Here is a 115,343-nt window from a genome sequence, read left to right as displayed (position 1 = left end):
TGCTCGGGACATCCTCAGCTTGCGGAAATGATAAAAGTTATATTCAATAACAAATATAAAAATTGATGATTTCATCAAATAACTATCTGGCGAAGCTTGGTCTTGACGACTTGACGCAAACAGGAAACGGAAGGAGACGCGATGTTCGATTCGACCACACGACTGCCCGCCAACGCCACCCGGGTCTCGCTTGCCGATGCGGTGCGCCTGTCCGGTGCGCTGATGAAGCCCGGTGACAGCGCTCATCTCGATGCGGGCGCCGCGCCGACGCTCGGTGACCTGGCCGAGTGCCTGTTCTTTTCTCCCGGCGATGGCCGGATCTGGCTCAACGACCAGCGAATGCTGCTGCTGCACAGCGCGACGTTCGGTTCGCTGCGGCGCGAGTTGATCGAGTGCGTCGGCACAGACGCCGCGCGCCGGCTGCTGACGCGTGCGGGCTATGCGTCCGGGGCGCGCGATGCGGCGCTGGTGCGGCAGCGCTGGCCCGAGGCCGACGGCGCAGCGCTGCTCGCCGCGGGCACGCGCCTTCATGCGCTGGAAGGCGTGGTGAAGGTCGAGCCACTGCATTTCGCTTTCGATGCCGCGAGTGGACGCTACGACGGAGAATTCCTCTGGCATCACGCGTCGGAAGCGGACGAGCATATTGCGGCCTACGGAGTGGGTCACGAGCCGGCCTGCTGGATGGAACTCGGTTATGCGATGGGCTATGTGACCGGGCTGACGGGAACGCTCGTGATTTTTCGCGAGGTCGAATGCCGGGCGATGGGGAGCGCGCGGTGTCGCGTCATTGGGCGCGACGCGCAGCGCTGGGACGACGTCGCGGACGATCTGCGCTATCTCGACACGCCCCTCGCAGCCGATGCGGAAGGGGCGCGCACCGAAGCATCCGGGCATGCAGCAAAAGACCCGCAGATCCGGCGCTCGATCGTGCGGCTCGCTTCCACGGCGGACGACGGTCTGGTCGGACGAGCGGCTGCGTTCGTGGCGGCGCGCGACGCGATGACGCGTGTCGCGCCAACCGACACGGCGGTGCTGCTGACCGGCGAGTCCGGTGTGGGCAAAGAGTTGTTCGCGGCAACCTTGCACCGCCGCAGCCGTCGCGCGGCAGGTCCGTTCGTGGCGGTCAACTGCGCGGCACTGCCGGACACGCTTGTCGAAGCCGAACTGTTCGGCGTCGAACGCGGCGCGTTCACCGGGGCGATGCAGTCGCGCGCCGGGCGCTTCGAGCGCGCAGCGGGTGGCACGCTGTTTCTCGACGAGATCGGCAGCTTGCCTTATGCCGCGCAGGGCAAGCTGCTGCGCGTGCTGCAGGAGCGCGAGGTCGAGCGGGTTGGAGGGGTGCGCACGCTGCGGGTCGATGTCCGTGTGATCGCCGCGACTAATGTCGAGTTGCGTGAAGAGGTGAAGCGCGGCCGGTTTCGCGAGGACCTGTTTTACCGGCTCAACGTCTTCCCGATCGTGATTCCGCCGCTGCGGGAACGCCGCGACGACATCGCGCTGCTGATCGACGGTTTCCTGCTGCAGTTCTGCCGTGAGCATGGCCGCACGACGCCGGGCCTCACGCCGCGCGCCCAGCGCACGCTGCTCAATTACGCATTTCCCGGGAACATTCGCGAGCTGCGCAACATGGTCGAGCGCGGTGTCATCGCCGTCGACGATGGCGAGCCGATCGACCTGGCTCATCTGTTCCGTCATGAGCCGATGCCCGCAGCCGAACTGTATTCGGTCGACGGCGGCATCCTGCGGGCGCAGCGTAACGACGTGTCCGAGGCATGTGGCGACTTGGCGGCGGGTGCCACGACGAGACCTCGTGCAGAGGCGCCCGTGTCGATCGACGCGCTCGAAGCGCAACTGCTGGCCGATGCGCTTTCGCGCGCGGGCGGCAACGTTTCGGCCGCGGCACGGCTGGTCGGCCTGACGCGCGCGCAGTTCGCTTACCGGATGACGAAGCGAGTGGGGAAGCGCTGAGCTTGCTGGCCTGCGGTCACATTCGTGTTTACCCGCGAACCGTGATGAAAGATTAGACATCCCATCTTTAATGTATACAATTTGTGCCAATGACGGTCTCGGTACAGTGTCTTGTTCTTGCTGATAATGAATTTCATGGCTTATTTTTAGCCGTTTTTCAGAAATTCCAGTACCGTGGCATGAGCGTATCTTTCGACTGATGTATACATAAGGTGGAGACATGTTCCTGAAGAACACCTGGTATGTGGCGTGTACGCCCGATGAAATTGCCGGCCGGCCGCTGGGTCGCCGGATCTGCAACGAGAGCATGGTGTTGTTTCGCGGTCCAGACGGCGCGGTCGCGGCGCTCGAAGATTTCTGTCCGCACCGCGGCGCGCCGCTTTCACTGGGTTTCATGCGCGACGGCCAACTGGTCTGCGGCTATCACGGCCTGACGATGGGCGCCGAGGGTAAATGTGCCGGCATGCCTGGGCAGCGGGTCGGCGGGTTTCCGTCGATTCGCCGTTTCCCCGCAGTCGAACGTTACGGCTTCATCTGGGTGTGGCCCGGCGATGCGGCGCTTGCCGATCCGGCAAAAATCCATCATCTCGAATGGGCGGACAACCCGGAGTGGGCGCACGGCGGCGGCCTATATCACATCGCCTGCGACTACCGCCTGATGATCGACAATCTGATGGACCTCACGCACGAGACCTACGTGCACGCATCGAGCATCGGTCAGGCGGAAATCGAGAAAGCCGCGCCGGAAACAAAGATCGAAGGCGAGACCGTCGTCACGCGCCGTTTCATGGAGAACATCATGCCGCCGCCGTTCTGGACCGCCGCGCTGCGCGGCAACGGACTGGCGGACAACGTGCCCTGCGACCGCTGGCAGATTTGCCGCTTCACGCCGCCGAGTCACGTGATGATCGAGGTGGGCGTGGCGCATGCCGGCAAAGGCGGGTATCACGCCGAGGCGCAGCACAAGGCGTCGAGCATTGTCGTCGACTTCATCACGCCCGAAACCGACACCTCGATCTGGTACTTCTGGGGCATGGCGCGCAATTTCAATCCGCAAGATACCAGGCTAACCGAAACGATCCGCGAAGGGCAGGGGAAGATCTTCGCGGAGGACCTCGAGATGCTGGAGGCGCAGCAGCGCAACCTGTTGGCGCATCCGGAGCGCAATCTGCTCAAGCTGAACATCGATGCGGGCGGTGTCCAGTCGCGCCGGATCATCGAGCGGCTTATCGCCGCTGAGCGCCAGGCCGGCGCGACGGTCTCCTGAGGTGCAGCATGCAAGTCCGAATCATCCATAAATACGATCTCGCTGCCGACATCTGCGGGTTCGAGTTGGCGAGGCCCGACGGTTCTGCGTTACCCGCTTTTGCGGCGGGTGCGCACATCGACGTTCATGTGGGCGATGCACTCGTGCGCCAGTATTCGTTGTGCAACCCTCCCGGCGAGCGTCACCGGTATGTGATCGGTGTACTGCGCGAGGCGCAGTCGCGCGGCGGTTCGATCGCGATGCACGCGCTGGCCGAGGGCAGCCTGCTGGAAATCAGCGAGCCGAAGAATCACTTCCCGCTTGCGGATGCGGCGACGCATTCGCTGTTGCTGGCGGGCGGCATTGGGGTGACGCCTGTTCTCAGCATGGCCGAGCAACTGGTTGCTTCGGGGGCCTCCTTCGAGATGCACTATTGCACGCGCGATCCGCAGCGCGCCGCGTTCCGCGAGCGGCTCGCCGAGGCGCGTTTTGCCGGGCGGGTTCATCTATACTTCGACAGCGCGCCCGCAGACGAACGCTTGAACCTGCGCGCACTATTGGCCGCGCCTGACGCGGGCAAGCATCTGTACGTGTGCGGGCCGGCCGGCTTCATCGGTGCGGTGCTGGACGCGGCTGCCGCAGCGGGCTGGGATGAGCGTAACCTGCATCGCGAGTACTTCGCCGCGGCGGCGCACCCCGAGGCATCGAGCGACGGCTTCCAGGTCGAACTGGCCAGTAGCGGGCGAGTCGTCGACGTCAAAGGCAGCCAGACCGTCATCGCAGCGTTGCTGGCCGCCGGCGTCGAAGTGCCGACCTCGTGCGAGCAAGGCGTTTGCGGCACGTGTTTGACGCGGGTGCTGTCGGGCGAGCCGGATCATCGGGACCTCTATCTCACGGACGAGGAGCGGGCCGCTAACGATTGTTTCCTGCCGTGCTGTTCGCGTTCGAAGTCGCCCGTGCTGGTGCTGGACCTTTGACGGGCGACGGCCGCCTCGACGCGGCGAGCGTCGAGCTTAATCCTGGAGTGCAACACGTGGAGCAAAACGATCCGACTCAATTCGATGCGAGCGCATCGAGTTCGGCGTCGCAAACGGTGAAGGCGCAGTTGGGTCTGCGCGAACTGATTCTTGCGGGCGAGCTGGCCCCAGGGGCGCGTATCACCGAATTGTGGGTGGTCGACCGGCTAGGGGTGTCTCGCACGCCGGTGAGGGCGGCGTTGATGCGCTTGCAGGACGAAGGGCTGCTCGATCCGTTGCCGTCGGGTGGTTACGCCGTGCGCTCGTTTACGGCCTCCGAGATTTACGATGCGATCGAATTGCGCGGCACCCTGGAAGGATTGGCCGCGCGGCTGGCGGCCGAACGCGGGGTCGAAGCTTCGTTGATGGCGCTGCTGCACGACTGTGTCGCGGGGATCGACGAGGTCCTCGAGGACGCCGACCTGTCCGAGCAGAAGTTTTCGCAGTACGTCGAACTCAATGAACGTTTCCACCGCTTGCTGGCTTCGGCCTGCGGCAGCAGTGTGGTGGAAAAACAGTTGTCCAAAGCGATGGCATTGCCGTTTGCGTCGCCGAGCGGGTTTGTCAAGGTGCAGGCGGTCGCGCCCGATGCATACAATGTTCTGATCGTGGCTCAGGCCCAACACCGCGCGGTGCTCGAAGCCATCGAGCGTCGCGAGGGCGCACGTGCTGAAGCATTGATGCGAGAGCATGCCCGGATCGCGCATCGTAATCTGCAGAATGCGCTGAAGAACCAGCAAGCGTTGTCGCAACTGTTCGGCGGCAATCTGATCCGGCAGTGGGCACGCTAGGCTTGGTGCCTCGCACGCGGGATTGCGCCTGTGTAGGTGGACGTCTCACTTAGGCAATCTTGTTGCGGCACAACCGTTACGCAAAGAAGTGGGAATCCATGGTCTCGATGGCGATTCCCGTGCCGCGCACAACCGACGTCTCCGGTTGTTCGGCGAGCACTACCGGAAGCCCCGTTTCCTCACGCAGACGCTGATCGAGGCGGTGCAACATGGCGGCCCCGCCGGTCAGCACGAAGCCGCGATCGGCGATGTCCGCGGCAAGTTCGGGCGGTGTGCTCTCCAGCACGCGCCTGACCAGCGTAACAATGTGATCGAGCGGTTCAGACAACGCTCCGTATACTTCAAGGCTCGATAGTCTCATGGAACGTGGAATGCCTTCCGAAAGGCTACGCCCCGTAATCTCTGTGAACCGTTCATCGGTGTGCGCGATGGCGCATCCAATCTCCAGCTTCACTCTTTGTGCGGTGTGCTCGCCGATCAGCAAGCCGTGCGTGCGCCGAACGTAGTTAAGAATGGCCTGATCAAACGTGTCGCCGCCCATGCGGACGGAGGCGCCGCGCACAACGCTGCCAAGCGCGATCACGCCGATCTCTACAGTCCCCGCGCCGATATCGACGATCATGCAGCCCCTCGCTTCGGAAACGGCCAGTCCTGCTCCGAGGGCCGCGGCCAGCGGTCTTGAGAGAAGATCGACATGGGACGCGCCGGCTCCGTGCACCGCTTCCTTAAAGGCACGACGTTCCACCTGCGTCGCGCCAGCGGGAACAGTAACGGTAATGCGCGGCGCGCCTATCAGCCGGCGGCCTTCGCGGGCGAGCCGCACAAATTGACGGATCATTTGCTCGCTCGCGGCGAAGTTCGAGATCACGCCTCCCTTGATCGGCGTGATGGCCTCGATGTGCCGAGGCAGCCTGCCAAGCATCTTCCTTGCCTCGTCGCCTACTAGCTGCGTCGGACGAGCGCCGGCATTTCGCGGGTCGGGTTGATGAATGCACACGACAGATGCCTGATTCAGAACCACGCCTGCTCCGCAGATATGAATTCTGGTGTTTGCGGTTCCTACATCGAGCGCGAACTTCGCGGATGAAAGGCCTAACAGGCGACCTACGAGCGACATACGCATTGTAGTGTCGCGATCGATTGATTCGCTCCAGGCACCCGTATGTCAGTGTTAAGGGATGGTGCTGCAAGCATCTTCGAAATACCCAGGAAAATTGCGATGACGTATCACATCTCGACCCAATACTCTCAATCCTAGCGTTAGAAGGATTTCAGCGGACCCATTACACATTAACGGTAAGGATGTGATCTGGCTGAAGGGACTGAATTGTAGGGATTTGCTGAAAATTGATTAAGGAAATCGCTTTCGATTTCATAGACTTTGGTGTGTGCACCACTCGGTGCGCACGATCACCGGTTCGATACAGTCCTTCTCGCGCGGAGTAGTGGACCAGAAAGGGGCTGCACCAATGGCGGTTGCGCGGACCCATCTGGCATAACGACGGCACTCGATCCGGGCACGTGAGCCGCGGGACAAAGCAGAAGGAACAATTGGAAATTTGATTCGGAAATTTGATCTGCTAGCCTGAAAACGCTTTGGCGGTGGCCGGCGATGTTTCTCGCGCCATTCTGGGAGCGTCTGTGGGCTTGTGGCAGACGGGCAACCCCAAAGTGGGATCGGTGCCCCGCCGAATCAGATCAGCACATTGAGGCTGATTTTCGTTTTTAACTCATGCAATTACCACCGTATTCACCTGCGGCAGGTCCGACAGGTGACGCGTGTTTCAATGGGTGCGCCAGCAGCAGTGGTCTGGCGTACCGAAGCGGTGGCGATTTCCTGGTTTCCAGATTACGTAGTTATGTCCACTTTCCCGACAGGAGAATCCAGCATGAGTTCGGTGCAGCAAGGCAAACCTATTTCGGCGCAGTCTGCCAACCTGCGCTCTTCGAGTCTCGGCTTCATGGAGACGATTGGCCAGTCGCTCGCAAATATTTCTCCGACCATGACGCCGTCGATCAACGTCGTCTCGTTGGTGGCATTGGCGGGTTTCGGCAGTTGGTTGATCTATGGCGTTTCGACCATCGCTCTATTGTTCGTAGGTCTGAATATTATCGTACTGGCCAGCCGCTTCGCGGCGGCGGGTTCGTTCTTCATTTTTATCTCGCGCTCGCTCGGTCCGGTGGCGGGCGGTTTCGCCGGCTGGGGGTTGATTGCTGCGTATACGGGTACTGCGATGGGTGTGCTCGCCGGAGAAGCCATCTTCGTGCAGAACGCGTTTTCGCCGTGGGGCATCAACGTGCCGACCTGGGTGGTCTATGTCATCAGTGCTGCGCTCGTCTGGTTCCTGGCCGCGCGCGACGTCAAGCTATCGTCGCGCCTGAGCCTCGCCATCGAAGGCGCCTCGATCGTCATTGTCGGCGGCGTGCTGTTCTTCGCTTTTCACCAGCATCCCGAGCGCATCGTCGACCATGCACAACTCTCGCTGCAAGGTACGACGACGAAGGGGATGGCCGAAGCCATGGTGATGGGCATTTTCTCGTTCGTCGGCTTCGAGAGCGCTGCCTCGCTCGGCAAGGAAACCAAGGATCCGCTGCGCGCCATTCCGCGTGCGGTTATCTGGAGCATGATACTGGCGGGCGTCTTCTTTATGTTCGTCGCCTATGCGATGGTCGTTGCATACAACGGCAATGTGAACAAGCTCGGCAACGACACGGCTCCGTTGCAAACGCTGCTGACGGGGTTTGGCGCGCCTATGCTGGCTCCGCTTTTCTACCTGATCGCCTCGCTTAGCGCCTTCGCCTGCGTGCTGGCCTCGATCAACGCGTCGAGCCGCCTGTTGTTTTCGATGGGCCGTTATCAGTTCGTGCACCGCTCGATGGGCATGGTTCACACGAAGCATCAGACGCCGCACTACGCTGTCGCCTTTTCGTCGATCCTGTCGCTGGTCGTGGTGATCGCGCTGCTCGGTACCGGGGCACTGAACACCTTTGGTTATACCAGCACGTTTGCAACCTTCGGCTTTATCGTGGTTTACTTCCTGATCTCGCTGTCTGCGCCGATCTACCTGAAAAAGCAGGGGCAGCTCAAACTGGCGAATGTCATTATCGGCATCCTCGGCGCCGTGTCGATGATCGGTGTGTTCGTGGGCAGTGTTTATCCAGTTCCCGAGTGGCCCTACAACCTCCTGCCGTATCTCTTCGTCGTCTATATGGCCTTCGGTCTCGTCTGGTTGCTGATGCTGAAGAAGCGCTCGCCCCAGCTTCTCGACAAGATCGAACACGACCTGGAAGCGAACGAGTCGGAGATCTTCGGCCGCAAATGACGCAAGCCGATCCCACGCAGGGTGCGCCGGATCGGCCGGGCGGCGTCGTTGCCGGCGCCGCCCGGCCGTGATGGGGCTGCCGGAATCGGCACCCCTGCCAACCCTGGCTTTGACGCTGGGGCTTTTGCATGCATGCGCTTGCAGCCCGAGCGCGGCGAGTGTCCGGAACTCGAGATCGCCTTCATCTCGGAGGGTGGGTGCCCGCCTGCCAACGAGGACTACGTGGGCGTCATGCTCGGCGAGGACGATGCGGTGCAGGTCGCTTTCGGCGCCTATGTCGAGCATTGGGCCTTGCGGCAAGGCGACCGCCTGCTGCTCTGCTCCGACGGGCTTTACCGGCCGGCTTATCGTGAGGCCGCGTGAACACCTGAATAGAAACCCAACACGAGCGTGATGTAGACGAGAGCGGACAAGACTCCAGCTAGCGTGCCTAACACGTCCCTGGCGACTGCGCCGCGTCGGAAATGAACCGGAATCCCCACCAGCAGGTACGCGATCGAGAATACGACGGCGACCATTAAAGGCGGGGGCGCGAATGAGATAAGGAAGTCAGCCCAGGTACGCATGCGCAAACCTCGGAGAAGTCCGGAGCGGCCGCTTTCGCTGCGCGGAGCGCGCCGGTGACTCATACAATGCAGGCATTGCGCGCCAGGAAAACGTGGCTCCAACTGGCGCGATTCTGCGAGCAATTTTAGTGAAACTGGGCGACCAACGCATCCGCGCCCTTGTCCAGGCCGGTCTTCGCAGCACTCAAGGACCCGAAGGCTGCCGGAAGGTTCATTGCGTTCGGATACTGCTTCGAAACGAATGCCTTCAGCAGTTGGCCACTTTTGCTGTCATAGACCTCCACGGCGTAGGAAACCGATCCGCTGAACGCGCCCTGGCCGCCGCGGACCGACTGCACGCCGTTATAGAGATTACCGGCAAGGTCGAAGTGCATGATCTGTCCAACAAGCAGCGTTGTCTTTTCGGCGCCGGTCAATGTCAGCTTGACGCGCAGCGTGTTAGGACCGGGCTGCTTCGCGATCTGGAACCGTGTGGCCAGTTTTTCCGTAAACGTTTTTCCCATGTAATCGGCAAGCTCAGTCCGGTCCGCTCCCTTCATGTCGCCGAACTGGTTATCGCTGCCCTGGTACACGACGACCGGGTCCAGCACAACCTGCGTGTATCGCGACCAGACCACTGGGGCGGCGTATTGGTAGGGTACCTTGCGTGAATCGCCATCATGGTTTTGCTGCAACTGTGAGGATGACGAAATACCAGTGTAAGGAACGGGCTGCACGCCGGCGCACGCGGCCAGGGTCAGCACCGCCGCAGCGGTGAAAAGAAGCGAGCCGATGTTTTTCTTGATCATGTTGCATTCCTTGAGGGGCAATTCGAGCGTAGGAAGGTGTTCTGTTCAGGGCGGAACCGACGAGACCGAACAGTACCACTACCGTTTCTATATGTAAACCGTCTGTACGGATTGTTTTTGAGGAAATCGGTACGATACAATTTCGCCGTTTGGCTCCGCGAGCCTCTTTGTGCAGACGATTGACGGGACCGCTCGCAGGCCTTGAGCCATTGCATCGCATTACCTGGCAAACATCGTCAAGATGCGGCAGTCGCTATGCCCACGCCGCAATCGTCGCGACGTCATCAATATCGATAATGGATAACCAGACCCGTTCGGAGATTTCCCGCAGGAAGGCAATTGACGCCGCCCTTACCATCCTGGCCCGGGACGGTGTTGGCGGACTGACGTTCGATTCGCTGTCGCGCGAAAGCGGCATCAGCAAGGGCGGACTACTGCATCAGTTTCGTACGCGGCACGGTGTGCTGTGCGCATTGCTCGACTATCAGCGGCAGCAGTTTGAGCAGATTGCGCACGACTACATGGAGACGGAAGGTGCAACCAAGGCTGAACCGATCCTGGCAGCCCAGATAGCGATTTATCGGGAAGCCATCAATCAGCCGCGTTCGGTGGCGCGGGCCGGCCTCGCAGCGCTGATCGAGAGTCCGATCTTGGTTGAAGACGTCAGGGAGTCTGACGCGGCGAAAATGAAGGCGTTGCAAGACGACGCGCCCGACCCGGATTTGTCGATGTTGCGATATTTCGCTGCTAGCGGTATTGCATTTCACACCTTGCTGGGAATGTCGCCGTTGAGCGATCTGGCTCGCAACAGGCTGTTCGACCGGCTCCTCGACGAAGAGCGCTGGCAGGCTCAGACGTTGCCTCCGAAACGTCGTTCCAGGCGATCTGCGGGCTGATCGGCGCGCGAGCACGCAAAGCTGCCGCTTTGCGAACCCGATCCAGTGGCTTGATCCAAAAACAAACCGTCTGCACGGTTTACAGATTTAAATTGCGATGTTAGTCTGCCGCCTCGGCGAGTCCGTTGACCGATGGGAGATATCGTTGAGATCACTATTGCAACGTCAAATCAGGGTCTTCGAGAAATTTTCGCGAGCGTATCTTGCCGTTTGCGAGCTCGCAGAAGTCCAGCAGACATTATTGGCGCAGATAGCAACGGCACGAGCGGCAATCGATCGGTCGCAGGACGTGACCTCGGTTCTCCGGGAAGCGCAGAGGTGGGATCCCGATTTCCTGAGTACGGTCCGGGAGATCGATGCAGCCAAGGTGAAACGCATCAGGGATGAGGCATCCGACCCGGAATTGGCGCTATTGCACTGGGAAGCAGCGAGAGGGCTTGCGCTATCCAGTCTTCTTGGAATGTGCCCGTTGTCGGAGGAGGAACGCGATCAATTGTTTGATCGGTTACGCGCGGAGACACAGAGAGGCGCCGCGGTCATCGACCCGTGATCGACCAGGCCCGATCCGCTATGAAAATCGTTCAAACCTTATTTTTCGCCAGCCGGTTGATTTGGCCGTAGAGGACATGTCAGCGCAATGCTTCGCTAGGGAATTCCTTACGATAAATTCCGCTTCGGCCTAACGAAATTTCTGAGCCTCCTGACTGCGAGGCGCCCAGAGCGAGTCTAGTATCGATTCACGGCAACGATTGTTATGCCCGTTCGCTGTGTCATGCCTTCACAGCAGAGACTATCCGGCCGGTATCACGGGAGGTGGTTGAAATGGAGCACGACACGAACCGCTTGATACACGAGATGAACCTCTCCTATCTTCTTCTGATCAAGCGCCTGCTCATAGAAGACAAAGCCACGGGCATGAGCAGTCTCGGTGTGTCGTCGGAGGTGGCCGACCTGCTGGTGTCGCTCTCCCTCAAAGAGATCGCAAGACTGGCCTCGGTTTCGCAGATACTTTGCTCGTTCCGCTTTCATGACCACACCGTGCTGTCCGCTCTGACGCACCATCAGGTTGAGGTTGCTGTAGCGGCGCGGCTGCCGGCGTGCAAGCCTGTCGGGCACACCGCTTAGGCTGAAGCCAATTCCTCCCGCTCTTCAAGACCCATTCCAGTCTCCCTGGATGGACTTGGCTCACTCCGACGCGGCCTAAGCCCACTCGGGCCATCCGATTTCCGTGCGCGCTCAGGTACGGTCCACGTTCCACCATAGGAATTCGCTTCCGGGCGATGCGTACGGCAATGGGGTTTACGCTGATGCCCAGGCTGTCGTTTCATCCCGCTCGCGGAACGTGACGGCTGATCTGATTTGTCGTCGTGACCTCGCGTCACGTTGGCTCTGGCTGCCGCAGATCGAACCAGGGAACTCATCCCTACAATAATTTCAGGAAATCCCTACATGCCTCCCACTACAGGGATCGAAGCGCATCGCCGTATACCGATGTAGCAGCCATGATTTTGGGCTTGCCACCGTTAGCTTCGCAGGGTCCCGCTACGGACACCAACTCATCGATGAACACTACAAAGACAACGCTGTTCAGACAATGTAATGACCCTCATGAAGTTATTGAAAACCGCTAAGGAAATTGCGGCTATTCCCAAACGGAACCCGGATCTACTGATTGCTCAGTACAGAGCTTTCACGTTTCAGATGCCACTCATGTATGTGGTCTTGATGATCAACACGTGGGGCGTGGCGGCGACCCACATGCGTGTGGCGCCGCGATGGATAACGGTCGACATACCGATTGTCATGACCCTGGTCTCGGTCGTGCGAGTTATCGGCTGGCTACGCCGCTCGAGGCAAGACGCCACTCACGAGGTTGCGTTAAAGGCGTTGTCCGATACGCAACGGCTCTCGGGCATTATTGCCATCGCCTTCACCTTGTGGGCGTTCGCACTCTTTCCCTACGGGGGCGCCTACGAAAAGGCTCATGTCACCTTTTATATGGCAATCACCGTCATTGGTGTGATTTTCTGCATGATGCACTTGCGGCCGGCGGCTTTTACGGTTGCGTTCATTGTCAACGGCTCGTTTGTCATTTTCTTCTCGCTCTCCGGGAACCTGGTCTTTGTCGCAATCGCAATCAACACTGCGCTTGTCTCCGCGGCGATGCTTGCCATTTTGCTGATTCACTATCGTGACTTCACCGGCATGGTGAGCGCACGTTCGGAAAATTTCCAGCTTGCAAATATCGATAGCCTGACGGGTTTGGCCAACCGTCGGGCATTTTTTTCCTACCTCGACAACGCGTATGCGAGGGCGAAATCCGATGGAGCCCGTCTTGCCGTGGGCATTATCGATCTGGACGGCTTCAAGGCCGTCAACGACATCTATGGTCATGCGACTGGCGACAAACTGCTTCAGACTATTGGGCTGCGGCTCAGAGAGGTCTGTCCAGCGAACTACTATGTCGCGAGACTCGGTGGGGATGAGTTTTCGATCGTGGCCTCGAACTTCGGCGATACGGGTGAACTTGTGGCGACGGGGGAATTTATCTGTTCCGCGATACGAACCGCCGCGTCGCTTGGAGATACCACGCTGCAAATAGGAGGATCAATAGGATTCGCGGTTTATCCGGATATGGCGGGTGACACAGTGCAATTGTTCGCGAACGCCGACTATGCGCTCTATCACGGCAAGCGCACAAGCCGTGGCAAGGTGACGCTTTTCTCGATCGATCACGATGCCAAGATTCGATCCGACGCGAAAATCGAACAGGCGCTACAACACGCCAATCTTGAAGATGAACTGACGGTTGTGTTCCAGCCGATCGTCAATGTTTCGAGCCGCTCGACCATCGGCTTCGAGGCGCTGGCTCGTTGGTTCAATCCGGCCTTGGGCTCGATCTCGCCTGCGCAATTCATTCCCATTGCCGAGCGAGCCGGGATGATCGAGAGGATCACCCAGATACTATTAAAAAAGGCGCTTGCGCACGCCTCACTTTGGCCTTGCTATATCCGTCTTTCGTTTAACCTGTCCGCTCACGATCTCAGCTCGCCCGATAGTGTCTTCGCTATCGTTACGGCGCTAAACAACAGTTGCTTTGATCCCACCCGCGTTGATTTCGAAGTGACCGAAACGGCTTTTATCCGCGATTTTCCGCAAGTTCGCAGCGCCACGGAGACTTTGCGAGCGCTTGGATGCGGCATCTCTCTGGATGACTTTGGTACCGGTTTTTCGAGCTTGACGCACCTCCATGCGTTGCCTCTCACCAAAATTAAAGTCGATCGTAGCTTTGTCACGGATCTGGACAAAAACCCCGCCAGCTACAAGATCGTCAAATCGCTTCTCGCGCTCAGCCGGGATATGGGCCTTGATTGTATTGTTGAAGGCATCGAGACACGGGACGAACTGGCTATTCTAAAGACACTTGGCGGCCTGATGGTTCAGGGGTATCTATATTCCAAACCGATACCGGCTGATGAGGTCGTGAGTTTCCTTGAGCGGCCATTGATCGCCGCTTAGGCGAGAGGGCCGGCATATTCAGTGACCGTGCCGCTCGCCAACCGGGGCGTGTGTTTGCGGCGCCTGCCGACTCAGCATCAATGTCACCACCGCGGATACCGCCAACGTCGCGGCGACCACATACAGCCCGGCGGCATAACCCCCTGTCACGCTTTTCAGCCAGCCGATCATGAAGGGGCCGACGAAGCCGCCGAGGTTGCCGACCGAATTGATCATGGCGATGCCCGCAGCCGCTCCGGCACCGGAAAGAAATACGCTCGGCATGGCCCACAGTGGTGCTTTCGCGGAACTGATGCCGATGTTCACAACGACCAGCGCAAGAATGACCATCAATACGGTATCGGCGTGGCCGACAAAGACAAAACCGAGGCAGGCGACGACACAAGGGATCACCACATGCCACGTGCGTTCTTCGGTGCGATCCGAGTGTTTGGCCCACAGGATCATCGCGATAACGGCCAGCACGCTCGGAACACCCGTGATGAGGCCGGTTTCAAGCGAGCCGAAGCCATATTGATGGATGATCAAAGGCGCCCAAAGGCCGAGTGTGTACAAACCTGCCGACGTGCCGAAGTAAATCAGGGAGAGCGCCAGGACGCGTGGATCGCGCAATGCACTGAGTGCCCCGGCCGTATGACCGGCGTGCGACTGCCGAGCATCGGCTTCCGTCTTCAGTTTCGCCATCAGCCACTCGCGTTCTTGCGGTTGCATCCAGTGGGCAGCCGACGGCGAGTCCGTCATGTACTTCAAGACCACGAAGCCAAGAATGATCGCGGGTATGGCTTCGAGGATGTACAGCATTTGCCAGTCAGTCAATCCGGCAAGCGGCGGGAGCTTCATGATCGCGCCTGAGATCGGCGAGCCGATCGCCGTCGAGATGGGGGCCGCCGCCATGAACCAAGCCGCTGCCGCCGCGCGCTGGCGGGCCGGGAACCACAAGCTCAGGTAGAGGATGATGCCGGGGAAGAAGCCGGCTTCCGTGATGCCGAGCAAAAAGCGCAGCGCGTAGAAGCTGTTCGGTCCGACCACGAAGGCCGAGGCGGCCGAGACGATGCCCCACGTCACCATGACTCGTGCGATCCACAACCGTGCGCCGACGCGGTGAAGAATCAGATTCGAGGGCACTTCGAACAGGAAGTAGCCGATAAAGAACAACCCACCACCTAGACCGAACGCGGTCGGCGAAAGGCCGATGGCCTTGTTCATGGTGATGGCGGCGAATCCTGCGTTGACGCGGTCCAGAAAACTGATGAAATACAGCAACATGACAAACGGAATTATCCGCAGCATGAGCTTCCTGGAAACCCGCGCTTCGAGATCGTCAATCATTGTCTCCTCCTTGGCGGCCTGGTAGCCGCCAGCCTTTCGTTCTGCGTGTCGGTCTGCTCGCGGGTGGCCGTGCTGGCCGGAGCAGAAAAGAGCGGCGCGAGATCGAATAGGGTGAATGTCTCGTCTTATGCTTGATATTTGCCGCGTACGGATGAGCTCGGCCGGCCGCGCAACGCTGCGGCCTGGCCGCCATGACGGAGTCAGGCGCACAATCCTTTCCGTTCGGCCGTGCTCATCGTCAGGTGTGCCTGCCGTGCCGGGTCTAACCGTGCGCGGATGTCTTCGCGTTTACGCCGCGTTCCCCAACGAGACTTCCTTCGGGGCGTCCGCACTGGGAGCGGCTGCTTTCTCCAACAGCGCACAAACAGCGGCCGTCACTTGCGCTGTCGTTGCTGTGCCGCCGAGATCGCGCGTATGCAGGGACGTATCGGCGGTCACCGCTTCGACGGCCTGCATGACACGCCTCGCGGCGTCGAACTCGCCGAGATGCTCGAGCAACATGACGACGGACCAGAAGGTGCCGACCGGGTTGGCGAGGCCCTTGCCCATGATGTCGAACGCAGAGCCGTGGATCGGCTCGAACATGGACGGAAAGCGCCGCTCCGGATCGATGTTGCCGGTCGGCGCGATGCCAAGGCTGCCGGCGAGCGCGGCGGCCAGATCGCTGAGAATATCTGCGTGCAGGTTGGTGGCGACGATCGTGTCGAGCGTCGCGGGACGATTGACCATGCGAGCGGTCGAGGCGTCCACCAGTTCCTTGTCCCATTTGACGTCCGGGAATTCCTTCGAGATTTCGAGCGCGATCTCGTCCCACATCACCATGGCGTGACGTTGAGCGTTGCTCTTGGTGATGACGGTCAGCAGTTTGCGCGGGCGGGATTGCGCGAGGCGGAACGAGAAGCGCATGATCCGCTCGACGCCGGCGCGGGTCAGGATCGATACGTCCGTTGCCGCTTCGATCGGATGGCCCTGGTGGACCCGGCCGCCCACGCCTGAATATTCGCCTTCCGAGTTTTCGCGGACGATGACCCAGTTCAGATCTTCCGGCTTGCAGCGCTTCAGCGGGCCGTCGATACCCGGCAGGATGCGGGTCGGCCGGACGTTGGCATATTGGTCGAAGCCCTGGCAGATTTTCAGGCGCAGGCCCCACAACGTGATGTGATCGGGAATGTCCGGGTCGCCGGCCGAACCGAACAGGATCGCGTCCTTGTGGCGGATCGCATCGAGCCCATCGGCCGGCATCATGACGCCATGCTTGCGGTAGTAGTCGCCGCCCCAGTCGAAGTTCTCGAACTCGAACGCGAACGACTTCGTGGTCTTTGCCAGTGCTTCGAGGACCTGCGCGCCGGCAGGCACGACTTCCTTGCCGATGCCGTCGCCGGGGATGGTGGCGATGCGATAGGTTTTCATGTCTCCGTCCTTCACGCGTTGTAAGTGTGAATGAACTTTACCCATCTCCGGATTCGAAAACCGGTGCTAAACTCAAAGCATCCTTAACTTTTATTCACAAGTGAAGGACATGCGCGATACCGTCCAACCCTCTGATTTGAGTTTCTTTTCGACGCTTGCTGCGTCCGGTAGCCTGAGCGCCGCCGCGCGCGAGCTGGGCCTGACTGCGGCGGCTATCAGCAAGCATTTGACGCAGATGGAGCGCCGCGCGGGTGTTCCGCTCGTCAACCGGACCACCCGGCGGATGACGCTCACGCCGGAGGGCGAGCTGTATCTGGAGCACGCGCGCCGGATTCTCGATGAAATTGACGAACTGGCTGAATTGCTCGGCAGCGCTAAGCAAACCCCAAGAGGCTTGCTGCGGGTCAACGCAACGCTGGGTTTCGGCCGCAGCCATGTTGCGCCGGCGATTTCGCGTTTCGTCACGAAATATCCGCAGGTATCGGTCCAGCTACAGTTGTCGGTTACGCCCCCGCCGCTGACCGACGACGCGTTCGATGTCTGTATCAGGTTCGGCGAGCCGCCGGACACGAGAGTGATCGCGCGCCGTCTTGCGCCAAATCGCCGGGTGCTATGTGCGGCGCCTGCCTATATCGCGTCGCGGGGGCTGCCGGTCACGGCGCACGACCTGACCCGGCACAACTGTATCGGCATCAGGCAAGGTGACGAGGCGTATGGCGTCTGGCGTTTGACTTCAGGGCGGGGCGCGTCCCGCACGACGGAAGCCGTACGCATCAAAGGCAGCCTGACGACGAACGACGGCGAGATCGCCGTGAAGTGGGCGCTCGAGGGTCACGGGATCCTGATGCGGGCCGAGTGGGATATCAAACAGTACCTGGCCGACGGTTCACTGGTGCGGGTGCTGCCCGATCACGAAACGCCGAGTGCCGATATCTTCGCGGTCTATTCGCAGCGGCACCAGATGTCCAATCGCACCCGTGCGTTCGTTGACTTCATCGCACGCGAGCTTGGCGGCGCGGCAGGCGAGCGCGCATAGGCGGCTGAAAGCGTCCAACAATGGGGCGCTACTAGTCGGCCAGAACGACCTGCTGCCCATGCTGCCTGAAGTGCTCCAGACAGGCCTGCTCGGACAGCGGCGCGCTATGGAAGTAGCCCTGGAAGACGTCGCAGCCCAGCTCGACGAGCGCGCAGCGTTGCGCAGCGGTTTCCACGAACTCGGCCACCACCTTTACGTTCCGCGAACGGCCCAGGGCCGTGATCGTGCGGATGACGTCCGCGGTGGTGCTGTTGGCCAGGACAGCACACGTGAGCGATCCGTCCAGCTTGATCGAAGAGACGGGAAAGCGCTGCATGTATAGCAGGGACGAGTGTCCCATGCCGAAGTCGTCCATCGAAAGACGTACGCCGGCGGCAGTGAGCTGTCTGAGCGTCTCCTCGACAACCTGCCCGTCCGGTATCTCGGCCGATTCGGTAATCTCCAGCTCGATTTCGACCGGCTCCAGTCCGTGCGTGCGCAGTGCCGTGTTCACGCGCGCGGGTAGTTCCGGATCGGTGAGCTGGATGGGTGAGAGATTGATCGCCAACGTCAGTTGTCGATGGCCGGCCGCGTTCCAGCGCGCCTTGCATGCGCAGGCTTCGTTGATTATCCAGGCGCCCAGGCGATGAATCTCCTTGCTGTTTTCGGCCAAGGTCACCGCGACGAGCGGCGACAGGGCGCCGTACCGCGCATGACGCCAGCGCAACAGGGCCTCCGCGCCGACCACGCTGCCTGCACGGTCGTGCATGGGCTGGTAGACGAGGCTCAAGGTCTGACGGCCGTGGTTCAGGCCGTCTCTAAGATCCGCGAGCAGCCCGCGTGCCATGTGACCGACTTCGTCATGGCGCTGGATCAAAGGCGGGCGTGCCTGGGGATTGCAGAGAATAGTCTGCGTGATCATGTGCGCCGCGCCGACCTCGCGCGCCTCGCGTTCTGCTTCCGCCTTGCGAACGAACGGCAGGTACAGCGCCGCGCTCAGGCCGATCTCGAGCAGTTGCAGCAAGACGCCGCGCCACGAGTTCGTGAGCATCCAGCCCGAGAGCAGCGGCGGGGTCGTCCACATCAGCGCCACCGGATGAACGGTCAGCCAGCCGCTCTCCACCGCGGCGAGCGTAAGCAGGCAGAGCACCAGCGGCACGCAGATGAAAGGAATCAGGTAAATCGAATTCAGGACGATGGGCAGGCCGTACAGCAGCGACTCGTTGATGTTGAAGATGGCCGGCACGATCGACATGTGTGCGATGCGCCGCTGCGAACCCTGCTTCACGACCAGCAGGATCGCCACGATCAGGCCGCAGGTCGCGCCGGAACCCCCTAGCAGGACGAAGGTGTTGAACAGGGTCCGCGACGCCAGCGCGCTGGTGTAGGCCGTGTTCATCTGCGCGAACAGGCCGGCCGCGTAGACGTCCAGCATGTTGCCGCCGTTCACGCCCACGAACCATAGGATCTGGTTCATGCCGACTGCCGCGATGCTCAGCACCCATGTGGCGGTCCCGTGCGCCTGGGCCCAGACCACGAATCCGTCGAGTGCCTCGTGCGACAGGTTGGGCAGCCGGTCCAGCAAGCCGACGGCCGCCAGCATGACCAGGCCGGTCGCGATGACAGGCCCGGTGAGCCGGATTCCGAAGTAGAAATTGGACTCGACGTCATAAGGCACGCGTGCCGGTGCGAACCAGCGCACGCGCACCATCTGCCGCAGCAGTTCGGCCGAGGCGATGCCCACTACGATGCCCCGCAGCATGGCGTGGCGCCCCAGGCTGTCGCCGTAGATCGGCTCGGCAAACACGAACAGCATGAAGTTGATGAGCGCTGACATTGCCGCCATGACTGGAGGCACTTCCATGCCGTCGGCTGACGTCGACGGCAGGCGGCTGACGAGCTGAGCGGCAATCAGCGGGGCCAGCGCCAGTCCCATGATGCCGTGCGTGGCCAGCACGACCAGGTTCAGGCGCTCTTGCCAGGGTCTTGCGCCGGGCGCAGCCAGCGCGTGCTGATAGGCATCCCAGGGCAGGTTTTGCAGCAGCACGGCGCCCAGGCCGAAGAAGGTCAGGGGCATCAAGGTTACGAACGAATCCCTGACGACCTCGAGCCAAAGCGCCAGTCGCGTGACGCAAGCGCCAAACGCAAGAACGATCCTGGATCTGATCGCAGGTACAAAGTTGCGCATGTTGTCTCTATGGAAGATCCTTGATCCCGCAGGGCCGAAAACCGAAGGTCAATATACAGATCATCTACATGGGTATACGGCGATACGCTTCGGTCTTTGTAGTGAAAATCGTGTAGGTATTTGCTGAATTTTTTGTGGGGAAATGCTTTGTATCAATATAAGGAGGTCTAAGGTCAGCGTCGTAATCAAGCTAGGATGCGCGCCCGCGTAACCTGAAAATCTGCCCACGTGCCATCAATTGTTAGGAATATCCTTATCTTACATAAGAAAAACCTTACGAATTAATTCATGAGCGAGAATCAATGTCGTATCTGATTTCATAAGGAAGGCTAAAGTAGTTTTTTTGTTTGCCGATATTTCCTCTGAATAGCTTGATACGAATGCGATGCACTCGGACGTCGCCACAAGCGACCTACCTCCCGGGGAACGGAGTTCAATGTCGAAATGGAAGCCCTGTTGGCAGCAGATTCCAAGCTGCCTTCTCGCGCCCCTGGTGGCCCTGGCAGTGGCAGTGGCCATGCCGCCCGCCGATGCAGCCGATGCCTGGGACGGTGGCGCGACACCGGTCTTTCGCCACGTCGAAGTACCTAGCGACGTCGCAGCGACCACGATGCTGCAGAGTCGGGAAGGCTTGATCTGGATTGCCTCGCAGACCGGCCTCTCCAGTTGGGACGGCTATCGCTTTCACAGCTACATCGCCAACCCCGGCGTGCCCGGCAGCTTGCCCTCGTCCTATGTCAACGCACTGCATGAGGATGGTGAAGGCCGCCTCTGGGTCGGCACGGATAGTGGTGGCCTGGCGCGGCTCGACAAGGCAACGGACAGTTTCTGGACGCTCGGCGCGGGCCCCCAGGGCCTGAGCAGCCCGAGCGTGTTCGCGCTCGCCGCCGACGGTACGCACGGACTGTGGGTGGGCACGGCCGCCGGGTTGGACCGGCTGGACCTCGCTACCGGCAAGGTGCGGCGTCAAGCCGAGGGGGCGGTCCCGCCGGGCCTGCCGGCTCATCGTGTCAACGCTCTCCTCGTCGACCGCCGCGGCAACCTGTGGGTCGGCACGATGGAAGGAATCTACCTGCTGCGCACCGGTGCCCAGGCCTTTCAGCCGGTGCCGACGGCCAGCGTCACCAGCGCCGCCGTCGAGGTGTGGCGCTTGATGGAGGACGGAGCAGGGCGTATCTGGGTGGGGACGCGCGCGACCGGCGCCTTGGTGATCGAACCCGGTACCGTGATTGCCCGGCAGGTGCGCGACAGCGAGCGCAGTGACGGAAAGGGGATCGAGACCGACTGGGTCGCCGCGATCGTCGACGCCGGCGACGGCCAGGTGTGGCTCGGCACGTGGTCGCAGGGCATCGTGCAGGTAGACACTCGCACCTGGGCGACGCGGCGCCTGCGCCATGACCCTGCGGCGCCCGGCAGCCTGGGCAAGGATGACGTGCCGGCGCTGCTGCGCGACCGCGGTGGCCTCGTCTGGGCTGGCGGGCCGAATCTGCTCGATTCGATCGATCCCACGCAGCGGGCGATTTCCACCTGGTACGGTAGCAGTGGCCGCCTGGTCGGCGGTACGAACGCGGAGGTCACCTCGGTGTTCGTGCGGCCCGACGGCAGTGTCTGGCTCGGTAGCGACAACGGCGGCATCGACATCATCCCGCCGGACCGTGGACGCGACCGGCGGCTGGCGGCCCAGGACGGCCAGTCGAGCACGGCGCTCCCCAGGAGCTCCGTGCTGTCGATGGCAGATGCGCCGGACGGCGAAGTCTACCTCGGTACCGCCAAGGGTCTCTACCGGACGCGCGACGGCGGCCGCGGCGTCGCGCGCATGGAGTTCGCCGGCCTGGCGCCCAATGCGTTGACGAGGGCGCTGTGCGTGGTTGGCGGCAGGCTCTGGATCGGCGGGACCGGGCTGAGCTACGTCGACCAGGCCACGCAAGGCGCAGCAGCGCAAAGCGTTGCCAGCCTGCAGGGCACCGACATCATGACCCTTGACAGCCTCGCAGACGGATCGCTGTGGGTGGGGACGTCGACCGGGTTGGTGCGGTACTGGCCCGCAACCGGCCGCGTCGAGCGGCCCTGGCCGGAAGCACCGGGCCGCGTCGGCTTGCCCAGCAGCCGCGTGACCTCGGTGGTGAAGGACAGCCGCGGCCGGCTATGGATCGCGTTCTACGGCGGTGGCGTGCGGGTGGTCGAACCCGGCGCGCAGGGCGCGGCTGCGCGAGTGCATCGCATCGGTCACGAGCAGGGCCTGCGCAACAACGCTGCGAACGCCCTGTTGCTCGATGCGCGTGGCAACGCATGGGTGAGCACCGACAGCGGCATCCTGCGCATCGACCGCGACACGCTCGCCACGACGCTGCTGCAACAGGCCGACGGGGTGGGGCTGCTGCCGTACTGGACCTCGGCAGCCGCTATCACGCCGGAAGGCGACCTGCTGTTTGGCGGCAACGGCCTGACGATCGTGCATCCCGACAAATTTCAGGCGTCGCACTTCAAGGCCCCCATCGTACTCACGGAACAGGACGGCCTGCCGGCAGCGCCGGCCGGCATCACGCTCGGCCCCGCGCAGCGCGCGGTACAGATCACCTTCGCGCTGCTCGACTACGCGGCGCCCGAACGCACGCGCTACGCCTACCGCCTGGCCGGCCTCGAGGACGCATGGACCGACTCCCCCGCCGAGTTGCGCATGGCCCACTACACGAACGTGCCGCCCGGCAACTACACGCTGCAGGTGCGGGCGTCGAACCGTCCGGACCAGTGGACGGCGTCGGTGAACCTGCCGATCCACGTCGTGCCGGCATGGTACGAGACGATTTCCTTTCGCGTGAGCGTGGCAGCGTTGCTGCTGGCGCTCGTCGGTGTGCTGATCCAGGTGCGCACCCGGCTACTACGCCGCCGGGCCGCGGCATTGGAGGCGCTGATCGCGCAGCGGACCCAGGAACTCCAGCAACGCTCCGATGAACTCGTGCGCCGCACGGCGGAATTGCAAGCCAGCGAGCAGCGGCTTGAGCAGTTGGCTTACTTCGATGGACTGACGGGCCTCGCGAACCGGCGGCATTTCAATGACGACCTGCAACACCTGGTGGAGCAGGCGCGCCGAGGCGCCGGCTTCGCGCTTGTGCTGGTCGACCTCGACCGCCTCAAGCCGATCAATGACGCCTTTGGTCATGACGCCGGCGACGTGGTGCTGAAAGCCGTGGGTTCGCGCCTGCGCCTGACGACGCGCGAGGACGATCTCGTCTCGCGTCTGGGCGGCGACGAGTTCGCAGTGCTGCTCAGGCAGCCGGGCGACCGCGAGGCCGTGGCCGCCGTGTGCGAGCGAATCATCGCGACGTTCGCCCAGCCGGTTCCGTATCGCAGCTTGTCGCTGGAGGTTAGCGTGAGCATCGGCGTGGCGCGGTTCCCGCAGGATGCACAGGATGCCATGGCGCTGTACAAAGCCGCGGACGTGGCGCTCTATGCGGCGAAAGAGGCTGGCCGCGGCGCCTGGCGCTGGGCCGGGACGCCTTTTGAGGTGGACGGGTCTACGCGGTGAACACGCGGCGTCCGCCGGATGGGATGCGCATCCTTGTGGATCGGCGGGGACTTCCTTAGTAAATATTCAGGTTTTACTTAATATTCCTGACAAACTGATTCGGCAAAACCGGCTTCCGGCTTCCGGATGCAAACGGTTGTCAGAAGACGCTAAATATTCGCGCCACGATGCCGATATCTCTATAGACGACAGTCTTTCAATTTATTTCCGAACCGTTTCGCGACGCATCGCCGTCGGCGCGTTCGTCGTCATACGACAAAGTTCAGATATGAGTGAAGTCACTGACGCGCCGGTTGTCGAGGAGGCGCGGTTCCCCGCTGCCGCCAAGGCAAAGCACGAAAGTGCAAGCGCGCGGCTCGCCGGCGCGTTGCCTGAGCGCGTCGTTGCCGGCATCTGGGCTGGCTCACTGGCTGCGATCGTGGTGCTGGCTACCCTCAAGTTTGATCTTAGCGCGCAGTTCCGTCTCTCCTTCGCTATGCTCGGCGTGATGTTCCTGCTCAGGCACACGGCCAAACTGGAACGCTCCCGCTTGTTCTTTCTCGCTTGCTCGGCGTTCCTGACCTTCCGTTATATCTTCTGGCGCACAACCTCGACGCTGGGCTACAACGGGCTGGCCGACTTCATCTTCGCGCTGCTGCTATACGTCGCCGAGCTGTATGGGATCGTGGTGGCCATGCTCGGCCTGTTCGTCAACAGTCACCCGCTGCAGCGCACGCCCGTGCCGCTGATCCGGACCCCGGGTGCGCTGCCGCGCGTCGACGTATTCATCCCTACCTACAACGAACCGGCCGACATGCTGGAAATCACGTTACGGGCGGCGCTCGACATGCGCTATCCACGTGATCTTCTGCGCGTCTATCTGCTCGACGACGGCGGCACGCAGCAGAAGTTGAGCCAGCCGGACGCGGACAAAGCCGCCGAGGCTCATGCGCGGGTGCAGGAGCTGAAACAGTTGGTTGCGCGCCATGGTGGTTTCTATCTCTCGCGCGAGCGCAACGAGCACGCGAAAGCAGGCAACATCAACGCCGCACTCAGCCGCACGGATGGTGAGCTGATTGTCATCTTCGACGCGGATCACGTGCCCACCGCCGATTTTCTCGAGAAAACGGTCGGTCATTTTCAGCGGGACGAGAAGCTGTATCTCGTGCAGACGCCTCACTTCTTCATCAATCCCGATCCGCTCGAAAAGAATCTCGGCATGTTCGGCAAGATGCCGCCCGAAAACGAAATGTTCTACTCCGTCGTGCAACGCGGTCTCGATTTCTGGAATGCTTCGTTTTTCTGCGGCTCCGCGGCGGTGCTGAGGCGCCGCTGCCTCGAAGAGATCGGTGGCATCTGCGGCACCTCGATTACGGAGGATGCCGAAACGGCCTTGACGCTGCACGCGCGAGGCTACCGCAGCACGTACGTGAACGAAGCGCTGATTTCCGGTTTGCAGCCCGAAACATTTGCAAGCTTCATTGTGCAGCGGGCGCGCTGGGCGCAGGGCATGATCCAGTTGTTCCTGTTGCGCAATCCGTTAGGTCTCAAAGGACTGACGCTGGCACAGCGGCTGTGCTACTTCTCGAATGCGTTTTTCTGGTTCTTCTGTTACGCGCGCCTCGTATTCGTATTCGCACCGGTGATGTACCTGCTGTTCGGCTTGCAGTTCTACAACGCCACGATCCCCGAGTTCTTCGCGTATGGCTTGCCGCAAATGATCGCGGCGATTCTCGCCTCCGATTTCCTGTTCGGCCGCTATCGCTGGACGCTGATTTCCGAGGTCTATGAACTGCTTCAGTCGATGTTCTCGCTGCGCGCGGTGGTGTCGGTCATGATCAATCCACGCGCGCCCGCCTTCAAGGTGACGCCCAAGGGCGAGCGGATCGAGGAAGACGCCATTTCCGAACTGGCCGGGCCGTTCTACCTGGTCTACCTGCTCGTCCTGATCGGCACCGCTGTCGGCGTCTGGAAACTGCTGCACGGTTACCCTCATGGCGATGTGATTGTGGCGTCGCTCGGCTGGAGCGCGCTGAATTTGGTCCTGCTCAACGCCTGCATCGGCGTGCTGTACGAGCGCAAGCAACGGCGTGCCGTGCCGCGTGTGCCGGCCGATCTCGAGGCAGTGTTGCATGTGCCGCCAGCCTCTGCTGAAGCAGGTGCGCAGACGGCATGGGCATGCCGTGTGGTCGACATGTCGGCGGGCGGTCTTAAGCTGGTGATTCCGGAGAGTGTGCAAGCCAGCGTTCCGCGCAACTGCGCGGCGACGCTCGAAGTTTTCAACGTCGCATTGGGCCGCTTGAGCTGTGTTCCGCTTACGGTTCGCAACGCTTTTCCGGCGGCAGACGGTTCGCTGACGGTGGGCGCCCAATTCGCTGACGATAGCGTGACCGGCCGCTCGGAACAGGTTGCGCTCGTGTTCGGCGACAGCGGCCGCTGGCGTGATTTCCGCGAGAGCCGCAACCGGCGCGTGGGGATCGTGCGCAGCCTCGGGATCGTCGCCAGTCTTGGCACGGTGCACGCGTTCGGCCATTACCTCGGCTTTTTCCGCGGCATGCTGCGCTATGCGGAGATTCCATGGCGAATGGCTTCGCGCACGGCCGCTTCATTCGGCTTCTTCTCCAAAGCAGACTCATGAGTATCTCGTCGACTTTCCGCGTTGTCGTCTGTGCGATGTGTTGTGCATTGGCCTTGCTCGCTCCCGGCGCCGCCTTCGCCACTGCCCACGCAACGAGCCAGAGTGTCTCCGGGTCCGCAGACATCCAGGCCGTTACCGCGAAAGCGGCGCCGGTCTCGCTGGCTACGCTCGGCAATCTTTCCGGCGTGCTGCGCCTCACCGGCGCCGCGGCGTCCAGTTCCATGAGCGTACCGGTATCTGCGCGCGAACAGGTGTTGGCGGCCACACTGCATCTGGTTGTATCGAATTCGATTTCGCTGCTTTCCGATCGCTCGCAGCTTGCCGTGCGTGTCAATGGCCGTACCATCGCGCAGTTGCAGCTATCGTCGCGGCAACCCGAGGCAACCGCCGATATCCGCATTCCGGTCGACCTGCTGCGCCCCGGATACGACACATTGACCTTTGCCGTCGCCCAGCATGCGACAGAAAATTGTGAAGATCCGGATTCGCCCGAACTCTGGACCGAGATCGACACCAGCGCATCGACGCTGCAGTTGCAGACGGACCTCAAACCGCTCACGCCGACCCTGGCGGATCTCGACGATCTGATCGACCCGCGGCAGTGGTCCGCGCGTACGCTGGACATTGTGAGCGCAGCGCATCCGGATGGCGACCAGGCGCTTGCCAGCGGCGCCATGCTCGCCGAAGGGATCGCGCTGCGTTTGCGCTACCTCGACCCGGCACTGCGCGTATTCGATGCGCAGCGCGCCACCGGCGACGGCATCTTGCCGGGTCTGGCGCTCGCTTCGCTTGCCGGCGCGGACGTCCTGCTCATCGGGACACGTGACGCGCTGCGTGGCGAACTCGATCCGCAGATTGTGGCGCGCATCCAGAACGGCTTTCTCGGCATCTACCCGAAGCCCGGCGATGCGCGGCATTTCGTGCTCGTCGTGAGCGGCCGTAACGACAGCGAGGTCAACCGTGCGGCGCGCGCGTTCGCCCATCATGAGCTGCGCTTGCCCCACCGCAACGAGATGCTGATCGGCGAACTCGACGAATCGGACACGCCTGTGTGGTCGGCCAACGGCAGGGTGTCGGGAACGGCGCCGCACACCTTCCGGCAACTCGGCCTCGCGAGCCGTACCCTGGCTCCCGGCGATCACGCCGACATGGAAGTACGACTGCCGGCCGACATCTATGCGCCCGAGGACGCACGCGTGACCTTGGACATGAACTTTACCGAAGGCGCAAAGATGCGCGAGGACTCGGTCCTCAACATTTTCCTGAACGGACGGTTCGAGCAGGTGATCGCGCTGGATCAGCAGCAGGGCGCGGTTATGCGGCGCTATCGCGTCACCATGCCGTTGCGCGACTTCCACCCGGGTTCCAACACGCTATCGCTGCGGCCGATTCTTGTGCCGCTTGTCACCGACCGCTGCGCGATGCGTTCAACGGCTAATCTCCAACTCACAGTGTTCGACGATTCGACGCTGACGCTACCGCCCGCGTCGCACTTCACCACCTTGCCGGATCTCAAGCGCCTTGCCGACAGCGGCTTTCCATACACCGTACGGCCCGACGGGGGAGCGCTTGCCGTACGGGTGGCCGCGCACGACAACGACACCATTGCGGCCGCATGGACCCTGCTGGCCCGGCTCGCGCAAACGCAAGCGGCGCCGCTCACGGCCGCTCAGCTTACCTTCGGCGAGCCCGCACCGGGCAGGGACACGATCCTGATCGGCGCCGCGGCTGCATTGCCGCCGGCGCAACTCGCGGATGCGCCGTGGTCGCCGGGACGTGCCTTGCGTATCGCCGACGGCACGTCCGCTGCTGGGCAGCCGGCCGGCAACTGGTTCGCGCAACACTGGGACAACTGGTTCGGAACACCCGCTAATGCTGCAGCGGCAAGCGTGACGCTGCATGGCGATGCGCGTCTGTCGGAGCAGTTGCTGGTCATGCAGTATCGCGGCAAAGACGCCGGCACTGTCACCGTGCTCACCGCCGGCAACACGTCCGAACTGCTGCAGGGTGTCACGCGACTGGTCGAGTCGAATTACTGGTCCAGCCTCGGCGGTAATGTCGCACTGCTGAGCTTCGAGCACGCCGGGCTGTGGACGGCCCAGGTGGGCGGCACCTACGAAACCGGCACGCTCGGTGTGTGGGACCATCTTGGCTTCGTGGTATCCCAGCATCCGTGGCTTGGCTATGCAGTGCTGATCTTGATGCTTGCGTTGTTCGCGGCATCGACCGCGCTGCTGCTGCAACGCCATCACCGGAATCGGCACCGTGACGCGGGCGAATAACGCGGTCCGGTTGTGTTGCGCGCTGTGGTGGTGCATGACGATGTCGGGTTCATTGTGGGCGGCGCAGGACAATCTGCTCGACGTCGAAAGGAACGGCACGGCGAACGCGAGTACAGCCGGTGCAGACGCGATGACCGTGCGACGGGAAACGCCTCGAAGTCTGGCCAGTGCGGATGCACCCGCACTGCAGGCGCGTGTTGTCCGCACGGAGCAGCAGAACCTGCTTGCACCACCAGCGCCGCCTGTTGGAGCGGCTGCGTCCGCAGGCGCGAGTGCGGCTGACAGCGCAGACAGCCTGAGCGCGGCGACGGAGCCGGACGAACGTCCGCTCTGGCGTCTGCTGCACGAGAACCGGCTCGCCGAATATGATCGCAACCTTGCTTCGATCGCGCGTGATTTTCCATCATGGACGCCGCCGCAGGCGCTCGTCGCCGAGCGTGCCCGCCGTCAGCAGGAAGCGGATCTCGCCGCGGCGCTGAACGGCGAACCCGCAGAGTTGCGTTTGCTGATCGCGCGGGTGCCGGAAGCATTCGGTTGCGCGCACATCGATCGTGTCTGGAAGGCGGCAGACGTGTTTGCGCGCACCGGCCACGTGGATGAGATCTACCCGCTTTACCGCAGCGTGATTCCCACCTGTGAGCCTGCCAGGAACCGTATCGCGACGCTTTACCGTGCCGAACGCGAATTGCCGGCTGTCCAGGCCGATGCGCTGATCGAACTGGAAGCGTCGCAAGGCCAACGCGACGAGGAGGGCGAGCGCGCCTTTCAGCGGCTGCGTTACCTCCGCGATATCGCGGCGCTTGGCGCCCTGCCGCCCGACACCGCGGAGGCAGCAAAGCAACTCGCGGTGCTTGCGCCGTCGATTCGCGCGTATCGTGACGCGCCGGCTGCGGCGTTGGCGGGATGGATCGAGCTTGCCCAGCATCATGTCGAGACGGCGGGCGACTGGTTCGGCTTCGCACGCGACATCGCGCCCGCTAATGTGGACGCGGCGCTTGGTCTCGCCCAGGTGCGAATCGAGCAGCGTGATCTCGATGGGGCGCAGGCATTGCTCGACGAGCCGTCATTGCAGGACGAGCCGCGCGTCCGCAAGGCGCGTGCGCAGATCGCGCTTGCGCGTGCGACCACTGCGTACGAACAGCACCACTATCGCGAAAGCTTGCAACTGCTCGATACCGCGGCCAGCGAAGGGCTGCCGGCAACGGCGAGCGACATGCTGCGCGGCTGGAACCTTTATGCGCTTGGCCGGTATGCAGAAGCGGCCAGGCTGTTTCGCGCGCAATACAACCGCGATCACAGCGACGATAGCGCCGAGGGTCTGGCGCTCGCCTTGCGGGCGACGCATCGCGGTGCTGCTTCGGCATCGGCAGATGACGGGTTGATCAAGGCTTACCTGGATGCGCTGAATGCGCAGCAGCTTTACTACCAGAAGGAGTTTCTTGCATCGCGGGTAGCCTTGCGTGAGGCACTCGCCGGGACTGACGATAGCCAGCGGATCATGCGCTATGTACCCGCCGACCTGAGTGGGATCGACGCGGCGTCGGTTTCCGGCGGGCTGACCTGGTCGGATCATGTCGGCGCATCCGGTCAGGGACGGCTCGATACGATTGCGCCTGAGGTGCGGGGGGAGTGGATCGAGAACACGACGCAGTTTGAATTGCGGTACCGGCAGTTGTTTCTGAATGCTGGAACGACTTCTCTCGATCAGACGGTGCCAGGATTGGAGGGTCTCCTCGCCAGTAAAAATTTCTCTGATCTGACCAGCAGTTCAAGCTTCCAGAATTGGAAAGCGGCTGCGCAAAGTCAGTCGCTCGGAGGCTCCGCGCGCGCGGAAGAACTCCAGCTCATGGTCGCCAACACGTTTCGCGTGAACACGTTGTCGCCATTCGACTGGAGCGTGTCGCTCGGAGCGGCCCAGGGCTGGCCAGCCGGTTTCCGGCCCGATGCCCAGGTGAATCTTGGTCAGCGTTTCACGTGGGGCACCTGGTCCGCCCATCTTGGGCTCACACCGGTGCGGGATTCGCTGCTGTCGTGGCAGGGCATGGCTTTCGGCGACGACAAATGGGGTGCCGTGCGCAGGGAAACGCAGGGTGCGCAGATAGACTGGCAGGTGGCGCCCCGCTGGAGCATCAACAGCGCAGTGGAATTACAGCGACTGATCGGCATGAACGTGATCGCTAACACAGGCGTTTCAGCCGATCTGTCGGGTGGCTATGACCTGCACGTGCCAGGTTTTAACTATTTCTCCATCGGGCCGGCGCTGCACTATCTCACCTACCAGCGCAACGAGAACTTCTATAGCTTTGGCCAAGGTGGCTATTACAGTCCGCAATCGTCGTTGAGCACGGGCGTCGTGCTGCAATGGCTATCTGAAGAAGGCCGCACGTGGCAATGGCAGGGAAGTCTCGAAGCGGGCTGGAACACTACCCTTCAAGATACGGAAAGCTGCTTCCCGCTTGGCGTACCGACCGACATCGCAAATGCGGTGGGCAGTGACAAGGTTTCCCTCATAACAGGACTCACCTGCGCCGGCAGCCACGACCACGGCCTCTATGAACATGCGCAGCTTGCAGCAACAATGAAACTCTCGCCGCACTGGCAGGCTGGTGCACTCGTGGATGCTAACGTCACACCGGGCCGCGACAAGCAGTTTGCCGGGCTCGCGTTCCTGCGCTACTTCTTCGAGCCGCGTGCGGCCGTCTTCAGTCGCGACTTGCCGCGCAACACGCGTGATTTCTACCAGCAACTCGACGACAACCGAAACTAGATGCTGCGCAGGAATACTGCCTTCCAGGCATGAACTGAGCAAAGGCCGCAGCAGTTCGGGTCGCCCGTGCCAGGCCTCACCTCAATAGAGGTGCCGTGGCCTGGCGAACTGTCAACGTCGAACACCGCCGTTCGCTCCTCGGATCACACGAAAAAGCCATGCGCAAGAAAATGATCTGATGGGCGCCGCAGCGTTTTTTCAAACGCAAAAACGCCCAAACGAAGAGCCCATGACAGGCGCCCTCGTTCAGGCGTTGTGTCGTTCACACGGTACGTTCCGGGAAGCGTACAGCCCCCCGGAGACGCGGATTCCGCTTAGAACTTGTGACGGATGCCGACGCGAACTGCGAGCTGCGTGTCAGCACCGGCGGTCGGCAGGTAGCTGCTCGTGCTGACGCCGATCTGCGATTGCAGGGCAGCGCCGCTCGAGGTCTTGCCCTTGGCTTCCTGGAACACGCCGAGCAGGTACACGTCGGTGCGCTTGCTCAGTGCGTAGTCGACGCTGGCGTCGATCTGGTTCCAGTGGCCGTTGGTCAGATCCTTGGCCTGCATGTACGTGTAGCCCAGTGCGCCCGTCAGTGCCGGCGTGAATGCGTACTTGCCGCCGACTTCATACGCATTGAACGTCGTCATATGGCCGACGAGCTGCTCGATGTTCGTGTGCGTCCACAGGGCCCACAGCGTAGCCGGTCCGATCGAGTACTTGGCGCCGACGCCGGCCGTGGCCAGGTCCTTCACCACGCTCGTGCCCGTAGTCGACGAGGCATTTGCCAGCGTCGTCGAGAAGGTCGTCGGCGATGCCGAGCCCGGGTAGCGGATGTTCGTGTACGCTGCGCCGATACCGAGCGGGCCGTTCACGTAGTTCAGGCCGAAGCTGTACGCTGCCGACGAACCGCTCGAACCCGGCGCGCCTGCAAACGCGCCAGCCTGGTTCGAGAAGCCGTACATCGCGCCGAACGTCAGGCCGTAGAAGTTCGCGCTGTTGAACTTGATCGAGTTGCTGATACGGCTCGACGTGAGCTGGTCGATATCGTTGATGTGGTAACCGTAGTTGCCTGCGACGGTCTGGCCGCCGTTGGCATACGAGCCACCCAGATAGTCGGTCGAGAACGAGTACTGACGGCCGAGCGTGAGCGAGCCGATACCGTTCTGCGTCAGGCCGACGTAGGCTTGGCGGCCGAACTCCGAGCTGCCTTGACCCAGCGTGCCGTTACCCACGTTGAAACCGTTTTCAAGGTTGAAGATTGCCTTCAGACCGCCACCGAGGTCTTCGGAACCGCGCAGGCCCCAACGGCTGCCTTGGGCAACGCCGTCACCGAATTGGTACAGGCTCTTTGCGCCGGTGCCGGCATGGTTCACGTACGTGATACCTGCATCGACCAGGCCGTACAGCGTGACGCTGCTTTGAGCGTGAGCGGCGCCGGCGAAAGCGGCGAGGATGGCGGTGGCTAAAACTTTCTTGTTCAAGAGATTCTCCGATTAAAAGAGGCGATCGTGTGCCAGGCTCTTTTGGCAGGTCACGCGATGGCCGCAAATTTAAGGGAGGGGAGCGAAAGCAATGTGACAGGTATGTAATTCAAGGAAACTGTCGTACGAATGCGACAGTTGCATGTTCGATCTGGAGAAAGTCGTACACCGTCCTCGCGCTTGTGCGCCGTGGGAGACAACGTTTGCGCATGGCCGCACCGGGATGCAATAGGTCGGCGCCACGAATGGCGGGGATGTAAAGATGTGGTATGGGAGCAGCAAACCGGGGGGCGCTTGCAGCGCCATGCTCCGGAACAATCGGGGATTTAGGGACCGATATGAAGCGCGTACAGCCGCAAGATACTGAGCAGGACTAATAGAAGCGTGACGCCGCAAAGCGGCCGTCAAACCGGTAGCGGCATCTTTGCCGCTACCGTCACGCTCTCTATCAGTTGGACAGCAATGAACCCGAGCGGAACGCCTTCGCGCCGGCGATGCGGGCGAATTCCAGGCCCGCGGTGGCAAAGCGCGTGATGTGCCGCGCGTACATCACGCCGGCCACGCTGCTCTTGAGCGTCACCACGCGGTCGGTGAGCGGGTCGACGATGTCGGCAATCGGGTGGTCCACGTCGACCCAGGTGCCGGGTTCGGTGCGGTACACCAGCACGCCGCTGATCGGCGCGACGATCGGCTCGGCGCCGGCGAGCGGCGTGGCGGCAAATTCGAGCGGAGGCATTGGCGCCGGGGTGCCGGCGATCACGCCCCGATGCGTCAGATACTCGATGATCGCCTGCGCGTCGTGCTCGGCGAACTCATAGGAAACGTCGCGCTGGCTGCGCAATTCGATCGTGACCGACACCGAGCCGTTCGGAATCGGGAAGCGCTCGCCGTAACGGCCGCGCAGATCCGACCAGCAGAAGCTATGGATTTCGTCGAACGGGTTGCCCACCGAATTCAGCGCGAGCAGCGACGCCTTGGACTCCAGATAGCGCGCCAGCGGCTCGACTTCCGGCCACAGGTCCGGGTTGGTGTAGAGGTGCATCGCCGCTTCCCAGTCGCAGTGCAGGTCGAGCACCACGTCGGCGTCGTAGGACAGTTTCTGCAGCGCCACGCGATGCGATTCCAGCTCCGTCTCCGGCTTGAGTGCGTCGAGGCCTTCGCGCATCGCGGCGCGGATCGCGTTGCGGTTATGGTCGATATCGTCGTTCAGGCGCGCTTCGATGACCGGCAGCACGAGGGCGGTCAGATCATGGAAGTTGCGGTTGAAGTTCTGCGCGGTGTTGGTTTCGAAGCGGCCCGAGAGATGGCCGAGAAAATGCTGGTTCAGGCCAATCGGGTTCGCCACCGGCACGACCACCACCTCGCCCCGGATCTTGCCGGCGGCTTCGAGCGCTTCGAGCTTGCGGCGCAGCGCCCACGACACCAGCATGCCGGGCAGCTCATCGGCGTGCAGCGAAGACTGGATATAGATTTTTTGTCCGCCGCCGGGACCATAGTGGAAACTCGTCAGGTTACGGGCGGTGCCGAGTGTCGGGGAGATCAGCGGATGGGTTAGGGTTTGCATAGTCTCTGGAGTGCGCCGAGCTCGCTGGGCGGGGCGCTATGTCGTTGATTTCAGTTTGAAAATTGCAGCTTTGCGCGGCTTGACGCACGCTCAGCCTGATTTGCGCGGCGCAGCGCGACCGTTCGATCTTAGCCGATCTGCCGGCGCAACGCGCAGCGCCCCAAACGAAACGGGCCCCGCATCTGCTGCGGAGCCCGTCTGTGGAAGCCTTCAAGCGCGACGCGGCACGCCGCGCCGGATGCGCTTAGCTGCCGTACACGTCGAAGTCGAAGTACTTCTTCTCGAGCTTCTTGTACGTACCGTCCTTGATCATGTCGGCAATCGCCTTGTCGACCTTGGCCTTCAGGTCGGTGTCTTCCTTGCGCATGCCGATGCCTGCGCCGTTGCCGAGCACCTTCTCGTCGACGATGTCTTTGCCGGCGAATGCATAGCCGGCGCCGCGCGGCGTCTTCAGGAAGCCGATGTCCGCTTCAACCGCGTCTTGCAGCGACGCATCCAGACGGCCCGACAGCAGGTCGGTGTAGACCTGGTCCTGGTTCTGGTACGAGACAACCTTGGCGCCCTTCGGCTCCCAGTAAGTCTTCGCGTAGGTTTCCTGGATCGTGCCCTGTTCGACGCCAACCGTCTTGCCGGTCATCGATTCCGGCGTCGGCAGGATCGTCGAACCCTTCTTCGCGACGAGGCGCGTCGGCGTATTGAACAGCTTGGCCGAGAAGGCGATCTGTTCCGCGCGTTGCGGCGTCATCGACATCGACGACAGCACGCCGTCGAACTTCTTCGCCTTCAGTGCCGGGATCATGCCGTCGAAGTCGTTTTCGACCCAGACGCACTTCGCAGCCAGACGCTTGCAGATTTCATTGCCGAGGTCGATATCGAAACCGACGAGCTTGCCATCCGAAGCCTTCGATTCGAACGGGGGATAGCTGGCGTCAACGCCGAAACGGATGGTCGTCCAGTCTTTCGCGTGTGCGCCGATCGAGACGGTGGCAAGCAGAGCAACCGTCAAAGCCGCTAGCAGTTTTTTCACTGTTTTACTCCTCGGAGTGGTTCGTATTACTCCCGCATGCGGTTGTGCCGCTGCGGAATCGTGCCCGGCGCGACTCACGACCGGGCAGGGATTAATGTCTGCCGGCCGGGGCGGCCTACAGAGCGGCCAAAGCTTATCAGGTCAAAAAGTTTCCGTGCTCAGTAAAACACCGGATAGCGCCTTGACAGCGCATTGAGAGTTTGCATGCGGCGCGCGGTTAAATGCTCATCGCATGCGGTTGCGCTTCTCTGCTGATCATCCCGCCCTTAGGCAAATCCATCGTTATGCGTTGCGCATCGAATAGGGCTGCCGCCCACCTTGGATTCTACGAATTGTTCAATTAAATCAACAACATTAGATCCATGCAAAGGGGGCGGACAGGGGCGGCTGCGGTGCGCGCAGATTGCCGACGACAGCACGCGCGCCACGGCCGCTGAGGTGACGAAACTGCGGCCGGCCGTGGCGCGCGCACCAGGTGTGGAGGGGTAAAAGACGCAAAAACATGACGCAAATCAGCAAGTTTGCCCGCCCGAATCGGGTCTTCGGCCGCGGTGTCTGTCCAGTTTGCCGCTCAGACGATCCGTGCGCCCTCGCGATAAGTGGCGCGCGGCACGGGCAGCGTATCGAGCATCGTCACCCTTACAAAGTCTGCCCGCAAACCCGGCGCAATCGCGCCGCGGTCATGTAGCCCAGCCGTGCGCGCCGGTTCGGCCGACACGGTCGCCATGGCGCGCGGCAGCGTCCAGCCGGCCTTGTCGACCAGTTCGAACACTGCGGTCAGCAGGCTCGACGGCACGTAATCCGACGAGAGGATGTCGAGCAGATTCGCCTTGGCGAGTTCGAGCGCGGACACATTGCCCGAGTGCGAACCGCCGCGCACGATATTCGGTGCGCCCATGATGGTGGAAATGCGATGCTCGCGTGCGGCTTCGGCAGCGACGCGGGTGGTCGGGAATTCCGCCAGCACGATGCCCTCGGCGGCGGCCTGTTCGACGTGCTCGACGAGCGTGTCGTCATGGCTCGCCACCGGCAAACTGAGCGTCTTGCAGCGGGCGACGATCTCGCGGCGGTGCGCATCCGCATAAAGCTGCTGTTCGTCAGCCAGTTGCGCAAGCGCGGTGCTCACGACCTCGTCGCTCAGCTTGCCGTTGCGTTCCTGGAAACGGCGCCATTGTTCGCGGTCGTGCCACTGCCGCTGCCCCGGCGTGTGATCCATCACCGAAGCGAGGCGCAGCAACGGATGCTCGCACAGCGAGTCGAACAGTTCGATCACATCGGCGGTGGCGATTTCGCAGCGCAAATGCAGGAAGTGCTCCGCGCGCAGCAGTTTGCGCTCGGAGAAACGCCTGAGTGCCTGGGCGCACTGCGTTTGCTGATCGCGGCCACGCAGGCCGACATTCGAGCGCGAGCCGATCGCAAGCGCGTCGAACACGGTGGTGATGCCGGCCGCCGCCACCTGGGCGTCGTGGATCACGAAGGCCGCGTCGGTATTCCACTGCACGCCGGGACGCGGTATCAGATGCTTCTCGAGATTGTCCGTATGCAGCTCGATCAGACCCGGCAGCAGGTAATCGCCATCCCAGTCTTCGGCCTCGCGTGCCGAGGTCGTGCCGCGTTCGACGTCATGAATCTTGCCGTCTTCGATGCGCACCACGCCGGTAAATACATCGTCTCGCGTCACGATGCGAGCGTTCCTGATCAACATCGACATGCTCCGTAGTCAGTCTGCTTGGGGTTATAGGTCAGTGTAGCGCCGCTTGATGACGCAACGGCGGCTGCAGTTCGAGGCGGCGAGTCGCCACTTTCGCGCGCGTCTCTTCGTCGTGGAATATCCCGACGATCGCCGCGCCGCGCTCGCGCGCTTCGACGATCAGATCGGCAACCACGTCACGATTCTCGGCATCGAGCGAGGCGGTGGGCTCGTCGAGCAGCAGCAGCGGATGCCCGGCGATCAGCCCGCGCGCAATGTTCACGCGCTGCTGTTCGCCGCCGGAAAACGTGGCGGGCGCAAGCGACCATAACCGCTCGGGCACGTTCAGGCGCGCCAGCAGCACCGCGGCGCGCTCGCGCGCTTCGTCTTCGGCGATGCCGCGCGACACCAGCGGTTCGGCGACCAGCGTGAGCGTGGTGACGCGCGGAATCACGCGCAGGAACTGGCTGACGTAGCCGACCACGTTGCGGCGCAGGCGCAGCACGTCATGCGGCTCGGCGCCCGTAATGGCGACGTGCCGCGCCTCGTGATCGTCCGAACGGATCGCAATGGAACCGTCGCTCGCCAGATAGTTGCCGTACAGGCAGCGCAGCAGCGTGCTCTTGCCGGCGCCCGAAGGTCCGACCAGCACGACGCATTCGCCCTGTTCGACCTCGAGCGAGACGCCCGCAAGCGCGTCGATCTGTACGCCGCCTTGCGCGTGCAGCGTGAAGGTCTTGCCGAGATTGACGGCGCGCAGCATCAGCGCTGCGTTGTCGATGAAAGCGCGCTCGTGCGCCTGTGCTTCGATGGATGGCATCGTGAACCTCAAACCGGCAGGACGGAAGAAACCAGCGTTTGCGTGTACGGGTGCTGCGGATCGTCGAGCACCTGATCGGTCAGTCCCGCTTCGACGACCTCGCCGCCTTGCATGACCATCAGGCGATGCGCGAGCAGGCGCGCCACGCCGATATCGTGCGTGACGATCAGCACCGACAGATGCAGCGTGCTGGTCAGCGTGCGCAACAGATCGAGCAGGCGCGCCTGCACGGAGACGTCGAGCCCGGCCGTGGGCTCGTCCATGAACACGAGACGCGGCCCGGTGACGAGATTGCGCGCAATCTGCAGGCGCTGCTGCATGCCGCCGGAAAACGCGGCGGGGAGTTCGTCGATACGCGTCGCGTCTAGCTCCACGCGCTCCATCCATTGCGTCGCTGTGTGGCGAATCTGCCCGTAATGGCGGGCGCCGACGGCCATCAGCGGCTCGCCGATATTGGCGCCGGCCGACACGCCGCTGCGCAGGCCGTCGCGCGGATTCTGCTGCACGAAGCCCCATTCGGTGCGCATCAACAACCGGCGCCGCGGCTCGGACAGGGCCAGCAGATCGAGCTGCTCGCCGTGCGTGGCGTGATAGTGCAGCGTGCCGCTATCGACCTCGGTGCGCAGCGCGAGCGCGTTGAGCAGCGTGGTCTTGCCCGAACCCGATTCGCCGACGATGCACAGCACCTCGCCCGGATACAGGTCGAAGCTCACGTTGCGGCAACCGTTGCGGCCGCCGTATTGCTTCGTGATGGCGCGGGCGCTCATCAGCGGTGTCATGCGCGCTGTCATGCGGATTCTCCTTCAGCTTGAACGCCTTCCTGCTGTTCGCGGCGGTCGTGGCAGTAGTCGCTGTCCGAGCAGACGAACATGCGCTTGCCCGCATCGTCGACGATCATTTCATCGAGGAAGCTCTCTGTCGAACCGCAAAGCGCACAGGCATGCTCCCAGCGCTGGATTTCGAACGGATGGTCGTCGAAGTCGAGGCTGCGCACCCGCGTGTACGGCGGAATGGCGTGGATGCGCCGCTCGCGCCCGGCGCCGAACAACTGCAGCGCGGGATTCATGTTCATCTTCGGGTTGTCGAACTTCGGGATCGGCGAGGGCGAGCTCAGATAGCGCTCGTTGACGATCACCGGATAGTCGTACGTCGTGGCAATGCTGCCGTGATGCACGATGTCCTCGTACAGCTTCACGCTGATCAGGCCGTAATCGGCCAGCGCATGCAGCTTCACGCATTCGGCGCGGCGTGGTTCGAGCTTGTATAGCGGCTCGGGCTGGGGCACCTGGTACACGAGGATCTGCTTGTCGGTAAGCGGCGTTTCGGGAATCCGGTGACGGGTCTGCACGATCGTCGCTTCTGCGGTGTGGCGCGTGGTGGCCACGCCGGTGGTGCGGGCAAAGAAGCGGCGGATGTTGACCGCGTTGGTGGTTTCGTCCGAACCCTGGTCGATCACTTTCAGCGTGTCGCTACGGCCGATAATCGCGGCCGTCACCTGGATTCCGCCTGTGCCCCAACCGAACGGCAAGGGCATTTCGCGCGAGGCGAACGGCACCTGATAACCCGGCACCGCGACCGCTTTTAGCAACGAGCGGCGGATCATCCGCTTGGTCTGTTCGTCGAGATAGGCGAAGTTGTAGCCTTCGGCCGCGCCGTCGTAGGGCGCACCGGCAAGTTGTGGGTCGGGCGCGTTCATGCGGCTTGCTCCTGCTGATCGTGACCGTTAACTGTTTGGGTTTGGGTTTGGGTTTGCGGCGCGAGCGGCGCTTGTCCCTGTTCTGCCTGCTGTGCAGCCTGCCCGGCCTGTGCAGCATGTTGCGCCCGCAAACGGCGCACCAGTTCGAGTTCGGCCTGGAAGTCGACGTAGTGGGGTAGCTTCAGATGCTGGACGAAGCCGGACGCTTCGACGTTATCGCTATGCGACAGCATGAATTCGATATCCTGGGTTGGCGCCCCGAGCGTTTCCCCGAGTTCTTCGGCGCGCAGCGCGCGGTCCACCAGCGCCATCGCCATCGCCTTGCGCTCCGAATGACCGAAGGCGAGACCGTAGCCTTGCGTGAAGGTAGGCGGCACCTCGCCGCTGCCGGCGAACTGGTTGATCATCTGGCATTCGGTGATGTCGATCTCGCCGATTTCCACCGCTTCGCCGAGTTCGTCGAGTTCCATCTCGACGCTCACCGAGCCGAAGCGGATCTCGCCCGCGAAAGGATGCGAAGTAGCGTAGCCGCGCTGCGTCGCATAGCCCATTGCCAGCAGGAAGCCTTCGTCGCCGCGCGCGAGATTCTGCAAACGCGTGGCGCGGTTTGCCGGAAACGCGAGCGGTTCGCGCGTCAGGTCGCCCGGTTCGGCTGCGCCGGGGGTGGGCATTTCCTGTTCGATCAGGCCTTCCTTGTCGAGTAGCGTGACCACTCGCGGCATAGCTTCCGGCCTGGCGTTCCCGGCTGTTGCGACAGCCTTGCCGGAGTCGCTGTCCGTCTCGCCGCCGTTGGCCTGCGCTTGAGCCATCAACGCGAAATCCAGCAGACGTTGTGTGTAATCGTAAGTGGCGCCGAGCAGTTGCCCACCCGGCAGGTCCTTGAAGGTCGCGGAGATGCGCCGCTCGACCACCATCGCTTCGCTATCGAGCGGCTGCGTGTAGCCGAAACGCGGCAAGGTCGTGCGATACGCGCGCAGCAGGAAGATCGCTTCCACCAGATCGCCGGCGGCCTGCTTGATCGCCAGTGCGGCAAGGTCTTCGTCGTAGACCGAACCTTCGGTCATCACACGGGCCACCGAGAGGCGCAATTGCTCGCGGATTTGCCCGACGCTCAACTCAGGCAGCCGCGGATCGCCGCGGCGTGACTTGTCGAGCAGGCGCCACGATGCTTCGATCGCGCGCTCTCCACCCTTGACGGCAACGTACATCAGTTCACCTTTGCATGAGTTGTGCGCGGCAAGCCGATCAGCGTGTTGCCGCAGACGAGATAGCAATCGATGCCGCACGGAAACAGCGGCGCGAGGCCGGCGCGTTCGCGCCAGAAATGTTCGGGCAGACCTTGCGGCGAGATGGTGGCGGTGTGCTCGATGCCGGGGCCGCTCAGTACGACCTGCGGGCCGCCGCTCAGCGCTTCCACGCGGATCAGCAAGGTCACCGATTGCTCCGGCGTTTCCGCTGCGCCGAGCGAGAAGTGTTCGAGTTCGGGTAACAGCGCGGCGTCATGGATATAGGCAAACGCCGCCTCATGCACCTCGTCGACCAGCGGCGCGCCGGTATGAAAGCGCAGCGCCGAGGCCAAGGCTGCGTCCGGTTGTGCGAGCCAAACCGGCGTAGAGTAGTCGCACAGCGTGAGCAGCGCCGCCAAGGCCGCCAGATCGGCGCGTGAGCGGTGCGTGCCCGAGGCTTGTGCGGCCGGCAGCACGTTTTCCACGACACCGACCGTGCCGGGCCGCGACAGCGCGTCGAGCAGCGTGCGGAACACCGCCTGGGTATCGTGCACCGGATCGGCAAAACCGGGGGCGAGGGTGGACAGGGCAATCTGTGAGGAGTTCATCGCGTGTTTCGTCAGGTTGTCCATCAGTCGCCCCGCACCATCGTGAAGAATTCGACGCGTGTGGACGCGGCTTCGTGGCGGCGTGCTGCACGCCGTTCGGCGAGCTGGGCGGCGAGCGGTTCGATCAGTTGACCGTGCAAACGCGCATGCTGCCCGGGCAATTGCAGCAGCGCGTCCGCAATCGCGGCGAGTTCGGCGCGCCGGCAGTCGCGGCCCAGATGGCAGGCGACGCCCACTGGCGCATGCTCAGCCGGGCTGCGCAAGCGCAGCGTGGCACGGGTGACGGTGGCTTCGCCGAGATTGAAGGCGTCGCCGCTGCCGCCGACGCGGCCGCGCACCATGGCGAGCCCGGTTTCGGGCGGCCGCAGCCAGTCGAATTCAGGCGGACTTGCGCCATCGAGCGCGCGGCTCAGTGCGGCTTCAAGTTCGGCGCGCGGCGTATGCGCAAGCACGGCCATCCATGCGCGCCGCACGGCGGAGGAAGGCGAGGTGGAAGAGGCACTCATCGGGGTTCCTGTTGATCCTGCGAAACGTCATTGAACCATCTATTCATCTAAACGTCTAGACGTTTAGAAGTAAAATGGTTGTGCTTGCAGCGCACTCGTGTTTTCATATTTCCATCACGGCTTGCGCACTACAATGCACGTCACAACGAATATTTGAACTGAAGGGAATGACAGCACCATGACATCGAACGACACCGCCACGCCGGGCACGCAGCTCGAACGGGGCGCGGGCGTTGCCGTGTGGCGGCAAATCGAGCAGATTCTCGCCGCGGAAATCGCGGCCAGCGGCTTCGGTGCAGACGGACGCTTGCCGAGCGAAGGCGAACTGGCCAAGCGCTTCGACGTCAACCGCCATACCGTGCGCCGCGCCATGCTGGGGCTCGCCGCGCTGGGCCTCGTCAGTGTGGAACAGGGGCGCGGCACGTTCGTGCAGCCCGGTGCGATCGACTATACGATCGGCCGGCGCACGCGCTTTACCGAGAATCTGCGCCGGCAGCATCACACGACGGCCGGCACGATTTTGTCGACGACGCGAGTGAAAGCCGAGCCGAACGTCGCCAAGGCGCTGGGCTTGCGCGCCGGGGCCTCGGTCTACCGGATCGAGACGCTGAACCAGTCGGACGGCGTGCCGCTGACCTATGCGCGCAACTGGTATCCGGCGGCGCGGTTTGCGGACCTGCCCGAAGTGCTCGAGCGTACCGGCGGCATCACCAAGGCGCTGGCCGAATTCGGCGTGTCCGATTACCTGCGCAAGTGGAGCCGCATCGGCAGCGTGCTGCCGGAGGCGGAAGTGGCGCGGCGCCTGAATATCAACCGCCAGCAGCCGGTCTTGTGGGTCGAGAACGTCGACGTCGATCTGCAAGGCGTGCCGGTCAAATACGGTGTGACGCATTTCGCTGCGGATCGCGTGCAATTGATGGTGGAAAACGACGTATGAGCAGCGCGGCGTGGGTGGTGAACGGGGCGAGCGAAGCGTTCGAATGGTCAGCCGAAGCGCGTTTTGCGGTGTATTACGCACCGTCGCGCGATTGCTCCTGGTGGCAGGCGGGTTCCGAATGGCTCGGCGGCGATGTGGAGAGCGGCCTGGTTTACACGCCGCCACAGCCGCCGGCGCTGGCTCGTCCGCTGAGCGAGCTGACCCAGGCGCCGCGCCGCTATGGCTGGCATGGCACGCTGGTCGCTCCCTTTCGACTCGCTGACAGCGTGACGCCGCGCACGGTGCTCGACGCCGCGCGCCGCTGGGCCCGGCTGCAAATCCCCTTTACCTTGCCGGTCGAGGCCGCCACGCTCGGCGAGTTCGTCGCGCTGCGGCCGGCTGAACCCGCGGGCGAGGCCGGCATGCGCGAGTTGGCCTCGAGCGCGTTGCGTACGCTCGGCGGCCTGCGCGCCAAACCGTCCGCCACCGATCTGGCGCGCCGGCTGGCCGCCCCGTTGACCGAACGCCAGCGTGCCTTGCTGGTCGAATGGGGCTATCCGTACGTGTTCGACGAGTTTCGTTTTCATATGACGCTGTCCAGTTCGCTCGAAGCCGCGGATGAGCGCGCGGCGCTCGTCGCGTGGTGGCGCGAGAGGATTGCCGTACTCGGGCCGCTGGCCGTCGATGCCGCGGCGCTGTTTGTCGAACCTGCGCCGGGCGAACCCTTCGTGCTATGGCAGCGCTTGCCGTTTCAGACTGGTGGGGAGTGAAGCACTAATGAATGGCCGTTTGATCTATGTGATGGGTCCGTCGGGTGCGGGCAAGGATTCGCTGCTGGGTTTCGCGCGCAACCGGGTCACGAGTGAGCCCATCCTGTTTGCGCATCGCTACATTACGCGGCCTAGCGGCAACGGCGAAGATCACGTCGAACTGACGCTCGAAGAGTTCGAGACGCGCTCCGCACTCGGTCTGTTTGCCCTGGAATGGTCGAGCCACGGCTTGCGTTACGGCATCGGCATCGAGCTCGACGGCTGGCTCCAGCGCGGCTGCACGGTGGTGATCAACGGCTCGCGCCAGCATCTGGAGCAAACGCTCAGTCGTTATCCGGCGGCCGACGTCGTGTATGTCGACGCGGCGCCGCACGTGCTCGAAGCGCGTCTCGGTGCGCGGGCCCGCGAGAGCGCGGAACAGGTCGCGGCGCGTCTCGCGCGGCAGGCGCCGTTCTCGTTGCCGGACGGCGTGAATATGACCACCATCGATAATTCCGGCGCGCTCGAAGATGCCGGCCGTGCGTTCGTTGAAGTGGTGCGTGGCGCGGCGACTCACGGCCTTTAACTATATGGGCTTGACGAAGCACACTTGACGGCGTTCCATAGCGGCGCCACATCATTCGGAGTCCATCATGAGCGAAGCATCCCAACCCACCGGCCCGTTCACCGGAGTCGAAGATCTGGCGCCCGCAGCCGAGCGCTTGCGCGAAATCCGTCATCACATTCACCATCATCCGGAGCTGGCTTACGAAGAGGTCGCGACCGCGGCGCTGGTTGCCGGGAAGCTCGAACAATGGGGCTGGCAGGTAACGCGCGGAGTCGGGCGCACCGGCGTGGTCGGCACGCTCAAGGTGGACGGCGGCGTGCGCAGCATCGGGATTCGCGCCGACATGGACGCGCTGCCGATCATCGAAGAAACCGGCTTGCCGTACGCGAGCGGCACGCACGGCAAGATGCATGCGTGCGGCCACGACGGTCACACCACCATGCTGCTCGGCGCCGCGGAGCACCTGGCGAAGACGCGCCGCTTCTCGGGCACCGTTCACCTGTACTTCCAGCCGGCTGAAGAAAGCGGGATCGACAGCGGCGCGAAGAAAATGATCGAAGACGGCCTGTTCGAGCGTTTTCCGTGCGATGCCGTGTTCGGCGTGCACAACCATCCGGGCGCGGAACCGGGCGTGTTCCTGTTCCGCAAGGGGCCGTTCATGTCGGCGGGCGACAAGGCCATTATCACGATCGAAGGCGTCGGCGGTCATGCGGCGCGTCCGCACCTGACGGTGGACCCGGTGGTGGTGGCGGCAAGCATCGTGATGGCCTTGCAAACCATCGTGGCGCGCAACGTCGATCCGTCGCAACCGGCGGTCGTGACGGTCGGTTCGATGCACGCGGGCACCGCCAACAACGTGATTTCGAGTACCGCCAGGCTCGAATTGAGCGTGCGTTCGTTCAGCCCGGAAGTCCGCGCGCTGCTGAAAAAGCGCATCATTGAACTGGCCGAGAGCCAGGCGCAAAGCTATGGCGGCAAGGCGGTGGTCGAGTACATCGAAGGTTACCCGGTGGTCGTCAACTCGGAGGCGGAGACCGATTTCGCCATTGAAGTTGCCCGTGAGCTGGTGGGCGATGACAAAGTGGTCGCGCAGGCCGACATCCTGATGGGCAGCGAAGACTTCGCGTTCATGCTGCAACATCGGCCGGGCACCTTCCTGCGCCTCGGCAACGGTGTGGGCGAGGACGGCTGCATGGTGCACAACCCGCACTACGATTTCAACGACCGTAACCTGACGGTCGGCGCGGCGTACTGGACGCGGCTCGTCGAGCGCTATCTTGGGCAATGAATGCCGCGGTGGGTGGTGCAACGGGTGAGGCCGGCACAGGGAAGCGGGCGGGCGCCATGCGCCTTCCTTTTACCGTAACGAAGCAACGACGATTACCACGCAGGCCCGCAATGAGCGGCGTCACGCATGCAGTGGAATCCGGGCGGGCCGCCTAACCGCGCCGCGCCACCAGATCCGATACGTTCTGCGCGGCCTGCTGCAGCGGTTCCAGAAACGCCTTCACCATCTGCTTGGCCGAATTGCGCTGGGCATTGCCGCTGATGTTCATTGCCGCGATCACGCGCCCTTGCCGGTTGCGGATCGGCGCGGACAGCGAAATCAGGCCGCCTTCCAGTTCCTGATCGACAATCGCCCACCCCTGGCGGCGCACCTGGGCGATGATCTTTTTCAGTTCTTCCTTGTCGGTGACCGTACGCGGCGTATGAGCGTACAGCGGCGTCGAGCTTAGCGTGGCGTCGAGCGTTGCGTCGTCGAGCGCGGCCAGCAGCACGCGACCCATCGATGTGCAATACGCCGGCAGGCGGCTGCCGATCGACAGGTTGATCGTCATGATCTTGTGGGTCGGCACGCGCAGCACATAGACGATTTCGGTGCGATCGAGCACGGCCGCCGAACAGCTTTCGTGGACCTGCGCCGAGAGTTCTTCCATCACCGGTTCGGCCAGATTCCAGAAAGGCATCGAGGTCAGATAGGCGAAGCCGAGATCGAGAATCTTCGGCGTCAGCCGGAACAGGCGTCCTTCCGCTTCAACATAGCCGAGCGTCTGCAAGGTCAGCAGAATGCGCCGCGCTCCGGCCCGTGTCAGGCCGGTGGCGGCGGCGACGTCGGTGAGCGTCTGCTCGGGGCGTTCCGCGTTGAACGCCCGGATCACCGCCAGACCGCGCGCGAACGACTGCACGTACGAGTCGCCCGGCTTGTCCGGGGCGTCCGTGGCATCGGGCGCGTTGGCGGGATCGGCAGGAGACGCTTGCGGGGCTTTGCTCATAGACCTCAGGGAATGCATGGAGTAACCGGGCGTATCGACCACTTGCTCCGCCGCGGCGGGAAGCCGCGCGGGACGAAGGTGCCCCCGGCCTGCGCGCGGGTGCGCAGAAAGCCGTGAAGATAGCTTATGCCTTGGATTTCGCCAACCTCGCTGATTTTGTATCCGCGTGACGCCTTGGCCAACGCGGCGTGCACAAGGGCGATCCGCCCTTGGTTGATCGCCCGGCGCGTACCGGCGGCGCGGCCAGGGTTTTCGTGGATGCAAATTCTATCCGAAATTTGTATGATGACCCGATCACATGACCAGTTGAGAGTCGCATGTTCGAGAAGATTCCCGCCCGCGCACTGAGCGACACGGTTGCGCAGCAATTGCTCAAGCAGATCGATAAAGGCACCTTTGCGCGCGGCGGCAAGCTGCCGACGGAAGCGGTGCTGGCCGAGCAGTTCGGCGTCAGCCGCACGGTGATTCGCGAAGCGATTTCGCGCCTGAAGAACGAGGGCGTGGTGGAGCCGCGTCAGGGCAGCGGGGTGTTCATCGCGGCGCACGGCGCGATCCGGCCGCTGCGCATCGACTACGCAGAGGCGGTTGGAGCCGGCTCGGTGTTGCAGATCCTCGCGCTGCGCCGGGCGATCGAGGCCGAGGTGGCCTCCGAGGCCGCGATGCGGCGCAGCGACGCCGACATGATGTCGATCGACGCCGCCTTGGCGAAGATCGACGAGGCGGTCGCCGAGGGGCACGACGGCGTCGCCGAGGACGTCGCCTTTCATCGCGCCATCGCCGTGGTCACGGGCAATCCGTATTTCCTCAAGACACTCGCGTTCCTGAATCAGTACCTGGAAGCCGGCACCGTCGTCACGCGCCGCAACGAGGCACTGCGCGAAGATTTTTCGCGCCAGGTGCGCGACGAGCATGCGGCGATTGTCGCGGCGATTCGCGCGGGCGATCCGATGGCGGCGCGCAACGCCGCTCGCACGCACATGTACAACGCCGCCCGCCGTTTAGCTGAAGCCGGCATTTGTTGAGCCTTGACCGTTGTCCGTCGGAGGTGAGCGCGCTGGCTTGCCGGCAGCGTAGCCGCCTCGAACGATACGAATCTCACCCGGAGTAGAGCATGTCCAGAAATGTTGGAGTCATTGGCTTGGGAGCAATGGGGCTGGGTGTTGCCCACTCGTTGCTGCGGGCAGGTTTCAGGGTGCACGCGTGTGATCTGCGCAGCGCCGTGCTGGAGCGTTTCGCGGCGGACGGCGGCATTGCCTGTGCCAGTCCCGCTGAGTTGGGGGCACAGTGTGAGGTGGTTATCACGCTGGTCGTCAATGCGGCGCAGACCGACGCGGTGCTGTTCGGTGCGCAGGGTGCGGTGGCTCGCATGAAGCCGGGTGCGGTGGTGATTGCGAGCGCGACTGTCGCCCCTGACTTCGCCATCGACCTCGGCCGGCGCATCGAGGCCGCCGGTCTGCAGATGCTCGACGCGCCTGTCTCGGGCGGCGCGGCGCGCGCCGCATCCGGCGAGATGACGATGATGACCTCGGGTCCTGCCGCGGCCTACGCCGCCTGCGAGGACGTGCTGGCCGCAATGGCCGGCAAGGTTTACCGGCTGGGCGCGGCGCATGGTGTCGGCTCGAAAGTGAAGATCATCAACCAGTTGCTCGCCGGCGTGCATATTGCCGCCGCCGCGGAAGCGATGGCGCTCGGCTTGCGCGAGGGCGTCGACGCCGAGTCGCTGTACGACGTGATCACGCATAGCGCCGGCAACTCGTGGATGTTCGAGAACCGCGTGCCGCACATCCTCAAGGGCGACTACACGCCGCTGTCGGCGGTCGATATTTTTGTCAAGGATCTTGGTCTCGTGCTCGATACCGCGCGTCGTTCGAAATTCCCGTTGCCGCTTTCGGCAGCGGCGCATCAGATGTTCATGATGGCGTCGTCGGCAGGGCACGGCGGCGAGGACGACTCGGCGGTGATCAAGATTTTCCCCGGCATCGACGTGCCGGCAGCGAAGTCATAGCAGGGGCGCCGCCATGACCTCTTCATCTCCGCGGCCGCTGCTGGGCTGCATCGCCGACGATTTCACGGGCGCCACGGATCTGGCCAACATGCTGGTGCGCGGCGGCATGCGCACGGTTCAGACCATCGGCGTGCCGCGCTCGGACGAACCAGTGGCGGCCGACGCGCTGGTGGTGGCGCTGAAATCGCGCACCATCCCGGCCGCCGACGCGGTGGCGCAGTCGCTTGCCGCGCTCGACTGGTTGCGCGCGCAAGGTTGCCGTCAATTCTTCTTCAAGTACTGCTCGACCTTCGATTCGACGGATGCGGGCAATATCGGCCCGGTTGCGGATGCGTTGCTCGATGCGCTGTCCGGCCCAGGCTCGGGCGGGCAGACGCATGGCAGCGCTGAAGCTTTCACGATCGCTTGCCCGGCGTTTCCGGAGAACGGCCGCACGATCTACCGCGGCCATCTCTTCGTCGGCGACGTGTTGCTCAACGAATCGGGCATGGAGAACCATCCGCTCACGCCGATGACCGACGCGAATCTCGTGCGCGTCTTGCAGCGGCAGACGGCGTCGAAGGTCGGGCTCGTGCGTTATGACCGCGTCGCGCAGGGTGTGGAGGCGGTGCGCGAGTCGTTTGACGCGTTGCGGCGCGACGGCGTGCGCATGGCGATCGCGGACGCGCTTTCCGACGCCGATCTGCATACGCTCGGCGAGGCCTGTGCGGATCTCAGGCTGATCACGGGAGGTTCCGGCGTCGCGCTCGGCTTGCCGGCGAATTTTCGCCGTGCCGGGTTGCTGGTCGGGACGGCGGATGCGGGGCAGTTGCCGCGCATCGAAGGCCGCTCGGTCGTGCTGGCGGGCAGCGCCTCGAAAGCGACCAATGCGCAGGTCGCAGCCTGGCGCGTAAGCCGGCCTGCGTTTCGGCTCGACCCTCTGGCGGTTGCGCGCGGTGAGCCGGTGGTCGAACAGGCGCTCGCGTTTGCGCGTGAGCACTTCGGCGCCGACCAGCCGGTGCTGATCTATGCCACTGCGACGCCTGACGAAGTGAAGGCCGTTCAGCGCGAGCTCGGCGTCGAACAGGCAGGGCACCTGGTCGAAGGCGCGTTGGCCTCGATCGCGCGCGGCATGCGCGAACTGGGCGTACGCAAGTTCGTGGTCGCCGGTGGCGAGACTTCGGGGGCCGTCGTTCAGGCGCTCGATGTGCACACGCTGCGCATCGGCGCGCAGATCGATCCGGGCGTGCCGGCCACCGCGACCACCGGCGATACGCCGCTTGCGCTCGCGCTCAAGTCCGGCAACTTTGGTACGACCGATTTCTTTGCCAAGGCATTGCGTCATCTCGACGGAGCGGCGTCATGACATTAGGAATCCACAGCGGTGAAGAGGCAAGGATTCGCGAGGAAATCTGCGCCACGGGCGCGAGCTTGTATCAGCGCGGCTATACCGTGGGCACCGCCGGCAATATCAGCGCCCGTCTCGACGACGGCTGGCTGATTACGCCGACCGATGCCTGCCTCGGCTGGCTCGATCCTGCCGAAATTGCCAAAGTCGACCTCGCGGGCAATCCGGTGTCCGGCGGCAAGCCGTCGAAGACACTGGCGCTGCATCGCGGCATCTACGCGCGCAATGCGCAAGTCCGTGGTGTCGTGCATACCCATGCGACGCACCTGGTTGCCTTGACGCTGGCGGGCGTGTGGAGCGAAGCCGACGTGCTGCCGCCGATCACCCCGTATTACGTGATGAAAGTCGGCCATGTTCCGCTGATCCGCTACCGGCGCCCGGGCGATCCGCAGGTGGCCGAGCAGATTGCCGCGCTCGCCGACACCGTGCGCGGCGTGCTGCTGGAGCGGCTCGGGCCGGTGGTCTGGGAGCGCTCGGTGGCGCAGGCGTCGTACGCACTGGAAGAGCTCGAGGAGACGGCGCGCCTGTGGCTGATGACGAATCCGCGGCCGGCGCCGCTCGATGCTGCGGCGCTTGAAGAATTGCGCAGCGTATTCGGCGCGTGCTGGTAGCGCCGGCTAACTGAGACGTGGCGAGACGTGACGCGGCCCGCAGCCCGATCTTGCGACGCGACTGAGACTGATACCCATAAAGCCCGATGGCTGCCGCAGGCATACCGTCGCAGGCGTTCCATCAAAGGAGACAATGCATGAGTTCTTACCAGGCGGCTTCCATCCGACCCGACGGCCTCGCTGCACAGGCCACCGGACAACCCGGCACGGCTGAAGTCGAACGCACGTACAGGAAGGTGTTCTGGCGTATCGTGCCGTTCCTGATGCTGTGCTATGTGGTCGCGTATCTCGACCGGGTCAACGTCGGCTTCGCGAAACTGCAGATGTCGACGGATCTCGCGTTCAGCGAAACGGTGTTCGGCCTCGGCGCGGGCGTGTTCTTTATCGGTTACTTCCTGTTCGAACTGCCGAGCAACATCCTGATGCACAAGCTCGGCGCGCGCATCTGGATAGCGCGGATCATGATCACGTGGGGCCTGCTTTCGGCAGTGTTCGTGTTTGTGAGGACGCCTGCGCAGTTCTATATCCTGCGTTTCCTGCTCGGGCTGGCCGAAGCCGGTTTTTATCCCGGGGTGATCCTGTACCTGACCTACTGGTTTCCGTCGCATCGCCGCGCGAAGATCATCGCGGTGTTCATGTCGGCGATTCCCGTCTCGGGCATTTTCGGCAACCCGCTGTCCGGCTGGATCATGCAATCGTTTCATGGCAATCAGGGCTTTGCCGGCTGGCAATGGATGTTCCTGATCGAAGCGATCCCCGCTATCGCGATCGGCATTGCGACGATCCTGTACCTCGACAACGGCATTGCCAACGCCAAATGGCTAAGCGAGCGCGAGAAGCGCTTGCTGAGCGACGACATCGCCGCTCAGCAGCAAGAGAGAACCCGGACGCATTCCGTTGGCGCGGTATTCCGCGATCCGCGCACGTGGTGGATGTCGCTGATCTACTTTGCCTTCGTCACCGGGCAGTATGGCCTGACGTTCTGGATGCCTACGCTTGTCAAATCGACCGGCGTGACCGGGTCGTTCGAAATCGGGCTGCTGAGCGCGATTCCTTTCCTGTGCGCGATTGTCGTGATGAACGTCATGGGCCATAGTTCGGACCGGCGGCGCGAGCGTCGCTGGCATCTGATCGGGCCGGCGCTGTGCGGGGCGATTGGTTTTACCGTTGCGGCTTCGTTTGCGCACAATACGGTGGTGTCCATCGCGTTCCTGTCGCTCGCGGCGGCGGGCGTGCTGACCTGCGCACCGTTGTTCTGGTCGTTGCCTACGGCTTTCATGTCGGGCGCCACAGCGGCCGCCGGTATCGCCATCATCAATTCGATCGGCAATCTGGCCGGTTTCGCGAGCCCGTACATGATCGGTTATTTGAAGGATCTGACGCACAGCACCCAGTCCGGTATGTACGTGCTGGCCGGCATGCTGTTGATCGGCGCGCTGGCGGTCTGGTTCACCCCGGCGAAACTCGTCAACCGATAGAGACGTTCGCATTTGCCTGTCTGCCGGACGCGGGGCGCCCGGCAGTTCAATAGTAAAAGGAGTTGCTGCAATGCCTCGCTTCGCTGCCAATCTGACGATGATGTACAACGAGCACGGCTTTCTGGACCGTTTTGCCGCTGCGGCGCAAGACGGCTTCAAGGCCGTGGAGTTTCTGTTTCCCTACGATTTTCCGGCCACGGCGCTCAAGACCCGCCTCGCCGATCATGGCCTGATCCAGGCGCTCTTCAATGCGCCGCCGGGCGACTGGGCGGCGGGCGAGCGCGGCATCGCCTCGCTGCCAGGCCGCGAAGACGAGTTTCGCCGCAGCATCGATATCGCGCTCGATTACGCGCGCCAGCTCGGCAACCGCAAGCTGCACGTGATGGCGGGCCTGATCGCGGCGGGGCAGTCGCGCGAGCGGCATCGCGAGGTGTATCTGCAAAACCTCGCTTACGCGGCCCGCACCGCCCACGCGGATGGAATCACGGTGGTCATCGAGCCGATCAATACGCGCGACATCCCCGGCTTTTTCCTCAACCGCCAGGACGATGCCCAGGCGATATGCGCGCAAGTGGGCGCACCGAACCTGAAGGTGCAATTCGACTGCTATCACTGCCAGATCGTCGAGGGCGACCTCGCCGTGAAGCTCAAGCGCGATATGGCGGGCATCGGCCATATCCAGATTGCCGGGGTGCCTGAACGGCACGAGCCGGATATCGGCGAACTGAACTACCCGTATCTGTTCGATCTGATCGACCAGCTCGGCTACGACGGCTGGATTGGTTGCGAATACCGGCCGCGGGCGGGCACCTCGGCGGGCTTGGGCTGGCTCAAGCCGTATCTTGAGAAGCAGACCGATCAAGGACAACCGGCAAAATGAAAGTACTCATCACCGGCGGTGCAGGGTTTCTCGGCCAGCGTCTCGCGCGCGAACTGTTGGCGCGCGGCACGCTCAAGGGAGCGGATGGCGAGCCGCAGCCGTTGACTGAACTCGTGCTGCTCGACGTCGTCGCCGCGAGCGGTTTCAGCGATAGCCGGGTGCGCGTCGAGGTGGGCGATATCGGCGAGCGCAGCGTGCTCGAGGGCGTGATCGACGCCGGGACTTCGGCCATTTTCCATCTGGCCGCGATTGTCAGCGGCCAGGCGGAAGCGGATTTCGATCTTGGCATGCGCATCAATCTCGATGCCTCGCGCCTGCTGCTCGAAACCTGCAGGATGCGCGGCCACCGGCCCCGCGTGGTCTTTACCAGTTCGGTCGCGGTGTATGGCGGCGACATGCCCGACGTGGTGCGCGACGACACGGCGCTTAATCCGCAATCTTCATATGGAACGCAGAAGGCGATCGCCGAACTGCTGCTGAACGACTATACGCGGCGTGGTTTCGTCGACGGGCGGGTGTTGCGGCTGCCCACCATCAGCGTGCGTCCCGGTAAGCCGAATGCGGCGGCTTCGTCGTTCGCGAGCGGGATCATCCGCGAACCGCTGCACGGCGAGACCGCGATTTGCCCGGTGGCGGGCAGCACGCGGCTGTGGCTGCTGTCGCCGCGCAAGGCGATTGCCTGTCTGATCGCAGGACTCGAACTCGACGCCGCCGCGCTTGGCAACCAGCGCGTGCTGAACCTGCCGGGCATTTCGGTGAGCGTCGACGAAATGGTCGCGGCGCTGCGGGAAGTCGCCGGCGACGAGGTGGTCGAGCGCATCGACTGGCAGGCCGATCCGCGCATCGAAAAGATCGTCGGCAGTTGGCCGGGCCGCTGGGATACCGGCCGCGCCGAACGACTCGGCCTGCCGGGCGAGGCGAGCTTTGCGGACGTGATCCGCAGCTACATCGAGGACGAGCATCTTTCGCTGCGCTAACGACGAGGGCTACGCGGCGATGCTCTTCGCCGCTTTTCGCGGTTTCTCTCGCCGCCTTCAATCATGATCGGTCACCATCAACCGCGCTTGACATGGTTTCCTGGGCACGCCTATCATCATGGCTGATTGTTCGATACACGATCTCTTGTTCGTATATAGAACATTTGACATCCTCGTGATATGGCCGAGGCTGCATCCAACTGGAGACACTCATGACTGAAGCTTTCCTGTGCGACGCGATTCGCACGCCGATCGGCCGCTATGCGGGTTCCTTGTCGTCGGTGCGCGCCGACGACCTTGGCGCAGTGCCGCTCAAGGCGCTGATGGAGCGCAACAAGGAGGTCGACTGGAGCGCGGTCGACGACGTGATCTACGGCTGCGCCAACCAGGCTGGCGAAGACAATCGCAACGTCGCGCGCATGTCGCTGCTGCTCGCGGGTCTGCCGCAGGGCGTGCCGGGTTCCACGGTCAATCGGTTGTGCGGCTCGGGCATGGACGCGGTGGGCATTGCAGCACGCGCGATCAAATCGGGCGAAGCCGCGCTGATGGTGGCGGGCGGTGTCGAAAGCATGAGCCGCGCCCCCTTCGTCATGGGCAAGGCGACTAGCGCGTTTTCGCGCCAGGCGGACATCTTCGATACGACGATCGGCTGGCGTTTCGTCAATCCGCTGATGAAGCAACTGTACGGCGTCGATTCGATGCCGGAAACCGGCGAGAACGTCGCGACCGACTACCACGTGAGTCGCGCCGATCAGGACGCGTTTGCGCTACGCAGCCAGCAGAAGGCCGCACGTGCGCAGCGCGACGGCACGCTGGCGCAGGAAATCGTCGCGGTGACGATCGCGCAGAAGAAGGGCGATCCGCTCGTGGTGTCGCAAGACGAACATCCCCGCGAGACCAGCCTTGAGACGCTCGCCAAACTGAAAGGGGTGGTGCGCCCGGACGGCACGGTGACTGCTGGCAATGCCTCGGGTGTCAACGACGGCGCCGCCGCCTTGCTGCTGGCGAATGAAGTGACCGCCCAGCGCTTCGGCCTGACGCCGCGGGCGCGCGTACTCGGCATCGCCACGGCCGGCGTCGCACCGCGCGTGATGGGCATCGGCCCGGCGCCCGCCACGCAAAAGCTGCTGGCGCGGCTGAATATGAAGCTGGATCAATTCGACGTGATCGAGCTGAATGAGGCGTTTGCCTCGCAAGGCCTGGCGGTGCTGCGCGCGCTCGGCGTGGCGGACGACGATGCCCGTGTGAATCCGAACGGCGGCGCGATTGCGCTTGGCCATCCGCTCGGCATGAGCGGTGCGCGGCTGGTGACGACCGCGATGTATCAGTTGCAGCGCACGCAAGGGCGCTTTGCGCTGTGCACGATGTGTATCGGCGTTGGCCAGGGCATTGCGATTGCGATTGAGCGCGTTTGAGCTTTCACGCTAGAAGAAGGAAGCGCAACCCAGTAGCTTCCCGCTGTGCCGGGAACTAGCAATGGGTTGCAAGGCTGGAAATAGACAAACACCCCCGCTTGCGGGGGTGTTTGTCATTCAGGGACCGCATTGCTACAGGCGTGCGCGTCGAATTGGCTGGAGAATTGTCGAGTTTTGTCGTCTAACCGCGGCCGTGCCAAACCTGTCGGTTATGCTGCGTGCCCGCTCCGCGGCGGGATGGACTTCCCCGCCGGCGACCTGGGAAGGCGGACCTCGCGGTATGATTGCCGGGATTCTGCGTGCCCGAGGCGCAGCGCTGGCCGACCTCATCGGGTTTTGCACGGCGACGGCGGTTATCCGCCGGTACCGAAACCCTGTCAGTTTCAGACGATTTACTCATGCCTTTCCGGATTCTGCTCGTCGAAGACGATAACCGCCTGTCTGCGCTGGTCGCCGGCTATCTGCGCAAGCACGACTACGAAGTCGACGTGGTGCTGAACGGCAACGACGCGGTGCCCGCTATCCTCAAACGCCAGCCGGACCTCGTGATCCTCGACGTCAATCTGCCCGGCAAGGACGGTTTCCAGATCTGCCGCGAGGCGCGCGAGCAATTCGACGGCGTGATCATCATGGTGACCGCACGCGACGAACAGTTCGACGAAGTGCTGGGCCTCGAGTTCGGCGCGGACGACTACGTCCACAAGCCGGTCGAACCGCGCGTCCTGCTTGCCCGCATCAAGGCGCAGTTGCGCCGCGTGGCGGGGCGGGGCGCGGAAGTCTCCGGCCAGCCTGAGCGCTTTACCTTCGGCAAGTTCGAGATCAACCGGGCGACGCGTACCGTGACGCTGCCGGACGGCACCCGCCCGGACCTGACCTCTGCGGAATTCGACCTGCTGTGGGCGCTGGTCAGTTGCGCAGGCGAGGTGGTGAGCCGCGACGACCTGATGCGGCAACTGCGCGGCATCGAGTTCGACGGACTTGACCGCACTATCGACGGCGGTATTTCGAAGCTGCGCCGCAAGCTGCATGACGATTCGGGCACGCCACAGCGTATCAAGACCGTGCGCGGCAAGGGGTATCAATTCAGCAAGGTGGCGTGGGAATAGCCGCCATAGCGGCGCATCTTCCACTCACGCAAGCGGCGCCACTGTAGCTTCACTTCCACTTAGGCACGAAGAGCCAACTCAGCTTCAGGACTGCACCACCACGGCCGGCAGCCTGATATGAGCGCGCCCGCGCCGACAAAACTCCACAGAGACTCGCCTCAAATCTACAGTCACGCGTGCGTCGCGTCGCTAGTATCGCAAGCTTGTTTACTTCAAAGCCTGCGTCATGCCCGCCCGCGCCTTACCTCTCTCGAAACATGCAGTTTTGATGATTCACGGCTTGGGCGGCACGCGTCACGATTTCGGCTCGCTCGACCGCAAATTCGAGCAGATCGGCTGCGATGTGTATCTGCCGTCGTTGCCGGGCCACGGCTCGCGTCCCGACCAGTTGAGCGGCGTCAGCCTGCGCGACTACATGCAGCTATTGAGCCGTACGTATCGCGATCTGATCGGCCGCTACGAACGCGTCGATGTCGCCGGCATTTCGATGGGCGCCTTGCTCGCGGTGATGTTGAGCGCCCGTGAGCGCATGACCCGCGGCCGCCTGATCCTGCTGTCGCCGCCGCTCTTCCTCGACGGCTGGGGCGGCTCGCGGCTGCAGCCGCTGCGCTACCTGCTGTACTGCGTGCCCGGCCTGCGTCGCCTGATCCGGGTGCCGGAGGGCGAGCCGTTCGGCATCAAGAACGACCGTATCCGCAACCTGATTCGCCGTGCGCTGCAAAAGGGCAGCGGGGTTCACTATCCGTATGTGCCGCTTGCCGCCATCGCCCAGGTGGACTGGATGCGCTTTGCGGTCAAACGCGCGCTGCCGCAGGTGGCCTGCGAAACGCTGGTGATGCACTCCGAAGAAGATGAAGTCACGAGCATCCGCTCGGCCGAATTCGTCTGCGAACATCTCGGCAGCCGCGAGGTCACGCTCGTGCGCCTGACCGACAGCTATCACATGATCACGCTCGACAACGAGCGCGATACCGTTGCCGATCGTACGCTCGCGTTCGTGCAGCGTCCCGGTATGCTAACGTGAGCCCCGCGCGGGCTGAACGAACCCGAACCCGAAGCCGAAAAGGCTGAACGGCCTCCTCTGGACGGCGCGCGCCTTTTCTCCGACGTTCGTGACCATGAATCCTGCCGCACCCAAACTTTCCGCTTTCCGCTACCTCAAATGGCGCTGGCTGCACTTCCGCCGTTCCTGGACGGATACGCGTGCCGACCGCATGCCGAACTGGTCGAGGCTCTATCTGCGCGCCTATCTTCGTCTGCTGGGTCTGGCGTTGGTGGTGGCCGTGGCTCCGTTGCTTGTCTTATCGTCCGGGCTGACGGTGGCCGTGGTCCGGCACGGCTTCGCGGCGTTGCCGGGCGGCATCGTACTGGCCCTGCTGGTGGTGTTCGGTGCGCCGGCCGTGGTGGCGTACCGCTGGATGCGGCCGGTCTGGGTCGATCTGGTGATGGTGCGCGAGCGCGCCATCGATTTCACCGGCGGCCGCTTCAACACCCGCGCACGCGAGTCGTACAGCACGATCATCGGGCCGCTCGCGCGCACGCTCAATGCGCTGGCCGAGCGGATGGAACGGCTGATCGCCGCGCAGCGCGAGTTGACCAGCGGGATCTCGCACGAACTGCGCACGCCACTCGCCCGCGTACGTTTTGCGCTGGAGGTGTTGCGCGAGCCGGGTTCGGCCGCCGAGTACGACAGTGCTCTCGCGAGCATCGACCAGGACGTGACGGAACTGGACGAGCTGATCGACATGAGCCTCACCTATGCGCGGCTCGAATACAGCTCGCTGCAATCGAATCTTGAACTCACCGTGCTCGCCACTTGGTTCGACAGCCAGGTCAACGACGCGGCGCTGCTTTATACCGAGAAAGAAATCGTCTCGCAGGTCGAAATCGACCCGGCGCTGCGCGTCGTGATGGACAAGCGCCTGATGTCGTATGCGATGCGCAACCTGCTGCGCAACGCCAGCAAATACGCGCGCTCGCGGATTCTGGTCGGGCTTGCGGTGCGGCACGGCAACGTCGAGATCTTCGTCGAAGACGACGGCGCGGGCGTGCCGGACAGCGAGCGCGCGCGCATTTTCGATGCATTCGTACGGCTCGACCGGCACACCGGCGGCTACGGCCTGGGCCTTGCGATTACGCAGCAGGTCCTGCGTGCGCACAACGGCCGGATCGCGGTCACGGATTCCGTGACCTTGCCGGGGGCGCGCTTCGAAATCAGTTGGCCCGCCGGCACCGCTTAATACGTGTGGCCGAGCTGGATGTAGAAGTTGTTGCGCCCGCCAGGCGCGAACGCCACACCCAGATAGATCGGTCCGAACGAACTGGTCGCGCTGGTGAAGAACGTGATGCTGCGTTTGATCGGCCCACCGCCGTATTGAATCTCGCCGTCCCACACGTTGCCGGCTTCGAGGCTCAGGCCGGCGAACAGGGCGTGGATGGGCGAGACGGTAAACGTCGTGAGCTGATTCATGTAGGTGACCTGGCCGAAGAGCATCGAGTTGCCTGCCAGTTGATCCGCAGCATAGGCGGACAGATGCTGGAACCCGCCGAGCATGAAGCCGAACGGATTGACCGGGTTGGTGTTCCCGAAGTCCTTGCCGGCCTCGATACTGGCGTTGATGCTTTGACGGCCGTAGCTGGCGGCCACCAGCGCCTTGCCGTAGACCTCGGTGAAGGTGTTCTGCGGTTGCGCGAACAGTGACCGTTCCCCGCGCATCTCCAGGTAATAGCCCTTGCGCGCGAACAGCGGATCGTCGAGCTGGTCGATGACGAGACGCGCGCGCACCGTGAACTCGCGACCGTAGATGTCGGGATACTCCAGTTGGAGATTGCCGTTCTGATCGTAGTACTGCCCGTTGTATTGCGGCGAGGCGAAACCATGCGCGTACGCCACCCCCACCCGGAAGTCGCCCAGGTTCGCGAGCGGCAGGCCGAAGTCGAGGCCGGCGCGCTCCGTCTGCTGCTGGTACTGCGTGAGCTTGATATACGGATCGTCCTGGAACACGTTCGCGTAGCTGCGCTGGAACTCCACATACGGCGCGACGTAATAGCCGAACGAATACGAGAGCGGCTGGCGCAGTTCGGCGTGCAGCGCGAGCATGTCGCTGCCCACCGTGCCGTCGATCAATCCTTCGAGCCCCGATGACGTCAACCATGGCCGGCGGTAGCCCACGTGCAGGCGGAAGCCGCCTTCGTCCGAGGAGCTGGCCGACAGGCCGAGCCCGAACAGCAGGAAGTTGGGCCCCCACGACCTGTCCTGGGCATCGACGATCAGGGTGTTCTGATCGCCGTCGCTGACCAGCCGCTGTGTCACGTTGTCGAAGTCGCCTGCCGTCGTGAGTGCGAGCAGGTTCTTGTTGAGCGCCTTCGGATCGTAGAGGTCGCCGGGGTGAACGTGCAGCGCCTCGACAATGCGCCGCTCGGGTACGGCGCCGTGCGAATTCACCACGATGCGGGTGATCCGTACCGGCTTCGCCGCGGGCGTCATGTGCGCAGCGCGCCAGGCGGCGTATTGTTCCGGCGTCAGCGCGAGGTGCTGCAGCCTCGGCAGCGCGGCGCGGGCGGCGGCCTCTCCGGCGGCGATCGCCTGTGGGGCGTTGGCGAAGTCGGTGAAGCTCAACGGCCCGAGCGCCGGTTCGATCAGCACGTCGCCGGCGCCGAGCTGTTCGCGCTGGCGCGCGACGTTCTGATGAATCAGGATGCCTATCATCTGCTGCATGACGTCGGCGGGGGAGGCGAGCGCGTCGAGCGGCCGCAGCGGCGAGCCGATGTCCACCGCGATCACTTCCTGCGCGCCCATGTCGTGAGCGGTTTCGATCGGCAGATTGCTGACGAGGCCGCCGTCCACCAGCGTGCGGCCGTCCACCACGGTCGGAGCGAACAGGCCCGGCAGCGCGATGCTGGCGCGAATGGCCTGCGGCAGCGAACCGTGATTGAGCACCACCTTCTGACCGGTTTGCAGATCCGTGGCGATCGCCCGGAACGGAATCGGCAACTGGCTGAACGAGGTGTCGCCCGGCACAGCGGCGGTCCAGTCCTGCAGCAAGGCCTGCAGGCGATTGCCTTGCACGAGCCCCGCCGGCAAGCGGAAGCCGTTGCTGCCGAAGCCGGCCGAGAGGCTGCCCGCGTAGAGTTGCCCGTCTTCGCGTTGCGACTGGGGCAGATCGGCGCGCTCGATGACGTCGAAGGCGATATCGGCCAGGTTGATCTGGGCGAGGCGTGTTTCCATCTCCTGCGCAGTCATGCCGCTCGCATACAGGCCGCCCACCACCGAACCCATGCTGGTGGCGGCGATGCAGTCGACCGGGATGCGGTTTTCTTCGAGTACCTTCAGCACACCCAGGTGAGCGTAGCCGCGTGCGCCTCCGCCGGACAGCACGAGTCCGACAGAGGGCCGGCCGGCCGGTCCGCCCGCCACCGTGCAGGCGGTGTCCGCTGCATGGGCGGATTGCAGCAAGGCCGTGAGGCCGAGCACCAGCAGCGCAGTCGTGCAATGCGAGCGGTGTTTCGTATGGCTGGGCCTTGTGTATGCCGCCGTCTCTGATTGTTTTTGGCTCGCCACCGCTCGGATCATCCGCTTCACGACTAGAGGAAAAACCGAGAGGTTACATGGTTTTACGGCCAATTACAGAGGTTGCTGCGGGGTCGCTCAAGAAAGGGAAATGTAGGGTGCGCGAGGCCACTTTGTCCGGCCCGATTCGGTGGGCATCAGATGCCGGTATGCCGTGCGTGACGATCCATGACGGGACGTTGTGCCAGTCCCCGTTGCGGCCCTTAACGCGGCTACAATGCCCGTGAAATCGTCCTTCCGTTGGCCGGGCACGGGCGCGCGGCCAGTGCGGGAATAAAAACGACATCGGGGCAGTCTGCTCAGTGTCGGTCACGTAGAGGGGTTATCGCAGGGATTTCACAATGACCGATCCACTCATCGCGAAGCGCTTCGAGTCGCTGGTATTGCCGCACATGCACTCGGCCTTCAATGTTGCGCGCTGGTTGACGCATAACGACCAGGACGCCCAGGACGTCGTTCAGGAGTCGTACCTGCGCGCGTTCCGGTTCTTTGGCAGCTTCCGTGGCGAGGACGCGCGCGCATGGCTTCTGAGCATCGTGCGCAACACTTTCTACACGTGGCATCAGCAGAACCGGGGTCATGCGGCGCAGACCACCGAGTTCGAGGAGGACCTGCATAGCCTCGAGACCGATAGCGCGCAGCATGACGACAGTCCTGAGGCGTGCCTGATTCGCAGCCAGAGTCGCAAGCGGGTGCACGACGCGCTACGGAGCTTGCGTGTGGAATACAGGGAGGTCGTGGTGCTGCGGGAGCTGGAAGATTTGTCGTACAAGGAAATTGCTGTGATCGTGGGCATTCCCATGGGCACGGTGATGTCTCGCCTCGGGCGCGGCCGCCAGCAACTCGCGGCGCTGCTCGCACCGACGGACCAGGAGGCGTGATGGAGCACGAACAGGCTTTTGAACTGCTGCCAGGTTATATCGACGAGGAATTGAGTTTGTCCGAGGCGCTCGAATTCGAGCGCCACCTCGCCGGCTGCCCGCTGTGCAAGCAGGCTTATGAGCAGCAGCGCCAGGTCAGCACGCAACTGCGCCAGGCGGATTTGCATTGGCAAGCGCCACCGGAACTGGCGCAACGCATTCGCGCTGCCCTGCCGGGGCGGCCTTCGCTGTGGCAGCGTTTCGCCGCATGGCTGGGCGGGACCGGCGCTTTTGGCGGCGGCGCAGGGACGGGCGGCGGCGCCGCACGGCTCGGCTGGGCGCCGGCCGGCGCGATGGTGTTGAGCCTCGTGGCGTTGACGTGGAGCGCGGGGCTCTACTTATCGATGCCCGCCGCGGATACGCACCTGACGCAAGAACTGGTGGACAGCCATGTGCGATCGTTGCAGTTCGATCATTTGTATGACGTGATTTCGACGGACCGCCACACGGTCAAGCCGTGGTTCGACGGCAAGCTCGACTTCGCGCCGCCGGTGGTCGACCTTGCGCAGCAAGGGTATCCGCTGGTGGGTGGCAGGCTCGACTACCTGAACGGACGCGCGGTCGCGGTGATGGTGTACCGCTACAAGCTGCACCCGATCAATCTGTATGTCTGGCCGGGCAATGACGCGAGCGCCACACCGCAGATCAGCGAGCGGCAGGGCTACCATCTTGCGCACTGGAGTGCCGCGGGAATGAATTACTGGGTCGTCACCGATGCAGGTGGAGCCGAGCTCGATGGTTTCATTACGAATCTGCGCGCGCATCCCGCTTCCTGACGGTTGCGGCGCAGCCAGATGCGGTTCGACAAAATAGATCAGAGTGCCCCCTGACCTGCCGCTTACGCGTCAGGCCCCCCGAGGGGGTCAAGGAAACTTGGGGCGGCCCGGCGTTTCCTTGAGGACTCGTGGAATAAACCGCGTGACCCGGCAGTCTCCTCACTGAATCCAGTCAGGAGGCCCGGCGGATGAGCCGCCGGCCTACCTCCTGAACTTCAATCGTGAGGTCGCCATGCCGTCAGATCTTCCATCCAGTCCGTCGCGCCGCGGCGCGTTGAAGTGCCTCGCCTTCGGTGGCGTGGGCACGGTGTTTGTCCTTGCCGGCGGCATTCTGACGCCGGTCGAGCTGGCGCTGGCCGCCGGCGCCGAGGATGCCTCGACACCGGCCGGTGTGCCGCTGTTTCTGCAGATCAGCGACACGCACATCGGCTTTAACAAGGACGCCAATCCTGACGTGGCGGGCACGCTCAAGCGGACCATCGACTTCGTCAACGCGATGCCGGTCAAGCCGGCATTGACGATTCATACGGGCGACATCACGCATCTGTCCAAGCCGGAGCAGTTCGATCTCGCGGCCCAGTTGCTGTCGGGTCTGAATATTACCGAGTTGCATACGGTGCCCGGCGAGCACGACGTGACCGACGGTCCCGGCACCGAGTACTTCAATCGTTTCGGCAAGGCCTCGGACAACAAGGGTTATTACAGTTTCGACCACAACGGCGTGCATTTTATCGGTCTCGTCAACGTGATGCATTTCAAGCCGAACGGCCTGGGCGGCCTCGGTGACGAGCAGCTTGCGTGGCTCGAAAACGACCTCAAGGGCCGCTCGTCCAGTACGCCGATCGTCGTGTTTGCGCATATGCCGATGTGGACGATCTATGAGCCATGGGGTTGGGGCACCGGCGATGCAGGCCAGGCTATGAGCTATCTGAAGCGCTTCGGCTCGGTAACGGTTCTGAACGGCCATATCCACCAGATCGTCTCGAAGGTGGAAGGCAATATCACTTTCCATACGGCGCGCTCGACTGCCTATCCGCAGCCGACCGCGGGCGAGGGGCCCGGTCCCATGCCGTTGACGGTGGCGAGCGATCAGTTGCCGCGGATGTTGGGCGTGACCAGCATCAAGATCATGCGGCACCCGCTCAAGGCGACGCTCGACGACGCCACACTCGCCTGAATCGAAATAAATCAATGCTTGTGACAAAGGATGATAATCATGATTAGGAATGCTATGCGGCGCTCGGTGAGCGTTTCGCTCGGGGTGGTTCTGCTGCTGGCGGTGTCAGCCGGCTTCTCTGCCGCTCAGGCGCAGGAGGGGAGCGCCGTGATGATCAAGAACTTCATGTTTTCGCCGATGGCGATTACCGTCAAGAGCGGGTCGACCGTGACCTGGAAAAACCTCGACGGCGAGCCGCATGTGGTGGTCAGCGACACGGGCCTGTTCCGTTCTTCCGCGCTCGATCAGAACGACACTTTCCAGTACAAGTTCGATAAGCCTGGCGTCTATAAGATCTTCTGCGGCATCCACCCGAATATGCGGGCGACTGTTACGGTGCAGTAGTTGGTCCTTCAAACCCACGTCTCAGTGATGCGCATGGTGCGGGGCTGTCTGTTGCTGCGCCAGCTCGACTGCTGGTAGCGGCCGTTGGTACAGATAGCCTTGCCCGAACGGCACGCCCGCGTCGTGCAGCACGCGGTGCTGCGCCTCGGTTTCGACACCTTCGGCAATCACAACCAGATCGAAGTGCCCGGCCACGGCTACGATGCCCCGGATCAGGTCGGCGCCGCCGGTATCCGCCGGCGCCACGAACTGCCGGTCGATCTTGACGTAGTCGAACGGGAAGCGGCTCAGCAGATCGAGGTTGCTGTGCTGCGTGCCGAAGTCGTCGATAGAGAAGCGCACGCCGCGCGCCTTGAGCGTCTCGAAGATCGCGAGCACGCGCGAGCTTTTGCTCAACAGAAACCGCTCGGTCAACTCGAGCACGAGACTGATGCCTTCCGGCAGCGCCTCGGCGACCGCCAGCACCTCGGCCACGAAGCCGCGCCGCTCGAGATCGCGCGGCGCGATATTGACCGCTATGCGCAGCGGCAGCGCCGGCGGCGATGCGCTTATTTCCGCGGCCGCCGTGCGCAGGATAAAGCGCGTCACGTCGGCGAGCAGCGCGCTGCTCTCCACCTCGGCCATGAATACGGCGGGACTGACGGCGCCCCACTTGGGATGATTCCAGCGTAGCAGGGCCTCTACGCCAGCCACGCGACGAGTCGCAATCTCGACGATCGGTTGATAAACGACGTGCAGTTCGCCCTGTTTCAAACCGCGCCGTACCGCGTTGAGCAGCAGGCGGCGTGGCGCCAGCACGAGCAGGTAGAGCGCTGCGATGAGAGCGTCCAGCAGCAGACCCGCGGCGCCGAAGAGCAGTCCGTACTGCCAGCGCATCTGCTTGCTGAAAGCGGGCGATGCGCTCAGCTCGATCGCGAACGGCCACACGCTGGAGGCAACACGTGTTGCGTTGAGCGGCGCCTCCTGTGCGGCCGGCACGAACACGCCGTGGTCGGTCAGACGTCCGCTGCCGTCGATCGATAACGCGGCTTGCTGCGCGCCGTAGCGCAAGCCGTGAGCCAACGTATCGGCAATGTATTCGCCTTCGATGATGTAGAGCACGCCGTTGCCCGGACCCATCGCATGGAACATGGCGATAACCGGCACGCCCGGCTGGAACTGCGTTTCGGCGAGAAGGTTGAGGCTCACCGGCACGCCGGATCGAAACCGGTAGGTGGAGAGCGGCGCATCGACAGGTCCGAGGCCGGACGAACAATAGAGGCGCCCGTTTCGCACCAGCGTGATCACGCGTACGTAGCTGACGTAGGTCTGCAATGCCGACAACGCAGGCTGCACCTGCGCGCACGGCTGGCCGGCAAGGGCGCTCAGATCGGCCGCACGGCGCGAGCTGACGCCGCTCAGGATGGTGTCGACGGAAGTGGCGAGGTCGCTGCCGATCAGACGCTCGCGCGCGGCGACGGCACGCCCGGCGTAGTACTCGCCCGCGAGCAGCATGGCGAGCATGACGGACAGACCACACGCGATAACCGCAATTTGCAACAGGCGTGGGGCGATTCCGCGCCAGACGGGGGGCGATGGGGATGTTTTGGCGTTCAAGGTCTTGCCGGCAGTGTTCGACGAATCGTACATGGCGTCACGGCAAAAGAGGACGGAACCACGCCGCGGGCGCAGCACCGGGGGATAACCGGCGTGGTCGATTTATCAGATGATAGCGTACGCCTGCGCAACCGCTACCACCCCATCGGAGTTTCCCTTGGACATGGTTTTAACCCTTCGGGACGCAGGAAAAACGTCGATAACGTAGAAATGCGGCAAAGCTGAATTTAACGGCCAGAACCCGGCCTCCGAACCGGCTTTCTGCGCCCTCCAAGTGCGCCCGACACCGCGGCCCGCATGATGCGGCGGAAGGTCGGGCATTCCATATGACTCGGCGCGGGGCAGGCAGCAGCATGCCTCAGGCCGTCGCGCACAGCGCTCAGTTGACGGATCGTTCTGTCCAGTTCATCCGCCTTGGCCGACAGCATCTGCCGATCGATACGCGGCTGTCCCTCCGGCGCGAACATCAGCGCGACCTCATCGAGCGAGAAACCGGCAACACGCCCCAGCGCAATCAGCGCCAACCGGTCCAGCACGCCCGCATCGAACTGCCGGCGCAACCCGAGCCTGCCGCTGGAGGCAATCAAGCCCTTTTCCTCGTAGAAGCGCAGGGTAGAGGCGTTAATGCCCGAACGCTGCGCCACCTCGGCAATGTCTAGTTTGGTCATCGCTTGACCTCAAGTCGACTTGAACTTGCATAGTGTAGCTTCCACTTTCCGCGGCAAGCCAAGGACCAAGATCATGGATGACACATACCCGGCAGAAAACGGGCAGGCAGCTCATTGGAACGGCGGCGCCGGACGCGCCTGGGTGACGGCCCAGGCGTTGCTCGACCTCATGTTCAAGCCGTTTGAAGAGATGCTCGTCGACAGGATTGACGCTGTATCCACGAGGCGCGTTCTCGATGTCGGCTGCGGCACCGGCAGCACGACGCTGGCTGTGGCGCGCCGGCTCGGTGCAACAGGCCAGTGCCTCGGCGCAGACGTTTCCGCGCCCATGGTCGCCGCTGCCAGGGCACGTGCCGAACGGGAAAACTCCGCGGCACGCTTCATTCTTGCCGACGTCCAGACCCATGCCTTCGAGCCGCAGAGCTTCGAGAGGATCATCTCGCGCTTCGGCGTCATGTTCTTCGATAACCCGATCCAGGCCTTCGCGAACCTGCTTCGCGCCGCAAGCAGCGACGCCGAACTCGCATTCATCGCGTGGCGCAGCGCCACGGAAAACCCGTTCATGACGACGGCCGAGCGTGCCGCCGCGCCGCTGTTGCCGAATCTGCCAGTACGCCGGCCAGGCGCAGCGGGGCAGTTTGCTTTCGCGGACCGGCAGCGTGTCGCTGCGATCCTTGAAACCAGCGGCTGGACCGGGATAGATATTCAACCAATCGATGTGGAGTGCGTCTTGCCGGAAAATCAGTTGATCGACTATTTCACTCAACTCGGCCCCGTTGGTCTGTGCCTTCAGGAAGTGGACTCGCAGACGCGCAAGCAGGTCGTCGAAACAGTTCGCAGTGCTTTCGATCTGTATGTGCACGGCATGGACGTGCGCTACACCGCCGCTTGCTGGATGGTCAGCGCGCGTGCGCGGTCTGCGTAGGCTGCGCCAAAACGAGGGCGCGACGGTTGGCGGCGCCGTTCTATTTGAGTTCGGTTTCGTCGGCGAGCAAAGCCTGGTTCGCCGAGTCGACCAGCTTTCTCAGCAGACGGGTCAAATCCCGGCGTTCAGTCGCGCTCCATTCGGCAAGCACTTCGTTGAACAGCCGGTTGCGGGCCGTGCTGATGGTCTCGACCATTTCGCGGCCCGCCTTCGTCGTGACGGCTTCGCGGATCCGTTTGTCGGCCCGTCCAGGCCGGCGCACGATCAGGTCGAGCTCTTCGAGCCTGGCTACCTGGCGGCTAACCGTGGAGTGATCGCGGCCGACCAGATCGGCGAGCTCGACCACACCCAGCGGACCGTATAGGTCGACCCTGACCAGCAGCGGGAACAACGCCCGGTCCAGTGAAACGCCCGCTTTCTGCAGCAGTATCTCGTCCGGCTTCGGCCGATTGATGATGCCCACCAGGTCCATCAATGCCCGGTGCAGCTCGCCCGTCGTGTTTTGCATCTCAACACCTGTATGTGGTTTTGTGCACAGTCCGTGCATTTTACACAGGTGTTTCGCAATGCTCGTCACGCATCGGCGTTTGCGCGGCGGACAGGGCAGCCGGCAATTCCCTCTCCAGCAGCGTCATGATGGCGCGCGTCCTGGATGACATGGGCTGGGCACATAGCGCATTGAACTCGAAACCCGGCACGGTATGGTCAGGCAGAAGCCGAACGAGGCTTCCACTGGCGATAGCGTGTGCGCAAACCGGTTCTTGCAGTACGCCAATGCCCGCGCCCGCAACCAGCAATTCATGGACCGGACGCCAGTGGCTTACGCTGATAGCGGCGGTGACGCGCGCCGATATCAGTGACTGCTGTGCATCGAGCAGTCGCAATACGCTGTCGCCGAACAGGCCCATTACGCGGATAAACGGATGCGCCACCAGCTCGTCAGGTTGGGCCGGTATGCCGTACCGCTCCAGGTACGCGGGTGCCGCGACCAGCACGCGGCGCACGTGTCCGAGTCTTCGGGCAATGAAGCTGCCTTCGCCCAATTGCCCCAGGCGTAGGGAGATATCGACACCTTCGGTAACCGGATCGACGATCTGGTCGTTCAGTATCAGATCGATATTGAGCTGCGGATGCTGCTCGCGAATGTCTCGCAGGATGCCTGGCAGGATCATTTCGCCAATGCCCTGTGGTGCCGCGATGCGCAGCAAACCGCGCAGCGCGTGATCCTGCTGCGATACCGCGGCGCAAGCCTCCTCAGCCGCCTCGACGACCTGCTTGCTGCGTTCATAGAAGAGCTTGCCTGCGTCGGTGCACGACACGACGCGCGTATTGCGGCGAAGCAGTTTGACGCCGAGATGCTGCTCGAGCCGCTCTATGCGCTCGCTAACCGCCGGTTGACCAATGCCCAGGTCACGCGCCGCCCTTGACAGGTTGCCGCGTTCTACCACCCGTACGAAGATTCGCATCGCTGCCAGTAGGTCCATGGCCGGTATCGTATCAGCTTCACCAATAAGTGTTATCGGCTGCGCGGGCCTACCGGGGGGGACGGCCGGACGTTACCGTTGAGGCCACTCTGTTCCTCCACGTAGCGTTTTCATGTCCCAACTCAATCTCAAACTGCTAGGTCCATGCCTGCTTGCCATTGCTATCGATGCAATGGGCTTCGGGCTCGTCTATCCCATGATGTCCGCCATATTCGGCGATCCGCAGACTGGTATTCTGTCCGCGGACACGGGTCCTAAAGTGCGCAACTTCTACCTTGGGCTGGGCTACGGAATCTATCCGTTCTGCATGTTCTTCGGCTCGTCGCTGATGGGTGCGCTGTCCGACGGCTACGGCCGTCGCAAGATCATGATGCTGTGCGTTTCCGGTCTATGCGCGAGCTACTTCCTGATGGCGCTGGGCGCGTGCTGGCCCAGCGTCTGGCTCCTGCTGCTGGGCCGTGGCTTAAGCGGCCTGATGGCAGGCTGTCAGGGCATCGCACAAGCTGCCATTACCGACATGAGCACGCCGGAGAACAAGGCGTACAACATGAGCATCATGTCGCTCGCCTTTAGTGCCGGCGTGATTGTGGGCCCCGTACTGGGTGGCGTCACTTCGGACCGGACCGTCGCGCCGGTTTTCAGCTACGGCACGCCGTTTCTGCTGGTCGCTGTGCTATCGGCAATTTGTGCGATCTGGACGTGGCGTTCCTATCGCGACCTGGCTCTTGCATCCGGCAACGCACGTGTCGATCTCATGCTGCCGCTGCGCATCATCTATCAGGCTGCGATGCATAAACAGGTTGCGTTTCTGTCTATGGTCTTCTTTCTGATGCAAGTGGGCTATGGCCTGTATCTGCAGACCATCATGTTGCTACTGCAAACCCGCTTTCACTACACGACTTCGCAACTCGGTTTATTCAGCGGCTTGATCGGGATGTGCTTCGTCTTCGGCCTGCTGTTCGTGGTACGGTTGATGTTGCGGATCTGGAGCGTGGTCGACATCGCGAAGATCGGGTTGTTGATCGCCGGTATCTGCCAGATACTTTCGGCGCTGTTTCCCCAGCAGATTGTCTTGTGGTGCCTTGCCACCCTGGTGGGCTGCTTCGATATGGTGGCCTATACGACGATGTACACCGCGTTTTCCGACGCAGTGGATGAAGAACGACAAGGCTGGGCGCTCGGTGTCGCGGGTTCGGTGATGGCGCTCGCCTGGGTCGTGACGGGCTTGCTCACGAATCTGTTGCCGGTGTTCGGGGAGGTTGGTTTGCTGTTGGCCGGAGGCCTTGGCTTTTTGCTTGGCTTCCTGATGATGCTCGCATATGGGCGATCGCGAGCTGCCGCGCAAGCTCGCGCGACCGTATAGCAGCCTCGTTCATCCAGAAGGCCACGAGCGGCCGCAGCCCTGATCGGCTGCGGCTGCTTCGATTTCGCCGCTCGATATCTGCAAGGCTGTCGGCATCGCCCACTCGTCGCTCTATCAACTGTTCGAATCGGCGGGGGGGGGGAATTGCACGCACGATCCGGCAAAGGCGGCTTCGCCACGCCCACGACGTCCTGGCAAACACGAGCGCGTTGCGCATCTCTGTGGCGCAGGTTGCATGGCGTCACGGCTTCGAAGATGCCAAATACTTCAGCCGCTGCTTCAAGGAACAGTTCGGCTACACGCCGCGTGAAGCACGTGAAGCGCGTCTGTATGGGAACGTCCGTCCTGTCGGCGACGACCCGCAGCCGGTTCACGAATCAGGCCTGAGCCACTGGATGACTGCGTTTGTGGCCCACCCATGATGCAGCCCGCCGCTTATCACGCAGTAGCCTTGGCCCAGTTCACGAAGGCCGTTCCGGCTTCGCGCAAGACAGCCTCGCGAGAGGCCATGCCGACGCCTGGTGCATCGTAATAGACGGCGACGAGCAGTGGGGCGCGCCCCGGCGGCCGTACCAGTGCGTAGTCGTTCGTTTCTTCTTCGACGCTTGTTCCGGGCCGGTCGGCCGCCTGCCAGTCCGCGGGCAGAGTCGCTCGGATCCTGTTGAGACCGGGCTTGGCCGCGATCATCCAGTTTTCCAATTGCGTGCAGAATGCCGGGCTCAGCACATCGCCTAAGAGAATCCTCTGCACCAGCGTGGCAATCGCTCTGGGGCTGGTGGTGTCCAGCAAGCCGCTGTACTTGTTGGATTCGGGCTCATAGCGGTCCGAGCGCGTGACCGTATCGCCGAGGTCGCGAACAAACCGTGTCAGACCTGCGGGGCCGCCGACACTGCGCATCAGCAAAATTGCGGCGGTATTGTCGCTCACTTCCACGATGGCCTGGCAGAGCGCGCCAACCGACATGGCGCCCCGCGCAACGTTGGCTTTCGTCACGGGCGAAGTGAAAATGAGGTCTTTCTCCGTGTAGTGCACGAGACGGGCGAGGTTCTCCTTGCCGGCATCCACACGGGCGAGCACCTGCGCCGCCAGCAGTCCCTTGAAGGTGCTGCACATCAGAAAGCGCTCATCGGCGCGGTAACTCAGCGTTCGCCCTGAACCGGTATCGACGGCGAAGACGCCGAGGCGGCCGCCGTAGCGGCGTTCGATATCGGCTATCGGTGATTCGGATGCGTAGAGCGGGCCGCCGGCGCCCATGCCGAGGAGGAACGGCAGCCCAAGGATCAGGCTTCGACGAGTGGTGAAATGAGGCACTGATTTACCGTGTCCGTTCGTGAGCGATATTGCGGAAGCTGCCTATGGACGACATTCGTCTCAGCAGGTCAGCTTGCCGCACAAAGATCGCTTGCATCATACCAACCCGCGTGACGCACAGCACCTGTCACATCCACAGCCGGTATAACCGGAAGAACACGTCCTCGGACTTCACCCGCGATTGCCACGGCCGCAAGGATCGTCCGCTATGCATCCTGGATGCGGCCTTCCATCCAGTTAGCGTGGGCTTAGCGTGCGCCAGTTACGGCGAAACCGTAAACGCCGGGTTCGGGCTGACCGACAAGCTATTGACCTTGCAATTGCCGGAAAGCGGCTGATTGCTCGCGCTCAGCGTGTTGGTTGCATTGCTCCAGCTACCGTTGATCGTCGAGGGACCGCAATTCGCACCCAATACGCTAAACCCGACGTTCGCCACGTTGCCCGCCGTCGTACTGGTGGCGACGAGTTTCCATGGCAAGCCGATGATTTGCGGCACACCGCACAAGCCTCCGCCGGTGATCGCCACCGAATTGATCTGGGCGTAAGTGCCGTCGTTGCTGACCACGCCGCTAAGCGTGATGCCGCAACTGACGTTAGGAGCGATCGGCGTGCTGACGTTGATCGTGCCGGGCGCACTGAAGGAAGAACCCGCCGGTCCGATCGTGGCGGCTGAGACGATGGGGGAGAGGGCGGCACAAATGAGAGCGACAGCACCACCGCGAGCGAACGTCTTGATGAGCTTCATGATTTGCCTTCCATGGTTAAGTGGCAACGAAGTTGCCGGATATAGGCGCAATGCGGAGATGTTAAGGGACATCGCCACCTCGCCTGTTGACGAAGCGAACTTCCTTTATCCGTGTGGCTGTGTGCAACGTGATACGCACGGCCACACGGCGTCATTCGTTATCCTGAGGATCGGGTAGACCTTCAGGACATACGAACCGCATGCATAATGCGTTGGCTATTGCACGAATGCGCCGATTGAGAGGTAAGGATTGACGATGCCGGCTTGCGTCGGTGTCGTCGACGGGGTATTGACGCCGTTCATCAGCAATCCGTACACCGGCCCTGCCTGAACCATCACGCCGGTATCGCCGGCCTTGTAGATCGCGGTGCTGCCCGACATCAGCGGTCGCGCCGCAGTGACGTTGACGAGGCCAGGTTTCGATTGCGTATAGTCGAAGTTGAAATCGCCCGAGTCGACGGTCGTGAACGGGTCGATCAATTTTCCAACCGAGCCTTGAAACAACGTCGAGGTGTAGTTCACGCCCGGCGCAGTCGACGCGCTGCCGTCAATACAGGCGCCGGCGGAGGCATAGGCGGTCGTGTACTGGCCGTTGATCACCACGCTGCCTTGCACCGCGCTGCCGTATGTGACCACGCCGCAGGCGGATGCGCTGTTGGCGCCGATGTAGCCACCGGTCAAGGTGCCCGATGCCAGTTGCGTGGCGGGCGCAAGCAGGGAAATGCCGAGCTGGTCGTCCAGCACGGATGCGAAGGGATTACCCGCGCTGGTGGATGCATATCCGACGCGAATGATAACCGGCACCAGTTGACCGTTGACATTGCCGACAATCATGATGCCGTGAGCATTGTTGGTGCCGCCTACCAGTTGGGTGATCGATTGACCGACCGCGGGATAGTAGAACTGTCCGGTTGGCGGAGTGCTGACGAACACGTTGTCCGGCGTGCCGTCGGCATTGGTTCGCAGCGTCCACGGCGCACCCGTGGACTTGCACGAGTAAGTGGAGCTGTCGGGCACGCATGATCCGTCGGCATTGAAGGTTTCCGAGGCCTGGATCGCATCCGGCTGCCAACCGATATTGCTGCCCGAGGTCACGACCGGCGCACCGCTCTGAAAGCTGGTGCCTTCGGGCGTGACGCGGAATCCCAGTTCGTTGTACGTACCCGCGACTTTCGAGAAGTCGGTGACGGTCTGGCTGAAGCCGAGGAACGGGTACGAATCGAAGTTGCGCGCCGGCACTGCGCCGATCGTGTATCCAGGAAACAGTTGAACGCCGTTGAACTGAATGGAGGCGCCCGGAATGCCGCCTCCGACGATGCCCTCGCCGACGAACAGCATGGGCGGATCCTGCGGGTTGACGGTGATCGAATAGCTTCCGTCGGCGGTCGCGCCGTTTTCCAGCAAGATGGCGCAACGATTCTGTTCTGCGGTCAGCAAGGCATAGGGCGTGGTGGTCTTGTCGCTCGAATCGGTTACCTGGTACTGGTTGGGGTGCACGTATGAACCGGTAATGGTCAGGCCTGCTCGAGACTGACTGATCTGCCCGGCCGAGGTGGGCACGAACGATTCGACAAAGGTCATCTGATACTGCATCCTGGTCGAGTCGAACTGCACCTTGATGTATTCGCCGCTACCCGAGCCGCCCGTGTAGGTCGTCGAGTAATCGAGCGACTCGGGACAGAGCGGCTTGACGGCAACCGGCGTGGAAGAGGGCGCGCCCTGCGGCGTACAGGTGCTTCCGGTACATTGGGTGACGGAGACAGGACCTGGCGCGCCTGGCGAGCTGCCGTTGCATGCCGCCAGCAGCAAAGGAAATGCGAACGCGCTGATGATGAGGACTGCAAAGCCTCGCCTGCTTTCTCGATGCAGCATCATTTGTCTCCGTGGCCATGTTTTTATTAAAAATTAGAACAACATTCATTCATCCGGCATTCATGTGCCGGTTGATTAACTTCCGGTGGAAAGGCGTGCCAACCTTTATGCGCGGCGTACGCCACCGGCAAAAAGGTGAGAACGTTTCATACTGATAATGCAAAATGCATCGAAAATAAATTGAAGTTCGCAATATGCGTTGCGCTTTGCGAGTTGCCAATGCAGTTGCTTTCCTCGATAGACGTTGATGTCGTGGTGCATCGCACTCGTTGGCCGGGTATTCAGATAATTTGTGGGCATACACTAGCCCTACGAACCTTGCATGTACATAGAGTCTTTGATCCAAACACGCGGTTGTGGTCAGTGGTGCTTGAGATCGCTGGTCGGCTGCGATTTAAAACGCTCGCATGAATGATCTCAATTGGTCGGAATGCAGCTTGATCGGACGGCGCGATGCAATTGACGTATTCTGCTCTCCGAGGTTGACGGCTCGCACAATCACCCGCACGCTTGATAGATTGATTGCCGATTTGGTTCGCTGATAGGGGAGCTGCTATGCGGTCCTTGCGCAAGGCGGAAGAAACTGCTGCGATCTCGCTATGGAATTTCGCGGGATGGGCAATATGCGGATGCGTCACGATTGCGGTGACCCTGGCATTGATGGGTCGCTGGCCGGTGTTCGCGGCGGGAGGGACGACGCCGGTCGCCATACACGCGACGACGCAGATTCCTGACGTGCTCGCAACGGGCGGCGTAACCTCGACGCAGCACTCAACCCCTGAGCCGGCAGCCTCTGCACACCCGGGTATCGACGTGATGGCGCGACTCGAGTCCGCGGCACGCAGCAAGACAGCGGTGCAATTGGGACCGGGCACCAGCAACACGCTTACCGAAGCGCTGCAACGTGCGCTCTCGTATCCGAACTTCGGCGCGCTTGCCGCGCGCAGCGACCCGGAGGGTCTGGTCGAAGCCGCGGCTTGGGCGGATGCTTGCGAGCGCGGCGCGTTGTCTGCCGAGGAGGAAGGGCTGCGTTGCGGCGATGTGAAACTGCACGGCGAACGCTATGCCGACGACCTGCTCAAAAAGGCCGCTGATGCAGGTCAACCTGCGGCCGTGCTGGCGCTGGCGGACCGGTACCCGGACCAGTGGCTGGAGATTCCTTTGCCGAGCAGCGAGATGCTGGGCGACCGGATATTTACGCTTGCTTCGCGCGCCAACCCTGCCGCCCTGGCGATGCTGAGCCAGTTGTGCGCCGCCCCCGGCGCATGCGCGGACGGACTGCTGACGCGAAACGTCCTGGCGCTGCTGCAATTGAGCATGTCCGAGACCGGCACGTCCGACCCTGGCCAGTATCTGACGGGCACGGAGAGCGACCAGCGCGCAGCGGCCGAGCGAACCGCCCAGCTTCGTGCCGCGTTGCACTGGCCGTCTTGAAGGTGAAGCATGCGATTTGCCTGGGCCAGGAAGCGCTCACGCCCGCACAGAACGTGAGCGCCGCCACCGCTTGAGCTCAAACACCACCGATACACAGATACTTGATGACGACATAGTCATCGATACCGTAGTGCGAGCCTTCGCGGCCAAGTCCCGACTGCTTGACGCCGCCGAACGGTGCGACTTCGTTGGAGATCAACCCGGTGTTGATGCCGACCATGCCGTATTCGAGCGCTTCGGCGACGCGCCACACGCGGCTGATATCGCGGCTGTAGAAGTACGATGCGAGCCCGAACTCGGTATCGTTGGCGAGCTTGACGACTTCCTCATCCGAGGAGAAACGGAACAACGGCGCGAGCGGGCCGAACGTTTCATCGCGCGCGACTTTCATGGCCGGGGTGACATCGGCGAGCACGGTCGGTTCGAAGAAGCCATGACCGAGCGCATGACGCTTGCCGCCGGTGACGATGCGAGCGCCTTTAGCGAGCGCGTCTTCGATATGCGACTCGACCTTGAGCACGGCGGCCTCGTTGATGAGCGGGCCTTGCGTGATGCCGTCATCGGTGCCGCGGCCGACCTTCAACTGCTCGACGGCCTCGCGCAGTTTGGCGGCGAACGCGTCATAGACCTTGTCATGCACATAGAAGCGGTTGGTGCAGACACAGGTCTGACCGCTGTTGCGGTATTTGGAGGCGATGGCGCCGGCGACGGCAGCATCGAGATCGGCGTCTTCGAAGACGATGAAGGGCGCGTTGCCGCCGAGTTCGAGGGAGACTTTCTTGACGGTGGGCGCGCATTGCGCCATCAGCAGACGGCCGACGGCGGTCGAGCCCGTGAACGACAGCTTGCGCACGATCGGATTGCCGGTCATTTCGGCGCCGATGGTTTTGGGATCGCCGGTAACGACGCTGAAGATACCGGGCGGCACACCGGCGCGCTCGGCGAGCACGGCGAGCGCGAGCGCGGAGAACGGCGTGGCCTCGGCGGGCTTGACGATGATGGGGCAGCCGGCGGCTAGTGCGGGACCGACCTTGCGGGTGATCATGGCCGCGGGAAAATTCCACGGCGTGATGGCAGCGCAGACGCCGATCGGCTCTTTGGTGACGACGATGCGTTTATCGGCTGCCGGCGTGGGGATGGTGTCGCCATAGACGCGTTTGGCTTCTTCCGCGAACCATTCGAGGAACGAGGCGGCGTAGAGGATTTCGCCTTTGGCTTCGGCGAGAGGTTTGCCTTGTTCGGTGGTCAGGATGAGTGCGAGGTCGTCGGCGTTCTCGATCATCAGGTCGTGCCAGGCACGCAGGATGGTTGAGCGTTGTTTGGCGGTTTTGTTTCGCCATGCTGGCCAAGCCTTATTGGCCGCTTCGATGGCGCGGCGGGTTTCGGGTTGGCCCATTCGAGGGATTTTTTCTATTAGTTCTCCTGTTGCTGGGTTTTTTACTTCCAGGGTGGAGTCGTCGTCGGATTGGGTCCATTCGCCTGCTATGTAGGACTTTGTTTTGAACAGCGATGGGTCTTTTAGGTTTATCTGCGATGCGTTGGGGGTGGGCATTTTCTTTTGTTCCTTCAAGTTAAAGGGTTTTGCTGCGCAGGCCTCTTTTTGGTGGTCGTTCCTGTTGTGTTGGCCTTTCCTTGCTGTGTTAGTGGTTTATTAGCGTTGCCCCTGTGCGGGGCGGCACTTACTTTCTTTGCCGCCGCAAAGAAAGTAAGCAAAGAAAGCGGGCTGACAACCGCTAGCCTGTAGGTGTCCACCACTTAGGCCAACACAGAGTGGTCCGCACGAGGAGCGGCTCTCGCACCACTCGCGTTAGTGACAAGGCCATCATCCGTTCCAGCGTCGCGCTTCGCGCCCCGCCGTCGAGCATAACTCGTGCTGAAAATTCAGTAGGCATTCTAAATATGTGAAGTCGGTTCATTCACAAAATAGGACAACCTGCGCGCTCAGCGTTACCGGTAGCCCCGTAGTGCTAGACTCCGTTGCTGTTGCTGTTGCTGTTGCTGTTGCTGTTGCTGTTGCTGTTGCTGTTGCTGTTGCTGTTGCTGTTGCCTGCGCCTATGGTTTCCCTTGCATACCCAACCGCGACGCACGCAGTGCGGAGTGGGGTGGATGAGCGCTGTGCCACTAGCGTGGGTGGTGCGAGGGCAGGTCTTCGTGCGGACCATTCCGTGTTGACCTGAGTGGCGGACACCTACGAGCTAGCGGTTGTCAGCCCGCTTTCTTTTGCCTACTTTTCTTTGCGGCGGCAAAGAAAAGTAGGTGCCGCCCCGCACAGGGGCAACGCTAATAAATCACTAACAAAACAAGGAAAGGCCAACACCGTAAGCAAACCAACAAAGAGCAAGGCGCCGCAGGCAAACAACCCAACACCGCAGGCAAACCAAACAAACCAAACCCCAAACCAGCCAGCGACCCCAAAACAAACCAAAAAAAGAAGCCGCCAGCATGGCAAAAAAAAAGAAACTAGACAACCACACCTACAGTTTCCCGAAGCACACCCTCAAGCACACCGAGAGCCTCATCAAAAACACTCTCCTGCACAGTAAGCGGAAACAAAAACCGAACAACATTGGAATAAACACCACAAACGAGCAACAACAACCCGCGCTCCAGCGCCTTCGCCTGCACCCGCTTGGTGAAATCGGCATCCGGCTCATGCGTGCCAGCCTTGCAAAACTCAACCGCCACCATCGCACCAGGCCCACGTACATCGGCAATCTGCGCAACCTCACCCTGCAACGAAACCAGCTTGGCCTTGAGCCGATCCCCAAGCACCACAGCCCGTTCGCAAAGCTTCTCTTCATCAATAATGTCGAGCACAGCATGCGCGGCAGCAACAGCGAGCGGATTCCCCGCATACGTGCCGCCCAAACCGCCAGGCGCCGCCGCATCCATAATCTCCGCGCGACCCACCACGCCCGACAGCGGCATGCCGCCCGCCAGGCTCTTGGCAATCGTCATCAAATCCGGCACCACGTCGTAGTGATGCATCGCGAACAACTTGCCGGTCCGCGCAAACCCGGTTTGCACTTCATCCGCAATCAGCAAAATGCCATGCTCGTTGCACAGCTTGCGCAGCGCCCGCACGAACTCCGCAGGCGCCGGGTAGAAGCCGCCTTCACCTTGCACCGGTTCAAAAATGATCGCGGCAACACGCTTCGGATCGATGTCGGCCTTGAACAGGAATTCGATCGCCTTCAAGGAGTCCGCCGTCGTCACACCATGCAGCGGATTCGGGAATGGGGCGTGGAATACGTCCGCGGGGAACGGCCCAAAGCCGATCTTGTACGGCGCAACCTTGCCCGTCAGCGCCATGCCCATCATCGTGCGGCCATGAAAGCCGCCTGTGAACGCAATCACACCCGGCCGGCCCGTCGCGGCGCGGGCAATCTTGATCGCGTTCTCCACCGCTTCAGCGCCCGTCGTGAAGAAAGCCGTCTTCTTCGGATGGTCGCCAGGCGCGCGTTCGTTGATCTTCTCCGCCAGTGAAACGTACGACTCGTACGGCACGATCTGGTAAGCCGTATGCGTGAACTGATCGAGTTGCGCGCGAATCGCTTCGACGATCTTCGGATGCCGATGGCCCGTGTTGCACACGGCAATCCCCGCCGCGAAGTCGATAAAGCGCCGCCCTTCGACGTCCCACAACTCGGTGTTCTCGGCACGCGCCGCGTAGAAATCGCACATCACGCCCACGCCTCGCGGTGTGGCGGCATCCTTGCGGCTCTTCAGATCAGCATTCTTCACAGTCATCTCCTTCACTCCCGTCTTGGCAGAAGCCGCCCACCCGGTGCGGCACATGCTGCGACTATAATTAGATTTGGCTCCGGAGTTCAGAGCCATTTCAATAAAAATGTAGGAGCCACTTATGCGTGCAAGCGTTTTGTCAGACTGGCTGGCGCAGCGTCTCGACCGCGGCAACGGTCAGCCGATCTACCGCCAGTTACACCGCTTGCTGCAGCAGGCCATCCTGTCGCGCGAACTGCCTGCCGGCAGCAAGGTGCCGTCCTCGCGGCTGCTCGCCAATGAACTCGGCATCGCCCGCAATACCGTGACCCAGGTCTACGAGCAGCTTGTGCTCGAGGGCTACGTCACCTCCACCACCGGGCGCGGCACCTTCGTGGCCGATAGCGCTCCTGATGAAATCGTCGGCGCGCCCGACGCCGCGGCGCCCGCTGCGGCGCCGCAAGCGCTGCCCGCGCGGCGCGCGTTGTCCACTCGCGGCGCCCGGCTGATTGCCGGGGCGGGGGTGTCGAAGCGGCAGTGGGGCGCCTTCATGCCGGGCGTGCCGGACGTCTCGAAGTTTCCGGCGCGCGTCTGGAGCCGTTTGCAGGCCAAATACTGGCGCAGGTTGCGCCCGGACCTGCTGACCTATGCGCCGGGCGGCGGGCTCGCGCTGCTGCGCCATGCGCTCGCCGACTATCTGCGCACCTCGCGTTCGGTGCGGTGCACGCCGGAGCAGATCATCATCACGACCGGGATTCACCAGTCAGTCGACCTGGCCGTGCGCCTGCTGTCCGATCCGGGTGACGTGATCTGGACTGAAGACCCGTGCTATTGGGGCGTGCGCAGCGTGCTGCATGTCTCGGGACTGCAGTCGCGGCCCATCGCCGTCGACGCCGAAGGGATCAACCCTGGCGCCGACGATCTTGCCCGGCCGCCCAAGCTGATGCTGGTCACGCCGTCGCACCAGTATCCGCTCGGCATGGTGATGAGCCTCGCGCGCCGGCGCATGTTGCTCGAATATGCGCGGCAGCATCAATGCTGGATCATCGAAGACGATTACGACAGCGAGTTTCGCTATGGCAGCCGCCCGCTGGCATCGCTGCAGGGCCTGGACACGGCAGGGCAGGTGATCTATGTCGGCAGTTTCGGCAAGACGCTGTTTCCTGGTTTGCGGATCGGCTACCTGGTGGTGCCCGAGGCGCTCGCGGAGAGTTTCGCGACCGCCAGCGCCGAGCTGTATCGCGAGGGACAACTGCTGCAACAGGCCGTGCTCGCCGAGTTTATCGCGGAAGGGCATTTCACCTCGCATATTCGCAAGATGCGCACGCTCTATGGCCAACGGCGCCAGACGGTGCTCGATGCCGCCGCGCGCCGCTACGGTGACGCCATGCCGGCGGTCGGCGGCGATGCCGGCTTGCACCTGGTGATGCAACTGCCCGAAGGCGCCGACGATCGCGCAGTCGCAGCGGCGGCGCTGGAGCGCAACATCGTCGTGCGGGCGCTATCGGGGTATTACGCGCAGCCGGAGCAATCGCCGTCGGGTTTGTTGATCGGCTATGCCTGCGTGCCGGACGAAGAGATCGCGCCTGCCTTCAATACGCTCGCTGATGCGATCGACGCTACGCTTGTGCAGTTCGCCTGAGACAGCGTGCCTGAGATTGTGACGGTTGAGTGACGATATCTAAACGTCTATACGACTCTATCCGTGCGGGAAATTCGCCCCGGAGCGCGAGGCCGTGTTCCAGCAGCGATATGTCAGCCATGTGACACTAGCTGCAGGGCGTGCATACCGTCATCTAATATTGGCCGCGAACAGGCTATATTGCTGACAACAACGCGTGTGCCGTCCCCAATAACCTTGCAAATCACATTCGGCGTCTCCATGCAGGCTCTCAGCTTTCTACCCGACAGCTTCGCGGAGTACGAGGATCTCAAGGCGATCCTCGACGCCGGCAGTGCAAGCTTCGAAGTCAACAAGCTCTGCGAAGCGCACGTTCACGGCCGGACTTTTCCCGTCCTGACAGCGAGCATCGGTTCGAGCGATCCGCAGGCGCCGGCCATCGGGTTTTTCGGCGGTATTCACGGCCTTGAGCGCATCGGCACGCAGCTTGTGCTCGACTACATGCGCTCGCTGCTGTCGCGTCTCGAATGGGACGAACTGCTGGTGCGGCAACTGCAATCTATTCGTCTGATTTTTATGCCCATCTGCAACCCGGGGGGGATGTGGGCCGCTACGCGCGCCAATCCGAACGGCGTGGATCTGATGCGCAACGCGCCGCAGGACGCCGACGCACGCGTGCCGTGGCTGGCGGGTGGTCAGCGCCTCGGCGCCTGGCTGCCGTGGTATCGAGGACGGCGCGGCGCGCCGATGGAGGTCGAAGCCGCGGCGCTGCTGAAGCTGGTGGAAACCGAACTGGCCTCGCGGCCGCTTAGCTTCTCGCTCGATTGCCACTCCGGCTACGGCTGGCGCGACAGCATCTGGTTTCCCTATGCCCGCACGCGCAAGCTGATGCCCCATCTGCCGGAGATGTTCGTGCTGAAATCGATGTTCGAGCGTGCCCATCCGCATCACGGCTATGCCTTCGAACCGCAGAGCCATCAATATCTGCTGCACGGCGACCTGTGGGACTGCGCGTACGACCGTGCGCCGCCGGAGCACGTGTTTCTGCCGATGACGCTCGAACTCGGCTCGTGGCTATGGATCAAGAAGAACCCGCGGCAACTGTTCTCGCGCCAGGGCATGTTCAATCCGGTGAAAGCGCACCGCACGGCGCGCGTGTTGCGGCGCCATGCGAACCTGCTCGATTTCCTGACCCGGGCAGCGTTCGCCTCGCAGCGCTGGTTGCCGCAGGGCAGCCGGCGCCAGCAACTGCTGCATAGCGCGATTCAACATTGGTATCGGGCGGCGGGTGCATGAGTACGTGGATCCTGTTGCGTGGACTCACGCGTGAGACGCGTCACTGGGGCCGCTTCCCGGCCATCCTGCACGACGCGGTCAAGACCGATAGCTTGCTGCAGCTCGATCTGCCCGGCAACGGTGCGCTGATCGACCAGCGCGCACCGGCCCAGGTGAGCGCGATGGTCGGCTTCGTGCGGCTCGCGGTGACGCAAAGCGGCGTGCCGGGACCGTACCGGGTGCTGGCAATGTCGCTCGGCGGAATGGTGGCGACCGCATGGGCGCAACAGTACCCCGGCGAGATCGAGCGGCTCGTGCTGATCAACACGAGCATGCGGCCTTTTAGCCGCATGACGGAGCGCTTGCGGCCGCAAGCGTGGCCGGGGCTGCTGCGGGTGGCGGCGGACTGGCGTCACGGCCGCGACGCCGAGACGATCATCCACCGGCTAACCTGCAACGATGCCGAGGCGCGGGCAGACGATCTCGCCGCATGGATCGCGATCCGCGAGAGTGCGCCGGTGAGTCGGGCCAACGCGCTGCGTCAGTTGTGGGCAGCGGCGCGTTTCAGTGCCGGCGCGATGGCGCCACGCTGCGCCACCTTGATTCTGTCGTCGGCACATGACCGGCTGGTGAACCCGGTGTGTTCGGCGAAACTGGCGGTGGCGTGGAACGCTGTGCATATCCAGCATCCGTGGGCCGGCCACGATCTGCCGCACGACGATCCCGTGTGGGCAAGCGAGGCGGTTGGAGCATGGTTGCCGGAGGTCGCGGATACGCCGGGTAAGACGTTTTAATGCGCGTTTAATGCACGCGGTCCGGCGACCGCGTAGCCTGACAATAGATGGCGTCGTAGCGTTGCCGGACCGGACCCGTCACACTCACCAGGAGATCACCGCATGCCGTTACGTTTTGCTTTGAACCTTAACCCGCGTCGCCGCCTGGCAGGCGCTTTCGCAAGCGTCTCGCTCGCGCTCGCTTGCAGCGTCGTTTGCACGAGCGCCGCACTTGCACAAACCGGAATTCCCGCCGCACTCACACCGGGCGAAGCGACTCAAGTGATCGCCGCGCTCAAGGCGAGCGGCACGCAGATCTACGTCTGCAAGCGCGATTCGAACAACCAGTTGGCGTGGGTCTTCAAGGCGCCGAGTGCCGAGCTGTACGACGCGTCGGGTCAACTGATCGTCAGGCACGGTGCCGGACCTTCATGGGAAGCCAGCGACGGCAGCAAGATCACCGGCAAGGTATTGCAGCAAGCGCCGAATACCGATCAGCCTGGCAGCATCCCGCTTCTGTTGCTGCAGGCGAGCAATGCCGGCGGCCCTGGCTGGCTCGCATCGGTGCACTACGTCCAGCGGCTCGACACGCGCGGCGGCGTGGCGCCCAGCGGCCCCTGCACCCAGGAGGGCCAGGAAGGGCGCAGTCCCTATCTGGCCGAGTATGTATTTTTAGGCTGAGGCACCGCCTCCGGCCTGACACCTAGGCGTAAACCTCACCTGAAATTCGATGTGCCGACGCACCTCGAATTTCAGCTATCAGGTGCATAATTCGTGTCTCACGATGCAGTTGATTGCCGCCCGTTGTGGAGGACATCATGCAAGCGAAGAACGAAGAATCCGTTGCGCATCTGCTGAACGACGTCATCGAATTCGCGCGTGGGCGATTGCCGGAACCGGCCTTCGCCATCGTCGAACCCTTCTTGCGCCACTACTACGATTTCGTCGATTCCGACGATCTGCAAAGCCGCGCGATTGCCGACCTCTACGGTGCCGCGCTGGCGCACTGGCAAACGGCACAGCGCTTCGTTCCCGGCAGCGAACGGCTGCGCGTCTATAACCCCATCCTCGAGCAGCACGGCTGGCATTCCGACCATACGGTGGTCGAGATCGTCAACGACGACATGCCGTTCCTCGTCGATTCGGTCTCGATGGCCGTCAACCGGCTCGGCCTCGCGTTGCATTCGGTCGTGCATCCGGTATTTCGCATCTGGCGCGGCGCCGACGGCAGTATCGTGCGGGTCGGCCAGGGTGCCGAAGACGCGTCCGACACGCAGTCGCAACTCGCCTCCTTCATTCACTTCGAAGTGGATCGCTGCGGCGACGCCGCGAAGCTCGATGCGCTCAGGGACGATATCGCCAAAGTCTTGGGCGACGTGCGCGCGGCAGTGGAAGACTGGCCAAGGATCGTCGAGATGGCGCATGCCACCATCAAGGACATGAAGCTGCGCGAGACCAGTGTCGAAGGCACGGAGGCGCGCGCGTTCCTCGAATGGATGGTGGACAACCACTTCACTTTTCTCGGCCAGCGCGACTACGAACTGGTCTCGCACGACGTCGGCTTCGGTCTGCGGGCGCTGCCGGATTCGGGCCTCGGCATTCTGCGCGAGGCGCTGCGGCCGCCTGGCGCCGCCGATGTCACGCCGTTGCCGGCCGCGGCCGCGCAGATCATCCACGGCGCCTCGCCGATCTTCCTGACCAAGGCGAATTCGCGGGCCACCGTGCACCGGCCCGGTTATCTCGACTACGTCGGCTTCAAGCTGACCAGTGCCGACGGCAAGACAATCGGCGAGCGGCGTTTTATCGGCCTGTATACGTCGACCGCGTATTTCGTGTCGGCCGCTGAGATTCCGATCGTGCGCCGCAAATGCGCCAATATCGTGCGGCGGGCCGGTTTTCTGCCGAAGGGGCATCTGGCGAAATCGCTGGTCACGGTGCTCGAAACCTATCCGCGCGACGAACTGTTCCAGGCCGATGAAGACCAGCTCTACGACATCGCGCTCGGTGTGCTGCGTTTGCAGGAGCATCAGCGCACGCGCCTGTTCGTGCGGCGCGACCGCTTTGACCGTTTCGTGTCGTGCCTCGTGTTCGTGCCGCGCGACAAGTACAACACCGATCTGCGGCGCCGCATCGCCAACCTGCTGATCGACGCCTTCAACGGCGCGAGCGTCGAGTTCACGCCGTTGCTCTCGGAGTCGACCCTCGCGCGGATTCATTTCGTCGTACACGCCGAGCCGGGCGCCATGCCCGATGTGGACACCCGCGAACTCGAAGCGCGTCTTGTGCTGGTGACGCGCCGCTGGCAGGACGATCTGGCCGATGCACTGATCGACGCATTCGGCGAGGAGCAGGGCAATCGCCTGTTGCAGCACTACGCCGATTCGTTTCCGGCGGGCTACCGCGACGATTATCCGGCTCGCACGGCGGTGCGCGACATCGAACTGATCGAGCGCTTGCAAGGCGGCGAGCGGATTGCGATGAACCTGTATCGTCCGATCGAATCGGGCCCGCGTGCGTTTCGTTTCAAGGTGTACCGCGCCGGGCAGCCGATCGCCTTGTCGCGCAGCCTACCGATGCTCGAACATCTCGGCGTGCGTGTCGACGAAGAGCGGCCCTATCTGATCGAAGCGCTCGATGCGACAGGTGCGTGGATCCACGACTTCGGACTCGAACTCGCGGACGACTCCGAGTTCGATATCGAGCGCGTGAAAAATCTCTTCGAAGACGCGTTCGAACAGGTCTGGACCGGCGCGATCGAAAGCGACGACTTCAATCGTCTCGTGCTGCGCGCCCAGCTTGCGGCGCGCGAGGTGACGATCTTGCGGGCCTACGCGAAGTATCTGCGGCAAGTCGGCTCGACCTTCAGCGATGCGTATATCGAACGCGCGCTGACCGGCAATCCCACGATTGCGCGCAGGCTCGTCGAACTGTTCGTGGCGCGCTTCGAGCCGCTCTTGGGCGACACGCGCGAGCAGCGCGTGGAGTTGCTGCTCAAATGGATCGATGCCGCTCTTGACCAGGTGCCGAATCTCGATGAGGACCGTATCCTGCGGCAGTTCCTCGGCGTCATCAAGGCGACCGAGCGCACCAATTACTACCGGCTCGATCAGGAGGGCCGCCCCAAGCCCTACCTGTCGTTCAAGTTCAATCCGGCGCGCGTGCCGGGTCTGCCTGAGCCGAAACCGATGTTCGAGATCTGGGTGTACTCGCCGCGCGTCGAAGGCGTGCACCTGCGGGGCGGGCGCGTGGCGCGCGGCGGCCTGCGCTGGTCGGACCGGCGCGAGGACTTCCGCACGGAAGTCCTCGGCCTGATGAAAGCGCAGATGGTCAAGAACGTGGTGATCGTGCCGGTCGGCTCGAAGGGCGGCTTCGTCGTGAAGAACCCGCCGCCCCCGGGCGATCGCGAAGCATGGATGCGCGAAGGCATTGCCTGCTATCAGACCTTCCTGCGCGGCCTGCTCGATCTGACCGACAACCTCGCCGGCAACGAGATCGTGCCGCCGCCCGAGGTGGTGCGGCACGACCCTGACGACCCGTATCTGGTGGTGGCGGCAGACAAGGGCACGGCGACGTTCTCCGACTATGCGAACGCGATTTCGCAGGAGTACGGTTTCTGGCTCGACGATGCGTTCGCCTCGGGCGGCTCGGTCGGTTACGACCACAAGAAGATGGCGATCACTGCGCGCGGCGCGTGGGAATCAGTGAAGCGGCACTTCCGCGAGATGGGTGTCGACACCCAGGCGACGGATTTCACCGTGGTCGGCATCGGCGATATGTCGGGCGACGTGTTCGGCAACGGCATGCTGCTCTCGCCGCATATCAAGCTGGTGGCCGCGTTCGATCACCGGCATATCTTTCTCGACCCCAATCCCGATCCGGCCGCGAGTCTCGCCGAGCGCGGGCGCATCTTTATCCTCGAACGCTCCAGTTGGGCCGACTACGATCCGGCCTTGATCTCCGCGGGGGGCGGGGTGTTTCCGCGCACTGCCAAGACGATCCCGGTGTCGTCCGTCATCCAGGCCGTGCTCGGCATCACCGCGGCCGCACTGCCGCCGAACGAACTGATCCGCGCGATCCTGCAGGCGCCGGTGGATCTGCTCTACAACGGCGGTATCGGCACCTATGTCAAGGCGTCTCACGAGACGCACGCCCAGGTCGGCGACCGCACCAACGACGCGGTGCGCGTGAACGGCGCGGACTTGCGCTGCAAGGTGGTGGCGGAGGGCGGCAATCTCGGGCTCACGCATCTTGGCCGTATTGAATTCGCGTTGCGCGGCGGCCGCATCAATACCGACGCGATCGATAATTCAGCGGGTGTGGATTGTTCGGACCACGAAGTCAACATCAAGATTCTGCTCGGCCTGGTGGTGGCGGACGGCGAGATGACCGAAAAGCAGCGTAACGCGTTGCTGGCCGACATGACCAATGAGGTCGGTCTGCTGGTGCTGCAGGACAACTATTACCAGACCCAGGCGCTATCGATTGCAGGCCGCTACAGCATCGAACTGTTCGATGCGGAGACCCGCTTCATGCGCTGGCTCGAGCGGGCAGGGCGCCTGAACCGGGTGATCGAATTCTTGCCGAACGACGAAGAAATCGCCGAGCGGCAGGCCGCGAAGCAAGGGCTGACCTCGCCGGAGCGTGCGGTATTGCTCGCCTACAGCAAGATGTGGCTGTACGACGCGCTGCTCGAATCGGATATGCCGGAAGACCCGTTGGTCGGCGGCATGCTGATCGACTATTTCCCGAAGCCGTTGCGGCATCGCTTCAGTGAGCCGATGCACCGCCATCCGCTGCGGCGCGAGATTCTCGCCACCTATCTGACCAATGCGCTGGTTAACCGCGTCGGCTGCGAGTTCGTGCACCGGCTGATGGAGGAGACCGACGCGCGGCCAGGCGAGATCGTGCGGGCCTGCATCATGGCGCGCGACGTGTTCGATCTGGACGAGGTGTGGCGCAGCATCGACGCGCTCGATAACCGCGTGGCCGACGACGTCCAGGCACGCATGTTCGTCGAAGTGGCGCGGCTGGTGGAACGGGCGGCGCTGTGGTTCTTGCGGCAATTGCAGTCAGGCGCGGTCAGCGACGTGCCGGCTCTGCTCGCGCGGTGCCGCGATGCCGCGCAGCGGCTAGCGTCGCAATGGCCGGCGCTGTTGCCGGCCGCGGATCTTCAGGCCTTGTCGGAGCGGCAACGGATTCTGGTGGATGCAGGCGTCGATAGCGAACTGGCGGTGCGGGTCGCGAGCGGCGAAATCTCCGCGGCGCTGCTCGATATCGCCGAGGTTGCCGCCACCTGCAACAAGCGTCTGGAACTGGTTGCCGGAGTCTATTTCGCGCTTGGCACGCAGCTCAACTACGGCTGGATCGGCGAGCGCGCCAACTCGCTGCCCACGCCGACGCACTGGGACATGCTGGCGCGGGCCGCCGCGCTCGCCGAACTGGCGCGCCTCAAGAGAGCCTTGACGACCAGCGCGTTGACAGGGGCGACGGAAACCTCGACTCCGGAGGAACAGGTCGAAAAATGGCTCGGGCAACGCGCGGCGCCGCTCGATCGCTATGCACGACTGCTTGCGGATCTGCGTGCGTCGGGCGGCGCGAGCCTCTCGGTGCTGCTGGTGATCGTGCGTGAAATGGCGGTGCTGGAGCGGGCTTGAGGGCGGCGTTGAAGGTGGGTTGAGGTGCGCTTAAGGAGGCTTTGAAGCGACTTCGGAGCAGGCTTCACGCCGAGGCGCCGGCAAGGCGGCATTAGATGTCGCGACGGGGCGGCAGAGTGCGAGTTGGACGCATGCCCCCTGGATTGCCCATAATAGTCACCCTTGCCGTTCAATCTTTTGCATCTTCAACTCGCGCCTCGAACCCGTCATGACCGATCACGTTGCAACGAACCCTGCTGTGCCGCGCCTCACGAGCCTCTCGCATGGCGGCGGCTGTGGCTGCAAGATTGCGCCCGGCGTGCTGGCTGATCTGCTCAAGCGCAGTGTGCCGCTGCCGGCCTTTCCCGATCTGCTGGTCGGCACCGAGACCGCCGACGACGCAGCCGTGTACCGGCTGAACGACGAGCAGGCGATCATCGCCACCACCGACTTCTTCATGCCGATCGTCGACGATCCGTACGACTTCGGCCGCATTGCGGCAACCAATGCGCTCTCCGACGTCTACGCAATGGGCGGCAAGCCGATTCTCGCGCTGGCGCTGGTCGGCATGCCGATCAACGTGCTGCCGCACGACGTGATCGCGGCGGTGCTGCGCGGCGGTGAAGACATCTGCACCCAGGCGGGCATTCCGGTGGCGGGTGGGCATTCGATCGATTCCGTCGAGCCGATCTACGGCCTCGCCGCGCTTGGCGTGATTCATCCACAACGCATCAAGCGCAATGCGGCGGCGCGCGCCGGCGATGTGCTGGTGCTCGGCAAGCCGCTCGGCGTAGGCGTGCTGTCCGCCGCCCTGAAAAAGAACCAGCTTGACGATGCGGGCTATGCCGCGATGATCGCCAACACCACGAAGCTCAATCGCCCGGGCACCGAACTGGCTGTCTTGCCGGGCGTGCATGCGCTGACCGATGTGACGGGCTTCGGCCTGCTTGGGCATACGCTCGAACTGGCGCGCGGCGCCGGCCTCGCCGCCCATCTGCGTTATGCGGACCTGCCTTGGCTTGCCGGCGTCGAAGCGTTTGCCGATGCCGGTGTGGTGACCGGTGCGTCGGGGCGCAACTGGGCTTCGTATGGCGAGAGTATCGGCCTCGGCGCGGGGCTGCCCGAGCGGGCCCGCGCACTGCTTACCGACCCGCAGACCTCAGGCGGCCTGCTGGTGTCCTGCGCGCCCGATAGCGTGGATGACGTGCTGGCGATCTTCCGTGCGGACGGCTTCGAGCGCGCGGCGGTGATCGGCGAGATGCGCGACGGCGCGCCACGCGTGGAAGTGGCGTAACCGAACGATGAAAGAAGAATCGCCGAAAGCCATCCTTTACGCGCTCGCTGCCAACATCGGAATTGCCGTATTCAAGTTCGCCGCTGCCATCTTCACGCAGTCCGGTTCGATGTTCGCCGAAGCCATTCATTCGACTGCCGACTGCGGCAATCAACTGCTGCTGCTATTCGGTCTGCGTGAAGCGCGCCGTCCCCCGAGCCCACTGCATCCGATGGGCGCCGGGCGCGAAATCAACTTCTATTCGCTGCTGGTGGCCTTGCTGCTGTTCTTCGTCGGCGGGGCGTTTTCCGTCTACGAGGGCGTGCACCGGGTGTTCGCCCGCGAACCGTTGTCGCATGCCTACATCGCGCTCGGCGTGCTCGGTGTCTCGGTCGTGCTCGAATCGTTGTCGCTGCTGGGCGCAGTGAAGGAGATTCGCAAGACCCATCCCGACAAGTCCATGTGGCGCTGGTTTCGCGAAACGCGCGAATCGGATCTGCTGGTGGTGGCCGGCGAGGACATCGCGGCTCTGGCGGGTCTTGCCATCGCGTTTGTGGCGGTGCTGCTGACGATGATCACCGGCAATCCGCTGTTCGACGCGCTCGGCTCGATCGGCGTCGGTCTGCTGCTGATGGCGATTGCCTGGCTGGTGGCGCGCGAAGTGAAGTCGATGATCGTCGGCGAGTCGGCCAGCCCCGAAGTGCGTCGCGCCATTGAAGCGCATCTGCGCTCACGTGCCGAGATACGCGACATCATCAATATGATCACGTTGCAGTGGGGCCGCGATGTGGTGGTGGCGGTGCAGGCGGAGATGATCGACTATCCGAGCGGCCGTGCGATGGTCGACGCGATCAATGTGGTCGAGGCCGACTTGCAAGCCACCTTTCCGCAGGTGCGCTGGGTATTTTTCGAGCCAGAAGTGCCGCGCTCGCAACGGAGCTGAGCGCCGCGCGGCCGGCGGCGAGCATGCTCCCGTCAGAACGAGATTGCCGCGTGCGCCGCCTTGTCATACCGTACCGTGCTGACTTGATGCCCGTCACCGCACGTGGCACATTCATTTAGCATATTTAATTATCCCGCAGACCTCACGCACCGGCTGGCCGAAGCAGATTCTCCTGGTTATGATCTGAACCTGACTCGCGCCCAGTAAAGCCCTCCCAATCCGCATAACAGAATAGAGGAAGGACACCGATGATGACTCGTATTCTCGCGGCAAGCGCTGCGCTCGCTTTTGCGGCGTGTGCAGCCGTCTCGACCGTTCCGGCGCATGCCGATGATGACACCGCGACGCAAAGCGCCGATGCATCGCACGGCCGCCCGGTGAAGGTGATGATCATTTCCATGTTCGGCCCGGAAGGCCAGGTCTGGCTCGATCATCTCGGACCTTGGCAGGACATCCCGATTGACGGTCTGTCGCCCGACTATCCGAATGTTCACTGCAACAAGCAGGACGTCTGCGTGATGACCACCGGCATGGGGCACGCCAATGCCGCCGCTTCGATCATGGCGCTCACGTTCTCGCCGCGCTTCGATCTGCGCCACACGTATTTCATGGTGGCCGGCATTGCGGGTATCGATCCGCAGCGCGGTACGATCGGCTCGGCGGCATGGGCCAAGTATCTGGTCGACTTCGGCATCCAGTGGGAACTCGATGCGCGCGAAATTCCGTCCAACTGGAACACCGGCTATCTGGGCATCAACACCAAGAGTCCGTCCGATAAACCGCCGCTCGATTACCGCACCGAAGTGTTCCAGCTCAACCCACAGCTCGCGGACGCCGCGTTTGCGCTGTCGCGCAACGTCACGCTTGCCGACAACGCGCAGGCACAGGCGGCGCGCGCCCACTTCGGCTACTCGCCCGCCAATCTGCCGCCCTCAGTGATCCAGTGCGATACGCTCGCCGGCGATACCTGGTGGTCGGGCACGCTGCTCGGCGAGCGCGCCCGCGACTGGACCAAACTGCTGACTGACGGCAAAGGCACCTACTGCACAACGCAGCAGGAAGACAACGCCACCTATGAAGCGCTCAAGCGCGCTGCCAGCACGCACCGCGTCGACCTGAACCGCGTCGCGGTGCTACGCAGCGGCTCGGACTTCGACCGGCCCTATGCGGGCCAGACAAGCGCCGACAATCTGCTGAACTACGCGGCGCAGGGCGGCTTCACGATTGCTGTCGACAACCTGTTTCTCGCCGGCAATCCTCTGGTCCAGCAGATCGTGACCCACTGGAGCCAGTGGCGCGACGGCGTACCGCCGCAGCCTTAACCAACCGTCTCGCTCACGCGTGCTGTTGCTGCGGGCGAAACGGTGTCCAGACGGGCGTATCGGTATCCCAATTGTCGAGTTCTGATGGGCTCATGACCGGCTCCTCTATTCACCGCGTGCCAGACGCGTGGCACTGTTGTCGCCTTGGCCTTGCGCTGCCAGGCGGTCCGCTTGTCGCTGGCCTTCGAGGCTCAGATTCGGGTAGCTGGTCTTGTTCAGCGACGGCAGCGAGCCGTCGCGATAGGCCGTCACGATTTCCGCTTTGACATCGGCGCGGCTGACCGTGCTCGCACCCACCGGCGTCTGGCCGTAGGTGCCGGCATGGCCGATTCCGCCGCCACCGCCTGCGAAAGCCGGCGCGCTGATAGCGAGGGAAACAACCAGTGCTGCGAACAGATTGCGCTTCATGATTCACTCCTGTCGATTCGATTGCGGCGCACGATGGCGCCGCGACAGGGTGAAATGTAGGCGTCGGCGAGGGGCGGATAAACCGCCGATTGGTGAAATGAATTGTCGTGAATTCAGAACAATCGCGGCGCAGCGGCCGCGATTGCCGTCATGCGAATTGCGGGGCGGATCAGGCGACCCACTCCGTCATCACCGGCGTATCGAGCGCCGGCGCGGATTCGCGTTCTTCCAGCGTGCGTTTCGTACAAGGCGTGTCGAGACTGCAACGGCCGTTCAGCAGTGGGCAGCGGTCGAACAGCTCCGCGACCCAGTCGACGAACACGCGCACTTTCGGCGACAGATGCCGGCTGTGCGGATAGACCGCCGAAATCGGCATGGGCATTGGCTTGATGTCGGGCAGCACCTCGACCAACTGGCCCGATTGCAGGTGCGGCAGCACCATGAAGAGCGCCGGCTGGATCAGGCCGAAACCCTCGAGACCGCAGGTGACATAGGCATCTGCGTCGTTCACCGACACCATGCCCTTCATTTTCACCTCGATTTCCTTGCCGTCCACCTTGAAGGCCCAGTCGAGCACGCGCCCGGTGCGGCTCGAAAAATAATTCACCGCGCTGTGAGCCTCGAGATCCTCGAGCGTGCGCGGGATGCCGTACTTCTGCAGATAATCGGGCGCCGCGCACGTCACCCCTTCGAAGATGCCGATGCGGCGCGCCACCAGCGACGAATCCTGCAGCGCCCCGACTCGCACCACGCAATCGACACCCTCCTGCAGCAGATCGACCGGGCGGTCGGTCAGGCCGAGTTGCAGGTCGATATCCGGGTAGCGAGTGTGGAATTCGCACAGGGAAGGGATCACCAGCAGCCGGCCGATCGAGCCCGGCATGTCGATGCGCAGCTTGCCGTGCGGCTTCTTGTTGCCGCTCTGGAAACTGGCCTCTGTCTCCTCGACGTCCGCGAGAATGCGCACGCAGCGCTCGTAGTACGCAGCGCCGTCCGGCGTGAGCGACAGGCGGCGCGTCGTGCGATGCATCAGGCGCGTGCCGAGGAACGATTCCAGATTCTGGATGATGGTGGTGACCGACGCGCGCGGCAGATCGAGCGTTTCCGCGGCACGGGTGAAGCTGTTGGTGTCGACGACACGGGTGAACACTTGCATGGCCTGGAGACGGTCCATGGCTAACCTCCAAAAGGGGCCGGCGGCCCGCGCAGCCAATCGACGAGGTACGGATTAGTCCGGTTTGGCCGGTCCGTGAATTCGATTGTTTGGGCATGCCGAATTGTGTTGCCGGATTATAGGCATTTATTTAGGAGTCTGCTGAACCGACAATTCGCATCATTCCAGTTATGAGCGTATTGCACCGTTCGATATGAATGCATTCAAACCGCCGTACTCCTTTGTGCCGCCTGATCTTGCCCAGGTGGCGGAGGTACCGTCGGCACGCGCGGCACTCGACGTGACCGACGTGACGATCGAGGGGCACGCGCAGGACATCACGCTGCGCCTGTATCGCCTGGCCGGTAAAAGTGCACTGCCTGTACTGCTTTATTTTCATGGCGGCGGCTTCGTGCGCGGCTCGCTGGACCACGCGGACTTCGCCGCGCGCTATTTCGCAGAACGCTTACCGGCGCTGGTCGTCTCGGTGGGCTATTCGCTCGCGCCGCAGTTTCCGTTTCCCGCCGCGCCCGAAGACGCGCACCGCGCGGCGCTGTGGGTGCAGACCCGCGCCCGGGCGTTCGGCGGCAATACCCGACACATCGGTGTCGCGGGACACGATGCGGGCGGCCAGCTCGCCAATTGCCTCGCGTTCATCGCGCGTGACCGCGGCGACGTCCGGATCGGCGCTCAGGCGCTGTTCGGACCGATGCTGGACCCGAGCCTGACGCGCCTTGGCGACGAACAGCGGCTCGGCTCCGACATCACCGCCAAGGAATGCGCTGCCTGCTATCGCGCGTATCTGCCGCAAGCCTCGCAGCGCATGCATCCGTATGCCGCGCCGCTCGAATCGTCGCGTCTGGCGGGGTTGCCCGCCACGCTGATTGCGACGGCGCAAAACGACGTGCTGCACGTCGAAGCCGAGAAATATGCCAGCAACCTGATCGATGCGGGTGTGCTGACCCAGGTGGTGCGTTTTCCGAGCGTCTCGCATGCCGCGCTGGCCGATCATCCGGCCGCGCTGGAGGAGGCGGTGCGCTTCTTCCAGTGGCGCTTCGACGCGCGCGCCCACCGATAAACCGATTTCAATCCTACTAACAAAAGCCGGGAGCCGTTCATGTCTATTTTTTCTACCAAGCGCCATCGTCTGGCGCTAGCCGTTCTGACTGTTGTCGTGATTGCCGGGCTCGGCACGTTCGGCGCGATTCGCGTCGACGCGAGCGCGCCCGCCCAGGCCGCGCCGACCATCGTGCCGGAAGTGGATGTGGCGGCGGTGATCGAGAAAACCATCACCGACTGGCAAACCTATTCGGGGCGCCTCGAAGCCGTCGAGAAGGTCGAGGTGCGTCCGCAGGTGTCGGGCACGATCGTCTCGGTGAACTTCAAGGATGGCGCGCTCGTGAAGAAGGGCGACACGCTGTTCGTGATCGATCCGCGCCCGTATCAGGCGGAAGTCGACCGTGCGGCGGCGCAACTGGCCGCCGCACAGGCGCAAGCGGGCTACACGCAAAGCGACTGGGAGCGCGCGCAACGCCTGATCGGCGACAACGCGATCGCCAAGCGCGACTACGACGAGAAGCAGAACGCCGCACGCGGCGCGAGCGCCAACGTCAAGGCCGCCCAGGCTGCGCTCGAAACGGCGCAGATCAACCTTGGCTATACCAAGGTCGTGGCGCCCGTGTCGGGCCGCGTCTCGCGCGCCGAAATCACCGTGGGCAACGTCGTCTCGGCGGGTGCAAGCTCGCCGCCGCTGACGACGCTGGTGTCGGTCTCGCCGATCTACGCCTCGTTCGATGCCGATGAGCAGACCTACCTGCAATACATCGGCCGCGAGAAAGACGGCGCCAAGGTGCCGGTGCAACTGGGGCTCGCCGACGAGTCGGGCTATTCGCGCAACGGCGTGATCGATTCGGTCGACAACCAGCTCGATACCTCGTCGGGCACGATCCGCGTGCGGGCACGCTTCGACAACCAGGACGGCACGCTGATTCCGGGCCTCTACGCGCGCATCAAGGTGAGCGGCAGCGCGCCGCATCCGGCGCTGCTGATCGACGATGCCGCAGTGGGTACCGATCAGGACAAGAAGTTCGTGTTCGTGGTCGACAAGAGCGATCACGTTGCTTACCGCGAAGTGTCGCTTGGCGCGATGCAAGGCAGCCTGCGCGTCGTCAAGTCGGGCCTGCAAAGCGGCGACCGGATCGTCGTCAACGGCACGCAGCGCGTGCGTCCGGGCGATACGGTGCGCGCTCACGCGGTGCCGATGAACGGCGACGCCGCCGCGGGCAACGCATCGGTAGCACAGACGCAGGGGCGTGCGAAAACGCAGAACAACTCGTGAGCCCAGTGCTCAACGGTTGCTTCTTGCGCGCCGCTTCCCAGCGCTTTAATTTCAAGAGCCTCTCATGAACATATCCAAATTCTTCATCGACCGGCCGATCTTCGCGGGCGTGCTATCGGTCCTGATCCTGCTGGCGGGCATCATTTCGCTCTTCAAGCTGCCGATCTCCGAGTACCCGGAAGTGGTGCCGCCCTCGGTGGTGGTGCACGCGCAGTATCCGGGCGCCAACCCGAAGGTGATTGCCGAAGCAGTGGCCTCGCCGCTCGAAGAGCAGATCAACGGCGTCGAAAACATGCTGTATATGCAGTCGCAAGCCAATAGCGACGGCAACCTGACGCTGACGGTGACCTTCAAGCTCGGCACCAATCCGGACCTCGCGACGCAACTGGTGCAGAACCGCGTCAACCAGGCGCTGCCGCGCCTGCCGGAAGACGTGCAGCGCCTTGGCGTGACGACCATCAAGAGCTCGCCGACGCTGACGATGGTGGTCCACCTGATTTCGCCGAACAACCAGTACGACATGACGTATCTGCGCAACTACGCGCTGCTGAACGTCAAGGACCGGCTGGAACGTATCCAGGGCGTGGGTGAAGTGCAGTTGTGGGGTGCGGGCGACTACGCCATGCGCGTGTGGCTCGATCCGCAGAAGGTGGCGCAGCGCGGCCTCACCGCGACCGACGTGGTCAATGCGATCCGCGAGCAGAACATCCAGGTGGCGGCCGGTGTGATCGGCGCTTCGCCGTCGGTGCCGGGCACGCAGTTGCAACTGTCCGTGAATGCGCGTGGCCGTCTGCAGACCACCGGCGAGTTCGGCGACATCATCGTCAAGACCGCGCCGGACGGCGCCGTGACCTATCTGCGCGATATCGCCCGCGTCGAACTGGCAGCGTCGGAATACGGCCTGCGTTCGCTGCTGGACAACAAGCCGGCGGTGGCGCTCGCCATCAACCAGGCGCCGGGTGCGAATTCGCTCGCGATCTCGGACCAGGTGCGCGAGCAGATGAAGGAACTGAAGGAAGACATGCCGGCCGGTGTCGACTACAAGATCGTCTACGACCCGACGCAGTTTGTCCGCTCCAGTATCGAGGCCGTGATCCACACGCTGCTCGAAGCGATTGCGCTGGTGGTGATCGTCGTGATCGTGTTCCTGCAGACGTGGCGTGCGTCGATCATTCCGCTGATCGCCGTGCCGGTGTCGATTGTCGGGACCTTCTCGCTGCTGCTCGCCTTCGGCTTCTCGATCAATGCGTTGTCGCTGTTCGGGATGGTGCTGGCGATCGGGATTGTGGTCGACGATGCGATCGTGGTGGTCGAGAACGTCGAACGGAATATCGAAAGCGGGCTCAGTGCGCGCGATGCGACCTATAAGGCCATGCAGGAAGTCAGTGGCCCGATTATCGCCATTGCGCTGACGCTGGTCGCCGTGTTCGTGCCGCTCGCCTTCATGACGGGTCTGACCGGGCAGTTCTACAAGCAGTTTGCGGTGACCATTGCGATCTCGACGGTGATCTCGGCGTTCAATTCGTTGACGCTGTCGCCGGCCTTGTCCGCGATGCTGCTGCGCAGCCATGGCGCCAAGGAAGACTTGCTGACGCGGGTGATGAATCGCCTGCTCGGCCGCTTCTTCAAGGGCTTCAACAAGGTCTTCCATGGCGGTTCGACCGCATACGGCCGCGGCGTGACCGGCGTGTTGCGCCGCAAGGGCGGCATGCTGGTGGTCTACGCCATCCTGCTCGGCGCGACGGCGTTTATCACCCATATCGTGCCGGGCGGCTTCGTGCCGGCGCAGGACAAGGAATACCTGATCGCGTTTGCGCAATTGCCGAACGGCGCTTCGCTCGACCGCACCGAAAACGTGATCCGCGATATGAGCGCGATCGCGCTGAAGCAACCCGGCGTCGAAAGCGCGGTGGCGTTCCCGGGCCTGTCGGTGAATGGCTTCACCAACAGCTCGAGCGCGGGCATTGTGTTCGTCACGCTCAAGCCGTTCAAGGAACGGGGCAGCAAGGGTCTGTCGGCCGGTGCGATCGCCGGTGCGCTGAACCAGCAGTACGGCGCCATCAAGGATTCGTTCGTGGCCGTGTTCCCGCCGCCGCCGGTGCTGGGTCTCGGTACGCTGGGCGGCTTCAAGATGCAGTTGGAGGACCACGGCGCGCTGGGTTATGCCGAGCTGAACAAGGCAGCGCAAGCGTTCATCAAGAAGGCGGCCACTACGCCTGAACTGGGACCGACATTCTCCAGCTACCAGATCAACGTGCCGCAACTGAATGTGGATCTGGACCGCGTCAAGGCCAAGCAGCTCGGCGTGCCGGTGACGGACGTGTTCGACACGATGCAGATTTATCTGGGCTCGCTGTATGTGAACGACTTCAACCGCTTTGGCCGTGTGTATCAGGTGCGGGTGCAGGCCGATGCGCCGTTCCGCCAGCACGCCGACGACATCGGGCAACTGAAGACGCGTAATGCCGCGGGTGAGATGGTGCCGCTGTCGTCGCTGGTGACGGTGACGCCGACCTTCGGTCCGGAAATGGTGGTGCGCTACAACGGCTATACGGCCGCCGACATCAACGGCGGACCCGCCCCGGGTTATTCGTCGGGCCAGGCGCAGGCCGCGGCTGAACGGGTGGCGGCCGAAACGCTGCCGCGCGGCGTGAAGCTCGAATGGACCGACCTGACGTACCAGCAGATCATTGCCGGCAATGCGGGCATGTGGGTGTTCCCGATCAGCGTGCTGCTCGTGTTCCTCGTGCTGGCCGCACTGTATGAAAGCCTGACGCTGCCGCTCGCGGTGATCCTGATCGTGCCGATGAGCCTGTTGTCCGCGTTGACCGGTGTCTGGCTCACGCACGGCGACAACAACATCTTCACGCAGATCGGCCTGATGGTGCTGGTGGGGCTGGCCTCGAAGAACGCGATCCTGATCGTCGAGTTCGCTCGCGAACTCGAACACGATGGTCATACGCCGCTGTCGGCGGCGATCGAAGCGAGCCGCATGCGGCTGCGCCCGATCCTGATGACCTCGATCGCTTTCATCATGGGCGTGGTGCCGCTGGTGCTGTCGAGCGGGGCCGGTTCGGAAATGCGTCATGCGATGGGGATTGCGGTGTTCTTCGGCATGCTCGGCGTCACGCTGTTCGGCCTGATGCTGACCCCTGTGTTCTATGTGGTGCTGCGTACGCTGGCCGGCGGCAAGATTCACGTCGCGCAAAAAGACTCGCCGCACTACGCGTTGCCGGTAACGGACGCCTGAAGAGGAAAACAATAATGAAGCAAGTTCAATCTCTGAGCGGTTGGGGCCGCGCCGCGGCGAGCGGTCTGCTGCTGGCGTTGCTCGCCGCCTGCTCGGTCGAGCCGACCTACAAGCGTCCCGACGTCGATCCGCCGGCGGCTTTCAAGGAAGCCCCGGTGATCGCTCCGCAAGACGCGGGCACGTGGAAGCCGGCCCAGCCGGCGGACGACGCGCATCGCGGCGAATGGTGGCGGATTTTTGGCGACCCGACGCTCGACGACCTGGAACAGCAGGCCGCGGCGGCTAACCAGGATCTGAAGGCCGCTGCAGCACGCGTGCAGCAGTCGCGGGCGCTGGTGCAGTCGGCGCGCTCCGACTGGTTCCCGAAGCTCGATGCGGGTTTTGGCCCGACGCGTGAGACCGTTTCGCCGGCCTCGCAGTTTCTGCCGCAGAGCAATGGTCCTGAGTCCACAACGTTGTGGCGTGCGCAAGGCACCGTATCGTACGAGACAGATCTGTTCGGCCGGGTCAGCTCGAACGTGAACGCGAGCCAGGCCGACGCGCAGCAGAGCGAAGCGCTGTTCCGCTCGGTGCAGCTCGCGTTGCAAGCCGACGTTGCGCAGAATTACTTCCAGTTGCGCGAGCTCGATACGGAGCAGCGCCTGTACCGCGAGACGGTGACGTTGCGCGAGGATACGCTCAAGCTGATCCAGCGCCGCTTCAACGAAGGCGATATCAGCGAACTGGATCTGGCGCAGGCTCGCAACGAACTGGCGAGTGCGCGTGCGGATGCGGTTGGCGTGGCGCGGCAACGCGCTGCGTCCGAGCATAGCCTCGCGATCCTGCTCGGCAAGGCGCCGGCGAACTTCTCGTTCCCGGAAACGCCGCTCGTGCCGGTGGCGGCGCGTGTGCCGCCGGGTCTGCCGTCGGCGCTGCTCGAACGCCGCCCGGACGTGGCGGCCGCCGAGCGTGCGATGGCGGCGGCCAATGCGCGCGTCGGTCTGGCGAAGTCGGCGTTCTTCCCGAAGCTCGATATCACCGGAGCCTTCGGTTATGAATCGGCTACGCTCGGCGATCTGTTCATGTGGTCGAGCCGTACCTTCCTGCTGGGGCCGTTTGCCGGCTCGGCGTTGACCTTGCCGCTGTTCGACGGCGGTCGGCGCAAGGCGAACCTTGCCCAGGCGCGCGGCAAGTATGACGAAGACGTGGCGCAGTATCGTCAGCAGGTGCTGGTGGCGTTCAAGGAAGTCGAAGACAACCTCTCCGATCTGCGCTTGCTCGACGATCAGATCCAGGCGCAGAACGATGCGGTGAGCGCATCGCAACGCGCTTCGCATCTGTCGCAGACGCAGTATCAGGAAGGGCAGGTGAGCTATCTGGATGTGATCGACAGTCAGCGGCAAGTGTTGCAGTCGCAGTTGCAGTCGAGCCATCTGGAAGGCACGCAGGCGGTGTCGACGGTCAATCTGATCCGGGCGCTGGGCGGTGGCTGGGGCGATATGCCGGCCTCCGCGGTGGGTTCCGCCACGCCGCCGCAGGCTGCGGCGCAGCAGGTGGCGAAGCAGTAGTCCAAGTGGCAAGGTGTGAAGCGCGTGGTGCGCTGAGCACCTTGCCTTCCCGGTGATCGTCCGGGAATTTAGGTCCGTCGAGATTCCTTTCGCGAACTCTCCACCCCATATCGCTTTGCGCGATTTCCTTTGCAAAATCCCTTCGTAGACCACCGCCTGAGCGGCGTCTATCATGATTCGCACCTCATCTGGAGAGAGGCGATGACCCGTCAACCGCTCCGCTGTCCGCGTTGATCCGTCTGCGCATCACGCCTTTCAAGCCGCGCGTGCGGCCCTGATCCTGCTATTCGATTGCCCGCAGCATGCGTTGCCGCATGCGGGGGGCGTTCGTTCGCGCCAGGCAAACACTTCATTGAACGAGTCCATCATGAGCTTTTCCTTTTCCACCGTGCGCCGGGTGTTGCGTGCAACGGGTGTATCGCTCGGGCGTCTGAGCGGCGTGGCTGCGCTGTCGCTGTCGCTGGCGTTCGCGCTTGCGGCGCCGGGCGCGAACGCGGCCGACGCGTCGACGCTGAAAATCGGCATTGCCACCACGCCGCAAATCGGCGCGCTGCAAGAAGCGGCGCGCGAAGCGAAGGCGCAGGGGCTCGATGTGAAGATCATCGAGTTCACCGACTGGAATACGCCGAACGCGGCGCTCGCCAACAAGGACATCGACGTCAACTACTTCCAGCACATTCCGTTTCTGGAGAACGCGAAGAAGCAGGGCGGCTACAACTTCGTGGCGCTTGCGCCCGGCACGATCATGAAGATCGGCTTGTATTCGAAGAAGATCCAACGCTTCGATCAGTTGAAGGACGGCGCGACGGTCGCGATTGCCAACGATCCGGTGAACGGCGGCCGCGGCCTGCTGTTGCTGCAGCGCGCGGGCCTGATCAAGCTGAAGCCGGGTGCCGATTACCGGGCGACGACGCTCGATATCGTCGGCAACCCGAAGCATCTGAAGATCGTCCAGCTCGAAGCGTCGCAACTGGCCCGCTCGCTTGACGATGTGGATCTCGCCCAAGGCTATCCGAGCTTCCTCAAGCTTGCCGGGACGGCCGACCCGAATAGCGCCTTGCTGTTCGACGGCACCGAGAACAAGATCTTCGCGATCCAGTGGGTCGTGCGTCCGGAAAGCGTCAACGATCCGCGCATCCTGAAGTTCATTTCGATCTATCAGCACTCGCCGGCCGTGCGCGCCGAGCTCGACAAGGCGTTCGGCAATCTCTACGCGGTTGCGTGGTAGCCGCAAGGACGCATTCGATGGCCACTCTGTTCGACACTCCCGCTTTCGTTGAAGCCGCACCGGCGGCGTCCACCCGTCGCGCGTCAAGCGACGTGCAGGCGCCGGCGGTCGTGTTCGACCGCGTCGGCAAGGTTTTTGGCGGCTCTCCCGGCGCGGCGGCCGCGCTGGCCAATGTGCAGTTGCAGGTCGCACGAGGCGAAGTGTTCGGCATCATCGGCCGCAGCGGCGCGGGCAAATCGACCTTGCTGCGGCTCGTCAACGGCCTCGAAAAACCCAGCTCCGGCGTGGTGCGCGTGAACGGCGTCAGCGTCGGCGAACTGGACGAGCGCGGCCTCGTCGCGTTGCGGCGGCGCACGGGCATGGTGTTCCAGCATTTCAACCTGCTGTCGGCCAAGACGGTGCGCGAGAACATCGGGCTGCCGCTGAAGATTGCGGGCGCCTCGAAGGCTGCGATCGAACGCAAGGTCGATGCGCTGCTCGAACTGGTCGGCCTCGCCGAGAAGCGCAATGCGTATCCGGCGAGCCTGTCCGGTGGTCAGAAGCAGCGCGTCGGGATTGCCCGGGCGCTGGTGCACGACCCCGATATCCTGCTGTGCGACGAGGCCACCTCGGCGCTTGACCCCGAAACGACGCAGGCGATTCTGGCGCTGCTGCGCGACATCAACCGGCGCCTCGGGCTGACGATCGTCCTGATTACGCATGAGATGGAAGTGATCCGCGAAGTCTGCGACACGGTGGCTGTGATCGAACGCGGCGAGGTGGTCGAGACGGGACCGGTCTGGCAGGTGTTCGGCGCCCCGCAGCACGAGGCGACGCGCGCGCTGCTGCGCACGTTGGTGCACGACTTGCCGGCCGATCTCGCCGCGCGCGTGAAGCCGCTGCACGAATGCGCGCACGGCGACGCGCAGGTGTTGCTCGACGTGCGTTTCACGGGAGCGGACGAGCGTGAGCCGGATCTGGGGGCGCTCGCTAACGCATTGAGCGTGGCGGGCGGGCGCGTGAGCTTCGTGCATGGCGGCATCGACCGGATTCAAGGTCATGCGCAAGGGCGTCTCGTGGTGGCGGCGCAGCTCCCCGCAGCAGTGCTAGAGGCGACCGATACGACCGATACCCAGCACGGCGCCGACACACCGGCCGTCCGTACGCAAATCGCCGCGCTGGTCGAACGCGCGCGGCTGTACGCCAATCGCGTGGAGGTGCTCGGTTATGTCTGATCTATGGCTCTCCGAACTGGCCGGGGCGATTCGCGACACGCTCGTGATGGTCGGCGTGTCCGCCGTGATCGCGCTGCTGGTGGGGATTCCGCTCGCGCTCGTACTGGTGACCACCACGCGCGGCGGTATCTTCGAGCGGCCCGCGGTCAACACGACGCTCGGCGCACTCGTCAACGCGTTCCGTTCGACGCCGTTCATCATCCTGCTGGTCGCCTTGCTGCCGCTCACGCGCCTGCTGATCGGCACGACGATCGGCGTGGGGGCGGCCATCGTGCCGCTCAGCATTGCGGCGATTCCGTTCTTCGCCCGCGTCGCGGAAGTGAGCCTGAGGGAGGTGGATCGCGGCCTGATCGAAGCGGCCCAGGCCATGGGCGCGCAGCGCCGCCACATCATCTGGCACGTGCTGCTGCCGGAAGCGCTGCCGGGCATTCTCGGCGGCTTCACGATCACGGTGGTCGCGATGATCGGCTCGTCTGCGATGGCGGGCGCGGTCGGCGCCGGCGGTCTCGGCGATCTCGCGATCCGCTACGGCTACCAGCGTTTTGATACGACGGTGATGGTGACGGTCATCGTCCTGTTGATTGTGATCGTTACGGTCGTGCAGTTCGTCGGCGACCGCTTCGTGCGCCGGCTCACGCAACGCGTGTGAGCCGGGTGTCTGGCAGGATGCATGGATATCCCCTATGCTTTTGACCACGCTCGCGCCGATTGCGAGCGCTACTGATCTGGAGATTGCATGAACGAGCCGGGCCGCCCCGCAGCCCTCGATTCGCCGTCGTCGGCGTCCTCCGCGCCGCGCGATCTGCCGGGCCTGCTGGAAGCGTTGCGCGCGAGCGCCGCAGAGCGTGACCGCGAAGGCGGCCACGCCGCGCAGGAAAAACAGTGGATTGCCGAGGCTGGGCTGCTGACGCTCGCCGTGCCGCGCGAGTTCGGCGGCGCCGGGGCGGCCTGGCCGCAGATCTACGAGACGATCCGCGCGCTGGCGCGGGTCGACAGCGCGCTCGCTCACCTGCTGGGTTTTCAGTGCCTGCAGGTGGTGAGCGTCAATGTATGGGGCAATCCGGAGCAACGGGCGCGCTATCTGCGCGGCACTGTCGAAGAACGCTGGTGGTGGGGCAATGCGGTCAACCCGCTCGACACCCGGCTGATTGCAAGTGCGACGGCTGGCGGCGGCTTTCGCCTGAATGGGCAGAAGGGCTTTTGCTCGGGGACGCGCGGCTCGCAGATGATGACCGTGTCGGCGCACGATCCGCAGACGGGCAAGTCGGTGTTCGCGGTTGTGCCGACGACGCGCGACGGCATCACGGTCCATGAAGACTGGGACCCGATCGGCCAGCGGCAAACCGATAGCGGCAGCGTGTCGTTTGTGCAGGTGAAGGTCGAGCCGGACGAAGTGCTGCACCGCTCGGAGACGCCGCCCACGCCGCACGCCACGCTGCGCACGCTGGTGTCGCAACTGGTGCTCACCAATCTGTTCGTCGGCATCGCCCAGGGTGCGCTGGAAGAGGCGCGCCAATACGTGACCCGGAATGGACGGCCGTGGATCAGCTCCGGGGTCGAGAAGGCCACCGACGATCCCTATCTGATCGCCCGCTTCGGCGAAATGCGCTTGCAGACGGTGAGCGCGGAGGCATTGGCCGAGCGTGCCGCGCGTGCGCTCGAAGATGCCTGGCAAAAGGGCGCGGCGCTCAGCGCCGAGGAGCGGGGCCAGGTGGCGTTGGCGACCTCGGAGGCGAAGATTCTCGCGCATCGGGCAGCCCTCGAAGTCAGCCAGAACCTGTTCGACGCCTGTGGCGCACGCGCTACGCATGCGCCGTTGGCGCTCGACCGCTTCTGGCGCAACGCCCGCGTCCATACATTGCACGACCCGCTCGACTACCGGGTGCGCGACGTGGGACGCTACGCGCTCAGCGGGACATTGCCGGAAGTTTCTTTGTACACTTGAGGCCGGCCGCGGCACGGCCGGTTGGGCGCTGCCGCATCGTTCACCTCAAGAGGTCTCCGGCTTGCCATTCAATCTACCGACCACCGCCACTGCACCGTTTTGCCCATCCGAAGTGCAGGGCACCGTCGCCGTCTCGCAGGGCGCGCCGTTCTGGAAACGCATCCTGCAGTTTGCCGGCCCCGGCTTGCTGATTTCGATCGGCTATATGGACCCCGGCAACTGGGCCACCGATATCGAAGCCGGCTCGCGTTATGGTTATAGCCTGCTGTTCGTGGTGGTGCTGTCGAGTCTCGCGGCGATCGCGCTGCAGTGTCTGAGCATGCGGCTCGGCATCGCGACCGGGCAGGATCTCGCACAACTGTCGCGCAACCGCTATTCGCCGGCCGTCGCCCGGGTTCAATGGCTGCTGGCCGAAGTGTCGATCATTGCCTGCGACCTTGCCGAAGTGCTCGGCGGTGCGCTGGCGTTTCATTTGCTGTTCAACTGCTCGCTCACTACCGGCGTGATCCTGACCGCCTTCGATACGCTGATCGTGCTCGGCCTGAAGGGTAAGAATTTCCGCGATCTCGAAGCGATCATTCTCGGGCTGATCGCCACCATCGGCATTGGCTATATCGTGCAACTGCTGCTGGTGCATCCGCACTGGCCCTCGGTGATGGCGGGGCTTGTGCCGTCGTGGCACGCCATCGGCGCACGCGAGCCGCTCTATCTTGCGATCGGCATCCTTGGCGCGACGGTGATGCCGCACAACCTGTATCTGCATTCGTCAATCGTGCAAACCCGCGCCGTCAAACGCGACTCGCGCAGCATCGCCGCGGCGATCGGCCTGTCGCGCCTCGATACGATTGTCTCGCTGGTGATTGCGCTGCTGATCAACGCCGCCATCCTGATCCTCGCCGCCGCGGCGTTCAATGCAACCGGCCACAACCAGGTGACGGAAATCGAAGACGCTTACCGGCTGCTTGCGCCGATCGTCGGTACCGGTTTTGCGGCGGTGCTGTTCGCCATCACGCTGCTGGCGTCCGGGCAAAGTTCGACGTTCACCGGTACGGTCGCGGGCCAGGTCATCATGGAAGGCTTTCTCAAGCTGAAGATTCCGTGCTGGCAGCGCCGCTTCATCACTCGCGCACTGGCGCTGATTCCGGCCTTGATCGGCGTGCAGACGCTCGGCAACGGCGCGGTCGGCACGCTACTGGTTGCAAGCCAGGTGGTGTTGAGTCTGCAACTGCCGTTCGCGCTCTATCCGTTGATCAGGATGACCGACGACCGCTCATTGATGGGCGAGTTCGCCAACCGCCTGCCGACCCGGCTGCTGGCGTGGCTGTTGTTCATCGTGATTACGGCGGCGAACCTGTGGCTGGTGGTGCAGACGGTGGGGTGGGTGAGCTGAGGAGCGAGCCGGACTGTGCAATGACGAAGCCGGCTCTGCTGAGCCGGCCGATCGGCAGTCCGCTCAGGCGGCTTCCGCGATTTGCGTCGCTTCGAGCGCTTCTTGCGCTTCCAGCTTCGCTGCGGCAGCGGCCTTCTTGGTCTTGCCGGCGCGCGACGGCGGCTGGCAGGCGCCACATACGACGTTATGCTGCAAGTCGTGCTTGTGTGCGACAAACTTGCCCGTGCAACGGCAGCACGGCGTCAGTTGCAGGATATCGGCGTCGAAGAAACGCACCAGCGTCCACGCCCGCGTGAGATCCAGCACCGGTTCGGTGTCGCTGTGCTTGCAGTGTTCCAGATACAGCCGGTAACCCTTGGTCAGCGCGTCCAGATGCGAGCAGCGCGCTTCGTTCTTCAGGAACAGGTACGTGTTGTAGAACAACGATGCGTGGATGTTGGCCAGCCACGTCATGTACCAGTCCGCCGAGAACGGCAGCATTCCCTTGGGCGGCGAAACACCCTTCACCTCACGATAGAGGCGAATCATGCGGTCGCGCGACAGCGTCAATTCGCTCTCGAGCACTTGCATGCGTGCGCCGAGTTCAATCAGCGCAATGGCACGGAACACTTCCTGTGCGTCTTCCGTCAGGCTTCGCTTGAGCATCGCAGTCACCTTGTTAAGCGAATTGCTCTGCCGGCTGGCCTGCAAGCAGGATAGCCGCATGGGTCGGCGACACTTCTGCATGCTTTGTCGTTTGCGTCAACGCCGACAACATGGAGTGGTCGTTGAAGCGGAAAAAGCACAGAAGCTGGTCGGAAGAGGCCAGTTTGACGATCTGCGCGAGCGACAGCCCGGCAAGCAAATCGGCCAGTTCCGACGACAGACCCAAACGGAACATCCCGATGGGCTTGTCCTCACGCAACATGCGTTGCGCAAGCATGATGTAAGACAAATTGATTTCGCGGATAGACTCCCGCGTCTCGCTGCTACGGTCCATTTTTGCTGTTTCCGAAGCCCCGAATTGCTCTGTCGGCTTTTTTGCGCCGCTATGCTTTTCTATCCTCGCCGGACACTGAAGACCTCCGGCGACATGTCACTACTTGATACCGATCCTGCTTCTTTGATACAAGGTGTTACATCTCGTAACAGCTTGGAAGCAATTGTATGAAGTGGATTTGAGGAAATCAATACCCTCTCAAAAAAATATCTCACAAAAATACAACATTTTTCGGTAACTCTTTCACGGTGCCGTAATACTCGGTTTTGAACCCGGAACGAGGCCTGGACGAATGCTCCGCAACGCCCGCCACGCCTTGTATTACGGACAATGGCATAAATCGTATGAGGAAATTTGACTGAGTGTCAGTGATAACGCTAATAGGCGATTCGAATAGAAAGCAAAAAGAAAGGATGGGGGATTTTCAGTAATAAATACTGCTTCTCGGGGAGCTTTCGGGGACGAATCGGGATGTAACACCTTGTTGCGGCCCCGGTTACAAATTCGGGCGGCAGTTGTAACGTGTAACAAGGTGTGGCGTCGCCTCGCCGGACCCGCTCGAAGGCGAGAACGGAACACAGGCCGCTGGCGATGGTGGGGAAGGGGCCGGAAACGCAACTGGGAGCTGCGTGCTGGCACGGAAGAAGAAGCTGCCTGGCGCGACGCGGATATTAGTATAAGGACCAATATTACAACTTGATGCCAAATGGATAATTTCCTGCGTTATGTTGTCAGGACACTCCATTTTGCTGATTTACGACGGTGCGCTAACGCGCCGCTGCGCGGTGACGCGAGGACAGGGCGCGGATGCGCCAGCAAGGCGCCCGTCTCGCGCAAGTCTTAAATAGGCCGGGCCATCAGGTCCGCGTCGTAAAAGACCCCGTCGACGCGCAGGCCACCGACTTCGCGGCCGTAGCGGCGAAAGCCGAGCGATTCATAGAGATGGCTCGCCGCTTCGTTCTGACTGGTGACCACGAGCTGGATCTGCCGCAGACCGTCGACCCGTGCGGCCCGCGCCAGCAGTTCGGCGAGCAGCGCGCGCCCGACGCCGCGCCCGGCCGCTTCCGGTGCGACATACATGCCGACCACCTCCGCCTTATGCCGTTCCTTTTCGCGCTGAAAGCGCCGCAGTGCGACCGTGCCGATCAGCGGCTGGTCCGGGGCAACGAACGCGCCCAATATGAATTCCCCGTCAGATGCGCGAGCGCCATGCAGGATCGCGTCGTAGTGGCTTGGGCCTCTCTCGATGGCTTCCTGGTGGCTCTGTCCGAACGCTTCGGGGTGGGCCAGCAGGCCGCGCAGGCGAAACTGGAAGAAGGCGTCACGATCGGCAGGTTCAAGTTGGCGGATCAGCGGGCTGCGCTGCATGCGTATGTCTCCGTGCGGGATGGTTTTGCATGTTAGTCGAGCGGCGGGGTTTGCGGCGCGGCGGGCGGGGATTCCATTACCTCGGAGGTAACCGCCGTTTTTGCGATGGGCCGCTATGTGATTCCACTAAACTTATAAAAATGCTCGAAATTACTTATAATTTAACCGATGACCGCGATAAACTGGACCCAAAAGGCCGTCAAGCAACTGCGCAAACTGGACCGCCAGCAGCAGGTTGCGATCCGCGACGGGGTCGGCACGTTGGTGGCTATGCCCGAGTGTCAGAACGTCAAGTCCCTGACAAATCACCAATATGGCTACCGGCTCCGGGTAGGCAACTATCGGGTCTTGTTCAACTGGGACGGCTCGATCAAGGTCGTCGAAATCGAGGAAGTAAGGAAGCGCGATGAACGCACCTACTAACATTCAGGTCATCAACGGACCGGACGGGAAGCCGGCCTTCGTGGTCATTCCCTACGCGGACTATATGGCGGAGCACAACGTGCAGCGAGGCCTGATCCCGCATGATGTAGTGAGTCGCACGGTTGACGGGGCCGCGCCGGTGCGCGCGTGGCGCGAACATCTGGGGCTTACGCAGGCCGACGTCGCAAAGCGTCTCGACATCAGCCAATCGGCTTACGCTCAACAGGAAGGCAGCGAACGTCTGCGTAAGTCATCGCGTGAAAAGATCGCAGCAGCGCTCGGCATTTCGCCCGATCAACTGGACCTATGAGGTCCGCGCTGCGCAGACAACCTGAAACCTGTTAATGCGCTGCCTTCGGCTTAGGCGGACTATCGCCGTGTCCCGAAGGCCACGCAGTCAGTTTAAGCGTTCAACGCACCGCCCAACGGCAGCAGCGGCCCTGCGCCCGCCCTCAGTCCCCTTAACTTGCGACAACACCCAGCGCCGGAACTGCACCAGCGCCGGCCGCATCTCCAGCCGCTCGGGGCAATAACAGAGGTAGTGCCCATGATCGACCTCGAGCGGCGCGCTCAACGGTTCGATCAGCGTGCCCGCGGCGAGGTTGTCCGCCACGAGAAAGGCGGGCACCAGAGCAAGGCCAAGACCGGCCTGCGCCGCCTGGATCAGCACCGAGTACTGCTCGAAGCGCGGGCCGCCGAGCGCATGCATATCGCGCACACCATAGAAGTCCGCCCACTGTGCCCAGACCTGCTCCGCCTGTCCGTGCAGCAGCCGGGGCGCACTCGCCGTGTCCTGCAAAGAGCGCAGCGAATACTGGCGTCGATACTCAGGTGAGCAAACCAGCACGAAGTCGCGCCCGTCAATATAGTCGCACTCCACGCCGGCCCAGTTGCCGTCGCCGTAGCGGATCGCTGCATCGAGATCGAGCGGAAAAGGATCGCCGTGCGCGAGGTGCCGGGAAAAGCTGATTGTCACACCTGGCGTGCTGGAGAGAAAGTCCGGCAGGCGCGGAATCAGCCACTTGGTCGTGAAGGTCGGCACGCTGGCGATCGTCAGCAAGTCGCTCTGTCCGGCGGCGCTCATCAACTCGAGCGACGCATTGCCGATATCGCGCAACGGCCCCGCTACGCGCGACAGATACAACGTACCGGCTCGCGTCAGCACGAGGTTGCGGCCGTCGCGAATGAAAAGCTGCACACCGAACGCCGCTTCGAGGCTGGCGATCTGCCGGCTCACCGCGCTCGGCGTGAGACCGAGCGAGCGCGCCGCTCGCGAAAAACTCAGGTGCCTGGCTGAACTCGTGAAGGCGAGCAGTTCCGCGACGTTGGGATAGTGGTGTTTCATTGGCAACGCGACATTGAAGTTTCAGCAAGGGTGAGTGCGAGGTGCTGCACGCGTTATTCCACGAATTGTTCCGGATCTGCACAGCGCAATGCGTGTTTTGTACGTTTTTTTCATGACGACGCCATGTCGTATCCGCACACTTGCAAGCAATTCGAAACCCGGCGCCGTTGCTCGATGGCGGACGGAGTTCGGTTTGCTTCCCGAGGAACGTTGGCATGCATACCCCCGTTGCACCGGCTCTCCAGCCACGTCTTCCGGCTCGTCGCGGCGCCCGGCGCGCCGTACCGGCCGGACGCATCGTACTGCAGATCGTCGTCGTGCTGTTTGCCGTCTACCTGTTGCTGCCGATCGCGCTGCTCCTGATCGGTGCATTCGGCAAGACGTGGACCAATACTGTGCTGCCGGTCGGCATCACCGGTCACTGGTTTGCGGATCTCGCCGCCAACACGAGTCTGCGCCGTGCCTTCGGCGTGAGTTTGCTGGTCGCGCTCGCCTGCTGCTGCGCCAGCGCGGCGATCGGCCTGCCGCTCGCGTATGCGCTGCATTACCGCTCACGTTCCGGTGGCGGCGCGCTGGCGCGCCTGATTGCCCTGTTGCCGGTGGGCGTTCCGGCGCTCACGCTCGGCTTCGGCTATATCGCGATCTTTAGCGGCGACACCTTGCCGTGGCTCGGCTCGCTGCCGCTGCTGATCGCCGCGCATACGGTATTGACGCTGCCGTATCTGACGCAAACGCTGCTGAGCGATCTGCGCCACCTCGACATCGAACGGCTCGAAGCCTGCGCCGCCACGCTCGGCGCGACGCCGCTGCAGCAGTTTCTCACGGTCGTGCTGCCCAATCTCAGACAGAGCCTGTTCTCGGGACTGGTGATGGTGGCGGCGCTGTCGATCGGCGAGTTCCAGGTCTCCAATCTGATTGCCGGGTTTCGCTATCGCAACTATCCGGTGGTGCTGTTGCAGGCGTTCTACGGCGCGACCGGCATGGCGTGCGCCGCCACGGTGGTGCTGCTTTGCCTCGCTGTGATCGCGACGCTGGTCTCGGTCAACACGGTTCAACGACTGAAGTAAAACGATGAGTCTTCATTTCGACAACGTGAGTTTCATGTATCCCGGCGCACAGCACGGTATCGAGGCTGTCACGCTGACGGTCGCGCCCGGCGAGCTGCTCGCGGTGATGGGGCGTAGCGGTTCGGGCAAGTCCACCATCCTGCGGCTCACCGCAGGACTGCTAAACGGTTATCGCGGCAAGATCGCCATTGGCGGCAACGACGTTGCTGGGGTTCCGGTATGGCGTCGCGAGACCGGTATGGTGTTCCAGCAATACGCGCTGTTTCCGCATCTGAGCGTCGCGGACAACGTGGCTTATGGCTTGCGCATGCGCGGCGTCGACAAGGACAAGCGCCGTGCCCGCGCGCTCGAGATGCTCGAACGGGTCGGGCTGAGCGCGCATGCGCAGCGGCGCCCGGCGCTGCTGTCCGGTGGCCAGCAACAACGCGTGGCGCTGGCCCGTGCGCTCGCCATCGAACCCAAAGTCCTGCTGCTCGACGAACCGCTGGCCGCACTCGATGCCGGGATTCGCCAGCAGTTGCGCGACGAGATCCGCTCGCTGCAGCGCGCCTGCGGCGCCACCACGCTGCTGGTCACGCACGATCAGGACGAGGCGTTGAGCCTTGCCGATCGCGTCGCCGTGGTCGACGGTGGCCGGGTCCTGCAAGTGGATACGCCGGAGCGCCTTTATACGCAGCCGGTCTCGACGCAGGTGGCGCGTTTCGTCGGCCATTCGAGCGTGATGCCGGGGCGGGTGCTCGGGGTGGGCGCGGTGGATGTGTCGTTCGCCGTGCTATACGCCGATACCGGGACATTCCGGGCGGGCGAGCGCGTCAGCGTGCTGGTGCGCCCCGAGCACGTGCAACCCGATCCGCCCGCCGATGCGATCAATCGGCTGGCCGGCCGGCGCACCGAGGTGCGCTATTTCGGCGCGACCTGTCGCTATGACTTCGTGCCCGATTCCGCGCAGACACCGCTGTTGTGCGAAGGGCGGCGTCTTGCCGAGCAGGCCATTGCGATTGCCCCCGAGGACCTGCGTGTTTTAGCCGCCTAGCGCAAAAATTGTCCATTCATCTTGTTTGACGGAGTACCACCATGTTTGCAGGGTTTAGTCTTTTGTCGCGCGTGCGCCGTGCGGCCGGATTCGTTTGCGCAATGACGGTGCTGGCCGGCGCGTGCGGCGCCCAGACCGCGCCGCTTTATCCGGGTGAAGATGCGCTGTACGAGAAGGCGGCGGACGAAGGACTCGTCGTGTCGTTCGATACCGGTCCGGAATGGGCCAACTGGAAGTCGCTGTTCGCCGAGTTCAGGAAGCGCTATCCGAAGGTCGAGATCACTTATAACGATATCGGCTCGGCCGCGACCGTCGTCGCGCTCGACAAGGCCCGCCGCCGTCCGCAGGCCGACACGGCATATTACTTCGCCGCCTCCGCGCTCGACGCGGTCAACAAGGATGTGGTCGCGCCATTCAAGCCGGTGAACTTCGACAAGTTGCCGCCGGTGTTCCGCGACCCCGAGGGCCGCTGGTTCACGGTCCATTCGCTGAACATCGCGTTCCTCGTCAACCGCAAGCTGGTCAAGAACGTCCCGACCGGCTGGGCCGACCTGCTCAAGCCCGAGTACCGCAATTCAGTGGTCTATCTCGACCCGCGCTCGACCGGCCAGGGACAGGTGGACGTGTTCGCCGCCGCCTATGCATTTGGTGGCAGCGTCGACAATCCGAAGCCGGGCGCCGACTTCTTCGGCAAGCTGCGCGAAACCGGCAACGTGATGCGCATCGAAGGCACCACGCCATACGCCAAGTTCGTCAAAGGCGAAATTCCGATCCTGATCGGCTACGAGAACGACGGGCTGAAAGCCAAATACACCGATGGCATGGGCGACGCCGCCGAGGTGGTGATTCCGAAGGAAGCCAGCGTTTCCGCGCCGTATGCAATCAGCCTCGTGAAGAACGGGCCGAATCCGGACGCCGCGCAACTGTGGCTGAATCTGGTCATGAGCGACGTCGGCCAGGCGCTGTTTGCGCAAGGCTATGTGCGTCCCGCCGTGCCGGGCGTGCAGTTGTCGCCGGAGATCCGCGCCAAAATGCCCGACGCGCCGCAAGTGCATCCGCTCGACGTGGTCAAGGCCGCCGCGAAGAAGGCCGAGGTCGACCAGTTGTGGGCGCAGGCCGCGCTCGCGAAGTAAGGCTGAAACAAGGGGCACGGCAAGATGGATGCATCCTCAACGAACCCGGCCGGCGGCGCGGGTCTCGTGCGGCGCTTCGGCGCCGTACCCGCGGGGCTGCTGCTCGCGTTGTTCTTCGCGTTACCGCTCGGGGCGTTGCTGATGTCGGCCGCCGACGAGCACGGCTCCGCCTTCGTGAGGCTCGTGCAGGACCCGCTGGTGTTGAGCGCCTTGCTGAACTCGCTGGGGCTCGCACTCAGCGCCGGTACGGTCTCGCTAGCGGTGGGCGTGCCGCTTGCGATGGCGCTTGCCGGCCAGTCGCCCGAACGGCGCCGCTGGCTGCTCGCCTTGCTCGGCGTGCCGCTGGCGTTCTCCGGGTTGGTGATCGCCTACGGTTTTATCCTGGCGTTCGGCCGCGCCGGCTTCGTGACGAGCCTGCTCGCCCACATGGGCGCCGACCCGGCCAGCGTGGGCTCGTTGATCTATACGAGCGCGGGGCTGGTGGTGGCTTACGCCTACTACCTGATTCCGCGTGTCGCGTTGATGCTGTATCCGGCCATTGCTAACCTGGACCGCCGGCCGCTCGAAGCCGCGCTGACCCTGGGCGCTACGCCGCTGCGAGCGCTGTTCGATGTCGCGCTGCGCGAACTGTGGCCTTCCATCGCTTCGGCCTGGTGCCTCGTGACATCGATTGCGCTCGGCACCTACGGCACGGCGCTCGCGCTTGCCGGCACGCAAATCAATATTTTGCCGTTGCTGATGTATCTGAAACTGTCCGACGGACAGACAGACTTTCCGCTGGCCGCAGCGCTGTCGTTGCTGCTGATGGCCGGCTGTACCTGTGTTCTTGCGCTGGGGGAATGCCTTGCACGGCAACGTAGAGATTGATTGGTCCAACCAGGCCTATCTGGCGCTGCAAAAACTCGCTGGGCGACAGACAGGGCCAAAGCGCCACGCCATGCCGGTGGGCCTGATCGGCCCACGCGAGGCGAGCGCGGAGCAGTTGTCGTCGGCGAGAAATCTGGCCTATGCATTGGCCGGCGCCGGCATGGCGCTGCTGTGCGGCGGTAAAGGCGGCGTGATGGAAGCGGCCGCATGCGGCGCGAAAGCGGCGGGCGGCGTGGTGATCGGTTTGTTACCCGAGGAAGATGCGGCGCAGGCGAACCCCTATCTCACCGTCGCCTTGCCGACCGGGCTGGGCATTACCCGCAATGCGCTGATCGCACGTGCGTCGATCTGCCTGGTCGCGGTGGGCGGTGGACTCGGCACGCTCTCCGAGATGGCCTTGGGCCTGCAGTGGGGCAAGCAGGTGTTTACCGCCTGCGGCGCGCCCCACGTACACGGCGCGCAAGGGTTCGACGACATCGATCATCTGGTCGTGACGGTGGCGAACTGGCTGGCGGAGGAAGGCACGGCCGTATTGGCCGCGGATTGAATCCGGCGGCGCACGCCGGCTCCGCAGCGTTGCCGCTCTGAATCAGCAAGGCAGTGTGCTTGAACTAGGCAGTCGAGGTTTCATTAACATATAGGTATCCTAAT

94 protein-coding genes are annotated in these 115,343 nt (G+C 63.1%); 62 read left to right on the top strand and 32 right to left on the bottom strand.

Annotated elements, in window-relative coordinates:
- Positions 1-141: 141 nt before the first annotated feature.
- The 4 genes from AC1ECK_RS05385 (at position 142) to AC1ECK_RS05370 (ending at position 5,021) form a co-directional block, all read left to right on the top strand.
- Positions 142-1,968 (top strand): sigma 54-interacting transcriptional regulator, encoded by a 1,827-nt coding sequence (locus tag AC1ECK_RS05385; RefSeq protein ID WP_480316664.1) that lies wholly within the window; start codon positions 142-144, stop codon positions 1,966-1,968.
- A gap of 220 nt (positions 1,969-2,188) precedes the next feature.
- Positions 2,189-3,235 carry a Rieske 2Fe-2S domain-containing protein gene (locus AC1ECK_RS05380; protein ID WP_480316661.1) on the top strand — a complete coding sequence of 349 codons (1,047 nt, stop codon included), beginning with the start codon at positions 2,189-2,191 and terminating at the stop codon, positions 3,233-3,235.
- 8 nt (positions 3,236-3,243) lie between these two features.
- Positions 3,244-4,191 carry a PDR/VanB family oxidoreductase gene (locus tag AC1ECK_RS05375; protein WP_480316659.1) on the top strand — a complete coding sequence of 316 codons (948 nt, stop codon included), beginning with the start codon at positions 3,244-3,246 and terminating at the stop codon, positions 4,189-4,191.
- 56 nt (positions 4,192-4,247) lie between these two features.
- Positions 4,248-5,021 carry a GntR family transcriptional regulator gene (locus tag AC1ECK_RS05370; protein WP_480316657.1) on the top strand — a complete coding sequence of 258 codons (774 nt, stop codon included), beginning with the start codon at positions 4,248-4,250 and terminating at the stop codon, positions 5,019-5,021.
- A gap of 76 nt (positions 5,022-5,097) precedes the next feature.
- Here the strand turns inward: AC1ECK_RS05370 and mreB are convergent, their stop codons facing one another.
- Complete coding sequence (mreB, locus tag AC1ECK_RS05365) at positions 5,098-6,138, bottom strand: rod shape-determining protein MreB (protein ID WP_480317327.1); 1,041 nt, start codon at positions 6,136-6,138, stop codon at positions 5,098-5,100.
- 772 nt (positions 6,139-6,910) lie between these two features.
- Here mreB and AC1ECK_RS05360 point away from each other — a divergent pair.
- Both AC1ECK_RS05360 and AC1ECK_RS05355 read left to right on the top strand, forming a co-directional pair.
- Entirely contained in the window at positions 6,911-8,344 is a 1,434-nt protein-coding gene (locus AC1ECK_RS05360; RefSeq protein WP_480316655.1) for an APC family permease, read from the top strand.
- A 132-nt stretch (positions 8,345-8,476) separates the two neighbouring features.
- Complete coding sequence (locus tag AC1ECK_RS05355) at positions 8,477-8,707, top strand: hypothetical protein (RefSeq protein ID WP_480316653.1); 231 nt, start codon at positions 8,477-8,479, stop codon at positions 8,705-8,707.
- Between the two features lie 328 nt (positions 8,708-9,035).
- Here AC1ECK_RS05355 and AC1ECK_RS05350 read toward each other — a convergent pair whose 3' ends face one another.
- Positions 9,036-9,698: a DUF3313 domain-containing protein gene (locus AC1ECK_RS05350; protein WP_480316651.1), complete on the bottom strand. Its 663-nt coding sequence runs from the start codon at positions 9,696-9,698 to the stop codon at positions 9,036-9,038.
- A 296-nt stretch (positions 9,699-9,994) separates the two neighbouring features.
- Between AC1ECK_RS05350 and AC1ECK_RS05345 the strand changes: the two genes are divergently transcribed.
- The 4 genes from AC1ECK_RS05345 (at position 9,995) to AC1ECK_RS05330 (ending at position 14,113) form a co-directional block, all read left to right on the top strand.
- Positions 9,995-10,594, top strand: a complete 600-nt coding sequence (locus tag AC1ECK_RS05345; RefSeq protein WP_480316649.1) for a TetR/AcrR family transcriptional regulator — start codon at positions 9,995-9,997, stop codon at positions 10,592-10,594.
- Positions 10,595-10,751: 157 nt separating this feature from the next.
- Positions 10,752-11,144, top strand: a complete 393-nt coding sequence (locus AC1ECK_RS05340; RefSeq protein WP_480316647.1) for a hypothetical protein — start codon at positions 10,752-10,754, stop codon at positions 11,142-11,144.
- Positions 11,145-11,416: 272 nt separating this feature from the next.
- Entirely contained in the window at positions 11,417-11,719 is a 303-nt protein-coding gene (locus tag AC1ECK_RS05335) for a flagellar transcriptional regulator FlhD (RefSeq protein WP_480316645.1), read from the top strand.
- Between the two features lie 474 nt (positions 11,720-12,193).
- The gene (locus AC1ECK_RS05330) at positions 12,194-14,113 is read left to right on the top strand and encodes a putative bifunctional diguanylate cyclase/phosphodiesterase (RefSeq protein ID WP_480316643.1); all 1,920 of its coding nucleotides are present in this window, start codon (positions 12,194-12,196) and stop codon (positions 14,111-14,113) included.
- A gap of 18 nt (positions 14,114-14,131) precedes the next feature.
- On the opposite strand, the gene AC1ECK_RS05325 is transcribed toward AC1ECK_RS05330, so the two are convergent.
- Positions 14,132-15,442: an MFS transporter gene (locus tag AC1ECK_RS05325; RefSeq protein WP_480317325.1), complete on the bottom strand. Its 1,311-nt coding sequence runs from the start codon at positions 15,440-15,442 to the stop codon at positions 14,132-14,134.
- 288 nt (positions 15,443-15,730) lie between these two features.
- Positions 15,731-16,852 carry a tartrate dehydrogenase gene (locus tag AC1ECK_RS05320; protein ID WP_480316641.1) on the bottom strand — a complete coding sequence of 374 codons (1,122 nt, stop codon included), beginning with the start codon at positions 16,850-16,852 and terminating at the stop codon, positions 15,731-15,733.
- Positions 16,853-16,961: 109 nt separating this feature from the next.
- On the opposite strand from AC1ECK_RS05320, the gene AC1ECK_RS05315 reads away from it, so the two are divergent.
- Positions 16,962-17,888, top strand: a complete 927-nt coding sequence (locus AC1ECK_RS05315; protein ID WP_480316639.1) for a LysR substrate-binding domain-containing protein — start codon at positions 16,962-16,964, stop codon at positions 17,886-17,888.
- A gap of 31 nt (positions 17,889-17,919) precedes the next feature.
- Here AC1ECK_RS05315 and AC1ECK_RS05310 read toward each other — a convergent pair whose 3' ends face one another.
- Positions 17,920-20,055, bottom strand: a complete 2,136-nt coding sequence (locus AC1ECK_RS05310) for an EAL domain-containing protein (protein ID WP_480316637.1) — start codon at positions 20,053-20,055, stop codon at positions 17,920-17,922.
- A gap of 517 nt (positions 20,056-20,572) precedes the next feature.
- On the opposite strand from AC1ECK_RS05310, the gene AC1ECK_RS05305 reads away from it, so the two are divergent.
- The 4 genes from AC1ECK_RS05305 (at position 20,573) to AC1ECK_RS05290 (ending at position 31,247) form a co-directional block, all read left to right on the top strand.
- Entirely contained in the window at positions 20,573-23,581 is a 3,009-nt protein-coding gene (locus AC1ECK_RS05305; protein ID WP_480316635.1) for a diguanylate cyclase domain-containing protein, read from the top strand.
- Between the two features lie 268 nt (positions 23,582-23,849).
- The gene (bcsA, locus tag AC1ECK_RS05300) at positions 23,850-26,198 is read left to right on the top strand and encodes a UDP-forming cellulose synthase catalytic subunit (protein ID WP_480316633.1); all 2,349 of its coding nucleotides are present in this window, start codon (positions 23,850-23,852) and stop codon (positions 26,196-26,198) included.
- Entirely contained in the window at positions 26,195-28,480 is a 2,286-nt protein-coding gene (locus AC1ECK_RS05295; protein ID WP_480316631.1) for a cellulose biosynthesis cyclic di-GMP-binding regulatory protein BcsB, read from the top strand. The genes bcsA and AC1ECK_RS05295 overlap by 4 nt, the downstream gene beginning before the upstream one ends.
- Positions 28,481-28,520: 40 nt before the next feature.
- Positions 28,521-31,247, top strand: a complete 2,727-nt coding sequence (locus tag AC1ECK_RS05290) for a cellulose synthase subunit BcsC-related outer membrane protein (protein ID WP_480316629.1) — start codon at positions 28,521-28,523, stop codon at positions 31,245-31,247.
- Between the two features lie 314 nt (positions 31,248-31,561).
- Here the strand turns inward: AC1ECK_RS05290 and AC1ECK_RS05285 are convergent, their stop codons facing one another.
- The 10 genes from AC1ECK_RS05285 to phnG form a co-directional block, all read right to left on the bottom strand.
- Complete coding sequence (locus tag AC1ECK_RS05285; RefSeq protein ID WP_480316627.1) at positions 31,562-32,713, bottom strand: porin; 1,152 nt, start codon at positions 32,711-32,713, stop codon at positions 31,562-31,564.
- 448 nt (positions 32,714-33,161) lie between these two features.
- Positions 33,162-34,277 (bottom strand): succinylglutamate desuccinylase/aspartoacylase family protein, encoded by a 1,116-nt coding sequence (locus tag AC1ECK_RS05280; RefSeq protein WP_480316625.1) that lies wholly within the window; start codon positions 34,275-34,277, stop codon positions 33,162-33,164.
- A 244-nt stretch (positions 34,278-34,521) separates the two neighbouring features.
- Positions 34,522-35,304, bottom strand: coding sequence for an ABC transporter substrate-binding protein (locus AC1ECK_RS05275; protein ID WP_480316623.1), 783 nt, complete (start codon positions 35,302-35,304; stop codon positions 34,522-34,524).
- A gap of 571 nt (positions 35,305-35,875) precedes the next feature.
- Positions 35,876-37,009 (bottom strand): alpha-D-ribose 1-methylphosphonate 5-triphosphate diphosphatase, encoded by a 1,134-nt coding sequence (locus AC1ECK_RS05270; RefSeq protein ID WP_480316621.1) that lies wholly within the window; start codon positions 37,007-37,009, stop codon positions 35,876-35,878.
- A 37-nt stretch (positions 37,010-37,046) separates the two neighbouring features.
- Entirely contained in the window at positions 37,047-37,814 is a 768-nt protein-coding gene (gene phnL, locus AC1ECK_RS05265; RefSeq protein WP_480316619.1) for a phosphonate C-P lyase system protein PhnL, read from the bottom strand.
- Between the two features lie 8 nt (positions 37,815-37,822).
- A complete protein-coding gene (phnK, locus tag AC1ECK_RS05260) occupies positions 37,823-38,593 on the bottom strand; it encodes a phosphonate C-P lyase system protein PhnK (RefSeq protein ID WP_480317323.1) in 771 nt (256 codons plus the stop codon).
- A gap of 8 nt (positions 38,594-38,601) precedes the next feature.
- Complete coding sequence (locus AC1ECK_RS05255) at positions 38,602-39,510, bottom strand: alpha-D-ribose 1-methylphosphonate 5-phosphate C-P-lyase PhnJ (protein ID WP_480316617.1); 909 nt, start codon at positions 39,508-39,510, stop codon at positions 38,602-38,604.
- Positions 39,507-40,718: a carbon-phosphorus lyase complex subunit gene (locus AC1ECK_RS05250; RefSeq protein WP_480316615.1), complete on the bottom strand. Its 1,212-nt coding sequence runs from the start codon at positions 40,716-40,718 to the stop codon at positions 39,507-39,509. The genes AC1ECK_RS05255 and AC1ECK_RS05250 overlap by 4 nt, the downstream gene beginning before the upstream one ends.
- Entirely contained in the window at positions 40,718-41,344 is a 627-nt protein-coding gene (phnH, locus tag AC1ECK_RS05245) for a phosphonate C-P lyase system protein PhnH (protein WP_480316613.1), read from the bottom strand. Before phnH ends, AC1ECK_RS05250 begins: the two co-directional genes overlap by 1 nt.
- A 23-nt stretch (positions 41,345-41,367) precedes the next feature.
- On the bottom strand, positions 41,368-41,850 hold the full coding sequence (gene phnG, locus AC1ECK_RS05240) for a phosphonate C-P lyase system protein PhnG (RefSeq protein WP_480316611.1): 483 nt from the start codon (positions 41,848-41,850) through the stop codon (positions 41,368-41,370).
- 178 nt (positions 41,851-42,028) lie between these two features.
- Here phnG and phnF point away from each other — a divergent pair, with 178 nt between their 5' ends.
- The 4 genes from phnF to AC1ECK_RS05220 all read left to right on the top strand — a co-directional run bounded on the left by phnF (position 42,029) and on the right by AC1ECK_RS05220 (position 45,371).
- Positions 42,029-42,787: a phosphonate metabolism transcriptional regulator PhnF gene (gene phnF, locus AC1ECK_RS05235; protein ID WP_480316609.1), complete on the top strand. Its 759-nt coding sequence runs from the start codon at positions 42,029-42,031 to the stop codon at positions 42,785-42,787.
- Complete coding sequence (locus AC1ECK_RS05230) at positions 42,784-43,536, top strand: DUF1045 domain-containing protein (protein ID WP_480316607.1); 753 nt, start codon at positions 42,784-42,786, stop codon at positions 43,534-43,536. Before phnF ends, AC1ECK_RS05230 begins: the two co-directional genes overlap by 4 nt.
- A 7-nt stretch (positions 43,537-43,543) precedes the next feature.
- Positions 43,544-44,101, top strand: coding sequence for a phosphonate metabolism protein/1,5-bisphosphokinase (PRPP-forming) PhnN (gene phnN / locus AC1ECK_RS05225; RefSeq protein ID WP_480316605.1), 558 nt, complete (start codon positions 43,544-43,546; stop codon positions 44,099-44,101).
- A gap of 67 nt (positions 44,102-44,168) precedes the next feature.
- Positions 44,169-45,371 carry a M20 aminoacylase family protein gene (locus AC1ECK_RS05220; protein WP_480316603.1) on the top strand — a complete coding sequence of 401 codons (1,203 nt, stop codon included), beginning with the start codon at positions 44,169-44,171 and terminating at the stop codon, positions 45,369-45,371.
- Between the two features lie 151 nt (positions 45,372-45,522).
- On the opposite strand, the gene AC1ECK_RS05215 is transcribed toward AC1ECK_RS05220, so the two are convergent.
- On the bottom strand, positions 45,523-46,356 hold the full coding sequence (locus tag AC1ECK_RS05215; protein ID WP_480316601.1) for an IclR family transcriptional regulator: 834 nt from the start codon (positions 46,354-46,356) through the stop codon (positions 45,523-45,525).
- A gap of 317 nt (positions 46,357-46,673) precedes the next feature.
- On the opposite strand from AC1ECK_RS05215, the gene AC1ECK_RS05210 reads away from it, so the two are divergent.
- The 11 genes from AC1ECK_RS05210 (at position 46,674) to AC1ECK_RS05160 (ending at position 58,455) form a co-directional block, all read left to right on the top strand.
- Positions 46,674-47,378 (top strand): FadR/GntR family transcriptional regulator, encoded by a 705-nt coding sequence (locus AC1ECK_RS05210; RefSeq protein WP_480316599.1) that lies wholly within the window; start codon positions 46,674-46,676, stop codon positions 47,376-47,378.
- An 89-nt stretch (positions 47,379-47,467) separates the two neighbouring features.
- Positions 47,468-48,361, top strand: a complete 894-nt coding sequence (gene ltnD, locus AC1ECK_RS05205; RefSeq protein WP_480316597.1) for an L-threonate dehydrogenase — start codon at positions 47,468-47,470, stop codon at positions 48,359-48,361.
- Positions 48,362-48,374: 13 nt separating this feature from the next.
- On the top strand, positions 48,375-49,706 hold the full coding sequence (gene otnK / locus AC1ECK_RS05200) for a 3-oxo-tetronate kinase (protein WP_480316595.1): 1,332 nt from the start codon (positions 48,375-48,377) through the stop codon (positions 49,704-49,706).
- Positions 49,703-50,359 carry a 3-oxo-tetronate 4-phosphate decarboxylase gene (gene otnC / locus AC1ECK_RS05195; RefSeq protein ID WP_480316593.1) on the top strand — a complete coding sequence of 219 codons (657 nt, stop codon included), beginning with the start codon at positions 49,703-49,705 and terminating at the stop codon, positions 50,357-50,359. Before otnK ends, otnC begins: the two co-directional genes overlap by 4 nt.
- A gap of 137 nt (positions 50,360-50,496) precedes the next feature.
- Positions 50,497-51,837, top strand: a complete 1,341-nt coding sequence (locus tag AC1ECK_RS05190; protein ID WP_480316591.1) for an MFS transporter — start codon at positions 50,497-50,499, stop codon at positions 51,835-51,837.
- Between the two features lie 70 nt (positions 51,838-51,907).
- Positions 51,908-52,717, top strand: a complete 810-nt coding sequence (gene otnI / locus AC1ECK_RS05185) for a 2-oxo-tetronate isomerase (protein ID WP_480316589.1) — start codon at positions 51,908-51,910, stop codon at positions 52,715-52,717.
- Entirely contained in the window at positions 52,714-53,694 is a 981-nt protein-coding gene (gene denD / locus AC1ECK_RS05180) for a D-erythronate dehydrogenase (RefSeq protein WP_480316587.1), read from the top strand. Before otnI ends, denD begins: the two co-directional genes overlap by 4 nt.
- A gap of 212 nt (positions 53,695-53,906) precedes the next feature.
- Positions 53,907-55,109, top strand: coding sequence for a 3-oxoadipyl-CoA thiolase (gene pcaF / locus AC1ECK_RS05175; RefSeq protein WP_480316585.1), 1,203 nt, complete (start codon positions 53,907-53,909; stop codon positions 55,107-55,109).
- 398 nt (positions 55,110-55,507) lie between these two features.
- A complete protein-coding gene (locus AC1ECK_RS05170; RefSeq protein ID WP_480316583.1) occupies positions 55,508-56,215 on the top strand; it encodes a response regulator in 708 nt (235 codons plus the stop codon).
- Positions 56,216-56,441: 226 nt separating this feature from the next.
- Positions 56,442-57,239, top strand: a complete 798-nt coding sequence (locus tag AC1ECK_RS05165) for an alpha/beta hydrolase (protein WP_480316581.1) — start codon at positions 56,442-56,444, stop codon at positions 57,237-57,239.
- Between the two features lie 94 nt (positions 57,240-57,333).
- Entirely contained in the window at positions 57,334-58,455 is a 1,122-nt protein-coding gene (locus AC1ECK_RS05160; RefSeq protein WP_480316580.1) for an ATP-binding protein, read from the top strand.
- On the opposite strand, the gene AC1ECK_RS05155 is transcribed toward AC1ECK_RS05160, so the two are convergent.
- Positions 58,452-60,776, bottom strand: coding sequence for a patatin-like phospholipase family protein (locus AC1ECK_RS05155; protein WP_480316578.1), 2,325 nt, complete (start codon positions 60,774-60,776; stop codon positions 58,452-58,454). The genes AC1ECK_RS05160 and AC1ECK_RS05155 overlap by 4 nt on opposite strands.
- A gap of 350 nt (positions 60,777-61,126) precedes the next feature.
- Here AC1ECK_RS05155 and AC1ECK_RS05150 point away from each other — a divergent pair, with 350 nt between their 5' ends.
- The 4 genes from AC1ECK_RS05150 to AC1ECK_RS05135 all read left to right on the top strand — a co-directional run bounded on the left by AC1ECK_RS05150 (position 61,127) and on the right by AC1ECK_RS05135 (position 64,042).
- Positions 61,127-61,666 (top strand): sigma-70 family RNA polymerase sigma factor, encoded by a 540-nt coding sequence (locus AC1ECK_RS05150; protein ID WP_480316576.1) that lies wholly within the window; start codon positions 61,127-61,129, stop codon positions 61,664-61,666.
- Positions 61,666-62,481 carry an anti-sigma factor family protein gene (locus AC1ECK_RS05145; RefSeq protein WP_480316574.1) on the top strand — a complete coding sequence of 272 codons (816 nt, stop codon included), beginning with the start codon at positions 61,666-61,668 and terminating at the stop codon, positions 62,479-62,481. The genes AC1ECK_RS05150 and AC1ECK_RS05145 overlap by 1 nt, the downstream gene beginning before the upstream one ends.
- A gap of 232 nt (positions 62,482-62,713) precedes the next feature.
- Positions 62,714-63,658, top strand: coding sequence for a metallophosphoesterase family protein (locus tag AC1ECK_RS05140; protein WP_480316572.1), 945 nt, complete (start codon positions 62,714-62,716; stop codon positions 63,656-63,658).
- Between the two features lie 39 nt (positions 63,659-63,697).
- Positions 63,698-64,042 carry a cupredoxin domain-containing protein gene (locus AC1ECK_RS05135; protein WP_480316570.1) on the top strand — a complete coding sequence of 115 codons (345 nt, stop codon included), beginning with the start codon at positions 63,698-63,700 and terminating at the stop codon, positions 64,040-64,042.
- A 21-nt stretch (positions 64,043-64,063) separates the two neighbouring features.
- Here AC1ECK_RS05135 and AC1ECK_RS05130 read toward each other — a convergent pair whose 3' ends face one another.
- Complete coding sequence (locus tag AC1ECK_RS05130; RefSeq protein ID WP_480316568.1) at positions 64,064-65,545, bottom strand: EAL domain-containing protein; 1,482 nt, start codon at positions 65,543-65,545, stop codon at positions 64,064-64,066.
- 320 nt (positions 65,546-65,865) lie between these two features.
- Entirely contained in the window at positions 65,866-66,306 is a 441-nt protein-coding gene (locus tag AC1ECK_RS05125) for a helix-turn-helix domain-containing protein (protein WP_480316566.1), read from the bottom strand.
- A 73-nt stretch (positions 66,307-66,379) separates the two neighbouring features.
- Between AC1ECK_RS05125 and AC1ECK_RS05120 the strand changes: the two genes are divergently transcribed.
- Positions 66,380-67,231, top strand: coding sequence for a class I SAM-dependent methyltransferase (locus AC1ECK_RS05120; RefSeq protein ID WP_480316564.1), 852 nt, complete (start codon positions 66,380-66,382; stop codon positions 67,229-67,231).
- 40 nt (positions 67,232-67,271) lie between these two features.
- On the opposite strand, the gene AC1ECK_RS05115 is transcribed toward AC1ECK_RS05120, so the two are convergent.
- Together AC1ECK_RS05115 and AC1ECK_RS05110 are read right to left on the bottom strand one after the other, a co-directional pair.
- The gene (locus AC1ECK_RS05115; protein WP_480316562.1) at positions 67,272-67,739 is read right to left on the bottom strand and encodes a MarR family winged helix-turn-helix transcriptional regulator; all 468 of its coding nucleotides are present in this window, start codon (positions 67,737-67,739) and stop codon (positions 67,272-67,274) included.
- A 40-nt stretch (positions 67,740-67,779) separates the two neighbouring features.
- Positions 67,780-68,715, bottom strand: coding sequence for a LysR family transcriptional regulator (locus tag AC1ECK_RS05110; protein WP_480316560.1), 936 nt, complete (start codon positions 68,713-68,715; stop codon positions 67,780-67,782).
- Between the two features lie 112 nt (positions 68,716-68,827).
- On the opposite strand from AC1ECK_RS05110, the gene AC1ECK_RS05105 reads away from it, so the two are divergent.
- Together AC1ECK_RS05105 and AC1ECK_RS05100 are read left to right on the top strand one after the other, a co-directional pair.
- Positions 68,828-70,078, top strand: a complete 1,251-nt coding sequence (locus AC1ECK_RS05105) for an MFS transporter (RefSeq protein WP_480316558.1) — start codon at positions 68,828-68,830, stop codon at positions 70,076-70,078.
- Positions 70,033-70,500, top strand: a complete 468-nt coding sequence (locus AC1ECK_RS05100; protein WP_480317321.1) for a helix-turn-helix domain-containing protein — start codon at positions 70,033-70,035, stop codon at positions 70,498-70,500. Before AC1ECK_RS05105 ends, AC1ECK_RS05100 begins: the two co-directional genes overlap by 46 nt.
- A 16-nt stretch (positions 70,501-70,516) precedes the next feature.
- Here AC1ECK_RS05100 and bla read toward each other — a convergent pair whose 3' ends face one another.
- The 3 genes from bla to AC1ECK_RS05085 form a co-directional block, all read right to left on the bottom strand.
- Positions 70,517-71,389: a class A beta-lactamase gene (gene bla / locus AC1ECK_RS05095; protein ID WP_480316556.1), complete on the bottom strand. Its 873-nt coding sequence runs from the start codon at positions 71,387-71,389 to the stop codon at positions 70,517-70,519.
- A gap of 262 nt (positions 71,390-71,651) precedes the next feature.
- The gene (gene praA, locus AC1ECK_RS05090) at positions 71,652-72,134 is read right to left on the bottom strand and encodes an alkane oxidation protein activator PraA (protein WP_480316554.1); all 483 of its coding nucleotides are present in this window, start codon (positions 72,132-72,134) and stop codon (positions 71,652-71,654) included.
- A gap of 216 nt (positions 72,135-72,350) precedes the next feature.
- The gene (locus AC1ECK_RS05085) at positions 72,351-74,009 is read right to left on the bottom strand and encodes a DUF2957 domain-containing protein (protein WP_480316552.1); all 1,659 of its coding nucleotides are present in this window, start codon (positions 74,007-74,009) and stop codon (positions 72,351-72,353) included.
- Between the two features lie 552 nt (positions 74,010-74,561).
- Here AC1ECK_RS05085 and AC1ECK_RS05080 point away from each other — a divergent pair.
- Positions 74,562-75,440: a hypothetical protein gene (locus AC1ECK_RS05080; RefSeq protein WP_480316550.1), complete on the top strand. Its 879-nt coding sequence runs from the start codon at positions 74,562-74,564 to the stop codon at positions 75,438-75,440.
- A gap of 76 nt (positions 75,441-75,516) precedes the next feature.
- Here the strand turns inward: AC1ECK_RS05080 and AC1ECK_RS05075 are convergent, their stop codons facing one another.
- Both AC1ECK_RS05075 and AC1ECK_RS05070 read right to left on the bottom strand, forming a co-directional pair.
- The gene (locus AC1ECK_RS05075; RefSeq protein WP_480317319.1) at positions 75,517-76,992 is read right to left on the bottom strand and encodes an NAD-dependent succinate-semialdehyde dehydrogenase; all 1,476 of its coding nucleotides are present in this window, start codon (positions 76,990-76,992) and stop codon (positions 75,517-75,519) included.
- A 909-nt stretch (positions 76,993-77,901) separates the two neighbouring features.
- Positions 77,902-79,191 carry a 4-aminobutyrate--2-oxoglutarate transaminase gene (locus AC1ECK_RS05070; RefSeq protein WP_480316548.1) on the bottom strand — a complete coding sequence of 430 codons (1,290 nt, stop codon included), beginning with the start codon at positions 79,189-79,191 and terminating at the stop codon, positions 77,902-77,904.
- Between the two features lie 115 nt (positions 79,192-79,306).
- Between AC1ECK_RS05070 and pdxR the strand changes: the two genes are divergently transcribed.
- The 8 genes from pdxR (at position 79,307) to AC1ECK_RS05030 (ending at position 92,004) form a co-directional block, all read left to right on the top strand.
- Positions 79,307-80,806: a MocR-like pyridoxine biosynthesis transcription factor PdxR gene (gene pdxR, locus AC1ECK_RS05065; protein WP_480316546.1), complete on the top strand. Its 1,500-nt coding sequence runs from the start codon at positions 79,307-79,309 to the stop codon at positions 80,804-80,806.
- Positions 80,807-81,046: 240 nt separating this feature from the next.
- The gene (locus AC1ECK_RS05060; RefSeq protein ID WP_480316544.1) at positions 81,047-82,081 is read left to right on the top strand and encodes a M14 family zinc carboxypeptidase; all 1,035 of its coding nucleotides are present in this window, start codon (positions 81,047-81,049) and stop codon (positions 82,079-82,081) included.
- On the top strand, positions 82,078-82,854 hold the full coding sequence (locus AC1ECK_RS05055; RefSeq protein ID WP_480316542.1) for an alpha/beta fold hydrolase: 777 nt from the start codon (positions 82,078-82,080) through the stop codon (positions 82,852-82,854). Before AC1ECK_RS05060 ends, AC1ECK_RS05055 begins: the two co-directional genes overlap by 4 nt.
- A 102-nt stretch (positions 82,855-82,956) precedes the next feature.
- Positions 82,957-83,514, top strand: a complete 558-nt coding sequence (locus AC1ECK_RS05050) for a DUF3455 domain-containing protein (protein WP_480316540.1) — start codon at positions 82,957-82,959, stop codon at positions 83,512-83,514.
- Positions 83,515-83,651: 137 nt separating this feature from the next.
- On the top strand, positions 83,652-88,487 hold the full coding sequence (locus tag AC1ECK_RS05045; RefSeq protein ID WP_480316538.1) for an NAD-glutamate dehydrogenase: 4,836 nt from the start codon (positions 83,652-83,654) through the stop codon (positions 88,485-88,487).
- Between the two features lie 208 nt (positions 88,488-88,695).
- The gene (selD, locus tag AC1ECK_RS05040; RefSeq protein ID WP_480316536.1) at positions 88,696-89,760 is read left to right on the top strand and encodes a selenide, water dikinase SelD; all 1,065 of its coding nucleotides are present in this window, start codon (positions 88,696-88,698) and stop codon (positions 89,758-89,760) included.
- A gap of 7 nt (positions 89,761-89,767) precedes the next feature.
- The gene (locus AC1ECK_RS05035; RefSeq protein WP_480316534.1) at positions 89,768-90,682 is read left to right on the top strand and encodes a cation diffusion facilitator family transporter; all 915 of its coding nucleotides are present in this window, start codon (positions 89,768-89,770) and stop codon (positions 90,680-90,682) included.
- 248 nt (positions 90,683-90,930) lie between these two features.
- The gene (locus AC1ECK_RS05030) at positions 90,931-92,004 is read left to right on the top strand and encodes a purine-nucleoside phosphorylase (protein ID WP_480316532.1); all 1,074 of its coding nucleotides are present in this window, start codon (positions 90,931-90,933) and stop codon (positions 92,002-92,004) included.
- A gap of 105 nt (positions 92,005-92,109) precedes the next feature.
- Here the strand turns inward: AC1ECK_RS05030 and AC1ECK_RS05025 are convergent, their stop codons facing one another.
- Together AC1ECK_RS05025 and AC1ECK_RS05020 are read right to left on the bottom strand one after the other, a co-directional pair.
- On the bottom strand, positions 92,110-92,412 hold the full coding sequence (locus tag AC1ECK_RS05025) for a DUF4148 domain-containing protein (RefSeq protein ID WP_480316530.1): 303 nt from the start codon (positions 92,410-92,412) through the stop codon (positions 92,110-92,112).
- A gap of 169 nt (positions 92,413-92,581) precedes the next feature.
- Complete coding sequence (locus AC1ECK_RS05020) at positions 92,582-93,586, bottom strand: LysR family transcriptional regulator (RefSeq protein WP_480316528.1); 1,005 nt, start codon at positions 93,584-93,586, stop codon at positions 92,582-92,584.
- A gap of 193 nt (positions 93,587-93,779) precedes the next feature.
- Here AC1ECK_RS05020 and AC1ECK_RS05015 point away from each other — a divergent pair, with 193 nt between their 5' ends.
- From AC1ECK_RS05015 to AC1ECK_RS04975, 9 genes are all read left to right on the top strand, one after another.
- Positions 93,780-94,643, top strand: coding sequence for an alpha/beta hydrolase (locus AC1ECK_RS05015; protein ID WP_480316526.1), 864 nt, complete (start codon positions 93,780-93,782; stop codon positions 94,641-94,643).
- Positions 94,644-94,682: 39 nt separating this feature from the next.
- On the top strand, positions 94,683-95,903 hold the full coding sequence (locus AC1ECK_RS05010; protein WP_480316524.1) for an efflux RND transporter periplasmic adaptor subunit: 1,221 nt from the start codon (positions 94,683-94,685) through the stop codon (positions 95,901-95,903).
- A 64-nt stretch (positions 95,904-95,967) separates the two neighbouring features.
- Positions 95,968-99,153: an efflux RND transporter permease subunit gene (locus AC1ECK_RS05005; RefSeq protein WP_480316522.1), complete on the top strand. Its 3,186-nt coding sequence runs from the start codon at positions 95,968-95,970 to the stop codon at positions 99,151-99,153.
- A 14-nt stretch (positions 99,154-99,167) separates the two neighbouring features.
- Positions 99,168-100,700: an efflux transporter outer membrane subunit gene (locus AC1ECK_RS05000; RefSeq protein ID WP_480316520.1), complete on the top strand. Its 1,533-nt coding sequence runs from the start codon at positions 99,168-99,170 to the stop codon at positions 100,698-100,700.
- Positions 100,701-101,067: 367 nt separating this feature from the next.
- A complete protein-coding gene (locus AC1ECK_RS04995) occupies positions 101,068-101,928 on the top strand; it encodes a MetQ/NlpA family ABC transporter substrate-binding protein (RefSeq protein ID WP_480316518.1) in 861 nt (286 codons plus the stop codon).
- Positions 101,929-101,945: 17 nt separating this feature from the next.
- Positions 101,946-103,142: a methionine ABC transporter ATP-binding protein gene (locus tag AC1ECK_RS04990; protein WP_480316516.1), complete on the top strand. Its 1,197-nt coding sequence runs from the start codon at positions 101,946-101,948 to the stop codon at positions 103,140-103,142.
- Entirely contained in the window at positions 103,135-103,791 is a 657-nt protein-coding gene (locus tag AC1ECK_RS04985) for a methionine ABC transporter permease (protein WP_480316514.1), read from the top strand. Before AC1ECK_RS04990 ends, AC1ECK_RS04985 begins: the two co-directional genes overlap by 8 nt.
- An 87-nt stretch (positions 103,792-103,878) precedes the next feature.
- On the top strand, positions 103,879-105,087 hold the full coding sequence (locus AC1ECK_RS04980; protein ID WP_480316511.1) for an acyl-CoA dehydrogenase family protein: 1,209 nt from the start codon (positions 103,879-103,881) through the stop codon (positions 105,085-105,087).
- Positions 105,088-105,148: 61 nt separating this feature from the next.
- Complete coding sequence (locus tag AC1ECK_RS04975; protein WP_480316509.1) at positions 105,149-106,477, top strand: Nramp family divalent metal transporter; 1,329 nt, start codon at positions 105,149-105,151, stop codon at positions 106,475-106,477.
- Positions 106,478-106,540: 63 nt separating this feature from the next.
- On the opposite strand, the gene flhC is transcribed toward AC1ECK_RS04975, so the two are convergent.
- From flhC to AC1ECK_RS04960, 3 genes are all read right to left on the bottom strand, one after another.
- On the bottom strand, positions 106,541-107,122 hold the full coding sequence (flhC, locus tag AC1ECK_RS04970; RefSeq protein ID WP_480316507.1) for a flagellar transcriptional regulator FlhC: 582 nt from the start codon (positions 107,120-107,122) through the stop codon (positions 106,541-106,543).
- A 13-nt stretch (positions 107,123-107,135) separates the two neighbouring features.
- Positions 107,136-107,456, bottom strand: coding sequence for a flagellar transcriptional regulator FlhD (gene flhD, locus AC1ECK_RS04965; protein ID WP_074269023.1), 321 nt, complete (start codon positions 107,454-107,456; stop codon positions 107,136-107,138).
- Positions 107,457-108,296: 840 nt separating this feature from the next.
- Positions 108,297-108,824 (bottom strand): GNAT family N-acetyltransferase, encoded by a 528-nt coding sequence (locus AC1ECK_RS04960; protein ID WP_480316504.1) that lies wholly within the window; start codon positions 108,822-108,824, stop codon positions 108,297-108,299.
- Positions 108,825-108,992: 168 nt separating this feature from the next.
- Between AC1ECK_RS04960 and AC1ECK_RS04955 the strand changes: the two genes are divergently transcribed.
- Together AC1ECK_RS04955 and AC1ECK_RS04950 are read left to right on the top strand one after the other, a co-directional pair.
- The gene (locus AC1ECK_RS04955) at positions 108,993-109,247 is read left to right on the top strand and encodes a type II toxin-antitoxin system RelE family toxin (RefSeq protein ID WP_480316502.1); all 255 of its coding nucleotides are present in this window, start codon (positions 108,993-108,995) and stop codon (positions 109,245-109,247) included.
- Positions 109,231-109,557 (top strand): helix-turn-helix domain-containing protein, encoded by a 327-nt coding sequence (locus AC1ECK_RS04950; protein WP_480316500.1) that lies wholly within the window; start codon positions 109,231-109,233, stop codon positions 109,555-109,557. Before AC1ECK_RS04955 ends, AC1ECK_RS04950 begins: the two co-directional genes overlap by 17 nt.
- A gap of 87 nt (positions 109,558-109,644) precedes the next feature.
- Here the strand turns inward: AC1ECK_RS04950 and AC1ECK_RS04945 are convergent, their stop codons facing one another.
- Entirely contained in the window at positions 109,645-110,592 is a 948-nt protein-coding gene (locus AC1ECK_RS04945; protein ID WP_480316498.1) for a LysR substrate-binding domain-containing protein, read from the bottom strand.
- A 215-nt stretch (positions 110,593-110,807) separates the two neighbouring features.
- Between AC1ECK_RS04945 and AC1ECK_RS04940 the strand changes: the two genes are divergently transcribed.
- The 5 genes from AC1ECK_RS04940 to AC1ECK_RS04920 all read left to right on the top strand — a co-directional run bounded on the left by AC1ECK_RS04940 (position 110,808) and on the right by AC1ECK_RS04920 (position 115,239).
- Positions 110,808-111,659: an ABC transporter permease gene (locus AC1ECK_RS04940; RefSeq protein ID WP_480316496.1), complete on the top strand. Its 852-nt coding sequence runs from the start codon at positions 110,808-110,810 to the stop codon at positions 111,657-111,659.
- Between the two features lie 4 nt (positions 111,660-111,663).
- Positions 111,664-112,692 carry an ABC transporter ATP-binding protein gene (locus AC1ECK_RS04935; protein ID WP_480316494.1) on the top strand — a complete coding sequence of 343 codons (1,029 nt, stop codon included), beginning with the start codon at positions 111,664-111,666 and terminating at the stop codon, positions 112,690-112,692.
- 41 nt (positions 112,693-112,733) lie between these two features.
- On the top strand, positions 112,734-113,825 hold the full coding sequence (locus AC1ECK_RS04930; RefSeq protein WP_480316492.1) for an extracellular solute-binding protein: 1,092 nt from the start codon (positions 112,734-112,736) through the stop codon (positions 113,823-113,825).
- Positions 113,826-113,849: 24 nt separating this feature from the next.
- The gene (locus tag AC1ECK_RS04925; RefSeq protein ID WP_480316490.1) at positions 113,850-114,692 is read left to right on the top strand and encodes an ABC transporter permease; all 843 of its coding nucleotides are present in this window, start codon (positions 113,850-113,852) and stop codon (positions 114,690-114,692) included.
- Between the two features lie 70 nt (positions 114,693-114,762).
- Entirely contained in the window at positions 114,763-115,239 is a 477-nt protein-coding gene (locus tag AC1ECK_RS04920; RefSeq protein ID WP_480317317.1) for a TIGR00725 family protein, read from the top strand.
- Positions 115,240-115,343: the final 104 nt, after the last annotated feature.

The sequence above is a fragment of the Paraburkholderia sp. SSBN10T genome (assembly GCF_056619545.1).
The sequence above is the reverse complement of the archived record's forward strand: the minus strand, read 5'-3'. Positions and strand labels throughout refer to the sequence as shown.

Bases quoted from the DNA above. Each gene is read 5' to 3' on its own strand.
- AC1ECK_RS05305 (WP_480316635.1), top strand. From the start codon at position 20,573: ATGCCGCCCGCCGATGCAGCCGATGCCTGGGACGGTGGCGCGACACCG.
- AC1ECK_RS05280 (WP_480316625.1), bottom strand. From the start codon at position 34,277: ATGCAAACCCTAACCCATCCGCTGATCTCCCCGACACTCGGCACCGCC.
- AC1ECK_RS05190 (WP_480316591.1), top strand. From the start codon at position 50,497: ATGAGTTCTTACCAGGCGGCTTCCATCCGACCCGACGGCCTCGCTGCA.
- flhD (WP_074269023.1), bottom strand. From the start codon at position 107,456: ATGGACCGTAGCAGCGAGACGCGGGAGTCTATCCGCGAAATCAATTTG.
- AC1ECK_RS05120 (WP_480316564.1), top strand. From the start codon at position 66,380: ATGGATGACACATACCCGGCAGAAAACGGGCAGGCAGCTCATTGGAAC.
- AC1ECK_RS05355 (WP_480316653.1), top strand. From the start codon at position 8,477: ATGCGCTTGCAGCCCGAGCGCGGCGAGTGTCCGGAACTCGAGATCGCC.
- AC1ECK_RS05290 (WP_480316629.1), top strand. From the start codon at position 28,521: ATGTCGGGTTCATTGTGGGCGGCGCAGGACAATCTGCTCGACGTCGAA.
- AC1ECK_RS05270 (WP_480316621.1), bottom strand. From the start codon at position 37,009: ATGTTGATCAGGAACGCTCGCATCGTGACGCGAGACGATGTATTTACC.
- AC1ECK_RS05015 (WP_480316526.1), top strand. From the start codon at position 93,780: ATGAATGCATTCAAACCGCCGTACTCCTTTGTGCCGCCTGATCTTGCC.
- AC1ECK_RS05035 (WP_480316534.1), top strand. From the start codon at position 89,768: ATGAAAGAAGAATCGCCGAAAGCCATCCTTTACGCGCTCGCTGCCAAC.
- AC1ECK_RS04985 (WP_480316514.1), top strand. From the start codon at position 103,135: ATGTCTGATCTATGGCTCTCCGAACTGGCCGGGGCGATTCGCGACACG.
- AC1ECK_RS05315 (WP_480316639.1), top strand. From the start codon at position 16,962: ATGCGCGATACCGTCCAACCCTCTGATTTGAGTTTCTTTTCGACGCTT.
- AC1ECK_RS05125 (WP_480316566.1), bottom strand. From the start codon at position 66,306: ATGACCAAACTAGACATTGCCGAGGTGGCGCAGCGTTCGGGCATTAAC.
- phnF (WP_480316609.1), top strand. From the start codon at position 42,029: ATGACATCGAACGACACCGCCACGCCGGGCACGCAGCTCGAACGGGGC.
- AC1ECK_RS05030 (WP_480316532.1), top strand. From the start codon at position 90,931: ATGATGACTCGTATTCTCGCGGCAAGCGCTGCGCTCGCTTTTGCGGCG.
- AC1ECK_RS05005 (WP_480316522.1), top strand. From the start codon at position 95,968: ATGAACATATCCAAATTCTTCATCGACCGGCCGATCTTCGCGGGCGTG.
- AC1ECK_RS05020 (WP_480316528.1), bottom strand. From the start codon at position 93,586: ATGGACCGTCTCCAGGCCATGCAAGTGTTCACCCGTGTCGTCGACACC.
- phnN (WP_480316605.1), top strand. From the start codon at position 43,544: ATGAATGGCCGTTTGATCTATGTGATGGGTCCGTCGGGTGCGGGCAAG.
- pcaF (WP_480316585.1), top strand. From the start codon at position 53,907: ATGACTGAAGCTTTCCTGTGCGACGCGATTCGCACGCCGATCGGCCGC.
- AC1ECK_RS05345 (WP_480316649.1), top strand. From the start codon at position 9,995: ATGGATAACCAGACCCGTTCGGAGATTTCCCGCAGGAAGGCAATTGAC.
- AC1ECK_RS05325 (WP_480317325.1), bottom strand. From the start codon at position 15,442: ATGATTGACGATCTCGAAGCGCGGGTTTCCAGGAAGCTCATGCTGCGG.
- selD (WP_480316536.1), top strand. From the start codon at position 88,696: ATGACCGATCACGTTGCAACGAACCCTGCTGTGCCGCGCCTCACGAGC.
- AC1ECK_RS04945 (WP_480316498.1), bottom strand. From the start codon at position 110,592: ATGAAACACCACTATCCCAACGTCGCGGAACTGCTCGCCTTCACGAGT.
- AC1ECK_RS05075 (WP_480317319.1), bottom strand. From the start codon at position 76,992: ATGCCCACCCCCAACGCATCGCAGATAAACCTAAAAGACCCATCGCTG.
- AC1ECK_RS05380 (WP_480316661.1), top strand. From the start codon at position 2,189: ATGTTCCTGAAGAACACCTGGTATGTGGCGTGTACGCCCGATGAAATT.
- AC1ECK_RS05320 (WP_480316641.1), bottom strand. From the start codon at position 16,852: ATGAAAACCTATCGCATCGCCACCATCCCCGGCGACGGCATCGGCAAG.
- AC1ECK_RS05010 (WP_480316524.1), top strand. From the start codon at position 94,683: ATGTCTATTTTTTCTACCAAGCGCCATCGTCTGGCGCTAGCCGTTCTG.
- AC1ECK_RS05230 (WP_480316607.1), top strand. From the start codon at position 42,784: ATGAGCAGCGCGGCGTGGGTGGTGAACGGGGCGAGCGAAGCGTTCGAA.
- AC1ECK_RS04960 (WP_480316504.1), bottom strand. From the start codon at position 108,824: ATGCAGCGCAGCCCGCTGATCCGCCAACTTGAACCTGCCGATCGTGAC.
- flhC (WP_480316507.1), bottom strand. From the start codon at position 107,122: ATGCTCAAGCGAAGCCTGACGGAAGACGCACAGGAAGTGTTCCGTGCC.
- AC1ECK_RS04980 (WP_480316511.1), top strand. From the start codon at position 103,879: ATGAACGAGCCGGGCCGCCCCGCAGCCCTCGATTCGCCGTCGTCGGCG.
- AC1ECK_RS05330 (WP_480316643.1), top strand. From the start codon at position 12,194: ATGACCCTCATGAAGTTATTGAAAACCGCTAAGGAAATTGCGGCTATT.
- AC1ECK_RS05255 (WP_480316617.1), bottom strand. From the start codon at position 39,510: ATGAACGCGCCCGACCCACAACTTGCCGGTGCGCCCTACGACGGCGCG.
- phnG (WP_480316611.1), bottom strand. From the start codon at position 41,850: ATGAGTGCCTCTTCCACCTCGCCTTCCTCCGCCGTGCGGCGCGCATGG.
- AC1ECK_RS05385 (WP_480316664.1), top strand. From the start codon at position 142: ATGTTCGATTCGACCACACGACTGCCCGCCAACGCCACCCGGGTCTCG.
- AC1ECK_RS04930 (WP_480316492.1), top strand. From the start codon at position 112,734: ATGTTTGCAGGGTTTAGTCTTTTGTCGCGCGTGCGCCGTGCGGCCGGA.
- mreB (WP_480317327.1), bottom strand. From the start codon at position 6,138: ATGTCGCTCGTAGGTCGCCTGTTAGGCCTTTCATCCGCGAAGTTCGCG.
- bcsA (WP_480316633.1), top strand. From the start codon at position 23,850: ATGAGTGAAGTCACTGACGCGCCGGTTGTCGAGGAGGCGCGGTTCCCC.
- AC1ECK_RS05170 (WP_480316583.1), top strand. From the start codon at position 55,508: ATGCCTTTCCGGATTCTGCTCGTCGAAGACGATAACCGCCTGTCTGCG.
- AC1ECK_RS05160 (WP_480316580.1), top strand. From the start codon at position 57,334: ATGAATCCTGCCGCACCCAAACTTTCCGCTTTCCGCTACCTCAAATGG.
- AC1ECK_RS05310 (WP_480316637.1), bottom strand. From the start codon at position 20,055: ATGCGCAACTTTGTACCTGCGATCAGATCCAGGATCGTTCTTGCGTTT.
- AC1ECK_RS05145 (WP_480316574.1), top strand. From the start codon at position 61,666: ATGGAGCACGAACAGGCTTTTGAACTGCTGCCAGGTTATATCGACGAG.
- otnC (WP_480316593.1), top strand. From the start codon at position 49,703: ATGACATTAGGAATCCACAGCGGTGAAGAGGCAAGGATTCGCGAGGAA.
- AC1ECK_RS05250 (WP_480316615.1), bottom strand. From the start codon at position 40,718: ATGTACGTTGCCGTCAAGGGTGGAGAGCGCGCGATCGAAGCATCGTGG.
- AC1ECK_RS04920 (WP_480317317.1), top strand. From the start codon at position 114,763: ATGCCGGTGGGCCTGATCGGCCCACGCGAGGCGAGCGCGGAGCAGTTG.
- denD (WP_480316587.1), top strand. From the start codon at position 52,714: ATGAAAGTACTCATCACCGGCGGTGCAGGGTTTCTCGGCCAGCGTCTC.
- AC1ECK_RS05215 (WP_480316601.1), bottom strand. From the start codon at position 46,356: ATGAGCAAAGCCCCGCAAGCGTCTCCTGCCGATCCCGCCAACGCGCCC.
- AC1ECK_RS05105 (WP_480316558.1), top strand. From the start codon at position 68,828: ATGTCCCAACTCAATCTCAAACTGCTAGGTCCATGCCTGCTTGCCATT.
- AC1ECK_RS05375 (WP_480316659.1), top strand. From the start codon at position 3,244: ATGCAAGTCCGAATCATCCATAAATACGATCTCGCTGCCGACATCTGC.
- AC1ECK_RS05150 (WP_480316576.1), top strand. From the start codon at position 61,127: ATGACCGATCCACTCATCGCGAAGCGCTTCGAGTCGCTGGTATTGCCG.
- AC1ECK_RS05055 (WP_480316542.1), top strand. From the start codon at position 82,078: ATGAGTACGTGGATCCTGTTGCGTGGACTCACGCGTGAGACGCGTCAC.
- AC1ECK_RS05220 (WP_480316603.1), top strand. From the start codon at position 44,169: ATGAGCGAAGCATCCCAACCCACCGGCCCGTTCACCGGAGTCGAAGAT.
- AC1ECK_RS05060 (WP_480316544.1), top strand. From the start codon at position 81,047: ATGCAGGCTCTCAGCTTTCTACCCGACAGCTTCGCGGAGTACGAGGAT.
- AC1ECK_RS05210 (WP_480316599.1), top strand. From the start codon at position 46,674: ATGTTCGAGAAGATTCCCGCCCGCGCACTGAGCGACACGGTTGCGCAG.
- pdxR (WP_480316546.1), top strand. From the start codon at position 79,307: ATGCGTGCAAGCGTTTTGTCAGACTGGCTGGCGCAGCGTCTCGACCGC.
- AC1ECK_RS05080 (WP_480316550.1), top strand. From the start codon at position 74,562: ATGCGGTCCTTGCGCAAGGCGGAAGAAACTGCTGCGATCTCGCTATGG.
- ltnD (WP_480316597.1), top strand. From the start codon at position 47,468: ATGTCCAGAAATGTTGGAGTCATTGGCTTGGGAGCAATGGGGCTGGGT.
- AC1ECK_RS04940 (WP_480316496.1), top strand. From the start codon at position 110,808: ATGCATACCCCCGTTGCACCGGCTCTCCAGCCACGTCTTCCGGCTCGT.
- AC1ECK_RS04925 (WP_480316490.1), top strand. From the start codon at position 113,850: ATGGATGCATCCTCAACGAACCCGGCCGGCGGCGCGGGTCTCGTGCGG.
- AC1ECK_RS04935 (WP_480316494.1), top strand. From the start codon at position 111,664: ATGAGTCTTCATTTCGACAACGTGAGTTTCATGTATCCCGGCGCACAG.
- AC1ECK_RS05085 (WP_480316552.1), bottom strand. From the start codon at position 74,009: ATGATGCTGCATCGAGAAAGCAGGCGAGGCTTTGCAGTCCTCATCATC.
- AC1ECK_RS05295 (WP_480316631.1), top strand. From the start codon at position 26,195: ATGAGTATCTCGTCGACTTTCCGCGTTGTCGTCTGTGCGATGTGTTGT.
- phnK (WP_480317323.1), bottom strand. From the start codon at position 38,593: ATGACACCGCTGATGAGCGCCCGCGCCATCACGAAGCAATACGGCGGC.
- praA (WP_480316554.1), bottom strand. From the start codon at position 72,134: ATGAAGCTCATCAAGACGTTCGCTCGCGGTGGTGCTGTCGCTCTCATT.
- AC1ECK_RS04995 (WP_480316518.1), top strand. From the start codon at position 101,068: ATGAGCTTTTCCTTTTCCACCGTGCGCCGGGTGTTGCGTGCAACGGGT.
- AC1ECK_RS04955 (WP_480316502.1), top strand. From the start codon at position 108,993: ATGACCGCGATAAACTGGACCCAAAAGGCCGTCAAGCAACTGCGCAAA.
- phnH (WP_480316613.1), bottom strand. From the start codon at position 41,344: ATGAACTCCTCACAGATTGCCCTGTCCACCCTCGCCCCCGGTTTTGCC.
- otnI (WP_480316589.1), top strand. From the start codon at position 51,908: ATGCCTCGCTTCGCTGCCAATCTGACGATGATGTACAACGAGCACGGC.
- AC1ECK_RS05130 (WP_480316568.1), bottom strand. From the start codon at position 65,545: ATGCTCGCCATGCTGCTCGCGGGCGAGTACTACGCCGGGCGTGCCGTC.
- AC1ECK_RS05335 (WP_480316645.1), top strand. From the start codon at position 11,417: ATGGAGCACGACACGAACCGCTTGATACACGAGATGAACCTCTCCTAT.
- AC1ECK_RS05350 (WP_480316651.1), bottom strand. From the start codon at position 9,698: ATGATCAAGAAAAACATCGGCTCGCTTCTTTTCACCGCTGCGGCGGTG.
- phnL (WP_480316619.1), bottom strand. From the start codon at position 37,814: ATGCCATCCATCGAAGCACAGGCGCACGAGCGCGCTTTCATCGACAAC.
- AC1ECK_RS05025 (WP_480316530.1), bottom strand. From the start codon at position 92,412: ATGAAGCGCAATCTGTTCGCAGCACTGGTTGTTTCCCTCGCTATCAGC.
- AC1ECK_RS05045 (WP_480316538.1), top strand. From the start codon at position 83,652: ATGCAAGCGAAGAACGAAGAATCCGTTGCGCATCTGCTGAACGACGTC.
- AC1ECK_RS05140 (WP_480316572.1), top strand. From the start codon at position 62,714: ATGCCGTCAGATCTTCCATCCAGTCCGTCGCGCCGCGGCGCGTTGAAG.
- AC1ECK_RS05050 (WP_480316540.1), top strand. From the start codon at position 82,957: ATGCCGTTACGTTTTGCTTTGAACCTTAACCCGCGTCGCCGCCTGGCA.
- AC1ECK_RS05110 (WP_480316560.1), bottom strand. From the start codon at position 68,715: ATGGACCTACTGGCAGCGATGCGAATCTTCGTACGGGTGGTAGAACGC.
- AC1ECK_RS04990 (WP_480316516.1), top strand. From the start codon at position 101,946: ATGGCCACTCTGTTCGACACTCCCGCTTTCGTTGAAGCCGCACCGGCG.
- AC1ECK_RS05165 (WP_480316581.1), top strand. From the start codon at position 56,442: ATGCCCGCCCGCGCCTTACCTCTCTCGAAACATGCAGTTTTGATGATT.
- AC1ECK_RS05115 (WP_480316562.1), bottom strand. From the start codon at position 67,739: ATGCAAAACACGACGGGCGAGCTGCACCGGGCATTGATGGACCTGGTG.
- AC1ECK_RS05135 (WP_480316570.1), top strand. From the start codon at position 63,698: ATGATTAGGAATGCTATGCGGCGCTCGGTGAGCGTTTCGCTCGGGGTG.
- AC1ECK_RS05000 (WP_480316520.1), top strand. From the start codon at position 99,168: ATGAAGCAAGTTCAATCTCTGAGCGGTTGGGGCCGCGCCGCGGCGAGC.
- AC1ECK_RS05360 (WP_480316655.1), top strand. From the start codon at position 6,911: ATGAGTTCGGTGCAGCAAGGCAAACCTATTTCGGCGCAGTCTGCCAAC.
- AC1ECK_RS05070 (WP_480316548.1), bottom strand. From the start codon at position 79,191: ATGACTGTGAAGAATGCTGATCTGAAGAGCCGCAAGGATGCCGCCACA.
- AC1ECK_RS04950 (WP_480316500.1), top strand. From the start codon at position 109,231: ATGAACGCACCTACTAACATTCAGGTCATCAACGGACCGGACGGGAAG.
- otnK (WP_480316595.1), top strand. From the start codon at position 48,375: ATGACCTCTTCATCTCCGCGGCCGCTGCTGGGCTGCATCGCCGACGAT.